This is a genomic window from Bradyrhizobium sp. SZCCHNR1015 (assembly GCF_032489875.1).
Lineage (GTDB): Bacteria > Pseudomonadota > Alphaproteobacteria > Rhizobiales > Xanthobacteraceae > Bradyrhizobium.
Genome location: NZ_JAUEYW010000002.1, coordinates 113,966 through 229,308 on the forward strand (window position 1 = coordinate 113,966; position 115,343 = coordinate 229,308).

The window sequence follows — 115,343 nt, forward strand, 5'->3', positions numbered from 1 at the left end:
CGCACGCCTATGTCGGACGCGCTGCGGCCGCCCTGACCGATACGGATGGTTATGTCGATACCGGTGACATGGTCGAGCTGCGCGGCGATCGCTACTACTTCGTCGGGCGCCGCAACGGCATCATCAATGTCGGCGGGCTCAAGGTCCATCCGGAAGAAATCGAGGCCGTGATCAATGGCCATCCCGAGGTGCGGATGTCGCGCGCCAAGTCGCGGCGCAGCCCGATCACCGGCGGCATCGTCGTCGCCGAGGTCGTGCTGACGGCGGATGCCGATCCGGCGCGGACCGAGGCGGTCCGCAATGAGATCCTCGCCGCGTGCCGCGCGCGCCTCGCGCCCCACAAGGTGCCGGCGATGATCCGTATCGTGCCGGCGCTCGACGTCACACCGGCCGGCAAGCTGGCGCGCGCCGATGCGTAACGTTCTCGTCACCGGCGGCAGCCGCGGCATCGGGCTCGCCATCGCGCGCAGGCTCGCTGGCGCTGGCTATGACGTCGTCACGGTGGCCCGCCGGGAAAGCGAGGAACTGCGCGCTGCGATCGCCGAGTTCAGCGCCAGCAGCGCCGGCATTCATTTCCGCGCCTGCGACCTCAGCATCGTTGACGAACTACCCGCCTTCGTGAAGTCGGTGCGCGACGAGTTTGGTCCGCTCTACGGTCTCGTCAACAATGCCGGTCTCGGCACCGAGGGCCTGCTCGCGACCATGCATAATTCGGAGATCGAGGCCCTGGTGCGGCTGAACGTGCTGGCGCCGATGATCCTGACGAAATATGTCGTTCGCCACATGATGGCCGCGGGCGAGGGGCGGGTGATCAACATCTCCTCGATCATCGCCTCCACCGGCTACAACGGCCTGTCCGTCTACGGCGCGACCAAGGCGGCGGCCAACGGCTTCACGCGCTCGCTGGCGCGCGAGGTCGGCAAGGTCGGCATCACCGTGAACGCGATCGCACCGGGCTTCATCGCCACCGAGCTGACGCAGAGCATGGACGAGGAGCAGCAGCGGCGCATCGCCGGCCGCAGCGCGTTGCGGCGGCTGCCGGAAACGGATGACGTGGCGGCGATGGTTGAATTCCTGCTCGGCGATGGCGGGCGCAATGTCACCGGCACCGTGCTGACGGTCGATGCAGGCAATACCGCCTGAGCCATTTGCGGCGATCGGTCGCTCTCGCCGTTGATTTCGCTCAAGGGTCCGACGGGCGGCAGCAGCGATAGTGCCGGCGCAATCCGGAACCGGTATCCATGTTCGAGCGCATTCTGCGGTGGACCCTCGTCGCGATCGCAATCGCGGGCCTCGCCGCGGGCGGCCTCGCGCATGTGCTCGGTCGCCCCGATCTTGCCGGGATCGCTTTTACGGCCTCGACCGTTCCGGTCATCCTGGGGCTGATCGTCTCGATCGTCCGCGATGTCCTGGCCGGCCGCATCGGCGTCGACGCGATCGCGCTGGTGTCGATGAGCGCGGCGATCATCCTCGGCGAGCCGCTGGCCGGCGCTGTCGTGGCGCTGATGTATTCCGGCGGTAACGTGCTCGAAGACATTGCCGTCGCCCGCGCCGAGCACGATCTGCGCGCGCTGGTCGATCGCGCGCCGCGCGAGGCACATCGCCGCCGTGGCGACCAGATCGACAACGTTCCGATCGCCAGCGTCGCGGTCGGTGATCGCCTGATGGTCCGCGCCGGCGAGATCGTCCCGGTCGATGGCATGGTCGAAGCGACCATCGCGGTCGTCGACGAGTCGGCGCTCACGGGGGAGCCGATCCCGGTGACGAAGACGCGCGGGATGGCGATCCTGTCGGGATCGGTGAATGCCGGCGACACGTTCGAAATGGCGGTCACCGCCACTGCGGGCGAAAGCACCTATGCCGGCATCGTCAAGCTGGTGACGACGGCCCAGACCGCGAAGGCGCCGTTCGTGCGGCTTGCCGACCGCTATGCGCTGATCTTCCTGCCCGTCAGCCTCGCCATCGCGGGGGCCGCCTATCTGGCTTCGGGCGATCTGATCCGGAGTCTTGCCGTGCTGGTGGCGGCAACGCCGTGCCCGCTGATTCTCGCTGCACCCGTCGCTTTCATTGCCGGCGTGGCGCAGGCGGCCCGAAGCGGCATTCTGGTCAAAGGCGGCGGCAAGCTCGAGGCGCTCGCGCGCGCCCATACCGTGCTGTTCGACAAGACGGGCACGCTGACCGTCGGCGGCGCGCGGCTGCTGTCGGTCGACGCCGCGCCGGGCGAGGACGCCGATGCGGTGCTGCTGCTCTGCGCATCGCTCGAGCAGGCCTCGCACCACGTGGTGGCGCACGCGATCGTTCAGGCCGGCCAGGCGCGCGGGCTGAAGCTGAAGGTGCCCGAACAGGTCAGGGAAACCATGGGCTCGGGCCTCGAAGGTCTGATCGATGGCCGCCCTGTGATGGCCGGCTCGCGCGACCTCGTGCTCGGCAGCCGGACGCCGCCGCCCTGGGCGGCGCGCGCGATCCGCCGGGCGTCGTGGCGGTCGGCGCTGATCGTCTTCGTTGCGATCGAGGGGCGCCCGATCGGGGCGCTGCTGCTGGCGGACGAGCTGCGCGCGGATACGCCGCGCGCGATCCGCTGGCTCCGCGAGGCCGGCATCGCGCGCATGGTCATGGTCACCGGGGACCGCGCCGCGGCCGCCCAGGCGATCGGCGCGGCGCTCGACCTCGACGCCGTGCTGGCGGACCGTGTCCCCTCCGACAAGGTGGAGGCGGTCAAGAGCGAGCAGCGGCTGCATCCCACCATCATGGTGGGCGACGGCATCAACGATGCTCCGGCGCTGGCCTCCGCCGACGTCGGCATCGCGCTCGGCGCCCGTGGTGCCAGCGCCTCGTCGGAAGCCGCCGACGTGGTCATTCTCGCCGATCGGCTCGATCGCGTCGGCGAGGCGATCGTGATCGCGCAGCGCGCCCGACGCATCGCCCTGGAGAGCATCTTCGTCGGCATGGGCCTGTCGTTCGTGGCGATGGGGGCCGCGGCCTTCGGCCTGCTGCAGCCGGTGCCTGCGGCCCTGGTCCAGGAAGCCATCGACGTCGCCGTCATCCTCAACGCGCTCCGCGCTCTGTTCCCGGCCGGCCGCAGCAAGGCCGGCCGGATCACGGCCGAAGACGGCCGAGGGCTCAGGCATGATCACCAGGCGCTGCTGCGCGGCCTCGACCGCCTGCGCGCGATCGTCGATGCGCTCGACGAAGCCCCGCCCGACGGCGCCGTGGCGCTGATCATGGAGGCGAACGGCGTGGTGCAGGACAAGGTCGTGGCGCATGAGCGCGACGACGAGGGCTCGGTCTATCCGAAGCTTGCTCGCCTCCTGCAGGAGAGCCACGGCCTGTCGGCAATGAGCCGCGCGCATCGCGAGATCCTGCATCTGGCGCGCCTGCTCGGCCGGCTGGTCGAGGATCTGCCGTCCGAACATGTGGACCGCTATCTGATCCGCGATGCGCAACGGGTGATCGAGGCGATCGAGACGCTGGTCCGCATGCACACGGCGCAGGAGGACGACATCTACGAGGCCGTGGTGGCGCGCTCGGCCGCCTGAGCCGTTCGCGTCAGCCTGGATGCCGCGGCAGGTCGATCCGTTCGTTGGCAAATTCCGCAGGACCTTCGATCAGGCGGCGGATCCGCCGCTCGCGCTCCTCGGCGGACAGGCTCGGATCGAGCATCCGATCGATCAGCCGGATCGCATTCTGCTCGATGGCGACGGGATCCCGCGACGTGGGCTGCCCGGCTGCGGCCGGCCGCGATGCATGCAGGCCGATCGTGAGCAACTGGCCGATGGCGTCGGAGCGTGTCATCTGGTGAGCCTCCGCCCAGGCGTCGATCTCGGCGGTGAGCTCCTGGGACAGCTTCACCGCGCTCACCGCATCATGTCCCAGCCGGACGGCCGGGCTGTGATCCCTGCGGACGTCGGAGAATGGCGTCATTTGTTTGCCGGACGTCATCTGCCTGTTGATCATATCAGCCTAAAGTATACGGGAGGGACGGGGATTTGATTTCGATCAAGGACGGCTTAAGAAAGCGGCCTTCTCGCGACGGTTCCGCCGCCGAATGCCACGCGTGCCGCTGCCGCCAGGCAGGCCACGGAGCGTAATACCGTAGACAGTCAGCAAGCCCATGCGATTCCTCCACACCTTCCAGGTCTTCGACTTCCTCGACACGCTCGTGAGCCTGTTCACGGCGTTCGTGCTGGGCACGCTGATCGGCGCCGAGCGGCAATACCGGCAGCGCAGCGCCGGCCTGCGCACCAACGTGCTGGTCGCCGTCGGCGCGGCCGCCTTCGTCGACCTCGGCAACCGCCTGACGGGCGCCGACGGCGCGGTGCGCATCATCGCCTACGTGGTGTCGGGCATCGGCTTCCTTGGCGCCGGCACGATCATGAAGGAGGGCATGAACGTCCGCGGGCTCAACACCGCCGCGACGCTGTGGGCGTCCGCCGCGGTCGGCGCCTGCGCCGGCGCCGACCTGATCGCGCAATCGGTGGCGCTGACCGTGTTCGTGCTGGCCGGCAACACCTTGCTCCGGCCGCTGGTCAATGCGATCGATCGCATCCCGCTCAATGCGCAGACCTCGGAGGCGAACTACGAGATCGTCCTGACCACCGACGGGCTGCGCGCCGCCGAGCTGCGCGAGGCGCTCGACGAGCGGCTGGAGGCGGCCAAATACCCGGTGCGGGAGACCGAGGTCGTCTATCGCTCCGAGGACATCGTCGAGATCATCGCGACGCTGGTGCCGCTCGCGGTCGATACGGTCGATCTCGACCGCGTCGTGTCCGAGCTGGCGAAGCTTGCCGGGGTCCGTCATGCGACTTGGAACGTCAGAGCGCTGGTGTGACGGCATTGGCGGACCAGCATCGCCGCGTCGGCGGCGGGGCGCTCGCCACACCTCGTGGCTGGCTGCCGCCGGCGACGGTCGCAAGCTCCCCACCCACGTCATGGTTCGACATCCCCCAGCATCGCTCATCGCGCCCATGCGAGAGTTCCATGCCGCGTCTGAACCATCGCTGAATGCGATGGCCGCCGGTCGAGGCTCTGCCGTCAATGCCCGCCGCGGGCGAAGATCTCGTAGAAGCCGAGCACGATCTCGCAGGCGATCAGGATGACGACGATGACCTCGAGCCGCAGCGAGCGCTTGGTGTCGATGATGTCGGCGAGCGTGGTCGCCGTCTCCGCGATCACCGCGAGCTTGCGGTTGAGGGTGTCCTCCCGCTCCTTCAGCTCATACTCGTCCTCGAGCCGTGCATAGAGCCGTTCCAGATCGGGCCGGTCCCACAACACGTCCGGCTTCTCGCCGACCGCCACGCGGCCGGAGACGCGGTGCTGCACCAGCAGCGCCTCGCCGAGCAGCTTGAGCATCGCCACCCGGCTCTTCGATGTCCGCCCCAGCAGCGCCAGCTCGCGCGCGAACGGCTCGATCGTGTCGAACACGTTGGCGATCTCGCGCTCGCTGCGGCCGAGCACGACGCTCTTGGCCAGCGCATCGGCGACGATGAGCAGCCGCTCCAGCGACAATTCCTTGACCAGGACCGGGCCGCCGACCGGGATCGGCTCGTCGGATTCGCGCGCGACCTGGACCTTGGCCGTCTCTTCCTCGTGCGGCGTGATCGGGCCGAACAGCCGCGCGCTCAGCCGGTCGAGGAAGTTGATCTCCTCCGCCACCGACAGGCCGATGAAGACGACGACGCCGTAGCGGAAGACCACGGCGATACCCGTCTCGCCGATGCGGACCGCCAGCGGCGTCGCCGACAGCACCTGGCCCTCGAAGCCGGCGGTATTGATGCGGTCCGCGATCTGGAGCGCGCGGGCGGCGAGTTGTGGAACGGGTGAGGTGTCGGCCATGATGGCGATAGGCTAGCACGTCAATGCCGATGGAACGATAACGCGGTGCAATCCGTCAGGCGACACGTCCGCTGCCTAATATCGTTGCCTGAACCCGCTTGACAGGAAAGAACGTAGCTCCTCATTGGACGCGCACCCCGGACGGATGCCTCTCAATGTCGAAGACCAGCGCTGCGGACTACTATGCCTCGATTCCGGTGTTTCGCGGCTTCGCGCGCCTGATGGAGCCGCAGCTCTACCAGCCGGTGCCGGATGACTGGCTGATCGGCACGGCTGACATCGTCGAGTCGACCAAGGCGATCGCCGACAGGCGCTACAAGGCGGTCAACATGGCCGGGGCTGCGGTCATCGCCGCGGTCACCAATGCCTTGGAAGGGCGCGAATTCCCATTCGTGTTCGGGGGCGACGGCGCGAGCTTCGCCGTCAGCCCGGATGACGAAGCGGCCGCGCGCGAGGCCCTTGCCGCGACCGCGACCTGGGTCAGGGAGGATCTCGATCTCGCGATGCGTGTCGCCCTGGTGCCGGTGAGCGCGATCCGCGCGCAGGGCCTCGACGTCCGCGTGGCGCGCTACGGTCCGTCGGCCAACCTGTCCTACGCGATGTTCGCAGGCGGCGGACTGGGCTGGGCCGAGGCCGCGATGAAGCGGGGCGAGTTCGCGATTCCGCCGGCGGCGTCCGGTGCGCAGCCCGATCTGTCCGGGCTGTCGTGCCGGTTCGAGGAGATCCCGGCGGCACGCGGCCTCATCCTGTCGGTGCTGGTGCTGCCGGCCCCCGGCGCCGATGCGCAGGCCTATCGCAAGGTGATCGAGGAGATCATCACCCTGACCGAACGCAGCCCCGATGCCGGGCGGCCGGTGCCGGCCGGCGCGCCGGCGCTGCGATGGCCGCCGCAGGGATTCGGCTACGAAGTCCGCGCCGCGCGCGGACCGCTGTTGTCGCGCTGGGCCCGCGTGCTCGGACGGACGCTGTTCGTCTATGCCGTGATGCGGTTCAACATCAGCATCGGCGGCTTCGTGCCGGATCTCTACAAGCAGCAGGTGGTCGAGAATTCCGACTTCCGCAAATATGACGATGCGCTGCGCATGATCCTCGACTGCACCGACGAGCTCGCGCAGGACCTGGAGCGCCGGCTTGGCGCGGCGGCGTCGCGCGGCATCGTCCGCTACGGGCTGCATCGCCAGGATGCCGCGATGATGACCTGCTTCACGCCGTCCGCGATCCGGCCGGATCACGTCCACTTCATCGACGGCGCGCGAGGCGGCTACGCGTCGGCTGCGACCGCGTTGAAGGCCGCGGTCGCCTGAGCGCTGATCAGCGCGCGCGGGTCCAGGTCTCGCCGCCGCACAGCGATCCGACGCAGCCTTCCACCTTCAGCGTGTCCGGGCCGGAGACGGAGATGTGGCTGGTGTAGCTCTGGCCGTCATCGGCGTTGTAGATCTTGCCGGACCATTTGTTCGGCCCCTCCGCGTGAACGCCTTCGAACAGTTGCAGGCCGATGATCGGGCGGTTGGCAAGCGCGCGATTCGGATTCTTGTTGTCGACGGCCGGCTTGCCGGTGTCGGTGTCCATCGGCTCCTTCAGCCACACGACGGTGCCGCAGAGACCGGCGCCGCATTTGGCGACCTTGATCCTGGCGTCGCCGGCCTGGGTCAGCCAGGTGCCGGTTGGATCATCGGCAGCCAAAGCGGGCTGCGCCATCACGACGGTCGCCAGCGCAAGACCAGCCAAACGCAATTTCCAAATCATCTTACCCCCCGTTGAAGCCGCGTTTCCATAACAGCAAACGGCGCAGTTGCAATCGCAGAGCAGCGGTTGTCCAAAGCGGGATCATCACGATCAGGTGCATCGCCGACGGAACGTCTCAATCCCTTGCTCGGTTGTCTCATGCACTGGAAATGGCTTTGACTGCCGCGACAAACTCCATTGTCGTCCCGGCCTGGTGCGCAATTGCGCACGCGGCGCCGGGACCCATACCCCCAGGGAGGGGTTTGAGGCAGACTGGTCATTGGCATTGTGCCCATCACGTCCGCCGCGGCGTATGGGTCCCGGATCGGCGCCGCGACGCGCTGGCGCGCGTCACGGCTTGTCCGGGACGACAGTGGTGAGTTTGGCGGATTTACGACTCAAACAGCTGATGACAGGGCCGGGACACGGCAGCGCGGCCTCGCGGCATGTGATGCCCGAGTGCTGCGATCCATGTGGCCCTCTTGAAAGTGCGGAGGGCGCAGGGAATGCCGGGTGAAGGCCTCACCCATGGCCCGCCTGCGAAAAAAATGCAGGCGGCAGGTACCACAGGCAAAGCCGAACACTCCGGCATTCCCTGCGCGACGGTCTTCACGCTTATACGCAGTCTCCCTGGTGCGCCGGGCTTGTTGGCCACCATGCCGCGACCATGCTTGCGCATTGCGCGGGTGACACCAGCGTCGGGGTGTCAGGACGCTGCGACTTCACGTCCGCGAGGTATCGTTCGTCCGCATCCTCGTCGAAGAGAATGCTGCGATCACTCGCGGCCATCGCATCCCCACCTCGCGTGTCGTGACGATCGCGCGCTACGCCCCTCTGCGGTGAGGCGGGATGCACGGAGATAATCATGATTTCCGATAATGCGCAAGTGAATTATTTTTTCCGGAAGTTGCGCCGGGCGCTGCGCTGTCGTCCCGGTCGGGACATGGTTTGGACTGCCGCGACAAACTCCGCTGTCGTCCCGGCGAACGCCGGGACCCATACCCCCAGGGAGCGGTTTGAGGCACGCTGGCCGTTGGCCTTTCGCGTCTCGCAACCGCCGCGGCGTATGGGTCCCGGATCGGCGCCGCGACGCGCTGGCGCGCGTCACGGCTTGTCCGGGACGACAGCGGAAGGGAGAACGGATTTACGATTCAAACAAGGGAGGGGAGAACGGAGTCACCACGGCAATCCGCAGAGGTCGATGGTGCCGCGGGTCGGCGCGGTGCGCTTGACGTCGTGGACCAGCGCGGACAGCCGGTCGAAGCGGATGCGGCCCTGCTCGGGCTGCTCGGCGTAGACGTCGCCGTCGAACGGGATGAAGCCTCTCGCCGTGTAGAAGGGGATGCGATCCGCCGCGCAGAACAGCACGGCGTAGTTGATCGAGTCCTCGTGCCGCAGGGTCTGGATCGCCGCGTTCAGTCCCACCGTGGCGAGGCCGCGGTTGCGCATGTCGGGACGCGTCAAAACGCCGCCGATGCCGGCGACATTGACGTTCTGGCCGTTCCACTTCACGAGTCGGCGATAGATGCCGACATGGCACAGCACCTCGCCCCTGTCGTCCTGCACCAGCACCCGCAGGTCGGCATGCGCAAATGTGATACCAGCCCACGGCAAACCGGCGACCACCTCCGGCGGCCAAACCGCGTCGTAAAGCGGCTTGACCAGCGGCCAGGCGGCGTCACCATTCAATACGTCGATCTCGATGCTCATCAAAGCGGCTCGCTTTTTCCAAATTCACGGTGTTTTACGGTGTCGGAACCTTCTATAAGAAGGTCCCGTTAAATCCCGTCTTCCACAAGTTGCGGAACCGCCCCCATGACCTTTACGCTTCCCCCCCTGCCTTACGCCTATGAAGCCCTCGGACCCTACATGTCCAAGGAGACGCTCGAGTACCATCACGACAAGCATCATCAGGCCTATGTGACCAACGGCAACAATGCGATCAAGGGGACCGAATTCGAAGGCAAGTCCCTCGAGGAGATCGTCAAGGGCTCGTTCGGCAAGAACCCCGCCGTCTTCAACAATGCCGGCCAGCATTTCAACCACATCCATTTCTGGTCCTGGATGAAGCCGAATGGCGGTGGCTCCAAGCTGCCCGGCCGGCTCGAGAAGAAGATCGACGAGGATCTCGGCGGCTTCGAGAAGTTCAAGGCCGACTTCGCCGCCGCCGGCGTCGGCCAGTTCGGCTCGGGCTGGTGCTGGCTCTCGGTCAAGAACGGCAAGCTGGAGATCTCCAAGACCCCGAACGGCGAGAACCCGCTGGTGCACGGCGCGACCCCGATCCTCGGCTGCGACGTCTGGGAGCACTCCTACTACATCGACTATCGCAACCGCCGTCCCGACTATCTGAAGGCGTTCGTCGAGAATCTCATCAACTGGGACTACGTCGACGAGCTCTACGGCAAGGCTGTCTGATCGCTTATGATCCACGGAGGAGGGCGGTGAGCTCTAAGCTCGCCGCCCTTTTTCGTGACAGGATATTGACGCGACCGGTCCTTGCAAGCGAAGGCGCGTTTCGGCAAGAATTTTGCTGGTGAGGTGCGGAGGGTAGGGCATCCGTTCTCCGGCGCCGTGTGCAAGGTCAGGTTCTGTGAATCAATTGTTGGGCTATCTTCTCGTCTTCGTCGGCGGTGGCTGCGGCGCCTCGCTCCGGCACGCGATCAACATGGCGAGCGCCCGCGCGCTCGGCACCGATTTTCCGTGGGGCACCTTCATCATCAACATCACCGGCTCCACCGTGATGGGGCTGATCGCCGGCTACCTCGCCTTCAAGGGCGGCGCCTCTCAGCATTGGCGGCTGTTCCTGATGACCGGCATCCTCGGCGGCTACACGACCTTCTCGGCATTCTCGCTCGATACCGCGCTGCTCTATGAGCGCGGCGCACCGGGGCTGGCGGCGTTGTATGTGCTGGGCTCGGTCGGCATCTCCATCGCCGGCCTGTTCGGCGGCCTGGCGCTGGTGCGGGTCTTGAGCTGAGGCATCTTCGGCTCCCGCTGGCGCTAATGGCCCCGGAAACATTCCGGGCCTCATGGTTCGAGACGCGCCTTTCGGCGCTCCTCACCATGAGGGGCAGCTTCGTAGCCAGCGTGGCACGTTGATCGGAAACAGCGTGTTGACGGCGCGAGGGCCGCTGCGATCTGCTCAGTCCAGTCCAGAGTGCGAACCTTCGCTCCTCACCCTGAGGAGCCCGCCGCAGGCGGGCGTCTCGAAGGGCGAGGCCCGCACGAGCGGGCGTCAATGGTGACGGCCTTGCATAGCGCGCCGCCGGTGGACAGGGGTGATGTTATAATGTAACATTATAACGAAATGACCCAGTCCGCGCTCCAGAGCCACGATCACAGCCATGCGCATGGCGCGCACGGGCATGGCCACGGCCACAATCACGCCCACGGTCATGGTCCGGGCGCGCCGCATCCGGCGCAGCCGGCGTCCTGGTCGATCCTGCGGATGCCCGTGACGACACGGCTGGGGGCCGCGATCGCGGCCAGCGCGGTGCTCTGGGTCATCGTCATCATGGCGATGCGGTGAGGATGGCGATGGTGCAGCTGCAGTTCCGGGACGTCACGCTCGGCTATGACCGGCACCCGGCCGTGCATCATCTTTCGGGCGACGTGGCGGAGGGCGCGCTGCTGGCCGTGATCGGTCCCAACGGCGCCGGTAAATCGACCTTGTTCCGCGGCATCGTCGGCCTGTTGAAGCCGCTCGCCGGCAGCATCACGGCCGCCGGCCTCAAGCCGCGCGAGATCGCCTATCTGCCGCAGATCGCCGACATCGACCGCTCTTTCCCGATCTCGGTGTTCGATTTCGTCAGCACCGGACTGTGGCGCAGCACCGGCATGTTCGGCGGCATCGGCGCGGCCGCGCGCGAGAAGATCGCCCGGGCCATCGCCGCCGTCGGCCTCACCGGCTTCGAGGGCCGCGGCATCGGCACGCTGTCGGGCGGCCAGATGCAGCGCATGCTGTTCGCGCGCGTGCTGCTGCAGGATGCCCGCGTGATCGTGCTCGACGAGCCGTTCAACGCGATGGATTCCAAGACCTCGGCCGACCTTCTGCAACTGATCGAGCACTGGCATGGCGAGCGGCGCACCGTGCTGGCGGCGCTGCACGACATGGACATGGTGCGCGCGCATTTCCCGCAGACCCTGCTGCTGGCGCGCGAGGCCGTGGCCTGGGGGCCGACGGCGGAGGTGCTGACGACGGACAATCTCGCGCAGGCGCGCCGGATGTGCGAGGCGTTCGACGACGCCGCCGCGCCCTGCGTGCCCGCGCCAGCCTCCAAGGCGGCATGATGCTGCGCGAGGTGCTGTTCGCTCCGTTCTCGGATTTCGAGTTCATGCGCCGCGCGCTCGCCGCGGTCATCGCGCTGTCGCTCGGCTCCGGACCGATCGGCGTCTTCCTGATGCTCAGGCGCATGAGCCTGGTCGGCGACGCCATGGCGCATGCGATCCTGCCGGGAGCCGCGATCGGCTTCCTACTGTCGGGGCTCAATCTGTTCGCGATGACGACCGGCGGGCTGATCGCAGGCTTCGCCGTGGCGCTGCTGTCGGGCCTGGTGTCGCGCTCGACCGGGCTGAAGGAGGACGCGTCGCTCGCGACCTTCTATCTGGCGTCACTGGCGATCGGTGTCACCATCGTCTCGGTCAAGGGCACCAATATCGATCTGCTGCACGTGCTGTTCGGCAACATCCTGGCGATGGACGATCCGACCCTGCTGATGGTGGCCTTCAATGCCACGCTCACCCTGGTCGTGCTCGCCGTGATCTATCGCCCGCTGGTGGTCGAGAGCGTCGACCCGCTGTTCCTGCGCACCGTCAGCCGCGCCGGCGCGCCGGCGCACCTGATCTTCCTCGGCCTGATCGTGGTCAACCTCGTCAACGGCTTCCAGGCGCTCGGCACCTTGCTCGCGGTCGGCCTGATGATCCTGCCGGCGGGCATCGCCCGGTTCTGGTCGCGCGACGTCACGCCGATGATCTGCATCGCCGTCACCTCCGCGATCGTCTCCGGCTATGTCGGCCTGGTGCTGTCGTTCCAGACCCGCATTCCCTCGGGGCCAGCGATCATCCTGGTCGCGTCGCTCCTCTATCTCGGCTCGGTGCTGTTCGGACGCGTGGGCGGCGTGCTTCCGCAACTGTTTCCGGGACGTCACCTCGAAGCCTGAAGTCCATCCCCATGAAACGTTTGCTGTCCGTCCTCACTCTGCTGCTGTCGCTCGTCGCCCCCGCATCGGCCGAGACCCGGCTGAACGTCGTCACCAGCTTCTCGATCCTCGCCGACTTCGTCCGCCAGGTCGGCGGCGACAAGGTCAGTGTCGCCTCGCTGGTCGGGCCGGACAGCGACGTGCACGTCTACACGCCGACGCCGCATGATGCGAAGGACGTCGGCGCCGCGCGGCTCTTGATCGTCAACGGCCTCGGGCTGGAGGGCTGGCTGCCGCGGCTGCAGCAGGCCTCCGGCAGCAAGGCGCCGATCATCACGGCCACGCAGGGCATCAGGCCGCGCAAGCGCGGCACGGATGCCGATCCGCATGCCTGGCAGTCGGTCGGCAATGCCAAGGTCTACGTACGGAATATCCGCGACGCGCTGGTGGCGGCCGACCCCGCAGACGCGGAGGTCTTCAAGGCCAATGCGGAGCGCTACCTCGCCGAGCTCGATGCGCTCGACCGCGAGGTCCGCGCCGAGATCGACAAGATCCCGGCCGAGCGGCGCAAGGTGATCTCGACCCATGACGCCTTCGGCTATTTCGCCGATGCCTATGGCGTCGCCTTCATCGCCCCGCTCGGCGTCTCCACCGAGACCGAGCCCTCGGCCCGCGACGTCGCCGAGATCATCCGCCAGGTGAAAAAAACAGGGATTCCGGCCGTCTTCCTGGAGAATTTCAACGATGACCGGCTGGTCGGCCGGATCGCCGCCGAGACCGGCGCCAAGATCGGCGGTACGCTGTATTCCGACGCCCTGAGCGATGAAAAGGGCCCCGTTCCCACTTACATTGCCATGGTCAGGCACAATATAAGGGCCTTGACGAGCGCGCTGGTCCGTTAGGGTTTTCAAGCCCTCGCGGCCAGCGCTTTTGAGCCATTTTCGATGCGATCTGAGGTTTTCGGAGTGAGCATGTCCGACGCGAGCAAGACACCAGTGACGGTCCTGACCGGCTATCTCGGGGCGGGCAAGACCACGCTTCTGAACCGCATCCTCTCGGAAGACCACGGCAAGAAGTACGCCGTCATCGTCAACGAATTCGGCGAGATCGGCATCGACAACGATCTCATCGTCGGCGCCGATGAGGAAGTGTTCGAGATGAACAATGGCTGCATCTGTTGCACGGTGCGCGGCGACCTCGTGCGCATCATCTCCGGCCTGATGCGGCGCAAGGGCAAGTTCGACGCCATCATCGTCGAGACCACCGGGCTCGCCGACCCCGCGCCGGTGGCGCAGACCTTCTTCGTCGACGAGGACGTGCAGAAGAACGCCCGGCTCGATGCGGTGGTGACGGTGGCCGACGCGAAGTGGCTGTCGGACCGGCTCAAGGATGCGCCGGAGGCCAAGAACCAGATCGCGTTCGCCGACGTCATCGTGCTCAACAAGACCGATCTCGTCAGCAAGCCGGAGCTCGCCGAGGTCGAGGCGCGCATCCGCGCCATCAACCCCTACGCAAAGCTGCATCGCACCGAGCGCTGCCAGATCGCGATCTCCGATGTGCTGGAGCGCGGCGCGTTCGATCTCGATCGTATCCTGGAGATCGAGCCGCAATTCCTCGAAGCCGGCGACGACCACGATCATCACCATCATGATCACGACCACGGTCATGATCATCATCACCACCATCACGATCACGGCCTGAAGCACTATCACGACGAGGAGATGCAGTCGCTGTCGCTGCGTTCCGACAAGCCGCTCGATCCGTCGAAGTTCATGCCGTGGCTGCAGAACCTGGTGCAGACCGAGGGCGGCAAGATCCTGCGCTCCAAGGGCATCCTGGCGTTTCAGGACGATGACGACCGCTACGTCTTCCAGGGCGTGCACATGATGCTGGAAGGCGATCATCAGCGGAAGTGGAAGCCGGATGAGGCGCGCCAGAGCCGCGTCGTCTTCATCGGCCGCGAGTTGCCGGAAGACGCCATCCGCGAAGGCTTCGAACGCTGCATCGTGACCTGATGACGTCGTTCGACCAGGGCGGCGAGGCCGCATCCATCGTCTCCGTCACCGACAAGGTGAAGCAGGTCGCGCTCGGCATGGCCGTCACGGCCGTGCACTATCTCGGCGACCGCGCGGTCTTCGTCGGCACCGAGGAGAGCGTCGCGGTTGTCGACGCCGAGGGCGAGATCAGCAAGATCGAGGTATCAGGCGGCGGCATCCTGTCGGCGGTGTCGGACGGATCGCGCATCCTGTTCGGCGGTGATGACGGCAAGGTCTCCGCGCTCGACAAGGCCGGCAGCGTCAGCGTGCTCGCCACCGATCCGAAGCGGCGCTGGATCGACAACGTCGCGGTTCATCCGGACGGTGCGATCGCCTGGTCGGTCGGCAAGACCGCGTTCGTGCGCGCGCCGAAGGGCGAGGAGAAGTCGCTCGAGGTGCCCTCGACCGCGGGCGGACTGGCGTTCGCGCCGAAGGGCCTGCGGCTCGCGATCGCGCATTACAACGGCGCGACCTTGTGGTTTCCGAACATGGCGGGCGAGCCGGAATTCCTCGGCTGGGCCGGCTCGCATCACGCCGTCACGTTCAGCCCGGACAACAAGTTCCTGGTCACCGCGATGCACGAGCCGGCGCTGCATGGCTGGCGGCTGGCCGATTCCCGGCACATGCGCATGACCGGCTACCCGTCGCGGGTCAAGTCGATGTCGTGGGGCAGCGGCGGGCGCTTTCTCGCCACCTCCGGCGCCGACATGGTCATCCTCTGGCCGTTCGTCGGCAAGGACGGCCCGATGGGCAAGGAGCCGGCGATGCTGGCGCCGATGAAGGCCAAGGTCACCGCGGTCGCCTGCCATCCCAAGCAGGACATCCTGGCCTGCGGCTACGAGGACGGCACCGTGCTGATGGTGCGGATGCAGGACGGCGCCGAGATCCTGGTGCGGCGGAACGAGACACCGCCGGTCGTGGCGCTGGGCTGGAATGCCGCGGGAACGTGGCTCGCTTTCTCCGATGAAAGTGGCGAGGCGGGCCTGCTGCGGCTGTAACGGCGCGTTCCAGGGCGGGGATGGGGCGTTGGGGCGCAGGTCCCAATGGGAACCTCGCCCCCTTCCATTCGTTGTTCCGCACATCACATGATGCGGATGACAGCCATGGCCTCGATCAACAGCAAACGGACGTTGCGAAGGGACCTGTGGCTCGCAGGCGGCCTGCTCGGCCTTGGCGCACTGGTGGCGATCATCTCGCTGACCGAGATCAAGGCCAACCATCTCGACCAGGTGGCCCAGGCGACGCCCGAACCGTCGGCGACGCCAGCCGAATCCAAGCCCGGCGGCACCCGCCCGACCACACCGGCGCCCGAGCCGGCGCGCCCCGATCCGGCTGCTCAGCAGGAAGGCGCCAAGCCCGCGCTGCCGCCGGCTCCCGCCGAGAAGGTCGCGCCGCCGATGCAGAAGAAGTAGCTGGCCGCTGCGAGCTAAGTGCTCGATCATCCGCACTCTGCCTCAACATCGTCATGCCCGGGCTCGTCCCACGGCTGTCCGGTTCAGCTTCCGCATATTGCGAGGCTCAACTGTTGTGGGTTTTTGGCAAGTTGGGGTGGCCCCGTGAGCAATTGATCGATGGGGCGGCGATGCATGAGGTTGGTGCGGACCAATCTGGCAAAGACCAAGGGGCTTTGGATTGCCTTCTGAAGGTCTTGCGCGAGGCGAAGCAAGAGGAAGGCGATCAGGGCAACGGCGATCTGGATACGAACGGCGTTCTCAGAAGTCCCGAGGAACCTGGTGATCTTGAGGGTCTGCTTGACCCAACGAAAGAACAACTCGATGGCCCAGCGGCGACGATAGAGGTCGGCGATCTCTTGAGCGCTGGCATCGAGGTCGTTCGACAGGATGCGCAGGATCTTTCCCGTTTCCAAGGTGACGCGCACTTCGCGCACCGCAGTCTGCATTGGATTGCGGCGGCTGTAGGCTTGGCGTTGTGGAAGGAAGCCGATGCGGTCGGAGAGGATGTTGCCATCCGCGATGACAGGCAACTCCTCCACGACCCGCAGCGGCGTATTGGATTTGAACCGGGTCACGATTCGACAACCGGCGGCGTCCAGTTGAGCCCACCAAGCATATTCATAATAGCCGAGATCGAAGACGTAGGTTGCTCCCGGCTCGATGGGCATCTGATGCGCTGCAGTATTGTCGTTGACGTTGGCTCCGCTGATTGCCGCATAAATCGGCCGGTCGGCGTCGGCATCATAGATCACATGCACCTTGGCACCGCAGACACCGGTAGAGAACCGTGCCCAGCCAGCGCTGGCTTCTGTCAGCCGTACGCTGGTCGAATCAATCAAATACGTCGTCTCGGCAAGCTTGCGGCGTAACCGGCGATGGGCCTGCTTCATCATGATGGCCAACAGGGCGGCAAACATCTCCGCAGGCCGATTCATATTGGCGTCCGCGAAAGTCGAGCGGCGGACAGGGCCCCCACCCAGGTGATAAAGCCGCGCGGTGTGGCTCGACAGCCCGGTGACAATCTCACGCAGACTGGAAGCCCCCGAAAGCTGACCGTACAGCAGCGCCACAAATTGGTCTTTGGTGGAAAGCCGTCGAATCCGCGCGTCCGTGCCATGCTCGTCCACAAGCGCCTCGAAGCGATGCCAGGGGACCAACTTCAGAATGTCTCGGAATACTGTATTCTGATGCGGCATGGCGGGACCTTCCTGGTGTGTCTCGAACATTTGGCGATGCTCAAGACCGCAGAAGAATCCACGCCATGCACCATGTCCAGTCTGTCTGAACCGGACAGCCGTGGGCTCGTCCCGGGCATCCACGTGTTTCCGGCTGCGCAGGCTTCGTGGATGGCCGGGTCAAGCCCGGCCATGACGGAGGAGAGAGCGGGGCGCGAACGCGGCGACAAATTCCGCCGTCGTCCCGGCGAACGCCGGGACCCATAACCTCAGGGAGTAGCTCGGGGCAGGCTATTAGCTCCACCTCCCGCCACAGACTCGTCACGGAGTATGGGTCCCGGCTCGAGGCCGGGACGACGGCGAGGGCTTACCGCACCAGGATGTTGCGGAACTGCCAGGGATCGCTCGTATCGATGTCCTCCGGGAACAGTCCCGGCCGATCGTTCAGCGGCGTCCAGTCCGTGTAGTAGCCCTTGACCGGGCCGAGATACGGCGACTGGATCTCCAGGCAGCGGCGGAAGTCCATCTCGTCGGCCTCGACGATGCCGGCGGTTGGGTTTTCCAGCGCCCAGACCATGCCGGCGAGCACGGCCGAGGACACCTGCATGCCGGTGGCGTTCTGATAGGGCGCGATGCGGCGGGTCTCTTCGATCGACAGCTGCGAGCCGTACCAATAGGCGTTCTTGCCGTGGCCGTAGAGCAGCACGCCGAGCTCGTCGATGCCGTCGACGATCTCGTTCTCGTCGAGGATGTGCCACTTCTCCTGCATCTTGCCGGTGGCGCCGAAGATCTCGTGCAGCGACAGCACCGCGTCGTTGGCCGGGTGATAGGCGTAGTGGCAGGTCGGGCGGTACACCACCTTGTCGCCGTCGCGCACGGTGTAATAGTCGGCGATCGAGATCGACTCGTTGTGGGTCACCAGGAAGCCGTATTGCGCGCCCGGGGTCGGGCACCACGAGCGGACGCGGGTGTTGGCGCCGGGCTGCAGCAGATAGATCGCGGCACCACAGCCCTCGGTGTGGCAGCGGCCGTTCTCCGGCATCCACTTTTCATGCGTGCCCCAGCCGAGCTCGGCCGGCTGCATGCCCTCGGACACGAAACCCTCGACCGACCAGGTGTTGACGAACACGTCCATCGGCTTCGGGTTCTTGGAGCGCTGGGTGTCGCGCTCGGCGATGTGCACGCCCTTGACGCCGAGCTTCTGCATCAGCTGCGCCCAGCCCTCGCGGCTCTTCGGCTCGACGATCTCGGTCTTGGTGTCCTTGGCGATGTTCAGCAGCGCCTGCTTGACGAACCAGGAGACCATGCCGGGATTGGCGCCGCAGGTCGAAACGGCGGTGGTGCCGCCCGGGCTCTTGCGGCGCGCAGCCAGCAGCGTCTCGCGCAGCGCGTAGTTGGAGCGCTGCTCGACACCCTTCTGCTTGTCGAAATAGAAGCCGAGCCACGGCTCGACGACGGTGTCGATGTAGAGCGCACCGATCTCGCGGCACATCGTCATGATGTCGACCGAGGAGGTGTCGACCGAGAGATTGACGCAGAAGCCCTGGCCGCCGCCTTCGGTGAGCAGCGGCACCAGGAGCTCGCGGTAATTGTCGCGGGTCACGCCCTGCTGGATGAAGCGGACGCCGTGCTTCTTGGCCAGCGCGCCGTCGTCATGCGGATCGATGATGACGAACCGGCTCTTGTCGTAATCGAAATGGCGTTCGATCAGGGGCAGGGTGCCCTTGCCGATCGAGCCGAAGCCGATCATCACGATGGGGCCGGTGATCTTCGCGTGGATCTGCGAGCTCATGAATGGTTCTCCGCGAAAGGTGCGTGGGATGGATGGATTCAGGCGGCGCGCGCCTTCAGATGCCTCGCCGCGTTTAGGAGCCGCGGCGCTTGGCGGTGACTTCGATCTCGACCTTCATCTCGGGCTTGAGCAGCGCCGCGACGACGACCATCGTGGCGGCGGGGCGGATGTCGCCAAGGACCTCGCCGCAGACCGCAAAATGCGCATCGGCGTCGCTGACGTCGGTGAGGTAATAGGTCGCACGGACGATGTCGGCCATCTCGAACCCGCCCTCCTGCAGGGCGGCCGCGATGGTCTTGAAGCAGTTGCGTGACTGGCTCGTGACATCGGCCGGCATCGTCATCGTGCTGTAGTCATAGCCGGTGGTCCCGGCGACGAAGGCGAAGTCGCCATCGATCACCGCGCGGCTGTAGCCGGCGGTCTTCTCGAACGGTGATCCGGTAGAGATCAGGCGGCGGGACATGACGGACCTCGTGGGGGGATTTTTGGGGGTTAAAGAGCTTTTGCTGCACCTGCGCAACCCCTCGCGGGGCTGCTGCGGCGCCCGTTGCCGGAATGCCTAACGCAGGCGGGTGACGTCGGGTCCGGCGGGCGGGCCGCTGCTCCAGCGCCGGACCATGATGTCGCGAACGATCATGATCCCGAGCAGGATCAGCAGGAGCGTTGGCAACAGCGTTCGCCGCCGCGGCGTGGCCGCCGCCCCGGTCCTCACGCCGCGCACGATATCTGCCGCTCGCGGCGCGAGCGGCGGGCCTTGCGCTCGGCCGCTCCCGTGGCGACGATCATGCCGGTCGCCCCGTGCAGCGCGCCATCGACTAGCTCGAGCCCGAGCAGGCGCTCGCGCGCGAACGCACCAGGCAGCTCCAGCTCGGCGGTCTGCGCGACCGAGAAGCCGAAGCGGGCGTAGTAGGGCGCATCACCGAGCAGGATCACCGCGCCATGGCCGCGCGACGCCGCGATCATCAGCGCGGCATTCATCAGCGCCGCACCGACGCCGAGGCTGCGCGCCTCGGCGGCGACCGCCAGCGGGCCGAGCATCAGCGCGTCGCGTCCGCCGGCGCTGACGTGCCACAGCCGCAGCGTTCCCACGAGGACGCCGCCGCGCGTCGCCGACAAGGCGAGGCCTGCGGCGGGCGCGCGTCCGTCGCGCAGGCGCTGGCAGGTGCGCTCATGGCGATTGTCGCCAAAGCAGGCATCGAGCAGCGTCTCGCGCGCCGGGACGTCGGAGGCACGCTCGGCACGGATCACGAACGGAGCGGCAGTCCGAAGCGGCGTGGTCGAAGGGATGCGAAAAGCGGTCATGGCACGTCAGTCCCCGGCCTGCGCGGCGGACCTTGGGCTCGCGCGCAAACACGTGATGTCAGGTTGAAGATGACGGTGGATCGCTCCCTCCCCCGCTTGCGGGGGAGGGTCGGGGTGGGGGCAGCCCCACCCGAGGCTCTTGCCCATCTCACCCGCGCAGGGGCGAGGGCAGCCAGATCAGATGTGATAGGTCTTCAGCGGGGGGATGCCGTTGAAGGCCACCGACGCGTAGGTCGAGGTATACGCCCCGGTCCCCTCGATCAGCACCTTGTCGCCGATCGAGAGCGTCACCGGCAGCGGATACGGCAGCTTCTCGTACATCACGTCAGCCGAATCGCAGGTCGGGCCGGCGAGCACGCACGGGGTCATCTCCGCGCCCTCATGCGGCGTGCGGATGGCGTAGCGGATCGACTCGTCCATCGTCTCGGCGAGACCGCCGAACTTGCCGATGTCGAGATAGACCCAGCGCAGCTCGTCCTCGTCGCTCTTCTTCGAGATCAGCACCACTTCCGACTCGATGATCCCGGCATTGCCGACCATGCCGCGGCCCGGCTCGATGATCGTCTCCGGGATCTGGTTGCCGAAATGCTTGCGCAGCGCACGGAAGATCGAGCGGCCGTACTGCACGACCGGCGGCACGTCCTTCAGGTACTTGGTCGGGAAGCCCCCGCCCATGTTGACCATGGTCAGGTTGATGCCGCGCTCGGCGCAGTCACGGAACACCGTCGAGGCCATCGCCAGCGCGCGGTCCCACGCCTTCACCTTGCGCTGCTGCGAGCCGACATGGAACGAGATGCCGCACGGCTCCAGGCCCAGGCGCTTCGCCAGGTCCAGCACTTCGACCGCCATCTCGGGATCACAGCCGAACTTGCGCGACAGCGGCCACTCGGCGCCGGCGCAATCGTACAGGATGCGGCAGAACACCTTCGCGCCCGGCGCTGCGCGCGCGATCTTCTCGACCTCGGCGGCGCAGTCGACGGCGAAGAGGCGGATGCCGAGCGCATAGGCGCGCGCGATGTCCCGCTCCTTCTTGATGGTGTTGCCATAGGAGATGCGGTCCGGCGTCGCACCGGCGGCCAGCGCCATCTCGATCTCGGCGACGGTCGCCGTGTCGAAGGAGGAGCCGAGCGAGGCGAGCAGCGACAGCACTTCCGGCGCCGGGTTGGCCTTGACCGCGTAGAACACGCGGCTGTCCGGCAACGCCCGAGCGAAGCTCATGTAGTTGTCGCGCACGATCTCGAGGTCGACGACGAGACAGGGCTCGTGGTCCAGACCTTCCTCGCGGCGGTTGCGCAGGAATTCCCGGATACGTTCGGTCATAGCACCCTCCAAACGGCCCCAGCGACGAGACCCGTTCAAAATGATCCCGACACGGGTGCCTTGGCGTTGCCGCCCGATGGAAAGGCGACAAAACCTCGAACCCGTAGCCGAATTGTGCTGCCGTGGATTGGTTGGGAATTTCCCGCCCGCACACCTGGCAATGAAGGACAAGCCTTTTCAGTAGCCCGCGCCGGCTTTGGACTGCCGGTAGAGACCAAAAAAGCCCGATCCGTCGTTGCTTTAAGTCGCGTCCCCCGTTGAGAGCGGGGTGCGCCGGTTCGCCTCCGGCTGCCAGTCACGGTTGCAAAAGATGGGGTGACCTTCAGCGGCATCTCTTGAGAGAGATGCTGGGCTCTGGAGCATGACGATCTCGATCATGATGATCTTGACCGCAACGATCCGAGGGCCCCTCGGTTCCTCATCCCTTGGCGGCTGTCCGGCCTCTTGTCCGGATACCTACCGACTGACACACGACCACAGGCACGTGCGAAATTGGGCAGAAGCGGAAATAAGCGTTTTGAATTTCGTTCGCAAGGCATTTTTGGACGCGGGGAAAGATTTCCCTCATCTGTGCTTGCGCGACACACAGAGCGGCGTCGATGTCTGAACGAACGTTAAGCGAGCTTAAACTTTCGTAACGCGTTCACGCTTGCAGGACAGTGTTTTTGTGCTGTTCACGCGCGCCTGGTGAAAGGCTCGATGCGCTGCGCGCCGCGGATGAAGCCGATCATCACGAACACGCCGATCGCGAACAGCACGGCCTGAACGATGTGCGCGCCGCTATCGCCGAGCCCGAACAGAATCGCCAGCGCCCAGCCGCCGGCGAAGGCCGCACCGAACACTTCGGCACCGATCAGGATCGCCGCCGAGATGACGGTGATCACGGTCGGCCAAGCGATCTGGCGGCCGGCTTTGGAGGTGGTCTCTGCGTTCATGGTCCAGGGTCCTGTTGCGGGCCGCAATCTCTCCGAAAAGGCCCGGCCCTTCAAGGGGAAATGACCCAAAAAGGGCCGGCTCCGTGATATGAGGGGCGCATCGAACTTCCGGGAGAGGACGGACCCCAGCCGATGTCAAACACCACCGCTGTGATCGACGCCCAGACCAACCCGCTGCTCGTGGCCTGGGAGACCCCCCACCAGACACCGCCCTTCGACGCGATCAGGCCCGAGCACTTCCTGCCGGCCTTCGAGCGCGCCTTCGCCGACCATTCCGCCGAAATCACCGCGATCACTCACGATCCGGCCGAGCCCGACTTCGCCAACACCATCACGGCGCTGGAGCGCTCGGGCAAGCTGCTGTCGAAGGTCGCGGCGGTGTTCTACGACTTGGTGTCGGCGCATTCGAACCCGGCGATTCTGGAGATCGACAAGGACGTGTCGCTGCGGATGGCGCGGCACTGGAACCCGATCATGATGAATGCCGTGCTGTTTGGCCGCATCGCGCTGCTCTACGACAACCGCAAGGACCTCAAGCTCACCGGTGAGGAGCAGCGGCTCCTGGAGCGCACCTACACCCGCTTCCGCCGTGCCGGCGCCGGCCTGTCCGATGACGACAAGGTGCGGATGGCCGAGATCAACGAGAAGCTCGCCCAGCTCGGCACCACCTTCAGCCACCACGTGCTCGGCGACGAGCAGGACTGGGTCCTCGAGCTCGGCGAGGACGACCGTGCCGGCCTGTCCGAGAGCTTCGTGGCTGCCGCCAAGGCTGCGGCGGAAGAGCGCGGCATGCCCGGCAAGGCGATCGTGACCCTGTCGCGCTCCTCGGTCGAGCCGTTCCTGCAGAGCTCCGCCCGCCGCGACCTCCGCGAGAAGGTGTTCAAGGCGTTCACCGCGCGCGGCGACAATGGCAATTCCAACGACAACAACGCCGTCATCGGCGAGATCCTGGCGTTGCGCGAGCAGGCCGCCAGGATCATGGGCTTTCCCAACTTCGCCGCCTATCGCCTCGAGGATTCCATGGCGAAGACGCCGGAGGCGGTGCGCGGCCTCTTGGAGCGGGTCTGGAAGCCGGCCCGCGCCAAGGCGCTGGCCGACCGCGACCAGTTGCAGGCGATGATCACGGCGGAGGGCGGCAACTTCAAGCTCGAGGCCTGGGATTGGCGTTACTATGCCGAGAAGCTGCGCCAGGCGAAGGCCAACTTCGACGACGCGGCGATCAAGCCGTATCTTTCGCTCGATAACATAATCGCGGCCGCCTTCGATTGCGCCACGCGGCTGTTCGGCATCACCTTCGCCGAGCGCAAGGACATCCCGGTCTGGCATCCGGACGTCCGGGTGTGGGAGATCAAGGCGGCCGATGGCAGCCACAAGGCGCTGTTCTATGGCGACTACTTTGCGCGCTCGTCGAAGCGCTCCGGCGCCTGGATGACCTCGCTGCGCGACCAGCAGAAGCTCGACGGCGACACCGCGCCCTTGATCATCAACGTCTGCAACTTCGCCAAGGGCGCCGACGGCCAGCCCTCGCTGCTGTCGCCGGACGATGCGCGCACGCTGTTCCACGAGTTCGGCCACGGCCTGCACGGCATCCTGTCCAACGTGACCTATCCGTCGCTGTCGGGCACTGCCGTGTTCACCGACTTCGTCGAGCTGCCGTCGCAGCTCTACGAGCACTGGCAGGAGCGCCCCGAGGTGCTGCAAACCTTCGCGCGTCACTACCAGACCGGCGAGCCGCTGCCGCAGGACCTGCTCGACCGCTTCCTGGCGGCGCGCCGCTTCAACCAGGGCTTTGCCACGGTCGAGTTCGTCTCCTCGGCGCTGATCGACCTCGAGTTCCACACCCAGCCGGCATCGGCTTCGAAGGATGTGCGCGCGTTCGAAAAGGCCGAGATGGAGAAGATCGGCATGCCGCCCGAGATCGCGCTGCGCCACCGGCCGACTCAATTCGGCCATATCTTCTCGGGAGACCATTATGCGGCGGGCTATTACAGCTACATGTGGTCGGAGGTGATGGATGCGGATGCCTTCGGCGCCTTCGAGGAAGCCGGCAACATCTTCGATCCCACCGTCGCCAAGCGGCTCCACGACAACGTCTATTCCTCGGGCGGCTCGCTCGATCCGGAAGCGGCGTATGTCGCGTTCCGGGGCCGCGAGCCCGAGCCCGACGCGCTGCTCCGCCGACGTGGCCTGCTCGATGTCCCCGCGGCGGCTTGAGGTGAAGGGGATGGCGGTGGTTCGTTTCGTTCTCGGTGCGCTGATGCTCGTGCTCGGCGCGAGCGCGGCGAGCGCCCATCCGCATGTCTGGGTCACCGCGACCAGCGAGCTGCTCTACGCGGCCGACGGTTCGCTGACCGGCGTGCGGCACGCCTGGACCTTCGACGACATGTTCGCGACCTACGCGTTGCAGGGCCTCGAGACCAAGCAGAAGGGCGTCTACACCCGCGAGGAGCTGGCGCCGCTGGCGCAGACCAATGCCGAGTCGCTGAAGGAATATGCCTACTTCACCTTCATCAAGTCCGACGGCCGCAAGCAGAAGCTCGAGGATCCCGTCGACTACTACCTCGAATACAAGGACACCAAGCTGACCCTCCACTTCACCCTGCCGCTGAAGGCGCCGGTGAAGCCCAGGGAGCTCCAGGTCGAGGTGTACGATCCCAGCTATTTCATCGATTTCCAGATGGCGGAGAAGGATCCCGTCAAGCTGGTCAGTGCTCCCGCCGGCTGCAAGTTCGGCCTGGTGAGACCGAGCGACGGCGGCTCCGTCGCGCAGACCATGAACGAACAGACATTCCTGAGCGGCGGGGCGAACGCCAATTTCGGAATGAATTTCGCCAACAATATCTCAGTGGAATGTCCATGACACCTCGCCCCAGCTCCGCCCGTCCGCTCCTCACCTGCGCTGCGATCCTCGCAGCGCTTCTCGCCGCCGACGCCGCCTCGCATGCGCTGCTCGCCAAGCCGCCATTCGGCGCGCCGGCGGAGCCGCAGGTCGGCGGCATCGTCGGCTGGCTGCTCGCCAAGCAATCGGAGTTCTACCGGCAGATGTCCGGGGCGATCCGCTCGGCCAAGCAAGATGGCTCGGCGGTGTGGTGGCTGCTGGCGATCTCGTTCGCCTACGGCATCTTCCATGCGGCTGGTCCCGGCCACGGCAAGGCCGTGATCGCGTCCTATCTCGTCGCCAACCAGGAGACGGCAAAGCGCGGCATCGTGCTCTCGTTCGCCTCGGGCCTGATGCAGTCGCTGGTCGCGGTCGTCATCGTCGGCATCGGTGCCGTGCTGCTCAACGCCACGGCTGCGAACATGTGCAGCGCCGAGAAGGTGGTGGAGATTGCAAGCTACGGCCTGATCGCGCTGCTCGGCGCACGTCTGGTCTGGGTTAAGGGCGCGGCGTTCCTGCGGACGTGGCAGCCGGCGACCCCAGCGCTGGCGCTGGCTGGTGGGCCGGCGGCTGCGGTGGTGCCGTCAGGGCATGATCACGGCCACGCGCATGATCATCAGCATCGCGCGCCTCAAGATCACCATGGGCATGACCACCATCACGGCCACGACCATCATGGACATGATCATCACCACGGTCATGCTCACACGCATGCGGCCGCGGCCCATGGTCACGCCGCTCACGATCATGTCCACCACGATCACGCCCATCATGATCACGTCCATGGCGACGATTGCGGTTGCGGCCATTCGCACGGACCCGCGCCGAGCGAGCTCGCCGGCCCCGGCGGCTGGCAGCGCGGCTTCCAGGCGATCTTCGCCGCCGGCATCCGCCCGTGCTCGGGTGCGATCCTGGTGCTGGTGTTCGCCCTGGCACAGGGAATGTTCTGGGCCGGCGTCGCCGCCACCCTCGTGATGGGTATGGGCACCGCGATCACCGTCGCCACCATCGCCGTCATCGCGGTCGCCGCCAAGGACATCGCCCGTCGCCTCAGCGCCGGCCGCGACGGCGGCGGCGCCCTGATCATGCGGGGACTGGAGTTCGGCGCGGCCGGGCTGGTGCTGCTGTTCGGTGTCGGCCTGCTGTTCGGCTACATGGCGGCGGAACGCACGACCTGCTTCTGAGCGGGGTGCGGTCAGCTACTCCGCTCCTGCGCAACACGTCCGCCGCGGCGTACTGGATGCGCCTGCGCGGGGCATGACAGCGGTGGGGTGGGCCGAGATCGCGCAAAACTATCGGTGTCGTCCCGGCCTTGAGCCGGGACCCATACTCCGCGGCGGCTGTGATTGAGCGAGCCTTTAACTACACGCCTGCCTCAAACCGCTCCCTGTGGTTATGGGTCCCGGCTCAAGGCCGGGACGACAGCGAGGGTGCGGATGCGGTGTTGCCATGCCCCTGCGGCCGCAGCGCGCGGCCGAGCGCCATCAGCGGGAAGTAGTGGCGGTACATGCCGTAGCGGAGCATGAAGGCGCGGGACAGTTCCGGGCCCTGCATCAGCCGTTCCTGCAACGAGGGATCGTTGAGCTTGATGGTCTGGCCGACGCCGTAGCCGGGGAAGCCGGTGCCGGTGAATTCCGGCTCGTCCCAGGTGCCGGCCGACTGGCGCTCGACCAGCCACATGCAGCCGCGCTCGATGGCGTCCTTGTCCTGTGGACGGTTGGCGGCGAGCAGCGCCATCAGCGCCCAGGCGGTCTGCGACGCTGTGGTGGTGCCGCGCCCGACCGCGCTGACGTCCATGTAGGACGCGCAGCTCTCGCCCCAGCCGCCGTCCGGCTGCTGATGGGCGACGAGCCAGTCGCAGGCGCGGCCGATATAGGGTTGCGTCATGTCCTCGCCGATCGCGGCCAGCGCCGGCAGCACGGCGCCGGTGCCGTAGACGTAGTTGACGCCCCAGCGGCCGAACCATGGACCGCTCGGCTCCTGCTCCCGTCGGATGTAGTCGAGCGCGCGCACCATGGCGGGATGGTTGCGCGAGATGCCGAGCTTGCCGAACGCCTCGACGATGTGGGCGGTGACGTCGACCGACGGCGGATCGAGCGCCTCGCCGTAGTCGCAGAACGGAATCTTGGTCAGGATCTGCTGGTTGTTGTCCTTGTCGAACGCGCCCCAGCCGCCGCCGTGGCTCTGCATGCCGATCAGCCAGTCGACGCCGAGCTGAATGGCCTCGTCGATGCCTTTCGCCTTCCACTTGGGGTCATGCCGCAGCGGCGCCAGCGCGATCAGCGCGACCGCGGTGTCGTCGGTGTCGGGATAGTAGTTGTTGGCGTATTCGAACGCCCAGCCGCCGGGCTTGACGTGCGGCAGCTTCATCGACCAGTCGCCGGGCACCCGCACCTGGCGCTCCAGTACCCAGTTCACCGCCTTGTCGACGGCTTCCGGATAATCGCCGAGCACGCCGGCATCGTCGAAGGCGAGCAAAGTGAGGATCGTGTCCCACACCGGGCTGTTGGTCGCCTGGATGTAGGTGGCATCGCCAACATCGACCCGCCAGCCGGGATCGTTCAGGGCATCGAGGCCCTTGGCGAGAACGGGGTGATTGAGCGGATAGCCCTCGGCATAGAGCGCCATCAGGCCGTAGATCCAGGGCGGCTGGATACCGCCCCAGGCGCCGTCGACATCCTGATGGCGGATCATCCATTCCAGCACGCGGCTGGTCGCCGCCGGGCGAAACAGGCCGAGATTGAGCTTGTTGCCGAAGTTCTGCAGGGCATGCAGCACCTTGTCGGCGCCGCGGAAGAACTTGTCCCAGCCGCCGGCATTGGCCTTGACCGGCAGGTCGTAGCCGAACGCGTTGCGCCCATGCGGAAACAGCGCGTCGAGCCGGTTCTCGGGCGGCAGCGGCCGGCTCGGGCGCCGCGCCGACAGCACGGCGATCGGCATCAGGGTGGCGCGTGCCCATTGCGCGAAATTGTAGATCGAGAACGGAAACCAGAGCGGAAACCAGATGACTTCGGGCGGGATGTTCGGCGTCTTCTCCCACGGCCATTCGCCGATCAGCGCCAGCCAGTAGCGCGTGAACACGCGGATGTTGCGCAAGCCGCCCTTGGCCTCGATCCATTCGCGGGCGCGGCGCACCGGCGGCTCATCGTCGCGGAAGCCGAGCGAGCGCAGCGCGGCATAGGCCTCTACGGTCGCGTTGATGTCGCCATTGGGCGCGCCGAAATAGACCTGCCAGGCGCCGTCCGGGCGCTGGCTGTCGAGCAGCGACTGGCCCAGGCGCTTGCGCAGCGGATGGTCCTCGAGCCCCATGAACCACAGCGCCAGGCACCATTGCGCCTCCATGCAGGCGTTGGATTCGGCGCGGCCGACCCAGTGGCCGTCCGGCTTCTGGTTGGCGATCAGCCAGTCCGAAGCCGCCCGCACCGTCGATTGCAGGGCGGTCTGGTAATTTCCCGGGTCGCGCGGCGCGCGCGCGGAAGCCGAGCTGGTCAAAGTCATCATCATCCCTCTGGCGGCCCGATAGCGCCGCTGCAGCCGTCGAATTCACCCCGCCCTATAGGGAATTTCGCCGTCAAATCCAATCAACTGGCCGTAGCAGGCCGGATCAAAGCGGAAACGAAAAGCGTACGGACCGAGGTCTTCAGCGCTCGTGGTTAGCACCTCGGCGGGGACAGGGATGTGACACCGCTCACGCGCGGGGGCCGCGGCTTCCGCTCAAACCGGCAGGTAATTGCGCAGCAAAGGCAGGAAGAAGATCGCGACCGTGATCAGGAAGCCGATCGCCCACAGGATCGAGCGCAGCGACGGCCGGTCGCCGACGTAGGTCAGGACGTAGGCGATGCGCACGATCAGGAACAGCACCGACAGCTCGTTGATCAGGTTCTGCGGCGCGCCGCGGAACTCGGCCAGCAGTACCGCCGCCGCAAAGAACGGGAACGCCTCGATGCCGTTCTGGTGGGCGCCCAGCGCCCGCTCGCGGATGCCGCCGGCGTAGAAGGCGGGATCTCGCGGCCGGGCGTTGTCATAGCGCCCGGCGCCGTCGACCTTGATCCATTTCGCCGGCACGATCGTTAAAAGGTAGAGCATTACGCTGGCGAAAATGCACCATTCTGCAATCGTCATGGCTCCTCCGATGACATCGGTGAAATGGCCCTTATCTTGACAATGTCGAAACAAGCCGCCAAGCCACGCCCTTCACCAGTCACAGGCATCATGACCGCCGCCATCTCCCTCGACAATGCCAGGCCTGTCGATGCCAAGGCTCTTGATGCCAAGGCTCTTGATGCCAAACCGTTGCCGGCCGCGAGCACGTCACGCGTCGGCGTGCTGCTGGTCAATCTCGGGACGCCCGATACGGCCGACGCCGCTGGCGTGCGGGTGTATCTGAAAGAGTTCCTGTCCGACCGTCGCGTCATCGAGGACCAGGGCCTGCTGTGGAAGATCATCCTCAACGGGATCATCCTCAACGTCCGGCCGCGCAAGAAGGCCAAGGACTACCAGTCGATCTGGAACACCGAGAAGAACGAATCGCCGCTGAAGACGATCACCCGCGCGCAGAGCGAGAAGCTGGCCGCTGCGATCGCCGACCGCAGCCACGTCCTCGTCGACTGGGCGATGCGCTACGGCAATCCGTCGATCAAGGCCGGTGTCGATGGCCTGATGGCCAAAGGCTGTGACCGCATCCTGGTCGTGCCGCTGTATCCGCAATATTCGGCCGCGACCTCGGCCACCGTGTGCGACGAGGCGTTCCGCGTCCTGACCGAGCTGCGGGCGCAGCCGACCATCCGGGTGACGCCGCCCTATTACAACGACGATTTCTACATCGAGGCGCTGGCGGTCTCGATCGAGGATCATCTGAAGACGCTGCCGTACACGCCCGAGCTGATCGTGGCGTCGTTCCACGGCATGCCGAAGGAATATGTCGACAAGGGCGACCCCTATCGCGAGCAGTGCGTCGCCACCACCGAGCTGCTGCGCAAGCGGCTCGGCATGGACGACACCAAGCTGCTGCTGACCTTCCAGTCGCGTTTCGGCTTCTCGGAGTGGCTGCAGCCCTACACCGACAAGACCATCGAGAAGCTCGCCAAGGACGGCGTCAAGCGCATCGCCGTGGTGATGCCCGGCTTCGCCGCCGACTGCCTGGAGACGCTGGAGGAGATCTCCGGCGAGAACTGCGAGATCTTCAAGCACAATGGCGGCGAGGAATTCTCCGCCGTGCCGTGCCTGAACGACAGTGCCCCGGGCATGGAGGTACTGCGGCAGCTCGTGCTGCGCGAGCTGCAGGGTTGGCTGTAACGGGCTGGCTCTGAGCCGGCCCGCCGGCGCTTCTCTGCCTTCGGCTAGGTGAGCCGTGCGGCGGCGCAAGGTTAATGCCGCTGCAACCTTCGAAAATACTTTCCTGAACCGCGCCTGACGAATCCCCGACAAAATCATGCAGCAATCCCTAGATTGTGATGGCTGCAGAGGCTGGTGAGGGGACGACCGTCTCCTCCCTTGGAGGATACATGAGCGGTTTCGACATTTTCGCCATAGCGCTGGTGCTGCTGGTCATCTTCACGCTGTATTCCGGCGTGAAGACCGTGCCACAGGGGTTCGACTGGACCGTCGAGCGGTTCGGCAAATACACCCGCACCTTGTCGCCGGGCCTCAACATCATCGTGCCCTTCTTCGATCGCATCGGGCGCAAGATCAACATGATGGAGCAGGTGATCGACATCCCCGAGCAGGAGGTCATCACCAAGGACAACGCCACCGTGACGGTCGACGGCGTCGCCTTCTACCAGGTGTTCGACGCCGCCAAGGCGAGCTACGAGGTGTCGAACCTCAACCAGGCGATCGTCACGCTGACCATGACCAACATCCGCTCGGTGATGGGCGCGATGGATCTCGACCAGGTGCTGTCGCATCGCGACGAGATCAACGAGCGGCTGCTGCGGGTCGTCGACGCCGCGGTGTCGCCGTGGGGCCTCAAGGTGAACCGGATCGAGATCAAGGACATCGTGCCGCCGGCCGATCTGGTCGAGGCGATGGGCCGTCAGATGAAGGCCGAGCGCGTCAAGCGCGCCGACATCCTGCAGGCCGAGGGCCAGCGCCAGTCGGAGATTCTGCGCGCGGAAGGTGCGAAGCAGAGCCAGATCCTGCAGGCGGAGGGCCGCCGCGAATCGGCCTTTCTCGATGCCCAGGCGCGCGAGCGCGCGGCCGAAGCCGAGGCCAAGGCGACGCAGATGGTGTCGGACGCGATCGGTAAGGGCGATGTCGCCGCGCTCAACTACTTCATCGCCGACAAATACATCAAGGCGTTCGGCCAGCTCGCCGACTCGCCGAACCAGAAGGTGATCATGCTGCCGCTGGAGGCGACGGGCATGCTGGCCTCGCTCGCCGGCATCGGCGAGATCGCCAAGGCGACGTTCGGCGAGAGCGCGGCTTCGGCCGTGGCCGCCGCGCGCCGCGGCGGTTCGGTGCCGTCGGCGGGGACGCCGCCGGCGCCGCCCGTGCCGCCGCGGACGTAGAGCGAAGGAGGCGATCATGAGCGACATGTTCGTCACGCTCGGCACCTGGAACTGGCTGATCTTCGGCGTCCTGCTGATGGCGCTGGAGCTGCTGGCGCCCGGCATCTTCCTGTTCTGGCTAGGCCTCGCGGCGCTGCTGGTCGGCCTGATCTCGTTCGTCGTCGCGCCGGGATGGCAGCTGCAGATACTGCTGTTCGCGCTGTTCGCGATCGCGGCCGTGCCGCTGTGGCGGCGGCTGGCGCGCGCCAACGCGGCGCCATCGCAGGACAATCCGTTCCTCAACCGCCGCTCGGCCGCGCTGGTCGGCCGCGAGTTCACCCTGGAGAAGCCGATCGTCGGCGGCAACGGCACCGTGCGCATCGACGACACGGTGTGGCGCGTCGCCGGCCCGGACACGCCCGCCGGCAGCCGCGTGCGCATCGTGCAGGCGGACGGCGCACATCTGACGGTGACGGCGGCGTAAGCTCCGGGTGATGTCGCCTGATTGAAGCAACGCTCTCACCACGTCATTGCGAGCGCAGCGAAGCAATCCAGAGTCGTTTACACAGCCCTGGATTGCTTCGTCGCTTCGCTCCTCGCAATGACGGGGGCAGAGCGGGGCTCAGTTCTGCAGCCGGACGCCCAGCATCACCACCGTGCCCGACGATCCCGCGCCGGCGATGTTGGAGTCCAGCTTGTCATAGCGCAGCGTGCCCTTGACCCAGACGTTGCGCGACATCTTGTAGACGAGGTTGCCTTCGGCCGAATAGGTGCGGTCGCTGCGGCCGTAGCCCTGATAGTCGAGCGTGCCGAAGCTGAACTTGCCGATGCCGGTCAGCCAGCGGCGGAAATCGTGATCGACCTGCACCGTGTAGGTGCGCACCAGCACGCCGGAGGCGCCGGCCACCGTGGTCTCCGCGAGCTGCGTGTCGGAGAGAAAGCGCGCGGTGGTGAGCGGCGTCGCCGACCACACCAGCGAGGCCGTGGTCAGGAAGCCCTGCAGCCGGTTCAGCCGCGGGTCGACATAGCTGCGCGTGGCATAGCCGAGCGAGACCTCGCCGGTCAGCAGCCGGGTGAACTCGAACGAGGTGCCGGCCTTGGCGTAGCCGCCGGAGGAATCGCGCTGATAGCCGGAACGGTCGATCTTCTCGTCGTGCACGCGGCTGTCGCCCTGGATTTCCGTGAAGGGCTTCAGGCCGGGCATGACCTCATAGGACACCCGGCCGATGCCGCCGAACTGGTTGTAGTTGCGGTCATCGTTCGACGTCATCGTGCCGTCGGTCAGCTTGCTCTGCTGATAGCTGGTGCGATCGGCGGTGGCGCCGGCCGAGACCTGCAGCCGGTTGAAGCGCTGGTCGATGCCTAAGGTGGTGCCGAGCGTGGTGTAGACCGGATAGCGCGACAATCCGGCCTGCACGCTGGGGCTGCCGGGATTGTCGGTCGCCGCGCGCAGGCGGAGCTGGGCGCCGATCGAGGTGTCGCGCGTGATATCGAGGCGGCCGTCGACATGGCCGGTGAAGTCGGGGCGGTCGAGCGTGGTCGGCGCCGAATTGATGCCGCCGTCCATGATGGCCGGCAGGGTGCTGCCATAGCCGGTGAAGGATCCCCTAAGGTCGGCGACGAGGGCGTGACGCTCCCAGTTCGACACCGCCAGGAATTCCGGCGCGATCACCCAGGCCGGCATGCCGCGCGGCCTGGCGAGGCGGGCCGGGTTGCTGTCATAGCCGGCAGAGAGCTCGACCGCGCCCTTGATCAGGAACGGCCCGGCGTAGTCGCCGACCGCGCCGAACGGGTCGTCGTCGATCCTGAGGCGCTTGCGCGGCGGCTGGCCGGGGACGGTGCCCGCCATCGCGGGCGGCAGCGGTTGCCGGTTGGCGGAGGCCGAGGGCGGCAAGGTCGGGCGCAACTGGCCGGTGAGCTCGCCGGACGGCGGTGTGCCGGGGCCCGGCGCCGGCTTGGGCCGCGCCTGGGCGGGATAGTATTTCGGCTTCTTGCGGGTGCGATTCAGCGAATCATAGCCGACATCGGATGCGCCGCTGGCCGCGGGCACACCGGGCAGGGGGACCAGAGTTCGTCGTGCGGCCGAGCTGGCCGGCGCAGGCGTCGCGGGCAGCCCTGGCGTCGGGACGGCATCGGTCAGGCCGCTGACCACGGTCCGCCGCAACGGGGAGTCCTGCGGTGCCAGGAAGCCGTCGCGCACCGGCCGGAACACGTCGATGGTCTGGGAGCGGGCGGCCTCGGGGCCGAGCGCGGCGAGCAGCAGGCATGCGGCGGACGCACCGCGCCACACCGCGCGCCTTCGCGCGCGCCTCGCGCGGCCGCTGTCAGGCCTCCACCCCACGATGAAAATACTCCAACAAAATCAATTGCGTCGTCGGGACGCCCGCGCCGCCGGCCAACCGCGTCGTTAAGGGAGTAAAAACAAATATGGTTAATGGGCTGTTGATGGCGCCTTGCTGCCTTACCCATGCTAAAGAGCGGCGCCTGACTGTTCAGCCCTGGAAGTCCGCATGCCGAGATCGAAGCCGTTGCCCGACACCGCTCCCGCCAACGCAGATATCCAGTCGGCGCTGCGCACGCTCGACGCCGGCAGCAACGGCATTGCCGCGATCTCCGCGGCGCTATCCGGGCCCTTGGGAGCAGCCTTCGCCGCTGCCGTCGAGCTGATCCGCCAAGCCAAGGGCCGGGCGATCCTCACCGGCCTCGGCAAGTCCGGCCACGTCGCCCGCAAGATGGCCGCAACCCTCGCCTCGACCGGCACGCCCGCCTTCTTCGTCCATTCCGCCGAGGCCGGCCATGGCGATCTCGGCATGATCACCTCGGACGACGTCGTCATCGCGCTGTCGTGGTCCGGCGAGCAGCCGGAGATGAAGACGCTGGTCAACTATACCAAGCGCTTCGCCATCCCGCTGATCGCGGTCACCTCCAATGCGCAATCGTCGCTGGGGGAGGCGGCGCGTATCGTGCTGGAGCTGCCGAAGGCGCGCGAGGCCTGTCCGCACAATCTGGCGCCGACCACCTCGACCCTGATGCAGGCCGCGATCGGCGATGCGCTCGCGATCGCGCTGCTCGAAGGCCGCGGCTTCACCGCGCTCGAATTCGCCAATTTCCATCCGGGCGGCAAGCTCGGCGCCATGCTCAAACATATCTCCGATCTGATGCGCTCGGGCGACGCGGTGCCGCTGAAGCCGCTCGGCACCGGCATGGCCGATGCGCTTGCCGAGATGTCGGCCAAGGGTCTGGGCTGCGTCATCATCGTCGATGGCCGTGGCCATGTCGCCGGCATCATCACCGACGGCGACCTCCGCCGGAAGATGCGTGCCGACCTGCTGTCCGTCTCGGTCGACGAGATCATGACCGCGAACCCGCGCACCGTGCGCCGCGAGGCGCTGGCCTCCGAGGCGCTGGAGATCCTGAACTCCGCCAAGATCACGACGCTCATCGTGACGGATGGCTTGAAGCCAGTCGGCATCCTGCACATGCACGATCTGTTGCGGGCCGGGGTGGCGTGATCTTTCCACCATGACCGACCGTTTCGATCTCGACAAATATCTCGCCCGGATCGGCTATCGCGGGCCGCTGGCCCCCACCTTCGACACGCTGGCCGGATTGCAGGCGGCGCATGTCGATGCCATCGCTTTCGAGGGCATCGATCCGCTGCTCGGCCGGCCCGTGAACATCGATCTCGCCTCGGTCCAGGCCAAGATCGTCGACGGCCGTCGCGGCGGCTATTGCTTCGAGCAGAATGCGCTGCTGAAAGCGGCGCTGGAGGCGATCGGCTTTGCGGTGACGCCGCTCTCGGCACGGGTGCGCTGGCGGCTCGACGCCGATGCGCCGCTGACGCCGCGCACGCACATGATGCTGAAGGTGGACCTGCCGGAGGGGCCTCATCTCGCCGATGTCGGCTTCGGCTCCTGCCTGCTCGATACGCCGCTGCAGATGGTTGCCGACATCGAGCAGCCGACCGCGATGGGGACGTTCCGTCTGACGCTGTCTGATGGGCTGTATTGGCTCGCGGCGAAGCAGCCGGCTGGCTGGCGCACGATGTATGTGTTTGATCTGGTGCCGCAGATTCATGCCGACTATGTGCTCGGCAACTGGTTCACCTCGACCAGCCCGTTGACGCCGTTCACCTCGATGCTGATCCTGGAGCGGTTGACGCGTGAGGCGCGCTACAAGCTGGTCAATCGCCGCCTGGTCATCGAGGCGCGCGATGGCGAGGCGAGGAGCGAACAGATCATCGAAACGCCCGAGACGCTGCGCAGCGTCATCGAGGAGGTGTTCGGGCTCACGCTGCCGGTGCCCGTCGATGTGATCTGGGCGCGCATCGAGAGCTGACGGGAAAGCGTTGCGATGGCCGGTGAGCTTCAGCTGGATTCCTATCTCGCCCGCATCGACTATCGCGGGCCGCTCGCGCCCGACCTGTCGACGCTCGCAGCGCTGCAGGCCGCGCATGTCGACGCGCTGCCGTTCGAGGCGCTCGATCCGCTGATGGGGCGTCCCGTCCATGTCGACCTGCCGTCCGTGCAACAGAAGCTCGTGCTCGGCCGCCGCGGCGGCTACTGCTTCGAGCAGAACGTGCTGTTCCAGGCGGTGCTTGAGGCGATCGGCTTCAAGACCACCGGCCTGACCGGCCGGGTGCGCTGGCGCTCGGCGCCATCAGATCCGCTCGGGCCGCGCCAGCACATGATGCTGCTGGTCGAGGTCGATGGCCGCCCGCATCTCGTCGATGTCGGCTTCGGCATCTGCATGATGGATGCGCCCATTTGTCTCGAGCTCGGACCCGAGCAGCAGACGCCGATGGGAACGTTCCGCATCGGCACGTGGGACGGGCTCTATACGGTCAGCGCGAAGCAGCCGACGGGCTGGCGCATGATGTACGCGTTCGACCTCGCGCCGCAGATCCATGCCGATTATGTGCTCGGCAGCTGGTACACCTCGACCAGCCCGAACGTGCCGGCCACGCATACGCTGATGATGGAGCGTGTCGAGCCCGGCATACGTCACAAGCTGGTCACCCGCCGCTATCAGCGGCAGGCGCGCGATGGCGAAGTCGTCGAGGAGCGTGTGATCGAGAGCGCCGCCGAACTCGGCGGCGTCATCGACGAGATCTTCCGGGTGACGCCGCCGGTGCCGGTCGAAGACATCTGGGCAAGGACCAAGGCTTGATCACTCTCCGATGACGCGAGTCAAAACGCGTATTCGCGTGATCAGCGCGGACATGATCACGCGCGAACTGCATTTGAATGGAATGCCGGCGCGGCCATTGTGCTTATCTTAAGAGTCGCAGCTTTAGGTTGCGGGAACCAAGGAGGCTCGCGGCGTCCTGCCGTCGAACAGTGGGGACCGTCCACATGGCTGACATCGTGATGCTCGCGGTGCGCGCAATCCTCGAAGGCACGCCCGCTGCCGAGCCGGGCCGCTGTCGCTGCACGCGGCCTCATCCCGCCTGACATCGGAGCCGCGCGAGGCGCGGCTCATCCGAGCTGGCCCGATGGCCAGGACGGGTGGGGGCTTCACGGTGACACGTCGACCCTGACGCTTCGACGCCCATCCGATCGATCATGGACCGTCGACCTGACCTGCCACTTCAGGCCGTGCGGAGATTCATGTTGAGGAAGCCCCCACCCCTTTTGTTGGTTGAATGCAATTCTGGAAATTGGATTTGAGCTGAAGCGTCACGGGCAGTGCGCTCCCTCGCTCCGTTCTTATGGGGAGGGGGGAATTGAAGTGAACCCTCCAAGTACTGAGTCTGCGAAATGGCTGCGAGGAAACAGCATCAGCCGTGATCTCATTTAATCGCCTTAGGAGAAGACTGCGCAATTTGCCAAGTGGCCACTTTTGTAGGGACCGGTTCGATCAGGCCGCGACTGTTCAAACGATGCAGATACGAACGAAAAGTCGCCGGCTTCACATTTGGAAAACGAAACAGAATCTCTCGGCTCAGAGCGGCCGTTGACACTCCCTTCTCCGACTCTCGGAGAGCTTCAAGAATCCGATCTTCGATCAGTACTCGATTTACGCTGTTCTTTCGGGTGACATCCTTGATTTTAAGGGATTTGTTGCGGATTTTTGTAAGCAGACGACGAAGAGCGTTCTCTTCTGCTTCGAGCTCAAGGCGACGCCGAATGGTTTCATTTAGCTGTTCCAGGATCTGGCGTTCCAGTTCCGTGCTGGGCACTTCCGCATCGTCAATCATGTTGCACAAGCCATTTTTGCAACAGCCTGGTATTTTCCATAGATCCACAATTACAATGACTTATGGGGCTTGACAAGGAGGTAAAAATAATTTAGCAACAAGCAGTTGCACTGTCTTGTTGCTAATTCGAATTGGCGCCGCCGTATCCAGTTTGTTGCTTTTTGATCGTGAAGCGTTTAAAAAATAAAAAAGGGACAGCCGTAGCTGTCCCTTTGAATGGCGCGGAAGTGGTGGGATTCGAACCCACGAGAGCCCAGTCTGCCGTCGAAGCTTGTGGTCTCTGCCCGATTAGGAGTCGGGTGCTTTTAGCCACTCAGCCACACTTCCCTCAACTCCTGATGGAATCAGGAGATGTGAAGATGTGCCAGAATACATAAAATGCATCGCTTCGCAAGAAGCGGTGCATTTTATTTTGGGCTGAACAAATTTCGAAGCGTATGCAATAGCATAGCCGATTGCGTCAGGAACCGCCTGCCTAGCTATAGAGCGTCGGCGAGAGCAGCGACTGCCGCACGCCAAGTTCAGGGCGACCGGCCCGACCCCGCCCCACAAGCGGAGGGGAGGCGGAGACCGTCGTGGCGTGAGGGGGGGGACAAATAAACCGACGATGCCTTCAGCGCGGCAGCTCGGTCTTGCCCATCAGGAACTTGTCGACGGCCTGGGCGCAGAGACGGCCCTCGCGGATGGCCCACACGACCAGGGACTGGCCGCGGCGCATGTCGCCGGCGGAGAACACCTTCGGCAGCGAGGTCTGGTAGTCGGTCAGATTGGCCTTGACGTTGCCGCGCGGGTCGAGGTCGACGCCGAGGCTCTTGAGCAGGCCCTCGTGCACCGGATGCACGAAGCCCATCGCCAGCAGCACGAGGTCGGCGGCGAGCTCGAACTCGGTGCCCGGGATCGGCTTGAACTGGGCGTCGACGCGGACGCAGTGCATCTTCTTCACCGCGCCGTTCTCGCCTTCGAACTTCTGCGTCAGCACCGCGAACTCGCGCATCGCGCCCTCGGCCTGGCTCGACGACGTCCGCATCTTCAGCGGCCAGTTCGGCCAGGTCAGCGCCTTGTCCTCACGCTCCGGCGGCGCCGGCATGATCTCGAGCTGGGTGACCGAGAGGGCGCCCTGGCGCAGCGAGGTGCCGATGCAGTCGCTGCCGGTGTCGCCGCCGCCGATCACGACGACATGCTTGCCGCCGGCGAGGATCTCGGTGGCGTTCACAGGCTCATTGCCGACGCGGCGGTTCTGCTGCGGCAGGAAGTCCATCGCGTAGTGGATGCCGGCGAGGTCGCGGCCGGGGATCGGCAGGTCGCGCGGGGCTTCCGCGCCGCCGGTCAGCGCCACTGCGTCGTAATCCTTCAGCAGCGTCTTGGCATCGAGGCCGTCCTTGCCGCCGACATTGACGCCGTAATGGAAGACGACGCCTTCGCCTTCCATCTGCGCGATGCGGCGGTCGATGACGCCCTTCTCCATCTTGAAGTCGGGAATGCCGTAGCGAAGAAGTCCGCCGGCCTTGGCGTGCTTCTCATAGACATGCACCTCGTGACCGGCGCGAGCGAGCTGCTGCGCGGCGGCGAGCCCGGCCGGGCCGGCGCCGACGATCGCGACCTTCTTGCCGGTCTTGACCGCGGCCGGCTCCGGCTTCAGCCAGCCGTTCTCCCAGGCCTTGTCGACGATGGCGCATTCGATCGTCTTGATGGTCACCGGGTTGTCGTCGATGTTCAAGGTGCACGACGCCTCGCACGGGGCGGGGCAGATGCGGCCGGTGAACTCCGGGAAGTTGTTGGTCGAGTGCAGGTTGCGCGACGCCTCTTCCCAATTGCCGTTGTAGACGAGGTCGTTCCAGTCCGGGATCTGGTTGTTGACCGGGCAGCCGGTGGTGCCCGGCGCGGCCGAGCCCGTGCCGTGGCAGTAGGGGATGCCGCAATTCATGCAGCGCGCCGCCTGGTCGCGCAGCTCCTTCTCGGAGAGCGGCACCACGAACTCGTTGAAGTTCTTCAGACGCTCGGCAACCGGCGCGTACTTGCGATCGTGCCGCTCGATTTCGAGAAAACCTGTGACCTTGCCCATGACCTACGACGTCCCTGACTGCTCGGGCCTCATGGTTCGAGACGGCGCTTTCGCGCCTCCTCACCATGAGGGTTTGCTCCTACTTCTCCTCACCCTGAGGAGCGGCGTCTTCGCCGCGTCTCGAAGGGTGAGGCCCCGCTCTCGGCCTCATGGTTCGAGACGGCGCTACGCGCCTCCTCACCATGAGGAGAGATATCAAGCCCCGATCGCGATCTTCGGCTCGGCGTCGGCGTTGGCCGCCATTTCCTTCAGGGCGCGGCGGTACTCAACCGGCATCACCTTGCGGAACTTCGGCGCATAGTCCTTCCAGTTCGCCAGGATTTCTGCGGCGCGCTTCGAGCCGGTGGCCTTGGCGTGACGCGAGATCAGGATGTGCAGGCGTTCGATGTCGGACGCCAGCAGGTTCTTGAACACGTCGACCCGGCCATGCGCCTCGAGATCGCCCATCTGGTGATAGGAGGCTTCCGCGATCATCTCCTCCGACAGCACCGGCTCGAGCTCGACCATCGCCATGTTGCAATGCTTGTCGAAGTCGCCGGCCTCGTCGAGCACATAGGCGACGCCGCCGGACATGCCGGCCGCGAAGTTGCGCCCGGTCTTGCCAAGCACGACGACGATGCCGCCGGTCATGTACTCGCAGCAATGATCACCCGCGCCCTCGACGACGGCGACCGCGCCCGAGTTGCGCACCGCGAAGCGCTCGCCGGCGATGCCGCGGAAGAAGCACTCGCCGGAGATGGCGCCGTACATCACGGTGTTGCCGACGATGATCGACTCCTCCGGCACGATGCCGGAGTTGCGCGGCGGCTTGACGATGATGCGGCCGCCCGACAGGCCCTTGCCGACATAGTCGTTGCCTTCGCCTTCGAGCTCGAAGGTGACGCCGTTGGCGAGCCAGGCGCCGAACGCCTGGCCGGCGGTGCCCTTCAGGCTGACGTGGATGGTGTCCTGCGGCAGGCCGGCATGGCCGTAGATCTTCGCCACCGCGCCGGAGAGCATCGCGCCCGCGGAACGGTCGGTGTTGTTGATCTCGGCCTCGATCTTCACCGGCGCGCCGCGGTCGAGCGCGGGCCTGGCCTGCTCGATCAGCCTGCGGTCGAGCACGGCCTCGAGGTGATGGTCCTGCTTCTCGGCGTGATAGACCTTCTGGCCGGGCTCCGCCTTCTGCTTGACGAACAGCTTGGAGAAGTCGAGGCCCTTGGCCTTCCAATGCGCCACCAGCCTGGACTGGTCGAGCATCTGGGTCTGGCCGACCATCTCGTTGAACGAGCGGTAGCCGAGCGCGGCCATGATCTCGCGGACTTCCTCGGCGACGAAGAAGAAGAAGTTGATGACGTGCTCGGGCTGGCCGGTGAAGCGCTTGCGCAGCACCGGGTCCTGGGTGGCGACGCCGACCGGACAGGTGTTGAGGTGGCACTTGCGCATCATGATGCAGCCGGCCGCGATCAACGGCGCGGTGGCGAAGCCGAACTCGTCGGCGCCGAGCAGGGCGCCGATGACGACGTCACGGCCGGTGCGGAAGCCTCCGTCGACCTGGACCACGATGCGGCTGCGCAGCCGCTCGCGCACCAGCGTCTGATGCGTCTCGGCAAGGCCGATCTCCCACGGCGATCCCGCATGCTTGATCGAGGTGAGCGGGGAGGCACCGGTGCCGCCCTCGAAGCCCGCGATCGTGACGTGGTCGGCGCGCGCCTTGGCGACGCCGGCCGCAACCGTGCCGACGCCGACCTCCGAGACGAGCTTGACCGAGACCTGACCGTCGGGATTGACGTTCTTCAGGTCGTAGATCAGCTGCGCGAGATCCTCGATCGAGTAGATGTCGTGGTGCGGCGGCGGCGAGATCAGACCGACGCCGGGCGTCGAGTGGCGCACCTTGGCGATGGTGGCGTCGACCTTGTGGCCGGGCAGCTGACCGCCTTCGCCGGGCTTGGCACCCTGCGCCATCTTGATCTGCATCATGTCGGAGTTGACGAGGTACTCCGTCGTCACGCCGAACCGGCCCGAGGCGACCTGCTTGATCGCCGAGCGCATGGAATCGCCGTTCGGCAGCGGCTTGAAGCGGTCGGCCTCCTCGCCGCCTTCGCCGGTGTTCGACTTGCCGCCGATCCGGTTCATGGCGATCGCGAGCGTCGTATGCGCCTCGCGCGAGATCGAGCCGAAGCTCATCGCGCCCGTGGCGAAGCGCTTGACGATCTCCTTCGCCGGCTCGACCTCGTCGAGCGGAACCGGCTTGCGCTTGTCGTCCTCGGCCGACTTGATCCGGAACAGGCCGCGCAGGGTCAGCAGCCGCTCCGACTGCTCGTTGAGCAGCTTGGCGAACGCCTGGTAGCGCTCCCTGGAGTTGCCGCGCACGGCGTGCTGCAAGGTCGCAACCGACTCTGCCGTCCACGCATGGTCCTCGCCGCGGGTGCGGTAGGCATATTCGCCGCCGACATCGAGCGCGCTCTTGTAGACCAGCGCATCGCCGAACGCGTCGCGGTGACGGCGCGTGGTCTCCTCGGCGATCTCGGCGAGGCCGACGCCCTCGATGCGGGTGTGGGTGCCGGCGAAGAACTTCTGCACGAACTCGGCGCGAAGGCCGACCGCGTCGAAGATCTGCGCGCCGCAATAGGACTGGTAGGTCGAGATGCCCATCTTCGACATGACCTTGAGCAGGCCCTTGCCGATCGACTTGATGTAGCGCTTGACGACCTCGTAGTCGCTCAGCGCGCCCGGCAGCTTGTCCTTGAGCGCGATGATGGTCTCGAAGGCGAGATACGGATTGATCGCCTCGGCGCCGTAGCCGGCCAGACAGGCGAAGTGATGCACCTCGCGCGGCTCGCCGCTCTCGACGACGAGACCGACCGAGGTGCGCAGGCCGGTGCGGATCAGGTGATGATGCACGGCGGCGCAGGCGAGCAGCGACGGGATCGGAATCCGGTCGGCCGAAACCATGCGGTCGGACAGGATGATGATGTTGACGCCCTCGCGCACCGCGGCCTCGGCGCGGCCGCAGAGATCGTCGAGCACCTGCTCGAAGCCGGCCGCGCCCAGGCTCGCATCGAAGGTGGTGTCGAGCGTGCGTGAGACGAAGTGGCTGTCGGAGACCTCAGAGATCGAGCGGATCTTCTCGAGGTCCGCATCGGTCAGGATCGGCTGATGCACCTCGAGCCGCTTGGTCGAGGCGACACCCTCGAGGTCGAACAGGTTAGGTCGCGGGCCGATGATCGAGACCAGGCTCATCACCAGCTCCTCGCGGATCGGATCGATCGGCGGGTTGGTGACCTGTGCGAAGTTCTGCTTGAAGTAGGTGAAGAGCAGCTTCGGCTTGTCCGACAGCGCCGAGATCGGCGTGTCGTTGCCCATCGAGCCCGTGGCCTCCTCGCCGGTGGCGGCCATCGGCGTCATCAGGATCGCGATGTCTTCCTGGCTGTAGCCGAACGCCTGCTGCCGGTCCAAGAGCGGCAGGTTGGTGCGCGCGCCCGTGGTCGGCGCATCCGGCAACTTCTCGACCTGGATCTGCGTGCGGCCGAGCCACTCGGTGTAGGGATGGCTGGCGGCGAGCTGCGCCTTGATCTCGTCGTCCGGGATCAGGCGGCCCTGCTCGAGATCGACGAGCAGCATCTTGCCGGGCTGCAGCCGCCACTTGGTGACGATCTGGTCCTCCGGGATCTTCAGCACGCCCATCTCGGACGCCATTACGATGCGGTCGTCCTTGGTGACGAGATAGCGCGCCGGCCGCAGGCCGTTGCGGTCGAGCGTGGCGCCGATCTGGCGGCCGTCGGTGAAGGCGATCGCGGCCGGGCCGTCCCACGGCTCCATCAGGGCGGCGTGATATTCGTAGAACGAGCGGCGCTCCTCGCTCATCAGCGGATTGCCGGCCCACGCCTCCGGGATCATCATCATGACCGCGTGTGGCAGCGAGTAGCCGCCCTGCACCAGGAACTCGAGCGCGTTGTCGAAGCAGGCGGTGTCGGACTGGCCCTCATAGGAGATCGGCCAGAGCCGGCTGATGTCCTTGCCGAACAGCTCCGACGACACCGACGCCTGCCGCGCCGCCATCCAGTTGACGTTGCCGCGCAGGGTGTTGATCTCGCCGTTGTGCGCGATCATCCGGTAGGGATGCGCCAGCGACCAGGTCGGGAAGGTGTTGGTCGAGAATCGCTGATGCACCAGCGCCAGCGCGCTCTCGAAGTCCGGCTCGTGCAGGTCGGCGTAGTACTTGCCGAGCTGGTCGGCCAGGAACATGCCCTTGTAGATCACGGTCCGGCAGGACATCGAGCACGGGTAATAGCCCGACATGCCGCGGTCGCGGCGCTGATAGATCGCCTGCGAGATCGACTTGCGGAGGATGTAGAGCTTGCGCTCGAACTCGTCCTCGGTCTTGGCGGCGCCGTTGCGGCCGATGAACACCTGCATGCTGCGCGGCTCGGTCGGCTTGACCGTCACGCCCAGCGAGGAGTTGTCGGTCGGCACGTCGCGCCAGCCGAGCAGGACCAAGCCTTCCTCCTCGATCTGGTCGGCGATGATGCTCTTGATGACGTTCCGCCAGGAATCGTCGCGCGGCATGAACAGCGCGCCGATGGCGTATTCGCCGGGGGCGGGCAAGGTGAAGCCGAGCTCCTTCGCCTTGCGCGAGAAGAAGGCGTGCGGGATCTGCACCAGGATGCCGGCGCCGTCGCCGAAGCGCGGGTCGGCGCCGACGGCGCCACGATGCTCGAGGTTGCACAGGATGTTCAGCGCGTCGGCGACGATCTGATGCGACTTCTGGCCCTTGATGTTGGCGATGAAGCCGACGCCGCAGGAATCCTTCTCCTGGCTCGGGTCATACAGACCTTCGGCCTCCGGACGCCAGGTGTGCAGCTCGCGGGTGATCTCGGCCGGTTTCTCGTGCGAATCCACAGCCAGCACCGCGCCGCCCAAAATTCCGTGCTCGACCTTCGATCCGCTCATATCCGTCCCCATCAGTTATTGGTCAGGGCCTTCACCACAGTCCGGTACACAGTCCGGCGCACCCCGGGCGCTGCGCGGCCCCTCTCCGGAGCCAACGCTCGTCCTTTTTCAGCGAGCCGCATTTGCAGAATTCAGGCCAGCCGCCGGGGGACCATGTCCCCGCTGGACGACCGCGGCCTGTTCATGTCGCAGCGCCCTCAGGCGCCGTAACATCATTGCAAAGTCTCGGTCACCTTTGCAACGAAATTTTAGACAGCATTTCTGTCCTAAACCGCAAGATGCCAAACTTTAACCTATCACACAAGCACTGCGGAGTCCTCGAGTTCGGGCGCCGCAACACGCTCATTCCCCGGCAAATCTTCCGTTTCTGCCGCTGACCGAACGATCCGGCCGGGCCGGCGATCACGCGCCGCGCTCGATTTTGAAACCTAACGCCCCGATCCCGCCCCTTCGCCGACCCAGGACCGCCGGAATCGCGGCAGAACTTCCGCCGCACTTGAGAAGAAGCGAACAGCTTCACGTGCGGGGGCATGCAGGAGCTTTGAACCATGAAGTTGCTAGTTGGAGTCGTCTCAGCCGCGCTGGTCGCGACGTTCGCCGCCGCGCAGGCCGAGCCGCTGCCACCGTCCGGCCTCCACGGGCCGTATACGGCAGTCTCCGATTTCGATGCGCCTTATTCGGACTTGCCGCCGCCGGCCGTCGTGCCTGCGCCACCGCCGCGTTACGGCTACCGGCCGGGCCCTGACTACGGCTACCGCGACGAGCGCTATGTGCCGCCGGCGCCGGTCTACCGTCAGGACAATTACAGAGAGGGCTATCAGCAGGACTATGGCTATGCGCCCGCGTTCCTGCCGGTGCATGAGGTCTATGCCATTCTGCGCGACAACGGTTTCTCGCCGCTCGGCGCGCCGCGCCAGCGCGGCAATGTCTGGATCGTGGCGGTGCTCGATCGCCAGGGCGAGGACGGCAAGCTCGTCGTCGATGCCCGCTCCGGCCGCATCATCCGCTTCGTGCCGGCGTTCCAATGGGGCGAGGAGTACGAGCGGATGCGCTATGAGCCCGCCCCGCGCGGTGGCCTCGACCGCCTGCCGCCGCCGAGCGTGATCCGGGCCGATCCGCGCCTGGTGCCGCCGATGCCGGCTGCGCCGCGCGTTGCCACCGCGGCGCCGATCCAGCCGAAAGTGCCGACGCCTGCCGCGCGGCCGAGTGCACCGGCACCGCAGACCGCAGCGCTCAATCCGAAACCGGCGGACGCACCCAAGGCCCTTCCGCCCAAGCCCGCGGACATCAAGCCGGCCGAGGCCAAGGCTTCGGACGCCAACACCTCTGACGCGAAGCCTTCAGACGCCAAGGCTTCAGAGGCCAAGGCTTCAGACGCAAAACCCTCTGAGCCGAAGCCCGTGCAATCGGCCGCGGCTACGGCCACGCCGCAGACGACTGGCTCCGTCGCGGCACCCGCGGCGAAGCCGGTGCCCCAGATCCTGCCGACGGCAAAGATGCCGGCTGTACAGGGTTTGGAATAGAGGCAGTCAGACGGTCTGCCCGGCCGCTTGCCACCCCCAACGCCGTCATCGCCCGGCTCGACCGGGCGATCCAGTCAACACCGGCATCTCGGTCATTCACGACCGCCGCCGCGGACTGGATGCCCGCTTTCGCGGGCATGACAGGTCGTTTGGAGCAGCCGATGAGACCCCAGCACCATCGGTCGCACTACTCGTGCTGACCGGCGGCCTTCAGGATCAGATCAGCGATCTCCTTCGGATGCGACACCAGCGACAGGTGTCCGGCGTCGAGCTCAATCGTGGTTGCCTTCATGCGGTGGGCCAGGAAGCGCTCGAAATCCGGATCGATGGTCTTGTCCTGCTTCGACACTGCATAGAATGACGGCTTGTCGTGCCATGCCGCCTGGGTGGTGCGGTTGCCGAAGATCGTCGCCGCGGTCGGCCACTGCACCGCATAGAGCTCCTTTGCCGTCGTCGCATCGACGCCGTTGGCGAAGTCCGTCAGGAAGGCGTCCTCGTTGAGCTTGGTCTCGCCGTCATGGTCGACGATGCCGGCGCGCGCCGGCGGCGTCGGATATTGGCCGGCGAGCTTGACGAAATCCTCGCCCGCATCGGGGGCGCGGGCGGCGACATAGACCAGCGCGCTGACCTTCGGATCGGTGCCGACCTCGCTCACGACCGTGCCGCCCCAGGAATGGCCGACCAGCACGGCTGGCCCATCCTGCTCGGCCAGGGCGCGGCGGGTGGCGGCCGCGGAGTCCGCCAGCGAGGTCAGCGGGTTCTGCACGGCCGTGACCTTGAGGCCGGCCGCCTGCAGATAGGGGATGACCTTGGCCCAGCTCGAGCCGTCGGCCCAGGCGCCATGCACCAGCACGACGTTGTGGACCTTGGGCGGCGGCGCGGGCTGCGCCAGAGCAGGGCCGGCCAATGCCGTCAGGGCGGCGACGAAAGTGAGGGTGCGAACGACGTTCATCGTTGAGGCTCCAGTGGCTCGGGTGAGTGAGGTCATCACTGGCGTCTTCGCTGGCCGGGTGCAGGCCGTTACCGCCCGTCACGATCGTTTGATTGCACTGCAGCAACGCACAAAAAAAACGCCCCGGCTGCCCGGGGCGTTCGCATTCTCAAGTCTGAGTGCCGGTTAAGCGGCGGCCTTCTCGGCCGATCCCTCGATCACCGGCTGCTCGGAGCCTTGCGCGCCGGTCGAGATCGGAATCGAGCGGGGCTTCTTCGCTTCCGGAATCTCGCGTACGAGGTCGACGTGGAGCAGGCCGTTTTCGAGGCTGGCGTTCTTCACCACCACGTGGTCGGCGAGCTGGAACGAGCGCTCGAACGCCCGGGCGGCGATGCCGCGATACAGCACCTCAGCCTTCTTGCCGTTCTCATTGGCGGCCTTCTCGCCCTTGATCGTCAGCGTGTTTTCCTTCGCGACGAGGGAGAGCTCATCCTTGCCAAAGCCGGAGACGGCGACGGTGATGCGGTAGGCGTTCTCACCGGTGCGCTCGATATTGTAGGGCGGATAGCCGGGGGTGGGCTCGGCGGTGGCCTGATCGAGCATCGAGAACAGACGGTCGAAACCGACGGTGGAACGATAGAAGGGGGTGAGGTCGTAGGTACGCATGGTCAAAGTCCTCCATTGAGCGACTATTGGGCAAACCCGCCCGCCATCGGGCCGGGCCGTCGTGCAGCCATCAGAGGCCTGCACGATCTCGATGTAGGGCAGGCGTTTCGACGTTCAAGGGCGTTCGGGACCTGCTCTTTTTGCCGTTCCACCCCTTGATTCCCGCTGCCTTTCACCTATTCGATGGGTGCCTCATGACGCTCGTCTCGATTCCCGCCAATCCCGTTCCCGAAAACGTCACTGCCGGCACCATCAAGACCCCTGATGGCGCCGAGCTGCGTTTTGCGCGCTGGGCGCCGCCGGCCGGGCGCAAGGGCACGGTGTGTGTGTTCACCGGCCGCAGCGAGATGATCGAGAAGTATTTCGAGACGGTGCGCGATCTGCGCGATCGCGGCTTTGCGGTCGCCATCATCGACTGGCGCGGCCAGGGCCATTCGTCGCGGCGCCTGCGCGATTCCCGCAAGGGCTATGTGCGCTCGTTCTCCGACTACGAGACCGACGTGGAGACCTTCGTCACGCAAGTCGTGCTGCCGGACTGTCCGCCGCCTTATTTCGCGCTGGCGCATTCGATGGGCGGCACGGTGCTGCTGCGGCTCGCGCATGCCGGCAAGCGCTGGTTCGATCGCATCGTGCTGTCGGCGCCGATGATCGACCTTCCGGGCAGCCGCACAGCGCTGCCGGCGCGGCTGTTGCTGCGGGCAATGCGCATCGCCGGGCAGGGCGGCCGCTACGTGCCGGGCGGCAACGACGAGATCAGCGGACTGGCGCCATTCGTCAACAATCCGCTGACCTCCGATCCGGTCCGCTATGCCCGCAACGCCGCGATCCTCGAAGAAGATCCGACGCTCGGCATCGCCTCGCCCACGGTCGCCTGGGCCGACGCCGCGTTCTCCGCGATGATGACCTTCCGCGGCATGAGCTATCCGTCGCAGATCCGCCAGCCGATCCTGATGCTGGCGGCCTCCAGCGACACCGTGGTGTCGACGGCTGCGATCGAGGAGTTCGCCTATCATCTGCGCGCCGGCTCGCATCTCGTGATCGCCGGCGCCAAGCACGAGATCCTGCAGGAGCAGGACCGCTACCGCTCGCAGTTCTGGGCCGCGTTCGATGCCTTCGTGCCGGGCACCCCGCTGTTCGGCTGAGCCGTCGCGCCCGTTTGCTGGACACCCCTGGGCGGGCGGGCTAGCTAGGCCCGACGTCCTCCTCGGAGCTTGGCGGCAGACGTGAGTGAACGGCGGAAAAATCAGCAGACGCAGGCGCTGCAGGAAGCGGTCCACGCGCTCCGTTCGCGGCAATTCGCGCGCGCCGAGCAGATCGCCGCCTCGATCCTGCGCACGGCCAGGACCGATCGCGCGGCGCTGCTCGTTCATTCCCATGCGCTGCTTGGCCAGCACCGCGCGAGCGAGGCGATTGCGCCGCTGGAGAAGGCGGTGCTCCGCGGCAGCGATCCGGAACTCGAGACGCTGCTCGGCGCCGCCTTGTGCGAGTCCAGACGCGCCGCCGACGGCATCGCGCAGCTGCGCAAGACCGCGGCGCGGCGGCCGCCTTTTCTGCCGGCGTTCCAGGAGCTGGCGGGGCGGCTTGCCAAGTCGGGGCAGCTTGGTGAATCCATCGCCGTGATCGAGGAGGCGCTGACGCTGTCACCCGACAGCGTCGACCTCCAGCTCGATCTCGGACGCCTCTCTCTTCAGGCCAATGACCGCGTTCGTGCCCGCACGCACCTGCTGGCGGCGCGCGAGGCCGCGCCGGGACGGCCCGACATCCTGATCGAGCTCGCCTGGGTGCAGTTCCTCGACGGCGACTATGCCGAGGCCGCAGGCACCTACCGCCATGCGCTCGGGCTGCGGCCGGAGGACACGCAGACCCGCGCCAATCTCGCGATGTGTCTCGCCGAGATGGGGGATCGCGATGGCGCCCAGGCTGCGCTGCGCACGGCGGTGCGCGGCCGACCGCATCTGCTGACCCGCGCGGCCTACACGCTCGCCGTCACCTCGCACGGCCGTTTCTTCTTCCGTCCGAGCGACGCTGCCAGATTCCTGCAGATCGACGGCGCTGCGACAGCTAAGCCCTGAACCGCTTGCGATAGACGCCCGTCTCGCGCTTCAGCGCATCGCGCACCTCGTGGATCTCGGCGATCTCCTCTTCGGTGAAGGCCGAGGTCTGCATCGCCCATGCCTGCCGCTTCACCGGAATGCATTGCGCGACCGGCGTTCCTCTCGGGATCAGGCCGCGGAACGCCGTGTCATGCCAGTGCGCCGGGAAGTGCACGAACGAGTCGTGAAAGCGGTCGCTGTCGACCAGTCCGGTCAAGGTGGTGAAGGGCAGGTCGAAGCGGTTGACGGGATGCGTGAACAGCAATGCCCAGCCCTCCGGCGACTCGATCGTCCAGAGATTGTGAAACTTGAGCAGGAAGCGGTCGGCCTCGAACAGCGGCGAGCCCGTGACCTGCGCGACGTCGTGGAAGCTGATCGGTGAGCGCGGAAAATCGATCGCACCGCCCGGCGGCAGCTCGTTGTCCCAGCTGATGCCGCCATCCTCGACCGTGAGATCGCAGATCAGCGGAATGAGGAAGCCGGTCGTCATCGCGTCGATGAAGGGCGGGCAGCGCTTGACGGTCTGCTCCTCGGCCTGGTTGAGCGCGCTGAACGCGGTGGCCGGCATCGTCTTGACCCAGTCGGGAACGCCCATCGGCGCCGGTACCGGCTGCGGAATGAGGTCTTCGAGCTCCTTCGGACAGCGGAATTTCAGCATGAGCGGTTCAGTCTCGGACATCGGCGCCGCGGTTCTCCTGGGGACGACGGCAGATGTCTACGCCTTCGCCGCCGAAAGTCCAACCGGCCGCCGCCGCTACTTGGTCGACAGCACCTCGCCGAACCGCTCCCACTGCTTGCCGGTGAAACGCATGAACTGCACCTGCTCGACCGGGAGGTGGTCGGTCTCTGACGTGTTGACCTTGATGCCCGGCAGCAGCATCGGCAGTTCGAGATCCTTGATCGACAGCGCTTGCCGCAAAATGTTCTCGCGCGACAGATCGTTGCCGGCGGCCTTCAGCACGTGCTCCAGCACCATGCCGTTGTTGTAGCCGTTGACGTAGTTGGAATCACGGATGTCGCCGTCGGGCACGTATTTGGCCATGTAGTCGCGCCAGCCCTTGACGCCGGCATCGTCCGCCCAGGCCGGATCGAGCGGGTCCTTCACGTAAGCCGTCGAGATGATGCCGGTGCCGGCCTCGAGGCCGGCCGGCTCCATCACCGACGACATCCACACCGAGACGTTGGTCAGGAACGTCAGCGGGCGCCAGTTGATCTCATGGATCTTGCGGATCGCCTGCGCGGCGAATTTCGGCGTCGCGGCGATGATCAGCGCATCGGCGCCGGTCGATTTCAGCTTCACGATCTGCGAGTCGATGGTCGGCTCGGTCGACTCGTAGCTTGCGATGGTCACCGCGCTGTCGAAGCGCTCGCCGAGCACGTCCTTCAGCCCGGCGAGATAGTCGCGGCCGAAATCGTCGTTCTGCGCGAGAATGGCAAAGGTCGCATCCGGCTTCTTCTGCAGCGCGTAGCGCGCATACATCCGGGCCTCGTTGCGGAACGGCGCCATCACGCCCACCAAGGCCAGCGGAAACTGCTGGGGATCACCGAACTTCGAGGCGCCCGAGGCCACGAACAGCTGTGGCACCTTCTTAGCCGACAGATACTTGGCGATCGCGGTGTTGTGCGCGGTGCCCATGGTCGAGAAGATGAACGACACTTCGTCGCTCTCGACCAGCCGTCGCGTCTGCTCCACGGTCTTGGGCGGCACGTAGCTGTCGTCCAGCGAGATCAGGTTGACCTTGCGGCCGTTGATGCCGCCGCGGTCGTTGACCATCTTGAAATAGGCCACCTCGCCTTTGCCAAGGATGCCGAAGGCGGACACCGGCCCGCTATAGGGCATGGTCTGTCCAATGCGGATCTCGGTGGCGGTGACGCCCGGCTGATCCTCCGCCCGTACGGGTACGGCGAGGACGGACGCGACGACGAACAATCCTGCCGCTGCGATGGCGCTTCGCATGGATACCTCCCTGGTGGCCGCGCTGCCGGCGGCGTTTTAGCGCTCAGCATAGGCGGAGGTTGGGGGGCTGCGCAATTAAAATATATTTTTTAATAAAAATGTACTTTCTGGCTCTGCTAGTGTGAATTGTTTCGCGAAAGTGAGTCGATGTCCGGCAGCGCCACCCAGACCGTCTACGAGCAGTTGCGTGCCAGCCTGCTCGCCGGCCTCTATCGTCCGGAGGAGAAGCTGAAGATCAGCGAGCTCGGATCAGCCTTCTCGGTCAGCACCGGGGCGATCCGTGAGGCGTTGGCGCGGCTCACGGCGGAGGGGCTGGTGACGGCTACGCCGCAGCGCGGCTTTCGCGTGGCGCCGGTCTCGGTGGCCGATCTGCGCGATCTGACCGACATGCGCGTCGAGATCGAGACCAAGTGCCTGCGCCGCGCCATTGCCAACGGTGATCTCGCCTGGGAGACCACGGTCGTTGCCGCGCATCACCGTCTGACCGGGACGCCGATCGCGGCCCATGACGGCAGCTTCTCGCCGGCCTGGATGCTGGCGCACGCCGATTTTCATGCCGCGTTGGCCCAGGCCTGTGGCAGCGCCTGGATGATGCGGGTGCGTGATCTCCTGTTTGCGCACAATGAGCGCTATCTCGATCTTGCCCGCAAGACCGATCGGGGCAACCGCGATGCCGCGCGTGAGCATCGCGAACTGATGGAGGCGGCGCTGGCGCGCGACACCGAGCGCGCGGTGATGCTCATGACGGCGCATCTCGACAAGACCCGGGACACGATCGAGGCGGCGCTGCTCGCAGCGACGGCGATGAATGAGGCGAATTAGGACCCTATCAGGACGCAGACCGCGAACGTCTTCGACGCGATCCGTCCCGAACGGGATGTCACCAGCCGAATGAATGAGGGTAGCCTGACGGCTGTGGCCAATTCATTCTGGGTGACGATGTACTTCCGCTGGAAAGCGTCGCGTAGATGCGACCGCTCGGTGCGACGTGAACCACCATGCCTCAAGCGCGGTCGTTAAGCGCGAGTTCTTACAAAAATTCAACCATCTCGAGCGCGGGCGCTTCCCTCATCCCGACGCAACGGCAATTCCGCCGTCAGTGTTAATCGGGCTTCATGCCGGGCTTGCTGTGTATTCAAGCATGCATTCACCACGCGGCGATCTCTCCAAGTTTGGAAACGTCCCGGTAACGCGCCGTCCCGCTAGTGGCGTCCACTAACGACATTCCTGGAGGAGACATTGATGATGATGAAGATTGCGCGGAAGCTGGTTGGTCCCCATGCGCTCAATTCCGGCTTCGGTCTGGTGACCATGTTCTCGTTGACCGGCGTGGTCGCTTCACTCGTGCTGGTCCAGCACGGGGTGAATGTCAGCCCGCCCGCGATGTTCTGATCGAACCGCTGCCGACCCGGCCCCAGTCGGTAGTTGGTCCGCAGGACTCACCCGTCCCGAGGTGGGCTGCCTGCAACCTCTCTCGAGACAAACTGTCACCGACAGTCATTCGGGCCGTGAACCGGTCTTCCTGGCGCGCGATCCGATCAGCTCGGCGACGAGCGGATTGGCGTAGCGGCGCTGCTGGCTCACGGCAAAGAACTGCTCCTTCAGCGCACTCAGCCGCGCGCGCTCGACGAGCGTGCCGGAGCGCAGCTCGTCGATCACGACGATCGACGGCACCAATGTGACGGTGCCGCTCTCGCGGGCCATCAGGCGCAGCATCGCCATGTCGTCGACCTCGGCGGCGATGATCGGGCGGATCCCGCCCGATCCGACTAGCGCATCGAAGGCCGAGCGCAGCGCGCTGCCTCGGCCGGGCAGGATCACGGGCGTCGTCGCGAGATCCTGCGGAAAGCGGAATCGCGCGGGCCTGGTCGGCTTGCGGCCGACGAGGCTGACGCGCTGTTCGTCGATCAGTGTGTTCTCGAAACTGCTGCGCATGTCCGGCGCTGCCGGATGGTTGGCGAGCACGAGGTCGAGCTTGTGGGAATCGAGCTGCTCCAGGAGCTCGGCGAACTGGCCGGTGCGGATGATCAGCTCAACGTCGACCCGCGCGATCAGCGGCTTCAGGAAGGCGATCTGGAAGTTGCGCGACAGGTTCGCCGCGGCGCCGACCCGCAGCAACTGTCGTCCCGGCCGTAGGCCCGACAGCGTCTCGATCAGCTCATGGCCGGACTTGAACACGCTGCCGGCATAGTCGAGCGCGATGCGCCCGGCCTCGGTGAGCTGCAGAGTGCGGCCGGTGCGCTCGAACAGCTTCTGCCCGAGCTGCGCCTCCAGCGCCTTGATCTGTACCGAGAGAGAGGAGGGCGAGACGTTGAGCCGCTGCGCGGCGCGGCTCATGCTGCCTTCGCTGGCGATGACCCAGAAATAGCGCAGGTGATGGTAGTTCAGGTGCGGCATGGCATCGTTCTATATTTTATAACGATCAGGTTCAATCATTGAAATTTTAAGAAGCATCGTGGGCCGGTAAAGCAGGGGGCAGCCGTCTCATTTGATCAACCTGTCGAGCCGTCATGAACCCGCTCATTCCCTGCCTCGCGGCGCTTGCGCCGCTCACGCTGTGTGTCGCCGCACTTGTGGGCATCCACGCCAGCGCCCGTGACGTTGCTCGCCGCGCGATCCTCGCCGCGGCGATCGCCTTCGGCATCGCGACGGTCGCGAGCCTCGCTGCGGCCGTCGTCGGGGCAGGGCGGACGCCGCTGCTTGGCGGATACGGCCTCGGGCTGTCGCTTCAGCTCGACGCGCTCGGCGCCATCCTCTCGGTTCTCGTCAGCTTCATCGGCATGGTCGTGGTGCGCTACAGCCGCAACTATCTCGACGGCGATCCAGGTCAGGTCCGGTTCACGCGCTGGCTGCTGCTGACCCTCGCCGCGGTGCTGACACTGCTGATCGCGGGCAATCTGGTGCTTCTGCTCGCCGCCTGGGTCGCGACGAGCCTTTCGCTCGGCAAGCTGCTGTTGTTCTACGAGACCCGGCCGGCTGCGATCCGCGCCTCGCGCAAGAAGTTCGTCGCGAGCCGGCTCGGCGACGCCTGCCTCGCACTCGCTGCGCTGCTGCTCTACATCCGGTTCGGCACGCTGGAGATTGCCGGCCTCGTCGCCCACGCCCGGGCGGGCGAGGGGGTTGGCTCGGCGATCGTCACGATTGCAGCGCTCCTGATCGTCGCGACCGCCATGCTGAAATCCGCCCAGCTGCCGCTGCATGGCTGGCTGATCGAGGTGATGGAGACGCCGACGCCGGTGTCGGCGCTGCTGCATGCCGGCATCATCAATGCCGGCGGCTTCCTGGTGCTCAGGCTCAGCGACGTGCTGCTGCTGGCCACGCCCGCGCTCGACGTCCTCGCGATCGTCGGCGGCGCCACCGCGCTGTTCGGCTCGCTGGTGATGCTGACGCAGACCTCGGTGAAGGTGCAACTGGCCTATTCGACGGTGGCGCAGATGGGCTTCATGCTGCTGCAATGCGGGCTCGGCGCCTTCTCCGCGGCGCTGCTGCACATCGTGGCGCACTCGCTCTACAAGGCGCATGCCTTCCTGTCCTCGGGCAGCATCATCGATCTTGCCCGGGCGTCCTGGACACCGAGCCCCGGCGGCCAGCCGCACGCGGCACGGCTGATCCTGGCGCTGGTCGCCGTGATCGGGCTCGCGCTGCTCACCGGGTTCGCCTTCGGCATGACCTTGCGCACCAACCCGGCGCAGATCGCACTCGGCTCGGTGCTGCTGATGGGGCTCGTTCACCTGATGGCCAATGCCATCGACGAGCGGCCAAACACCTTCGTCATTGCCCGCGCCGCGGTCACCGCGGCCGGCGTTGCGATCGTGTACTTCGCGCTGCAGGCCGCGATGGCCTGGCTGGTCGGGGGCAGCATCCCGGCTGCACGGCCGGTCGACGGCATCGTGCCGATGCTGATCGCGGCCGCCGTCGTCGTGTCGTTCGCGGCCGTCACCGTGTTCCAGAACCAGATGATGCGCCGCGCCGACGCGCCGTTCTGGATCGCGGCCTACGTCCACCTGCGCAACGGCCTCTATCTCAACACGCTCGCCAACCGTCTCGTGCTGACCTTAGGGCCGAGGCAGTCGACCGCACGTCTCCCGTCCAACCCGTGATCCGAGATATCCGATGACCCAGGCCGCCCTCGCCATGTCCATGGCCGATCCGCTCGACACCCCCGCCGATGCCGGGCTCATGGCCCGCATCGACAGCGCCTGTCAGCGGGTCGCGCCGCTGTGGCCGCTGAAGCACTTCGTCGCGGTCAATCCGTTCCTCGGCTTCACCGGCCAAAGCTTCGCGGCGACCGCCGCCACCTTCGACCGCGTGGTGCGCACGCGCATGCTGATGCCGCGCGCCTATTACCGGCAGGCGCTCGATGACGGCCGGATCGACGATCCCGCGCTGACGCAGGCTCTCATGTCGCATCCATCCATCGGCATCGACGTCGAACAGCTCAAGCGCAAGGCGCGCGCGGAGGCCGCGCATTCGTCGCCGCCCGCTGTGGTCGCGACCGTCGCCGAGGTGCTCGACCGGCTCGCCGAGGGCGACCGCTTCGTCTCGCTGGTCGCCTTCATGATCGACGAGATCTCGGCGTTCTGCGCGACCTATTTCGACGAGGGGCAGGCGAGCTGGCCGAGCCCGGTGCGGAAGCTGAAGCCCTACGCGGCCTGGCGCAAATTCGCGGCCTACGATCGCAATCCCGAGGCCATGGGCCTTGCCGGATTCCGGAAAGCCGTCGCGGAGCTGCCCGCCGATCCGGTGCAGGCGATCGGCCTGATCGTGGATCGGCTGGGAATCCCAGCTCGGGCCGTCGAGGACTATCTGGTGCGGGCGCTGTTCGATCTCGGCGGCTGGTCGGCCTATGCGCGCTATATCGGCTGGAACGCGCAGCTCGACGGCGGGCGAGACGATACTCTGCTGGAACTGCTGGCCATTCGGCTCGCCTGGGGCTTTGCGCTGTTCCAGGCACGCACCGACGAGGCGTTCAAGACGGCCTGGGCGCAGGCGATGGCCGAGGCGGCCAAGCTGCCGGCCGACCACCGGCTCGAGGAGACGCCCGAGCTTGCGATCGATCTCATTCTGCATGAAGCCTACGAGATCGGGTTCCGCGAGAGGCTCGTCGCGAAGCTCGCCACCCATGGCGCGCAGCGATCGATCACGCAGCTGCCGGCCCGGCCGCTGGTCCAGGCCGCGTTCTGCATCGACGTGCGCTCGGAGATCTTCCGCCGCGCGCTGGAGACCGTCTATCCGGAAGCCGAGACCATCGGCTTCGCCGGTTTCTTCGGCTTCCCGATCGAATACGTGCCGATCGGCCACACCAGAGGCGGCGCGCAGTGCCCGGTGCTGCTGAAGCCCGCCTTCATCGTCTGCGAGGCCGTCAAGGGCGCCGACGATGTCGAGGAGGCTGAGGTGCTTGGCCTGCGTCTGCTGCGGCGGCGCGCCGCCAAGGCATGGAAGTCGTTCAAGGTCTCGGCCGTGTCGTCGTTCTCCTTCGTGGAGGCTGCGGGCCTCGGCTTCGCCGCCAAGATCGCGACCGATAGCGCCGGCGTCACACGGCCGGTGCCGTCGCCGGTCGTAGATGGTCTCGATCCGGAGGTCGCCTCGCGGGTGATGCCGCAACTGACGCCCGGCGAACTCGGCGGGCGCGTGACCGGCTTCGACGACGTGCAGCGCGTCGCGATGGCGGAGGCGGTGCTGAAGGCGATGTCGCTGACCGGGCCGTTCGCGCGGCTCGTGCTACTGGCCGGCCACGGCAGCACGACGGTCAACAATCCGCACGCCTCCGGGCTCGATTGCGGCGCCTGCGGCGGTCATACGGGCGAAGCCAACGCGCGTGTCGCGGCAGCCGTGCTCAACGACCGGCGCGTCCGCGAGGGCCTCCGTGCCAAGGACATCGACATTCCCGCCGACTGCTGGTTCATCGGCGCGCTGCACGACACCACCACCGATGCGGTCACGCTGTTCGATGAGGACGACGTTCCGGCGGCGCTCGCGCAGGACCTCGCGCGGCTGAGGGCGCGGCTGACCGAGGCCGGACGGCTGGCGCGGCTCGAGCGCAGCGCGCTGCTCGGCATCCGCGACGCCTCGGATGTCGACGAGGCCGTCGTCGCGCGCACCCGCGACTGGTCGCAGGTGCGGCCGGAATGGGGGCTCGCCGGCAACGCCGCCTTCATCGCCGCGCCGCGCAGCTTCACCCGCGGGCTTGACCTCGGCGGCCGCGTCTTCCTGCACTCCTACGAGGCGGGGCGCGACGAGGGACATCGGACGCTCGAACTGATCATGACGGCGCCGATGGTGGTCGCGAGCTGGATCAATCTGCAGTACTACGGCTCGACCGTGAACAATGCCGCCTTCGGCAGCGGCAACAAGGTGCTGCACAACATCGTCGGGCAACTCGGCGTGCTCGAGGGCAATGCCGGCGATCTCCGGGTCGGACTGCCCTGGCAGTCGGTGCATGACGGCACCCGCTTCATCCACGAGCCGGTTCGCCTGAACGTGTTCATCGCCGCGCCGGAGAGTGCGATGGACGAGATCATGCAACGCCACCAGGGCGTCCGCGATCTCGTCGCCAACGGCTGGGTGATGCTGCATTCGCTGAGCGAGCAGGGCACGACCATCCGGCGGTGCCTACGCCCCGGTCTCTGGAGAGCGGCATGACGCGCTGGCGCGCCTCGCCGTCGGCAAGGCGCGCCGCTTCACATCCTCACAACGTCTTCAGATATTCGATGAGGTCCCAGCGCTCGTCCTCCGAGAAGGCACCGCCGATGATGCCGTTCGGATAATCCTTGTTGGGCTTGGTCGGGCCTTCGAAGGAATGACCGAGCGTGCTGTTGCCCTTGATCGGCTTGCCGTTGGAATCATTGGCCATGAACAGCGTCTGTCCGACCTTGCACGCGCTCTCGCCGCCCTTCGGCACGGCGAAGCCGACCGGCTTCGGGTCATAGTCGCGCGCGCCCTGGCAGAACGACGTCGGCCGCTCGGCAGCCGGCGTCAGCAGCCAGTACAGCGACGGCACTGAGCCGTTGTGTAGATAGGGCGCGGTCGCCCAGACGCCGTTGAGCGGGCGGGCGCGATAGCTCTTGCCGGCCGGGTTGGGGCAGTTCCTGCGATCGCCCCACAATGCGGCCCGCTCTGCCTCGGAGAGCTTGCGGTCTTCCATCCATTTGTCACTGGCCTTCTGCACGACGGCCATCAGCGCCAGCGCATAGGGCATGTCCGTGGTCGAGTCCTGCGGCAGGTTGCAGCCCTTCAGGTCCTTGGCCGGATCGACCTCGAGGAAGCCTGCCACCCTGACCTTGCGGTTGGCGAGAATGCTCGCCTGTCCAGGGTCGGTCTGCATCGCGTCGACCGGCTTCTGCACGAGGTCGAGGATCGGGCCCTTGGCATTCCAGCCCTTGCTCTCCCAGTCATCGGCCGGCTTGATCTTCCAGAAGCTCTTGTCCGGATAGGTCTTGTCGAACACGGTGTCGGCGACCGGGCCGAGATGGCACTCGACGCAGATCGTTGCATAGAGCTTCCGGCCGCGTTCGACGCGGGCCGGATCGATCTTCCAGGCGTCGTCGCCGGCGAACAGCTTCTCCGGCCATTTCGGCGAGGTCAGCCCGCCGAAGGCGGGCGTCGTGGTTGCGAACGGATCGGGACCGCGCAGCATGTTCTCGATGTAGAGCAGGTTCTCGATCGCCATAGACGAGCGCCACAGCTTGTCCCGTGCGGTCTCCGGCGAGAGGTTGATCTGTGCAAACACGCCGAGCGCCTCGCCGGCATTGCGGATCAAGGGCTGCGCGATCGAGCCGTCATACTGCGCCCAGGAGAACCACGGCACCGTCCAGATGGGCGGATACGACACCGGCGCGTCGATGGCCTCCTGGTTGCCGAGCATGTTCGGCAGGCCGCTCACGGCCATGTCGAGATAGAACACCTGGTTGCCGATGCGGTTGAGTGCATCGAGCCTGCCGAAGCCTTCCTCGGTCTCGATCTGCTTCTTGGCCTTGATCGTGTCCTTGTAGTTCTTGGCCTGCATGTTGAGCGCGAAGGAGGTCGCGTCCTTCAGCCCCTTCTTCAGGGCGTCGCGATCGGCATCGGTTGCATTGGGCCCAAGCACGCGATCGGCAAAGCGCGAGAAGCGTCCGGGCACGTATTGCGTGAAGATCATCGCAAAACCCATGGCTTCTTCCAGCTTGCGCAGGTCGACCATGCCGGGGCCGCCGTCGAAGCGCACGCTCACGCCTTTGTAGTGAATGCTGCCGGCGTGGCAGGCCGCGCAGGTGAGGCCGATCTTGTCGGATTGCGGCGCACCGGTGGTGGGATCGGCAGCGCCAGTGAGCCGCGCGAAGCCGACCGGCAGGCCGCCTTCATTGCCGGCCGGGGTCGGCTTGAGGCCGGCGGGCAGCGGCGCGGCGGGTTCGGTCTTGGCAGCCGTGGCGGCGTAGCCGAACGGCCGGAGGACGCTTGGGTCGCCGTCGACGCTCTTCGGGCTCGGGATGAAGCCGAAACGTTCGAGATAGGCGCTGTCGGAGATCAGGCCGGGCGTGCCGAACGGCGTCAGATAAGGCTGCTCCATCGCCATGAACCAGGCGTAGGGAATCGGGAAGGTCGCGGTGCCCTGCGTCACGTGGTGAAACCAGTGCCGGTCCTGCGTGCTCCAGCCCTGGTCGAGCCAGTAGGCCGCCTTGGTCGGCTCGGTCTCGGGCAGCGCGGGCGGCACCAGGGCCGCGGCATCGGACGGCAGGATGGAGCGTAGCTTGTCGCTCACCGCGTCCGGCGCGGCCACCCAGAGCAGCAGCAGCGCCAGCGCCGCGGCGACCGCGCCGCCGACGAGCGCCTTGCCGATGCGCCAGACGATGTTCGCGGGCTTGGGTTTGGCCATCAGCCGCGCGGCGATACGCTGCGGCAGGCGACGCTCGACGAACAGCGTGCGGACCTCGGCGACCGAGAGATAGCGGCCATCGCCGTCGCCCTTGCCGAGGATGTTCAGCAGCACCGGCCATTCGCCCTGCATCAGGATCGGGAAGTACCAGCGTGCCTGGTCGCCGTCGCGCGTCAGATTGGCCTTCATGAAGGTCTGGATCTGGGCCGCGTTGAGGCCGCGCTCGGTGCCCCCGTTGGGATCGGGATAGTCGCTGCCAAAGCTTGCGAAGCGGTCGATCTCCTCGGGATGGACCTTGGCCTCGGCGTCGAGGATGCGCGAGCCGCCGCCATGCTTGTCGAGCGGACCGTTGCGCAACTGGTCGAGATCGGCGCCGGACCACAGGCTCTTCAGGAGCCGCAGCGGCGACAGGCCGTTCGCGATCAGCGCCACGCCGAAGGTCTCGATGCCGACGAGCCGCTTCTTGAAGCCGGTCTCGCCGCTTGCCGCCTCGACCCGGTCGCCGATGGTCTTCAGCGGGACGCTGTGGCCGTCGACGAAGCCGCCGGCGACGAGCGCGCGCAGGAAGGGGCACGGGTTGTCGGACGAGACCGGAAGCTGTCCGGGCAGGGCGTCACGGGCGCGGGCGCTGTCTTCTTGCATCGAAGAACATCCTTGGAAAGCACCTGAGTGATGAAAACGAAATCACGCAAACAAACGAAGGCGGCGCCGAATTGCGCCGAGGAACGGGCGGGTCGGCCGCCGTCTGAACGCTACAATGCAATCGTGAATGATTGGAGTAACCCGCCCAAGTGTCAACCTCAAGTGTCAACCTCAAGTCGCGATCGCGCTATTCGCCCGCGAATTTGGCCTTGGTGTCCACGAGGGTGAGCTTGGTCAACGGGATGCCGGCCTTGGTGAGGCCGTCGCGATAATGCGCGATGTCAGCAGGATTGCGCCAGCGGATGTTGCTCAGGAGGCGCTCGATCGTCATCCACGGATGCTGGCTCAAAAGCGCCGCGACGGCCTCGCCGGCTTCGACCGAGCGTCCGAGCTGCGCCAGCGCGGCGGCGCGGATCGCGAGGCACTGAAGATGGTTCGGATTCTGATAGTGCGACTCCCGCGCCCAGGACAGCGAGGCGTCGTACTGGCCGAGCATGTAGTGGCTGAACGCGCTCAGCACCGACCATTGATAGCGCGGATCGCTGTTGCCGCGCTGGGCAGCGACCGAGAACAGCTCGATCGCCTGACGGTGCTCGCCGCCGACGAGATGGCAGACGCCAAGCACGCCGCGCGCACCCATGTCATAGGGATTGAGCTGCAGCGCCTTGCGCGCCGCCTCCATCCCGGCCTCGACCCGGCCCTGCATGGCATGGACATAGGCCAGCAGCGAATAGGAGAACGACGAGCGGGAATCGAGCCGGACACCGGCCTCGGCCAGCGCCATTGCCTCGTCCCACAGCTCCCGTGAATTCCTGATCCAGCCGAAATGGATGCCCTGCAGCAGGATGGTGCCGAGATAGGTGTGGGCGATCGCGAGACCTGGGTCGATCCTGATCGCCTCGCGGAACAGCGCGATCGAGCTCTCGTAGTCGGCCTTGGTCGGTTGGTAGTAGTGCGACAGCCCGCGTAGGAAGCGGTCCCACGCCGTGAGGTCGGTCGTCTTGGACCGCACCGGCACCGCGGCCTCGGCGCGGTAGATCTCGGGGATCAGCGCGGTGCACAGGTTGGCGGTGATGTCGTCCTGCACGGCAAACAGGTCGCCGATGTCGCGGTCGTAGCGGCCGGCCCACAGCTGCTCGCCGTTCTCCGGCGCGACCAGCTCGGCGGTGACCCTGATCTTGTCGCCGGAGCGCCGCACCGATCCCTGGATGAGATAGGTCGCATCGATCTCGCGTGCGATCAGGCGGGCGCTCATGCCGGCATGCTTGAAGGCGAAGGTGGAGTTGCGGCTGAGCACCCGGAAGAACGACTGCAGCGACAGCGCATGGATGAGGTCCTCCGCCAGGCCGTCCGAGAAGTACTCGTCGGTCTCGCCGCTGAGATTGGCGAATGGCAGCACGCCGACGATGGCGGTCCGGTATTGCGCCGGCAGGGCCGTGGCGGACCGCTGCTCGCGTCTCTTCTCCGGCGAGGACGGATCCCAGGTCCAGACGTTGATCGTGTCTTCGATGTTCTTGAAGCGGAACGGCCCGCGGTCGACGAAGGTGACCGTGAGGTGCTTGCTGGCTTCCTGGTAGGCCTTGTGGGAGACGGCAATTCCGCCAGGCGGTGCTGCGGCTTCAAGTCGCACCGCAGTATTGACGCCGTCGCCGAATACCTCGTCCTCATCGAAGATGACGTCGCCCATGTTGAGGCCGAGGCGAAACTGCATCACGCGGTCGGCCGGCAAATGAGCATTGCGCTCGGCCATCAGCTTCTGCACCTCGACCGAGGCCGCGATGGCGCCGACGACGCTCGGAAATTCCAGGAGAAACCCGTCCCCTGTGTATTTCACGATGCGGCCGCCGTGATTGAGGATGATCGGGTGGATGGCGCCGCGATGCGCCTTGAACGCGGCATGGGTTCCCGCCTCGTCGGCGCCCATCATCCGCGAGTAACCGACCACATCGGCACAGACAATCGCGGCCAGCCGTCTCTCCATTCCGTCTTTGCTCCCACACACGGCGATACCACGGCAACAGCGGTCGAATCCAATCAATTTGCGGAAGCAATGTGTAGGCCATGTGGCGGGCCGGCACCATGCGGCCCGATTGGCTCAAACCAGCCCGGCCCTGATCAGTCCGTCGCGGTAGTGATCGATATCCTCCCGGCGTTTCCATCGGATGTTCTTGATGTGGCGGTCGAGCGTCAGCCAGGGATATTGCGCGCGCAGCACGTCGACGGCGTCGCCCGCCTGATCGGTCGCGCCAAGCTGCGCCAGGGTCGCCGCGCGGATCGTCAGCGCCTGCAGATGGTTCGGGTAGAGAAACAGCTCCTCGCGGGCCCAGGACAACGCGGCCTCATAGCGGCCGAGCAGGTAGTGGCTGTAGGCGTTCAGCGCCGGCCATTGGTAGCGCGGATCGCTGTTGCCGCGCTGGGCCGCGATCGAGAACAGATCGATCGCCTGCTGGTGCTCGCCGTTGACCATATGGCAGAGCCCGAGCACTCCGCGCGCGCCCATGTCGTAGGCATTGAGCTCGGTCGCCTTGCGCGCCGCCTTCATGCCGTCCTCATGGTCGCCCTGCATGGCCTGCACGAAGGCAAGGATCGCATAGGCGAACGACGAGCGCCCGTCGAGCCGCACGCTGTCCAGCGCCAGATTTTTCGCCTCGTCCCAGAGCTCGCGCGAGCCCTTGATCCAGCCGAAATTGATACCCTGCATCAGAATGGTCGCAAGATAAGCGTGGGCGAGCCCGAGAGTGGGATCGAGCGCAATCGCCTGCCGAAACAGCGAGATGGAGATCTCGTAGTCGGCCTTGGTCGGTCGGTAGTAGTGCGACAGACCGCGCAGGAAGCGGTCCCAGGCGGTCGGGTCGGTCGCCGGCGCACGGACCGGAATCGAGGCTTCAACACGATAGATCTCCGGCATCAGCGCCGCGCATAGGCTGGTGGTGATCTCGTCCTGCATCGCGAAGAGATCACCGACGTCGCCGTCGTAGCGACCGGTCCACAATTGAGCGCCGGTCTCGGGCGCGATCAGCTCCGCCGTCACGCGGAGCTTGTGACGAGAGCGCCGCACCGTTCCCTGAATCAGGTAGGTCGCATCGATCTCGCGTGCGATCAGGCGGGGATTGAGGCCGCGGTCCCTGAAGCGAAACGTCGAGGTGCGGCTCAGGACGCGAAAGAACGATTGCAGCGACAGCGCATGGATCAGGTCGTCCGCGAGCCCGTCGGCGAGATACGCGTCGGCGCCGTCGGAGAGGTTGACGAACGGCAGCACGCCGACGATCGCGGAGCGATATTGCGGCGGCAGGCCGGTGACGCTCGTCCCGCTCCGGATCGCCGCGCTACCCGGCTCCCATGTCCACGCCTGCACCGGCTCCTGAAGGTTCTTGAACTGAAAGCTTCCGGCGCTGGTCAGCTTGATGGGCAGTTGCGGGCCGGCCTCTTCATAAGCCTTGGCCGAGACGGCAACACCGCCCGGGACGGCGATCGATTCCAGATTGACGGCGACATTGATGCCGTCGCCGAAGGCCTCGCCGTCATCGACCGTGAACTCACCCTGATGGATTCCCAGCCGGAAGCGCATGTTGCGGTCGGACGGCAGATCGGCGTTGCGCTCCGCCATCAGGGACTGCATCTCGATCCCGAACTGGATGGCGCTTGCGGCGGTGGCGAATTCCAGCAGAAAGCCGTCGCCGGTGTGTTTGACGATGCGGCCGGCGTGGTTGAGGATGATCGGATGGATGGCGCCGCGATGAGCCTTGAAGGCGGCGTGCGTGCCGTCCTCGTCGATACCCATCATGCGTGAATAGCCGGCGACGTCGGCGCAAAGGATGGCGGCGAGGCGTCTTTCCATCACATCGTGCTCCCGCCTCGCGCATACCACGGCCGAGGCGGCCGAATCCAACGCTTTTCCGGAACCCATCGCGGCACCTCGCCATGCGGCCCCGCGCCGGCCTCTGCGGGGCGAGACGGCAATGCCGAGGCCAGGTATGGTTAGATCAGTATTGTTAGGAAATGCTCAATCATGCTCGGCATTCACGATCTGCCTTTGTTTCTTGTCTCCGGGCTGCTGCTCAACATCACGCCGGGTCCCGACACCGCCTATATCGTCGGCCGCAGCGCGCAGATGGGCTGGCGCGGCGGGGCCGCTGCCGCCTTCGGCATCAGCACGGGCTGCCTGGTCCACGTGTTCGGAAGCGCGATCGGGTTGTCGGCGCTGCTCACAGCCTCTGCCACGGCCTTCGCTGCGGTGAAATGGGCCGGTGCGGCTTATCTGGTCTATCTCGGCATCACGCAGCTTCTGGCGCGGCGGCCGGACGCCGCCGGGGCGAGTGATGCGACGTCGATGCCGGTGGTGACGCTGCGCCAGGCGTTCTGGCAGGGCGCGCTCACCAACATCCTCAATCCGAAGGTCGCGATGTTCTTCCTCGCCTTCCTGCCGCAATTCGTCGCAGCCGAGGCGCCGCACAAGGCGATCGCCTTCCTGCTGCTCGGCACGATCTTCATCGTCAACAGCACGATCTGGTGCCTCGGCGTCACCGTCGTCGCGGCCCGTGCTGCGCGCCGCGTGCGCGGCTCGTCCGCCACACTGCTCTGGCTCAACCGCGCGATCGGCGGGCTGCTGATCTATCTCGGGGTCCGGATCGCGATGCTCGAGGCGCGCTGACTTTACCAGAGCAGCTCGATGACCGCCGTGCCGGCGAGATACAGGCCGAGCAGGATCATGGCGATCAGGAACACACGGCGGAACGCCTCGGCCGGCAGCCGGGATCGCGCTGCCTGGCCGGCATACATGCCGAAAAAGGCGCCGGCCATCGCGACCGCGCCGGGCAGGGCGGTGGCCGTGCTGAGCAGGCCGGAGCTCGTCAGGTTGAAGGCCAGCGTGACCGTGGCGACCGTGAAGAACACGCCGAGGGCCTGGACCAACTCGTCCTTCTCGAGCCCGATCGCCTGCATGTACGGTACCGAGGGGACGACCTGCACGCCGGTGGCGGCCGAGATCAGCCCGGTGACGAGCCCGACGATGCCGCCGACCCATTTCTCGTGCGGCGGAGCGACCTTGAAGGCGAGCTTGGTGAGGCCGAGCAGGGCATAGAGCATCAGCAAGACGCCGAGCGCGACGTTGCCCCAGCGGGTCGAGGCATGGCTGAGCGCGCCGGCGTTGAGGCAGATGCCGATCGCGGTCCCCAGCATCAGCGGCCACAGGCGCCTGGCGATATCGCGCAGGTAAGGTCCGGCGAAGGTCTGCCAGATGTTGGTGATCACGGCCGGCACGATGACGATGGCGAGCGCGCGGCCCGGCGGCATGGCGACCGCGAGCAGTCCGACGGAGATGGTCGGCAGGCCGAGGCCGAGCGCGCCCTTGACGAAGCCGGCCAAGGTGAGCGCGAAGGCGATGAAGATGAGGATGGGGTCGATCATGGTTGTCACATTGACCAGACTGCGCCGGCGGCACAATGTGGAGGTTACGGAGCAAGCCTTCGTCCAGGACTGAGGCAGGATGACCATGCGTTTCGATCTGGTCGATCTCAGGCTGTTCATTGCCGTGGCCGAGGCCCGCAGCATCACCGGGGGCGCCGACCGGGCGCATCTGGCGCTGGCCTCGGCGAGCGCGCGGATCAAGGGTCTGGAGGACGCGTTCGGCGTCGAGCTGTTCAAGCGCGGCCGGCGTGGCGTGGATCTCACCGCGGCGGGCGAGAGCCTGCTCGATCACGCCCGCATCATCATGGCCAATGTCGAGGCCATGCAGGGTGAGCTCTCGGGCTTCGCATCCGGCCGTCGCGCCAACGTGCAGCTGCTCGCCAATACGGTCGGCCTCGCCGAGCATCTGCCGAAGGCGCTGGCGGCCTTTCTGCGCGAGCATCCCGACATCAACGTCGATGTCGAGGAGCGCGAGAGCACCGAGATCGCCGAGGCGATCGCGTCCGGCCGGGCGGATCTCGGCTTTGCGGCGGAGCACGCGCTGCCCGAGACGATCGAGCGCTTCGCCTTCGGCGAGGACCGGCTGATCCTGGTGGCCGGACGGCGCAGCCCGTTCGCGGCCCGCCGACAGATCGACTTCAGCGAGACCGCGGGGGAGGATTTCATCGGCCTCACGCAGGGGACGGCGCTCAACGTCCATATCGGCCGGCACGCCGCGCGGCTCGGCATCCGGCAGCACGTGCGGGCCAGGCTGCGCGATTTCGACGCGATCTGCCAGATGGTGGCGGCCGGGATCGGCATTGCCGTGGTGCCCGAAGCGGCGGCGCGACGTTGCGCGCGGTCGATGCCGATCAGCCTCGTCGCGCTGCGCGACGCCTGGGCCGATCGGCGGCTGGTGATCTGCGCCCGCAGCTTCAAGGCGCTGCCGCGTCCCGCGAAACTGCTCGTCGAGCATTTGCGCAGGGCCGCCGCGTGAAGCGCCCGACGACAGGCCGGATGTCCGTTCTGCACGAGGCGGAGCCAGGCCGGTGGAGGCGGGATCAGTCCGCGGCCAGCCGTTTCAGCGCCGCTTCGTGGACGCGCTTGTCGCCGGCGGCGACGATCCGGCCGCCGTTCTGCGCCGGGCCGCCTTCCCAGTTGGTGACGATGCCGCCAGCGCCGTTGATGATCGGGATCAGCGCCGCGATGTCGTAGGGCTTGAGCTCGGTCTCGATGACGAGATCGAGATGGCCCGCGGCCAGCATGCAATAGGAGTAGCAGTCGCCGCCATAGCGCGACAGCCGCGTCTCGGCCTCGACCCGGCTGAAGGTTGCGCGATCGGCCTCGTTCATCAGCAGCGGGCTCGTCGTATAGCACACCGCATCCCCGAGACGCTCGCAGCGCCGCACCGAGAGCCGGCGCTCGCCGCCGCCGTTCTTGTAGTTGGCGGAGCCGTTGTCGCCGGCGAAGCGCTCGCCGATGAAGGGCTGGTGCATCATGCCGAACACCGGCGCGCCCTTGTGCAGCAGCGCGATCAGCGTGCCCCAGGTCGGAAAACCGGCAATGAAGGACTTGGTGCCGTCGATCGGATCGAGCACCCAGACGTAGTCGGCGTCCTCGCGCTCGTTGCCGAATTCCTCGCCGACGATGCCGTGCTGAGGAAAGTTCGCCTTGATCAGGCGGCGCATCACCGCCTCGGCGGCGCGGTCGGCCTCGGTCACCGGGTCGAAATCCTGCCGGCTGCTCTTGTTGTCGACCAGCAGCGAGGTCCGGAAGAACGGCAGGATGGTTTCGCCAGACGCGGTCGCCAGACGACCGATGAAGGCGGAGAAATCGATGACCGTCACAGCGCGTCCTTGGGTGAGGGAATCGGGTGGCAATGAGCCGCTATGCCTAGCTCAAAGCGGTCCGGGGTGCATCCGGATATGGAACACCAGCGTGGCATCATGGATACCGTTTGGTGTCCTGCCGCGCTGACCGGGCGCGATTGAGCCGTCGCGGGCCTCTGATGTGAAAGTGAAAGCGAAACCGGCGTCCCTCTCCGATCGTTTGGAATCTCCAATCAAGCCATTGACTTTTATGATGAAAAGCAAAGCTGTTTCGCGCTGAACGCAACCCGGCCTATGTTTTTTTGCATGGAGAAAGGCGGAAAAACCCTTGCGCTTTGTGCAGCGCGATTGCATATTGTTGCGGTGCGGTAGCGCTTCGCGTTATCGCTGCCCTCCTTGGGCGTTTCCTCCCTAGACTTGGGCCGCTTGTCATTCAAGCGGCCCTTTTTTTTGCGCCGGCGCCACCGGCCGGAATCCCTCGGACCGAGGGCGCTGCCCTCTATTCGGCCGCCGCCTGGAAAGGCCCGAGGTCGCCGAGCGGCACCGTCGCCAGCACCTCCGCGAGCACGGCGAGATCGGAAGCGACCTGGGCGAAGCGAGGTCCGCGCTCCCTGCGGCGCTCATCCATGTAGATCGCGCGGTTGAGCTCGATCTGGATCGCATGCAAGCCCGTGGCCGGATTGCCGTAATGCTCGGTGATGAAGCCGCCGGCATAGGGCTTGTTGCGGCCGACCGAATAACCGAGCCGGCCGAGCACGTCCTCGACCAGATCCGGCAGCAGCGACGCGCAGCTCGTGCCGTAGCGGTCGCCGATCACCATGTCGGGCCGGCGCGGCTCGTCGCGCGAGACGCCGACCGACGGCATCGAATGACAGTCGACCAGCACCACGGTGCCGAACTGCTGGTGCACGCGGTTGATCAGCCGGCGCAGCGCGCGGTGATACGGCTTGTACAGCGTCTCGATCCGGTGCAGCGCCTCGTCGACGCTCAGCCGGTCGCGATAGATCTCCTGGCCGTCGCCGACCACGCGCGGGATCGTGCCGAGGCCGCCGGCCACCCGCATCGAGCGCGTGTTGGCAAAGCTCGGCAGCCGCCCGGTGAACATCCGCGGATCGAGCTCATAGGGCTCGCGATTGACGTCGACATAGCAGCGCGGGAAATGCACGCGAACGACCGGAAAGCCGCGCGACAGGAGATCGGCGATCAATTCGTCCATGAACGAATCTTCGGAGCGCCGCAGCGCCGGCAGATCGATTCGCGAGGCCCTCAGGAAATCGTCGGGGTAGGCCGATCCGGAGTGAGGGGAATTGAAGATGATGGGCGCGCGCCATTCGGTCGGCTCCATGATCTCGAACGGCGGCAATTCGCCATCAAAGTCCGTCATCTCTGGGCGCCGTCCCCTTGGTCACGTGCGTCGATGTCACGTCCGTTGATGCGCCGGTATCCTCCGGCCGATTCGCTCTGGACAACGCAGGTACTGCTCTCGCCAACGCGCATCTTCGATAATCCCAGCCGGTCTGCCAAGCGAAAAGCAATGAAAAAGTTCATCCCGCGTTTGGAACAACTCTGAGCTGGCATGCTGCTTCGATCGAAGACCGCACCTTCGGCCCTCAAAATGCCTTGCCGATGTCGGATCAAAAGGCACAATCTTTCACCCGAAATTTACCGCCCGTCAGGCTTAGTGGCGGCAACGCTCCGCCTCTCACCCGGACCAGACAACCCCTCGCCATGCACAAAATCCTGCTCGCCGAAGACGACAACGACATGCGCCGCTTCCTGGTCAAGGCATTGGAAAATGCCGGGTTCCAGGTCTCGCCCCACGACAACGGCATGTCGGCCTACCAGCGGTTGCGCGAGGAGCCGTTCGAGATGCTCTTGACCGACATTGTCATGCCGGAGATGGACGGCATCGAGCTGGCGCGCCGCGCCTCCGAGCTCGACCCGGACATCAAGATCATGTTCATCACCGGCTTCGCCGCGGTCGCCTTGAACTCCGATTCGGAGGCGCCCAAGAATGCCAAGGTGCTGTCCAAGCCGGTGCACCTGCGCGAGCTCGTCAGCGAGGTCAACAAGATGCTGGCGGCCTGAGCCGCCGGGGCCGGCGTCGCGAAGTTCAGGATTATTCCCATTTTCGCCTGTTTGCGTCCTTGCCTGCCTGCGTGGGAGCCGATATAGGGACCCCCACCCGACGAGACCTTTGGGTTTAGGGCACGTAGCTCAGCGGGAGAGCACTACCTTGACATGGTAGGGGTCACAGGTTCGATCCCTGTCGTGCCCACCACCCATCCGGACGTCTGCTGATTTCATTGAGCTTTTTGTTCGATTTCCCGCACCTAGCTTGTCGGTGAGGGAATAGACGTTCGCTCTATGATCCACGGAGCCGATCATTCGCTCGAGCTTGGCGACGCCGCCATACGCCAATTTCTTGCGATTGGCGTTCCGCGTGTAATGGCTTGCCATCCGACGATCGGTCCAACCGAAGATCGCATCCAGCTCGGCTTCCGTTGCTCCGTTTTCAGCGGCGACAGTTGCAGCCGCCTTGCGCAGGCCGTGCGCTGATCGGTTCGCCAACCCAGCTGCGATGCATTTCTCCTTGAACAGGTTGCCTAAGCTCTCCTTGGTCATCGGCTTGCCCTGCCGGGTCGCGATGTAGGTCTCGGTTCCGACCGGACCTGCCTCCAACGTCCGGCGCAGGACATCGAGCATCGGGAAGGTGACCTCAATGGTCTCGCTCCCCTTTTCGAGGCGCTTCGTGATGATCGGAACGGAAATCTGCTCGAGTTTTCCGTCAGGCCCGATCCGCTCTTGCACCTGTTCGGTCACGTCGGCAGGGCCGAATGATGCTGCGTCACCCCGCCGAAAGCCGGTGAAGAGGTAGACGTCGATCATGACGCGCTCTCGCGTGCCGAGCGGCCAGCGCTTGTAGTAACGCCGAACGTCGGCATCAGACCAGGTGACGAAGCCTTCTGTCTTTGCCGGCTTGGGTGTCTTGATTCCTTCGGTGGGATCTGCCGGCACAATCTTTTGCGCGACAGCCCACGCGAACATCCGTCTCATGGTGGTGAGGAAATGCCGGGCCGCGGAGGGGTTTTGAGCGCGACGCCCAAGCCCGTCCAGGATGTGCTGCTTCTGGATTGCGGCTGCTCTTTTGTTGCCGTTGGCCTCCAGAACATGAATCATCAGGCTGTTGCGCTGCTTGTGCGTGCTCGCCTTCATCTCGCGCCAATCAGGCGCCTTTGCCTTGTATTCTTCCCATAGCCATTTGAGGCTACCATCAAAGACCATCGCCCTGGCCTCGCTGGGATCGATTGCGAGGCGTGGCCGATTGAACATGTCGGCTAGAGCGATGTCGTAGTTGCGGTTGAATTCTATGGACCCGTACTCGCCGCGAATGCGAGTGCGTTTGCCGCCGACGTCCTTGTTGCGAACGTACCAGACCGTCCTGCCATGACGGTTGATTTCCTTGTGAAGGTAGGGCTTGCGAGGACGGGGCATGAAGCGAATCAAAGCACGAAATGCTCTTCGGGCTCAACCGTCTCATCGATGCCCCGCTCTTCTTTGTATTTGACCAGGTCGACGATGATCGTGCCGTCCGGCTTAATTCGTATGGATGAAGCACCGGCCGCTTTTGCAGCGCGGATCGCTCGTGCCACTTCGCCTTGGGTAAATCGAGCGGGGCGCCGGCTCATGGAACGCCTTCGGTTGACATCGCGCTCTGCCGTAAGCGCATTTCCAATGTAGCTTGGTCCGAACTCGTCGTCTGCATCTCGCGGGACCGTCCCTGAAGCGGGATGCCGTGGCGTAGAAAAGGATGGGGTCGGATAGTTCAGGAGAGCGCCTCCAGAAACGTCGTCCCTGATCGTTGTGCCATAGAGCTTACAAGATTTCATCGAGGTCGCGCCGCGGACGCCATCTTACGGGATCTGCGATCCACCGGTTGATGTCGGATTCATGCCAACCAGTTCCGTTGCTGCTGATCTTGAGTGGGGTAGGGAACGTACCTTCGGCGATCTTGCGGTAGATGGTGGATCGGGACAGCCCGGTCCTGGCAAGGACGGTTTTCAACCTGATGATACGGTCTGGCTCGCGCATGGCCGTGATGCCCCTCGCTGGTTGCTTCTGACGTCCGGCGAGACCAGAGGCCAAACAGGTGCAGGCGGACAATAGGAGTTCGCGCGTTGCCAGCTGTGGCGTAGAGCCGGCGGCAAACGGGATGGGTCAAATTCCAAGGCCTCGGCCTCTGCCGAGATCGATGCCATGGACGACGGCCAGATCCTGGCCGAGTCGGCGGCCCGATTCGAATGCAATGCCGAGATCGTTCTTGCGGCCGGCAAGGATGGATTCCAGTTGCGGGTCGCGCTGGAGGCTCTTCGCCATGTCGCCCATCGCCGAGCGCGTGGCCTTGTAGCCGGACAAGTCGCCCGCCTGATATAGGTGCCTGCTGGTCTGGTCGAGCTCCCGCCATCGCTCAACGAAGTGATCGGCGCGACGGCCCGGATCGCTGCGGAGTTCGGTTTCGAGCTGGAGCGCGCGGATGGCGCGATTGACCCGGCCGTCCGCCGCTTCGCGGGCGAGCTCCGGGTTCTTCTTGTAGGCGGCCTCGGCATCGTGCGAGCCAAACGGGCGCACCTCTTCGAAGGCTTGGCGGGCCTTCTGCAGCTCTTTCACCTGCTCGGGACTGGCTCTGCCGCCCGTCTCCTGCGCCTCGAAGATCGCATCTACCGCGCGGGCATGGCGCACCAGCGCTCGTGTCCGGACGCGACGGGCGTCCGCTTCGGGATCTTGCGCCACGTTGCTTGCCGGCACTTCGGCTCCGCGCCAGTCGGCTGCGGGACCGCTGGCTTCCCTTTCCGGTGTTGCCCGCTCCCGCCTCCCTTCGCTATCCAGTCCGGCCACATCAGCCGGAGAGCGCAGGCCGTCGAAGATGTCTCGCAGCTTCTCGGGCACAATCTTGCGCACGATCTCAGCTACGCGCTCGCGGAATGTGATCCCACGCCCTTCTGCGTAGCTCTGGACCGGATCGGCGCAGTCGTAATCCGAGGCCATGTCCTTCGCACGTTCGCGCGACAGGGTGTGGGTGAGCCGCTCCTGACCCGCAAAATCATCGCGACCATAGTGCAGGTCCACCTCGTCGCGGTGACGCGACAGGGCGACATAGCTGCTGTGGGCATCCATGCCCGGCGTTGCCAGCACATGGACGCGGTCAACCGTCATGCCCTGCGCCTTGTGGATCGTCGCGGCATATCCATGGTCGATGCGGTTGTAATCTTTGAACTCGAAGTGCACGGACCGGCCATCGTCGGTCTGTACGGTCATGGCTTGCGCGCTGATCTGTTCGATGGTCCCGAGCGTGCCGTTCTTGACGCCAAGACCGCGCTCGTTCTGCAGGAACATGACCCGGTCCCCGTTGGCGAAGGTTCTCGCGCCGCGTTCGACTGCCACATGCACTTCGTCGCCCAGATCGCCGGCAGCGCGCATGCGCACGCGCGCAGCCTCGTTGAGCGCCCGGACCTCGTCATTGGTGTGGGTGAGAATGATCCGGCTCCGGTCCGGCGATGCCTGACGATCGCGATTCCAGCGCTCGATTAGATCGCCGCGAGCCTGCTCGCGGCTCTGGGCCTCATGCACCATGCCGTGGGCGCGGTAGGCTCCAAGCGCATTGCCCGTTTTGCCGGTTGCCAGATCACGCGTGGCGTCCCGCTGCCAGCCCTCCCGCTGACGGCGCACCTCGCCGATTTCCGCTCCGCCGTGACGCTCATGGATCGAGCGAAACGCCGCGCCCGCCTCGATGGCCTGCAGCTGTTGCGGATCGCCGACGAGCACCACCTTTGCACCAGCATCGGCAGCGTGGGACAGCACGCGCTCAAGCTGGCGCGTGCCGACCATCCCCGCCTCGTCGATCACCAGCACATCACTGGATTGGAGCAGGTCACGGCCTTGTTCCCAGCCATGCTCCAGGCTGGCAATCGTGCGCGACGCAATGCCCGATCCGCTTTCGAGGTTTTCTGCGGCAATGCCGGACAGCGCAATGCCCCGGACCTCGAAGCCGGCGGCTTCCCACGCCTCCCGTGCCACCCCCAGCATCGCGCTCTTTCCCGTCCCGGCATGGCCGACCACGATGCTGAGATCGCGTCCATGTGTGACGTGCGCCAGCGCCTCAGCCTGCTCGGACGACAGCACCAGGCCGCGCGCTTCCGCACCCGCCAAAGCGGCCTGGCGATCCGCGTCGCGCACCTGGGGGCGCTCCCGTTTTGCCATCAGTTCAGCGGCCCGGTGCAGGCGCTGCTCTGCCTCGATCATTCCGCGGGTGGTGAACCGATCCTCGCCGCGCGCATCCTTGCCGAGTTCGACCAGGCCGGGCGCTCCTTGCATTGCGCCCACCACCTCATTGAACTGGTCGAGCCCGTCGCTATGCCGGTGCGCGAACCTCGCCATATCGCGGCGCGTGAATGTCGATTGCTGCTGGGTGATGGCGTCCAGCCCTATGGTGGGGGCGGCGACAATCCGCGCGCCGTTGTTGCGCGCGATCTCGCGGTGCATCTCGGCGCGATCGGCCTCGCCGCCTTCGCCAGCGATGCCCCGAGACTCGATCCGTTTGGCGGGCGCGCCGATCTGGCTTTGCGGCTCCAGCGCGATGCCCTGGTCTTCCAGGCTGCGGTGATCAATCCGCGCGTCGATATCGAGCTCGGCTAACCGCTCATTGGCGAGCTCGGCCCAGCGTTCGCGGCAGCGCTCGACCATCTCGGTGCGGTTCCAGTCCCGCACCTTCTGGCCAAAGCCGTTCTCGTCGACCGAGCGCATGGTCAGCATGACATGAGCATGAGGTTTGGGCAGTCCGTCCTCTGCCCTGTCCCAATGCACATTCAGATCGGCGATCATGCCGAGACCGACGAACTCGCCGCGAACGAAGTCCCGGGCGAGCTCGATACCCTGCGCCTCACTCAGCTCGCGCGGAAGGGCGAACTCGACCTCACGGGCCAACTGGGCATCCTTCCGGATTTCGCGCGCTTCGACATCGTTCCAAAGCCGCTCGCGATCGCCCCATGAGGCCGGCGCGTTCTCCGGCAGCATCACTTCGGAATGAACGACGCCGCGCTTTTCGGAAAAGTCCTGATCACGGCCGAGCCGCTCGTCACGCAGCCGCGATGCCGAGCGGTAGGCCGCCGATGCCACCGCACTGCTTCCGGCCTTCCGGCCAATGACCTTGACGTGAAGATGATAGATCGCCATCGCGACCAGAGCATCTACACAGCGAAGCGTACGTCGGCACGACGTATAAGCGCGCCCTCCCTCGAAAAAATCTCGGGAGGGACTATCCCGTCTCAGCTCGTCCTGATGACCTTACAGCAATGCGCCAGTGCGCAAGCTATCATTTCTCCATTGCCACTCATGGAGACGACGATGCGCAAACCTAGGAACTTTGATGCTGACCTGAAGGCACTCGACGACAAGGCGCGCAAGCTGAAAACACGCAAGGTACGCCAGCTCGGCGAGCTCGTGATCGCTACTGGAGCTGACGCGCTCAGCGCCGACGAACTCGCGGGCGCGCTGATCGTGCTGGCCGAGACGAAAGAGGCCGGAAAGAGGGAGGCATGGGCCAAGCGCGGCGTCGCGTTCTTTCAAGGACGGTCGCGGCGAGTTGCGCCAGCAACTGACCGCGACGCTGACGTTGCTCCTACGCAACCGAGCGGCGCGCACCCGGCATCAAGCCGCAAAAGCGCGACATGACATGCGCGCGTGGCAGGTCGAACGCCGTAAGCGCACCCGGCACCTCATCGAACTCGGCGGCCTCGTGATCAAAGCCGGTATCGTGGACCTGACCGGTGACGACCGTTCCACGATCTTCGGCGCGCTACTTTGGATGGCTGACAAGCTTAAAAGCGGTGAGGGCGAACGGGCACGTAAGCTTTGGGCCGCGAAGGGAAAACAAGCGTTCGAGATGGAGCCTAGGATGCCAACACGCACAATCGTTCATGTCCGACAATCGCACGTTGGCCAGTAGCTGCCGCTTCGACAGCAGCCCTATTGATCAATCGGCATACAAATTGCGATTTGGTTGCCGCCTTACTCCAGCTCCGAGCCATTCGCTCTTGATAAAGCGGTCACTGTGACTTTCCAAATTGGCCACTGGCGTTGGGTAAGGCACACTAGATCGAGATCTCCGCCTTCATGATGATTGCCTTCATTGAAGCAGGACCGGACTCGCCTGCCGAGTCTCTTGCCTTCGCAGCAGAAGGGTCCGGACTAGCCGCTGAGCAGGCGCTTCAAACCAGCAATAGGTGAGGCGCGCGGTGACGAGCGTGGACAGCACGAAAGCCGCCGAGAACAGAGGATCGAGGTAGGGGATGGGCCGCTGCATAAACGAAAAAGCAAGCGCGATCGCAAGTTGAATTGGAAAGTGCAGCAGATAGCAGGAATAGGTTGTATTGCCGGCTGTCTCCACCAGGGTCTCCAGGCGCCGCGGCAAGACTATGGGCTTCGAGCAGCAGAACAACAGGATCGGCGTATAGATGAGCAGAAGCGGTGCAGTGAGCGCCTCAAGGCCCATGCCGGACATCCAAAATGCCGCGGGCATCGCGATGCTCGCACACGCAGCCAAGGATTCCACCTTCGGCCGATGCCGAGCCCCGGCGACAGCCTGTCTTGCCATCGCGGCAAGGCCGCCAGCGTAGAAGAAAGCGAAGCATTTTGCCATCAGCGTACCGGTCGCGATCGAGATCACGATCACCGCTAGATTGAAGAGCGGGGACGGACGCACGACGCGCAGCGACAGGAAAAACGCCGCATAGACCACGATCTCGATTGAGACTGACCAGATTGGTGCGTTGAAGCTGACGCCATGCGGCGGAAGCCAGTCGCTGGCCATGAACAGCTGCTTGACGAATTGAGGGATGTCGTTTTGCTGAAAGACGAAGAAGTAGTTGTGCTGAACGAAATATATCAGCTGGAGCATCATGACCAACAGCAACGTCGCGAGATGGAGCGGGTAAAGTCGCGCCAGCCGATAGACGAAGAAGGTCCATCCGTTGATCGTGCGGTCGGCGATGGCCGCGCTATACTTCCAGAAGAAGATGAAGCCGGAGATGCACCAGAATATCTCGACCCCAATCGTGCCCTTCTCATAAAACGGGAACAGAACGCGGTAGAACGGCAGCTCGCTCCTCACGAGACCGACCGGCTCCTCGCCGACGAAGGCAAAGTGCTGATAGTGCCACAGCAGCACGGCGACAGTAGCGAGGAAGCGCAGCCCTTCCAATCCAAGGAGCTTCTGGTCCTTAGGCCATGTCGACGCTTTGGGAATGATCATCGGGGTCATCGACCTCCTGACGAGGGCGCTGGTCAATTCTAGTCCGAGCAAAGTGAAGGATTCTTTTCGCTTGGAGGCATCCCAGGCGTTCGTCGCAGGCGATCTCGGCGCCACACTAGATTGCCCTCTCCAAGGAATGAAACGCTGATCGTCGCGGTCTACGTTAAGATCTTGCGGATCAAAGGCCACGATCCCGACCCGGTGACCATTGCGCGCGGTTTCCTCTCCAGCGCCTCGACCTTGCTCTAGTGAAAGCCGCGACGACGGAGGTGGATACTCAAAATCTGCTGCGAGGCCGACGAAAAGGGGAGGCAACGCCGAACGAGATATGCGGTGCCAGATCGCCAATGGTGACAAGAACAAGAGTCGCCGCACCGAGAACTGTGGCTGCCGAGCTGCTCAATCTGACGCTCTGATCGCCAGAAGAGTCGCTCGCGAGCTCGAGAATGCAGTCGCTCGCCAAGTGCAGTTCCGCGCCCCGCAACAACTGGGTTTATTTTACAGTCACTCAAATCCAAATCTGGTGAGGCGCTTTAGTTGCTCGATGATGTGAGCTGCCGAGGATGACGAAGGAGCCATCGGCTCGCGATACGATAGCGAGTTAGCGGGAGCTTTGATAGCTCCCAAGTTCCCGAACCGCACGCGCTTTCGGCTACAGCTGCTTGGCACGGCGAAGCATCTCGGGCGCGCCGACGGGCTCTCCTGCCAGCTGTAATTGTAGTCCGGAACCTCGCCGCCTGTCGCTTTTGGATGCATCGAATCCATCGAGCATGCCCGACAGCGGGGATGTGAATACGGTGCCTGGCACGTTCCAGGGCGCGGGCGGGACGACGGGATGATCGGAGACGTAGAACTCGACAGCCACAATCCTAACACCAAATGGCCGGGGACCCTCCGTCAGAAGCTTAGACCAGTATTCCGCGCCGCCGCGGCCTTGAAGCAAGAAACCCGAACGCATTGGTTCGGGCTTCCTGAGAACGCCAACGTCTGAACTGCGCAGAACTAGTTGATGGAGGAATTGATGTCGACAAACGAGGTGTTGATCTTGCTACCCAGACCGTTGACTGCTGCGATGATCGCAAGTGAAATTCCGGCGGCAATCAATCCGTACTCGATTGCAGTGGCTCCCGATTCGTCACGCAGGAACCTCATCATTTTGACCCGCATTACACCCTCTTTGCTGTTGGCCAGATCGGCGCACCTTCACGCCAGAAAAGGATATCCGACGTCATCTTATAATAGATGAGTATTAAGAATACAGTTTTAGATAGAGTGAATATCCTTGGCGCTTATGATCTAGTGGGGGGCGCAGGTGGCTGTGCGTTTTAGTGTCGGAACGGACGCGTGTACGCCATCGCGGGAAATCGCAGACCAGGGCATACAGGGCCGGTGTCAGGATTCGCTGACTTGCGCTCTGGTCATGATTTGGCACATTCCGTGCGTGAGTCGGTCGTGTGAAGCGTCGGCTCGCAATCCAGATGATCCCTGCGCCCGTCGCGAGGACAATGACATCAAGGCGATAGCAGTTCCGGTTGCGACCAGCCACACGACCGCGCCGCATGGAAGATCGATCGCATAATGTCCACCGATCGGCACGGTCGATGTGATCACGAGGGAATTCCAGATCAATGAAATCGGAAATAGCCACCTGAGGTGCCAGGACGCGGATATGATCATCAGCGCCAGGCAGCAATGGAACGAGGGAAACGTCACAACTCCCTGCAGATTGGCGAATGACAGCAACGGCGAGGCCTCATTGCGGAAGTATTCCAACTTCGACAAGTGATACGTTCCCGCGCCTGTCGGGAGATGCTCGAGCAAGCTGGCTGGGTACCCAAAGAACGCGAAGGCACCTTTCGCCGGCCAAATCACGGAAATGCTCGCGCATGCGACAATCGTGCTGGCGAATACGAACGTCAGTATCCATAAATGATCGAAACGGCGAACGATTGCGAGCAGCACTGAAAGGCCGAAGAGCAGGGGGAATGAGCTGTCGTAGGTGACCGACAGGAGCTGGGACCAGGCGGGGTTGTCGGCTGCCCAAGCAATGACAGCAGGCAAGTCGAAGCCTGCCGCTCGATCCCATCTCGCAAGATCTACATCGATGAATGGGGCGTTGTTCCGAAGCCCGACAAGGCTGATGATTCCAGCCACTGCGCCCGATAGTAACATTGCTAGGAGCGCTCCGCACAAGTTGCTGAGCACCGGCGATGGTCGCCAACTTCGATAGACAACGTGAACCGTGAGGAGGAAGCCCAATATCGTCAATGCAACCAAGAGGCTGCCGAGATCGACAATGACAGCCGACCGCTGGAGCAGGAAGGCCGCGAAAGTGGTCGCGACAAAGCAAATGGCCCATACGCTCGCTTCCACATATCCGGTCGTATGGGTTCCCTGAGAAGACCAGGCGAAAGCCGTGCGACCCGAAGTCTGGGAAGCAGGAGGACTTGAATTTCCATCCTGCGATTGCGTGCCGTTAGGTCTGTGTATCTCCCCGATCTGTGTCCTTGCGGATATCAGGAAGCGGAGGCGACGAAAGAATGCGGGCAATAGGGTGTCTGTGGCGGGCTCCAACATGGATGTCCGCTCCCGTGTCAGTCTGTTTCAGATTATTTCGGTCGGTACCTACATACGCAAAAACCGTGAGCCTGAGCAATCTCAACGTGTATTTTAACATGATACCGTGCTGAGATGCTTAACAGATCTCTAGCGCCCTGCGAGACGTGCGTTGGGAATCGGTCCGGGATTGCGTTGTCCAAGAGCTACTGGCCATGAGCCTATGATCGCCTGACATCGCAGCTTTGGTGTCAACGGGGGTCCTTATGTAGGCTTGCTCGTTGCGCGGCGATGTTTTGAGTGCGGATTTCACCTTGCTGTCAAAATTGTCAGTTGTTCGGGCGGCCGGATGTTTATCGCCTCGGCAATTCGGAATTCACCAGCTCTCGAACATCACGCAGATGCTTATGATTCGCAGGGATTGTATCGTTCTTTGTTTGTGGTGGGGAACATCAGGCGCGCGCGAGTTCAGGCGTTTGCCGTGAGGGAGCTAGCTGAGTAAGTCAAGAACCTTCGTTCCTCAGCTGTCCGGGGCGTTGCGAGGTGCTGTCGGGTTGGTCCAGCAGACGCGCGAAGCCTGCACTCAATGCATGCAATGCGTGTAACGTGCGATCCCTCGCAGGTAAAAATATCCTCGGCGGGAACGTGGCAGATCTTGTCCAATCGTTTCTTGTGGTACATTATTCCTGCACGACTTAGGGTAGTGTAGGGGCAATGGAAGCGGGGCAGAGAGATACGGGGCTTGACTGCCTGACATTGCTGCTGCGTTTCCATCAGGTCGCTGTCGATCCGGCGCAGATTGCACATCAGCTAGCAGGAGAGGCGGTCGGCGTGACCGAGATGCTTCGCTGCGCCAAGCAGCTGAAGCTGAAGGCGCGTGCGGTCAGTCAGAGCTGGGACGGGCTTCGCAAGCTGCCGCTGCCGGCCATCGTGGCGCGGTCGGATGGCTCGTTCGTGATCCTTGGACAGGTCACGGCGGAGGCGGCGCTGATCCAGGATCCCTTGGTGAATCGGCCGCAGAGTCTCAAGCGCGCCGCGTTCGAGGCTAGCTGGACCGGCACGGTGGTGCTGATGGCGCGCCGCGTCTCGCTCTCCGATCTGGCGCGGCGCTTCGACATTACCTGGTTTATACAGGCGATGCACAAATATCGCCGGCTGCTCGGCGAGGTGCTGCTGGCGTCATTCTTCCTGCAGCTCTTCGGGCTGGTGACGCCGTTATTCTTCCAGGTCGTCACCGACAAGGTGCTGACCCATCGCGGCTACACCACGCTCGACGTGCTGGTGTTCGGCCTGGTCACAGTGACCATCTTCGAGACGGTGTTGGGCGGTCTTCGAACATATGTGTTCTCGCACACCACCAACCGCATCGACGTCGAGCTTGGCGCACGGCTGTTCCGCCATCTGGTCGCGTTGCCCATCGCCTATTTCGAGGCGCGGCGCGCCGGCGATTCGGTGGCGCGGGTGCGCGAGCTCGAGAACATCAGGAACTTCATCACCAGCTCGGCGCTGACGCTGGTCATCGACCTCGCCTTCACCTTCGTCTTCTTAGGGGTGATGTTCTATTACTCGCCGTTCCTGTCCTGGATCGTGGTCGGCTCGTTTCCGTTCTACATTGCGCTTTCGGCCGGCGTGACGCCGCTCTTCCGCAAGCGTCTCGACGTCAAGTTCAACCGTGGCGCCGAGAACCAAGCCTTCCTGGTCGAGACCGTCACCGCGATTCAGACCCTGAAGGCGATGGCGATCGAGCCGCAGATGCAGCGGCGCTGGGAGGAACAGCTCGCAGGTTACGTCGGCGCCAGCTTCGACGTGCTGTCGCTCGGCAATTGGGCCAGCCAGTCGGTGCAGTTCATCAGCAAGATCGTCACCGCGCTGACCCTGTATTTCGGCGCCCATCTGGTGATCGAGGGCAATTTGAGCGTCGGCGAGCTCATCGCCTTCAACATGCTCGCGGGGCGGGTGGCGCAGCCGGTGCTGCGGCTGGCGCAGCTGTGGCAGGATTTCCACCAGGCGCGGCTGTCGGTGGCGCGGCTCGGCGACATCCTCAACACCACGCCGGAGCCCGCCTTCAATCCCGGCCGCGCCGCGCTGCCGCCGGTGCGCGGCGAGGTGGTGTTCGATCACGTCTCTTTCCGCTACCGTGTCGATGGTCCGCTGGCGCTGCACGATGTCTGCCTGAAGGTGCCGGTAGGCCAGGTGGTCGGCATCGTCGGTCCCTCCGGCTCCGGCAAGTCGACACTTACAAAACTGATCCAGCGGCTCTATGTGCCGGAGAGCGGCCGCATCCTGATCGACGGCGTCGATCTCACCGTCGCCGACGTCACCTGGCTGCGGCGGCAGATCGGCGCGGTGCTGCAGGAGAACGTGCTGTTCAACCGCTCGATCCGCGACAACATCGCGCTCGCCGATCCCGGCATGGCGATGGAGCGGGTGATCCAGGCGGCCGAGCTCGCTGGCGCCCATGAGTTCATCCTCGGCCTGCCCGACGGCTACGACACGGTGGTCGGCGAGCGCGGCGCCAGCCTGTCCGGCGGTCAGCGCCAGCGCATCGCGATCGCCCGCGCGCTGGTCACCAATCCACGCATCCTCATCTTCGACGAGGCGACCTCGGCGCTCGACTATGAGAGCGAGAACATCATCCAGCGCAACATGCGCAAGATCTGCGCCGGGCGCACCGTCTTCATCATCGCGCACCGGCTGTCGGCCGTCCGCAACGCCGACCGCATCATCACCATTGAGAACGGCCGTCTCGTCGAGGACGGCACTCATGACGAGTTGATCAAGCGCGCCGGCCGCTATGCGACCCTGCACCAGATCCAGGCGGGGCTCCATGTCGTCGGCTGAGGCGCACAAGCAGGACAACGCGCCGATCTCGCTCGACGCGCGGCGGGGCCGCCGCAACGATGCGCGCGAGTTCCTGCCTGCTGCGCTGGAGATCGTGGAGACGCCGGCCTCGCCCGCCGGACGCGCCGTTGCCGCCACCATCATGCTGTTCTTCGCAATCGCGATCGGCTGGTCGATCCTGGGCCACGTCGACATCATCGCCTCGGCGCAGGGCAAGATCGTGCCGACCGGCCGCACCAAGACGATCCAGCCGCTGGAGGCCGGAATGGTCGCCGCGATCCACGTCCAGGACGGCGACAATGTCCGTGCCGGCGACGTGCTGGTCGAACTCGACCGCACCGTCACCGAGGCCGAGCGCCGCCGCGTCGCGCAGGGCCTGATGCAGGCGAGGCTCGATGTGGCCCGGCTGAGCGTGCTGCGCGATAGCTTTGCCAATCTCGCCGCGCTGCGGCCGCTCAACGTGCCCGAGGGCGCGGCACCCACCGATGTCGCGCGCACCCGCGCCGCGCTGCAAGCTCAGGCCGCCGAGCAGCTGGCGAAGCTTGCGTCCAACCTGCAGCAGGTCGCGCAGAAGCGCGCCGAGGCGCAGTCGATCGAGGCCGCGATCGCCAAGATCGACGCCACCCTGCCGTTCCTGCAGGAGACCGCCGAGATCCGCCGCAACGCCAAGGAGATCCAGTACGGCAACCAGATCGCCTATATCGATGCGCAGTCGCGCCTGATCGACCAACAGAACGAGCGCATCGTGCAGACGCGGCGCCTGGTCGAGATCGAGGCTGCGCGGCTGGCGCTGGAACAGCAGCTCGCGCAGACCCGCTCCGGATTCGAGCGCCAGGTGCTGTCGGATCTCGCCGATGCTGAGAAGAAGGCCGAGGAGCTGACCCAGGATCTCGTCAAGGCCGAGCGCAAGATCGCCGAGCAGGTGCTGCGCGCGCCGATCGACGGCACCGTGCAGCAGCTCGCGCTGCACACCGTCGGCGGCGTCGTCACACCGGCGCAACAACTGATGCTCATTGTTCCTGCCGACAGCCAGCTCGAGACCGAGGTCATGATCTCCAACCGCGACATCGGCTTCGTCAATGTCGGCCAGCCCGCCGAGATCAAGATTGATACCTTCAACTTCACCCGCTACGGCCTCGTCCACGGTAAGGTGCTGAGCGTGTCGCAGGACTCGATCGTCCGCGAGAAGCCGGCCGACAAGCAGAACGGCGGCAAGACCTCCGGCGCATTGGCCGAGACCAGCGAGCCGGCCGGGCAGGAGTTCATCTACTCGGCGCGGGTGTCGCTCGACGAGAAGCAGATGCAGGTCGAGGACAAGATGGTCGCGCTCGCGCCCGGCATGGCGGTGACCGTGGAGATCAAGACGGGGACGCGGCGGATCATCGAATATGTGATGTCGCCGTTGCTACGGTATAAGCAGGAGAGCTTGAGGGAGCGATAGGGATGAGCTGCGAGTTAACAGCAAGACTGGTTAGCCAGATCGATCAGGGAAAGCGGAAGCTTATGAGCTTGCCTTGCATGAACGTTGCAAATGGTGAGCGGCGCATGTTCGAGAGGCGAGCGCAGAAAATCAGCGGGGTAGGTCGCGCTGTCAGTTGTATGACGTTGAGGATTTGTGCTCTTTCTGCCGCTCTTTATTTTGCTTGGTTCGATCAGGCAGCAGCGTGCGCGGTGGCCGGCGTGCAAACGGGAGTGCTCTTTGACCATATACCTACGCAGGTCAATGCGCCCGTCATATTAGAGGTGACGATCGTCGGCATTGAGGCCGATATCAGCTCTCAAAAATACGGCCGGCTCGCTGTGATGAACGCTCGGGTCGAAAGGGTTGTCAAAGGAACATTCGACCGTGACGCAGTGAAGGTTGTTACATCCATCAGCACCTGTACCCGAATTGGCGTTGGGCACGGTTACGTTGCCGGTGTGATTGATCACGACGCCCTGATTGGTCTTGAGCTGATTGCAATCCAGAGATCATTTTATGATCTCATCGAGCAAAGAAGATAAATATAGCCGTTTAAGGAACGCCAATGAGCTGGGAAGCAGTAAGCAAGGCCGTTGACTTCTGGTCGGATAAAGCCGCCTGGAGCAATCCGAACAATTCAGAAATCGAATTCACCCCGGATGAGCAAAATTCCATTCGCGATTCATTGAAGCAGCTATACGACAGTTCTGCGTATGCACGTTCGCTGTTGGAGAGTGCTGTAAGCGGAGGAAAACTTATCAAGTTTTTCCAAACGCCCCCCACGACCACGGCAATCACCGACCGCTTCAGCGAGACGGTGGGACTCAATCTTTCTGCAATAAAAAATTCATATTTTATGAACAGCTCAGGTGAGCTAGTTAAGTTTCGGCAGGAGTTGGTTATAATCCATGAGTTGATTCATGCAATCGCGGGAGAAGACGATCCAGTAGGTACTGGGCCTTACAAAAACAATGTAACTAATTCGGACTTAAATGGCTCGACATTCGACGATCTTGGAGAAACTGCAGCTGATACAAACATCGTTGCCGCTCAGATGGGGCTTAGCGATGATTACATGGTCTCTTATTCGGCTGGGATGCTCGTACCTGATACGCGGCTCGCGCGGATGGCCCTTGGAATTCAATACTCGGAAGGCCGCGATGTGGCCGTCCTCAGGGTCGGCGATTTGCCCCTCTCGAGCTCTACAGTCTTGGGGGGAGTTGACATCGTCGATCTTATCGACATGTCGCATCGCGCGAACAAAGGTGTGTACCTAGCGTTCGGTTATGATGGATCGGATAGAATTTACGGTGGTCCGGGAGACAATTTCCTGTATGGGGGATTGCAGGACGATATCTTGGTCGGAGGGCAAGGGGCTAATCTACTGCATGGTGGAGACAGAGGGTTGCCCCTTTCAGGGGATGGGATCGATACTGCTGACTACTCCGGAGATCTTGGGCTGCCCGGACGCAAAGGCATCAAGGTCCTGATCGACCAGAACGCTGTTTCGGCGTCGGATATGGTTGACGGTATCGTGCCGATTCTTGTAACCGACAATGGATTTGGCGGGCGTGACCGTCTCGTCTCTATAGAAAAGCTTAAGCTCGGATCGCAATCCGACACGGTTGTGATTGGAGCGGACAGTCTAGATCTTCTGAGTTCGGTGGAAGAGATTGATGCTGGAGGAAATCCCGCCGATGAGCCGGATGTTTTGGATCTTTCCAAACTTCAAGGTGGCGTGAGATTCATAGATGGACATTTAGACGGCTCTAAGCCGTCCTTTCTCAATTTTGATAAGATAATTGGTACATCTAAGAGCGACGTCTTCAAGTTGAACAATCCCGGTGCGATCGTTAAGACGGGCGACGGTCAAGATCAGATCGAGTTGTCCCATAACGGTGAACTTCTGATTGAGGACGCGAGTTCTGATGACAGGATCACGTATTATGATCATGTTCTTACTGGAGCGGTTCGCTGGGGTGGCTCGGAAGACCCGTATGCTTATGACGTCTTCGACAATCAGTACGGTCGAAACAAAACTGGTGATCTGATTATTACCGATTCTAACGGAAATCAGACCTACATTCCTCATTTCAACTTTGGGGTTTCCGGCAGCAACCAGACAGCGGGCCTTTACGTCGTCGAGATCACATTCAAGACCGTCCGGAGCAACATGTGGACGAGCGGGTTCGAGACGGCTGCGGCCGAGCTCACTGCGCTCGATAAGGCTGGTCAGGCGCTCTACGGCAGAAAGCCGAACGGGCGCAAGGATCCGCTGGTGCTCGATCTCGATGGCAATGGTATCGCCTTCACGATTCAAGAGGCTTCGCGGGTTCGTTTCGACATCGACAAGGACGGTTTTGCCGAGCCGGTCGGCTGGATCGGTGGCAATGACGGCTTCCTGGTTCGGGACCTGAATGGCAATGGTGTGGTCGATGATGTTGGCGAGCTGTTCGGCAACGAGACCGTGTCCGGCTTTACACAGCTGGCCCAGCTCGACGGCAATCATGACGGGGCGGTCAGCGCGCTCGACGACGGGCTTGCCGACTTCAACGGTGATGGTGTCATCGATACGTCCGATACGTTCGCGTCGCTCAAAGTCTGGGTGGATGCCAACGAGGACGGCATCACCGATGCCGGCGAGCTGAAGTCGCTGGCTGACCTCAATATCGTCGCAATCGGGACCGGATCGACGCCTTCGACCTACACGGACGGCGCCGATACGATCTCCGCGACGGGAACCTTCATGCGCGCCGATGGCTCGACCGGGCTTGCCGCTGATGTCCAGCTCGAGACCGACAACTACAATACGACGTGGCTGGGGGATTCCAGCATCAGCGCGGCGGCTTCGAGCCGGCCAAATTTGAAAGGGTTCGGCACGCTGACCGACCTGCGCGTCGCAATGACGCTGAAGCCGAGCCTGATCAATGTCGTCGACGCCGCGCTGCCGTCGATGGCCTCCCTCTCGCTGTCCGCTCTGCGTGAGGCCGTTCGTCCGATTCTCTACGCCTGGCAGGCCGCTGTTCCCGTGCCCTCAGGCACGCCGGGCACCGAGCCGACGGCGGAGTTTCAGTTTGTCGGCACGACCAACGAGAAGGGGGCGGTGCTCTACGACTTCATCATCAGCAAGTCGGATGACCAGGGTCTTTTCTACGCCTATGCCAGTGGCCAGGCCGTGCGCGATGCAAATGGGGTGGTCATCGAGCGGCCGACGCTGCAGCAGGTGTTGGGCAGCACGCCGGAGCAGGGCAGTTGGCAGACGCTGACGGCCGCCGATATCGCCTTCCTCGAGCGTTTCACCGGCGAGCAGATCGGCCTCGGTATTCCGACGAATCCGAGCGCAGACGCCATCTCGCGCGCCGCCGACGCGGTCACCGCTGGCTGGAACGTGCTGAACAGGCTCGCCATCCGCGTTGCCATGCAAGGCGAGCTGAAGCCGTTTTTCGCGGGCATCACCTACGATGTCGCGACCGACACCTTCAAGCCCACCACCGACCAGCAGTTCGCGCCGATGCTGGAGCAGATCTTCCAGCACACGCCGAGCGACCCGACCGCAGCTGGCAGCTATCTGGAGCAATGGAAGGGCATCATCGGCATGATGCTGCCGGACTTCCAGCGTGACGACCAGGGAAGGCAAATCACCGACGCCTATCTGTTCGCCAACATCGTCAATGCGTTCGAGAACGTTCCGGTCAACCTGTCGCTGCAGGCGGTCGCTGACAAGCTGTTCGACATCCCGGCCTCGGAGCTCGTGATCGGCAACGGCAATCTGACCGGCGGCGACACCACCGACGACATCTTCTATCTCAATGGCTCCGATCAGGTCGTCCAAGGGCAGGGCGGCCACGACGCCTACGTGGTCGGCTACAATTTTGGCCACGATGTCATTCAGGACGTCTGGCAGGGGCTTGGCGACAACCAGGAGGACGCGATCTGGTTCGCCCACCTCAACGTCTCCGATCTCACCTTCGTGCGTGACGGGCTCGACCTCGTCATCACCCAGAACGGCACCGACAACCAGATCCGGGTGATCGACGAGTTCGCCGGCCGCCGGCCGGGCCTTGTGACGGCCTATCAGGATTTCGACAAGTCGATCGAGGTGATCAAGTTCGCTGACGGCACCACCTGGAGCAAGCTCGACCTCGCCAAAGCGGTCGGAATGCCATCCTACGCGACCGACGATAATCTGGTCGGCACGCCGGACGCCGACGTTCTCAACGGCGGTCTCGGCACAGATACCATGTCAGGCGGCGACGGCGGTGACACCTACATGTTCGGCCGCGGCGACGGTCATGACACGATCGAGGACAATCAGGCCTGGATCTGGGGCGAGCGGCCGGACTTCCTGCGCTTCGGTCAGGGCATCACGCTGGATGACCTGTCGTTCCACCGCGACGGCAATTCCAACGATGTCACAATCGCGATCAACGGCACCGATGATGCCGTGACCGTCAAGGGGCAGTTCCGGGTCGATTACGGTCTGCTCAACACCACCATCGACCGCATAGAGTACTTCACCTTTGCTGATGGCTCCTATGTCAGCTGGGAGGAGGTGATCCAGAGCATGGATGCCAGCGCCGGGACCGACGGCAACGACGTGATCTACGGCTTCTCCTATGCCGACACGCTTCAAGGCGGCAAGGGCGATGACGTCATCGATGGCGGCCGCGAGGACGATACCTACGTCTATGCCCGCGGCGACGGCAACGACACCATCATCGACGGTCCGGATGCGCAGACCTCTGCCTTCGACACGCTGGTGCTCAAGGGCATCGATCCGGCCGACGTGACGCTCGTCCGTGACGGCAACGATCTGCGCTTGGTGTTCGCCGAGAGCGCCGACGGGGCCGGCGATGCCGGCTCGGTCCTGCTCAAGGACGAGCTCGACGACTGGTTCGCGCGCGGCATCGAGCAGGTCAAGTTCGACGACGGCACCGTCTGGACCCAGAACGATCTGCGGCTGAAGCTGCTGGCCCAGGCGTCGACCGACGGCAACGACGTCATCGTCGGCTACAACACCAATGATGTGATCGAAGGCGGCAAGGGCGACGATACCCTCGCCGGCGGCGCCGGCGACGACACCTATATCTATAACCGTGGCGACGGCAACGACGTCATCACCGAGGTCACCTCCGGTAACTACAGCACGATCGATACGCTGCGGCTGAAAGGGATCAGCCCGGCCAGCATCTCGTTCAGCCGCAACGGCAACGACCTTACGCTCATCATCAACGAAAGCGTGACCGGCGCCAATGACGGCGGCTCAATTGTGCTCAAGGACGAGCTAGGCGACTGGTTCAGCCAGGGCGTCGAGAACATCGTGTTCGACGACGGCACGACCTGGGACCAGAATTATCTGCGCACGACGGCGCTGTCGCAGGCGTTCACGCCGGGCGACGACGTCATCAACGGCTTCAACACCAACGACATCCTAATCGGCGGGCGTGGCAACGACACGCTGAACGGCGGCGCCGGAGATGATACCTATATCTACGCCCGCGGCGACGGCAATGACACCATCATCGACGGGCCGGCCGGCAACTTCTCGACGTTCGATACGTTGCGCCTTCAAGGTATCGACCCCGCCGCGATCAGCTTCGTCCGCAACGGCAACGATCTGACGCTCGTCATCGCCGAAACCGTGGCGGGCGCCGGGGATGGTGACTTGATCCTGATCAAGCAGACTCTGGACGACTGGTTCAGCCAGGGCATCGAGCGGGTCGTGTTCGACAACGGGACCGTCTGGACGCAGAACGATTTACGCCTCAAGGTGCTGACGCAATACTCGACCGCCGGCAACGACGTCATCGACGGCTTCAACACCAGCGACGTCATCACCGGTGGACGCGGCGACGATGTGATGTCGGGCGGGAGCGGCGACGACACCTATATCTACAACCGCGGTGATGGCAACGACACCATCATCGAGGGAACGGTGGGCAACGCCTCGAGTTACGATAATCTGAAGTTCAAGGGGATCCGGCCTTCCGACATCAGCTTCGTCCGCAACGGCAACGACCTGACCCTGGTGATTGCCGAGAGCGCGCCGGGCGCCGGTGACGGTGGTTCGGTCCTGATCAAGCAGACACTCGACGATTGGTTCAGCCAGGGCGTCGAGCAGGTCGTGTTCGACGATGGCACAGTCTGGAAGCAGGCGGACCTGCGGGCCCTCGTGCTGCAGCAGGCAGCGAGCTCCAGCGCGACGTCGATCTACGGCTTCAACGCGGCCGACACGATCCTGGCAGGAGCCGGTGACCGCTATCTGAACGGCCAGGGGGGAACCGACACCTACATCTACACTTCGACGGGCGGCAACGACGTCATCGAGGACAGTACGAGCGGCAACATCCTGGTGATGCAAGATATTGCCTCGACCGCGGTAACGCTCAGCCGCAACGGCTCCGACCTCGTCATCGCGAATACGGCGACGGGAAAGACCGTCACGGTGAAGGCGCAGTTCAGCAACGGGACGCTATCCACCGTCAGCTTCAGTGATGGCGCCAGCTGGAGCCAAGCGCAGATCCTGGACATCCTGGCGGGATCGAGCGACGCCAACGCGTATCCCTTCACCGCCGGAAGCGGCCAGGTGACCGTTGCTAATACGGTCACGACGATCCGGATGGGAGCGGGGATCTCGTCGTCCGATCTCTACTTCCAGGCGAATGGCAATGGCGACCTGACGATCAGGTTCAGAAACAGCACCGACGTCATCACCGTGCCGCGGGATCTTACCGTACAGCCCTGGGGCGTCTCCAGCGCGATCATTCGCATCGCATTCAGTGACGGCGCGGTGCTACCGGTCGGACAGCCGGCTGCGGGCCTAGGCACACCGTTGACTTTCACCTGGGTCGGCAACACCAACGGCTTCAACCTCGGCAACAGCAATTTCGGCTCCAACGTATTCGAGGTGTCGGCAGCCGGAAATCTGGGCTTTGCGGATTATAGCAACGGGGTCGCTGGAACGAACCGGATCAAATATGCGCAAGGATCCGGCAGCCTGACGGCCTGGCCTGGCGCGAGCAAGGGATCCCTGGAGTTCGGCGCGGGTATCAGTGCGCAGGACGTGCTGCTGCAAGCCGGTGGTGGCGACCTGATCGTCAAGTTCCGCAACAATGCAGGCGACAACATCCTCGTTCACAACGACCTGACGGTCAGTGGCGGTGTTGCCTCTAGCTCGATCAATCAGCTGGTGTTCAGCGACGGTAGTTCGATCGCGCTGGGAGGTTCGGCCTCGGTGCCGATTACCTTCACCTGGGTCGGTAACACCAACGGCTTCAATCTTGGCAACTCGAATTTCGGCTCGAACGTGTTCGAGGTGTCGGCATCCGGAAATCTCGGGTTCGGCGATTACAGCAACGGTGTCGCCGGAATTAACACGGTCAAGTATGCGGCAGGATCTGGTGCCCTATCGGTATGGCCCGGCGCGAGCAAGGGCACGTTGCAGTTCGGCACCGGCATCTCGGCGCAGGACGTGCTGCTGCAGTCCAGCGGCAGCGACATGATCGTCAAGTTCCGCAATAACGCGCTCGACAACATTCTGGTACACAACGATCTGACGATCAGCGGTGGTGTCGCCACCAGTTCAATCAATAGACTGGTGTTCAGCGACGGCAGCTCAATCGCGCTGGGCGGCTCAGCGTCGGTGCCGATCACCTTCACTTGGCTCGGCAACACGTCGTCGGCTGGACTATCGGGCTCAGGCTACGGCTCGAACGTCTATGAAATCACCGCCAGCAACGTCTCGGTCAATTTTGCAAATGCGGCAGCAGTGGGGGGCACCAACACCCTGCTTTACAGCCGCGGCGTCGGGCGGACGGACGTCAATCTGAACGCCGGCGCGACCGGCGCCATCAAATTGGGCGCCGGCATCTCTGCCCAGGACATCTATGTGCAGGTCGAGAATGGCGCCGATCTGATCCTTCGGATCCGGAACGACGACACCGACAAAATCGACATTCACGGCGACCTGACGAGCACAGGCGGCATCCAGTCGGTGGCGTTCGCCGACGGTACAGTGTTGTCGCGGCAACAGCTGCTCGCGCTGGAGACAACGGGCACCACCGTCAACGACGTCCTCTGGGGCTCGCTCGGAGCCGACACATTCGACGGCAAGGGAGGAAATGATATCGCGCATGGACGCGGCGGCAACGACACGTTCGTGTTCAACACCGGATACGGCCAGCTCGAGATCGACGAGATCGACAGCTCGAGCACCGCGGCCAATGTGCTGTCGCTCGGAGCCGGAATCCGGCCGTCCGACGTGGGGGTGGCCGTCGCCTCAAACGGCAACGACTGGATCCTCACGATCGGCAACAACGGCGATGTGATCAGGATCGACAACATGGTGCAGTCGAGCACCAGCGGCGTCCAGCAGGTCCGGTTTGCCGACGGCACGGTCTGGGACCGGGCCGCAGTCAGGGACGCGTCGCTGACCTTCACCTGGACCGGAAGCGGCAGCAATCCGACCCTGGTCGGCAACGCGACGGGCTCCAACATCTTTGTGCTCGGTGATGGGGCCGAGACGGCGTTCGGCGGCACACGCTCCAACCTGTTCCGGGTGTCGTCCGGCACGGGGCAAGCCACCATCAATCTGTCGGCGACGGCCGGCGCGAAGAACCAGATCGATTTCGGCAGCGGGGCCACAGCGCAGAAGCTGTGGTTCACGCAATCGGGCAACGATCTGGTGGTCGCCGTGGTCGGCACAGCGACGCGGGTGACGGTCGCAAACTGGTTTGCGGGCTCCGCCAGCCAGTTGCAGACTATCACTGCAGGAACGACGGTGCTGGATGGCGGCGCAATCGGGACGCTGGTTCAGGCGATGTCAGCCTATACGGCGGCCCACCCGGGCTTTGATCCGGCGTCGGTCTCGCAGGTCCCCGGCGACCTCGCCTTGCAGAGCGCGATGGCGGGTGCGTGGCACGGTCAAGCGGGCTTTGTCGCGAACTTCTTTGCCCTGACGTCCGGACCGTCGCAGCTGTCGGACGTCAACTGGGGGGCGGCGCCGAGCTTCGTGACGACAGTGTCCCAAATCTCGGGCACCGCAGACGCCGCCTGGCCAGCCTCGTCGCACGTCAATTTCGCGACGGCCTACCAGGCCAACCTCACCATCACGACGGCTGGAACCTATACCTTCAGCCTGGCTTCCGACGACGGCTCCGCGCTCTACATCGATGGCGTGCGGGTCGTGAACAATGACGGGCTGCACGGCAATAACACGGTCTCCGGCCAGGTGACACTGGGGATCGGGTCGCATGCGGTCGAGGTTCGCTACTTCCAGAATGGAGGCGGCGAGGTCGTGACGCTGACGGCGCCGGCAGGAGCAAACAGTTTTGCGGCTGCGACCGGTAGCCTGATCTTTGCCGGAAGCTACGGCAGCTATCGATTTGCCGCCGATGCCTTCGGCGATGTCTTGATCCTAGACACTCGTGCAGGCGCATCGGGCGCCAATTCCGCGGTAGGCCTGACGCAGCTGATCTTCGCTGACGCAGCGATCGGGGTCGTCTCGGGAACGGCGGGCGTCGATGCGCTGAGCGGCTCCGCGGCCAACGAGATATTCGTCGGATCCGGAGGCAACGATGTGATCGTCGGTGGGGGCGGGGTTGATACGGTCGCATTCACCGGCAACTTTGCGAACTACACGGTATCTTTGAATTCGGCTAATCAGGTCGTGGTCAGCGACCTGCGCAGCGGCAGTCCGGACGGAACCGACACGTTGTCCGGCATTGCTTCGCTCGGATTTGCCGACCAGCAGGTGCAGCTCGTGGTCGGGACCGGCTCTACCGGCACAGCAGGTTCGGCTACGCTGGCAGGAACAGCTAGCTCTGAAGTTTTTGTTGGCGGCGCCGGCAATGATACGTTTATCGGTGGCGGAGGAAACGATCGGTACCTGTTCAGCGCGGGCCAGGAGACGATCGTGAACGGAACTGCGAGCAGCTCTACCGCCAGCGGACAGCTAGCTTTCGGAACGGGCGTGACGGACAACGATCTCTGGTTCCTGCAGTCCGGCAACGATCTGCAGATCGATCTGCTCGGCACGACTCAGAACGTCACGATCAAGAACTGGTTTTCGGCGCCATCGAACCAGCTGCAGGAGATCACCGCCGGCGGTCTCAAGATTGACAGCCAGATCTCGCAGCTGGTCCAGGCCATGGCGAGCTATTCGTCTAGCCATGCGGGCTTCGATCCGACCAGCGCAGGGAGCCAGGCAGCGTCCAGCGACCCGAGCTTGCAGGCATCGATTGCGGCCGCTTGGCACGCGTAGAGGGTGAGGTACACGGAGACGAAAGCTGGCTCGCTCGATTCGTCGGGCGCGCCAGTTCAATCTCATTTCGGCCTGATTGCCGACGTGCCTCCGCTTCCTCTGCCGCCGCCACGCCAGCAACTAGTGATTCTGCAGGATTGCGAACACCTCAATCTCGGCGCCAGACGAGGGGGAAGTAAGTCCCTCGTCGACTGGTGCGGCAAGCCAGCTACGATCGTTGACAAGACTCACCTTTCATCGCGATGACGGCGGCACTTCCTCGCCTCTGGGGACGCCCGTCCAAAATGCCGTTCCCATCAGCCGGCCCGGGCACATCTGTCATTCATAGGTTGTTAACTAGCGTCCATTTGTCCGTGCGAGGAGATGGATGCGAACGTGTTTTTTACTCCGCCTTAGACGCCCTCCCGTATTCAGGTACAGGTAGCGCAAAAATATCGGTAACGAAGTGGGTTGCGCGCGCTGCTGGGAAGGCAGAAGTACAACATGTGCGAGCAGACGATACCCGGGCGTGAGGTGCTGGCCACGTCGGCTGCGACCGATCAGCCGCCGTCGCACCACTTGGGAACTTACGCGTTCCTGATCTCTCTTTTGAGCGTTTTCTATCTTTCCAACGCATCACTCGTCCTAAGTCATTACGACCTTGGCTGGCACCTTGCCGCTGGCGACCTGATTCGAACGGAAGAGCGCATCCCCTTCCAGGATCCCTGGTCGTTCACCCTCGGGATCCAACAGTGGTTCAACCTCTCGTGGCTATGGGACGTGGTTGCCAGCACAATCTTCAAGTTCAGCGGATACGCAGGTCTTGTTGTCCTCGTCTTGGTGTGCGGAATCTTGATCGCTGGATATCTCACGTCGGCTTGCTTGCGAAGTGGCGCTTCCGCGTTCGCCGCCTGCATCGGGACATTTGCGGCTTGCTTGCTGTATCCCTCCTACGATACGGCGCCTAACAGCTATCTCGCGGCATCTCCCAACATCGCGACCATGGTATTCAGCGTGGTCTTCTACCGGGAGTGTTTGCGGCCGACCAAACTGTCGTTGCTACCCTTGCTGATGGTGCTCTGGGTGAATTTGCACGGTGGATTCGTGCTTGGCTTCATGATCCTCGCTGTCTTCGGTGGCGGGGCCATTCTCCGAGGTGACTGGCACGACTTAAAAGCCATCGTAGTGGCTGGTTGCGGCTGCCTAGCGGCTACCTTGGTCAATCCGCTCGGCTGGAAAATCTACAAAGGTGTGGCGGCTACCTTGGGACACTTTGTTCAGGGACATATTGGAGAGTGGCTTCCCTATTCTCACAATGTCGAAATTCCGGGCAGCCTTCCCGGAATGGCCTACATTATTGCGTTCATCGCGCTGGAACTGCGGTACGCCGTAACGGCGAAAATCCGCGCTGAGCACCGCATTCTGTGTTGGGCATTTCTCGCGCTGGGACTTTACCAGTTTCGATACATGTCATTCTTTTTTATCTTTTCGACGGTGCCGGTGGCTCATCATCTCGATCGGCTTCTTCCCACTCGGCTGCCCAAGCCACAAATTCAGCGGGCGCTTCTGACTGCAGCGCTCGTTGGCGCATGTGTCCTTCCGGTTACTTTAATCCGAGTAAAGCCGGCGATGGCATTGCCAAACATGTTGTCGGAGCAGGACGCCGAATACCTGCAGACGCATCTTGCGCATGCGCGAGTGCTCAACCACTGGAACGTCGGAGGATATCTGATCTTCCTTACCCATGGATCAGTCCGGCTCTTTGTCGACGGCCGAGCGGCCACGGCTTATCCTGATGAGTTGCTCCGCGACTACTTCAAGCTCGTGCATTGGGAGGTCGATGAAGCCGCCTGGGATGAGGTGCTCGAGAAGTACCATATCGATGCAGTCTTGTGGCTTAAGGGGCATGATGAATTGAGGCAGTTCCTCGTAGGAAAGCGAGGCTGGACTGAGGACCATATCGGGAAGTACGAAAGTGTCTATGTCAGGCCCGCTGTCGCGCGCTGACGTGGCGCCGAGGGATATCGCCAGGTACTGCATCCCCCGGAGCGGCAGAAGCTCATGCGCATTTGCGTAGAAAGTTGACGGCGAGGTTTCCACCAACGCCCGCTCTGCTTCACCGATCTACTCCAGGGCTCTCGCTCACCGGCCAAACGATTGTAAAGCGTGGTTTCGTTGCTGCCGTAGCCTAGAGATCGCGCGGCGTTATATCCCCGCGCAAAAGCCGCGGCACAGGTTCCACAATGGTACGCAACCGGTGAGAGAATTGTGTCCAGCCAGATCTACCAAAATGCCCTCGCATGAATCCGGCCGCTCTGCAAATGGCTTCAGAACGCGCCTCGTTTGTGACTCGTGAATCTCAGGATCTCCCCTTTCACACTACCTTAAGTGTTGTCCCGTAATTTTGCGGGGGGTGAGAGATCGGGTGATCTGCGGGCCACTGGCCGCCGGGTTAAAGAGCCCTGCTTGAGAGATGTGCCGCGATCAGCTCCCTGGGAATGCGATCCAATGTTCCGTGCTTTCGTCAGATGTTGCGCTCGCGATCGTCAAAAGAGCTTCGTTGAAGGAAACGATGGCCTGCAGGCATGAAAACCGACGAAGAAAGCCTCGCGTGGCAAACACTCAATCTCAATTGGCTGCCAATCGCTCTGTTTGGCGCGGCGCTGTTGAGTGCTTTGACGTACTCCGACTTTTCCTTGGAGCCAATGGGTTTCGGAGTTCTCGTTGCTATTGCGATTTCGCTTGCGAGTATTGCGTATGGTTATGCCCACATCAGGCAGGCTTCTGCGGATCCTAAACTTGTCTTCTGGTTTGGTGTCACAGCTCAGATCATATTGCTCACGGCGATCGCTGGCCCTCTTAGTTATGTCGCAAACGCGATGAATTGGCCCTTACAGGATCAGAGCCTATTGTGGATCGACCGCGCAATTGGGTTTGATCCCCAGGGGATTGCAGCGTTTTTTAATGCCCACAGCTGGGTTGTGCACTACTTGAAAGTTGGATACGGCTTCATCAAGTGGCCCCTGCTCGCGATCCCGATCGTTTTGGCGATGGGATCGCGGTTCTTGCGACTTCAGCAATTCGTGCTGACGTTGAGCGTTGCACTCGCTGTAACGATTGTCGTGTCCGCCTTCATTCCGGCCATAGGGACTTACTATGGTCTGGGATTGTCGCCGGGCGAGCAATTCCCGAAGGTTGACTCGACAAATTACGCGGCGCAGCTTCGGGATATTTTCGCGTTACGAGATGGGTCGTTACGACAGCTCGACGTGCTCAGGCTAGCGGGCATCGTATCATTCCCAAGCTTCCACACGGCGTCGGCAGTTCTTTATATCTGGGCTTTGTGGCCGATCCGAGTTTTGCGGCCGGCGTCGATCGCGCTCAATACCTGGATGGTTGCCGCGACGCCCCTGATCGGTGCGCACTACATCATCGACATCATCGGAGGCGCCGCTGTGGCTGGCGGGTCCATCGTGATGGTCAAGCACTTCTTGAGATCTGTATTTGTCAGTTCACAGCCCCGCGCGCAATGGCCCGCATATTGGCCGTCCGCTATGCCAAACGCAGGATCTTCGTCGGAGTAGACCCGGGTCACATCTTGGTGGTGCTGCCAGATGGGCCGCGTTGGGGCCGGCGGGAGCGACGAATTGGCTCGATATCTGTAGGCTCGCGGAACACTTGAACCCGATGGGCTCAGTGCTGTGCAGACGTTGGGCAGCTCGACGAGGTGCGTGCTGCTCCAGTTAAATTCGGTTGTTGATGCTGTGGGAACCAGTGGGCTCATCATGTCAGACGCCATTTCGAGTTTGAGCTCGGTTCCAAGCCAGGGCAGAGTAAGAACCGTCGGCGTTCTGATCCTGGTGCTGGGGCTTACTGTGGCGATGGCGTTCAAGCTGCTCTCGATCAGGGGCGGCGTTTTCGACGCCATGTCGACCGATGATGCGATGCGTCTTGTCGAAATCCGGGATTTTCTCGACGGCCAGGCCTGGTGGGATCTCCGGCAATACCGCCTGGGTCCATCCGGCGTGCTTATGCATTGGTCGCGGATTGTCGATCTGCCACTAGCTATATCGATCCTGACCTTGAAACCTTTGATCGGTCCGCTCCATGCGGAAGCGGTAACGCTGTTCGTCTGGCCAATACTTCTGCTTCTCGTGGCTCTCGTGCTCGTCGGGACGATTGCCTACCGTATGAGCGAAGGCGTCGCGGCCTCATCGCTGGGCGCAGCTGTGCTGGCTATGCTGGCAGCGCCAGCATTGATTCACTTCAAGCCGGGCGCGATCGATCATCACAACGTGCAAATCGATCTCTTGCTCCTGATGCTTCTCTTTGCGATCCAGGCCGATCGAAGCGCGACCAGGGCGGCGCTCGCAGCGTTGACCGGATCTGTGTCGCTCGCAATCGGAGTTGAGATCCTGCCGGTGATCGTCACGATATGCGGTGCCATGGCGGGTCTTTTCGTCTGGCGTGGTGGAGAGGTTGCGCGCGAAGTCTCGGCCTTTGCTCTCGCGCTAGCCGCATCATCGGCGGCTCTCGGATTTGCGTTGGTTCCGGCAGAGGAACTAACGTTGCCCGTGCTTGACGCGTTCGGGGGCCCGCTGCTTTTGTTGACCGTGGGCGGGAGCGTTGGCCTGGTGCTAATGGTTGGAATTGAGCGTTACCGATCCTCGCTATGGCTGCGTGTTGGCACTGCGACCGGAACCGTGATCGCCTTGCTCGGTGCGTTCGTCCTGCTTTTTGCGCGATCGCTGGTGTTGCCGTATTCGCAGCTTGATCCGCTGGTCGTTTCTCTATGGCTCGATCATGTTCAGGAGACCGTATCCCTGGCGGAGATGATCCGGATCGGTCCAGAGGAAGTACTCGGCTTTTACGCGTTTCCTCTTATAACAATGGCAATCGCGGCAGCGGCATTTTTGCGAGCCAACCCGGTTGATCGATTTCGGTGGGGTGTTGGTGTCGCTGCCCTCGCGACGTTGATTGCGATCAGCGTGTGGGAAATGCGCGGAACAGGCGGGGCTGCCATGGCGGCAGCGCCAATATTCGCCGCAGCCGCCGTCTTCATCTGGCCATCGCTTGCCCAGACAAGCAGCCTCGTTTTGGTGGCGTTCGTCTTGTCTCCGGTCATGTTCGCGGTACTTGGAAATTGCGCGAAACCGCTGATCGATTCGATGGTAGAGCCGACTGAAATGGTATTTGAACCTGACGAGTCCCGATGCCAAAGTGTTTCGGATGCCGAGCCTATGGGGCTATTGGCGAGAGGACGCGTCATGGCGCCGATCGATCTCGGCCCGGCCATATTGGCTGCGACGAAACACGCCGTGTTTGCGGCCCCATACCACCGGAATAACGATGGCAATCTCGCGATGCTCAAGCTCATGCTTGCGCCAGCGCCGGTTGCGCATCAGATTCTACGAGATTACCACGTCGATTATGTGGTCACGTGTCGGACATCTCCAAATCGTAACGTTATTGAGCGCGCTCCGGATGGCTTAGAATCATTGTTGGCTCGAGGCGAAGTTCCTGAATTTCTCGAGCCATTGGGACTCGCATCCTCGTCCAAAATCGCGGTTTGGCGTGTTCGGGGGTGATGGCCCAACTCCGGTAGCTTAGGTTTGGCGCAGATGAAGTCAAGTTGCTCACGCAACTGCCCGTATTCTGATCCGTCCCGTCAATACTGCGTCCACTACCCGGTCCGTGGGTGCGCGCTCTCGATCTCGCGGCCGCATCGGCGCGAACTCGGTAGCAATTGGGTATCCTCTTGAAGCGAGAGGACTCAGGAAGGTTGAGCACCAACTCGCACAATGAAGCTTCGGTCCGCGCGCCTGCGCGCGGTACTGGGGCGCGGACCAAGGACCTTGAGCGGCCCTGGGTATATGAAGAGAACGCGATCGCGGGACATTGCAATGCCAGCTGGCAGCGGGGTGTCGGCACGACGCATGGGTGGATCTCGCGCGTGCGCGAGTCTTGCGCCTCCCCGCAACCATCGAAACACAGGAGAGGTTGGGCGAACGAGGGATCCGAACTTCACCTTTGGGCGCCGAGCCCAAAGGGCAGGCAGTCAACTTTTCTGAAGTCTTGGCAACTTTCAGGCGATTCTGGCTTCCAGCCTACCCCTTGGATGGTGCGGGCATCGCCAGAAATTCCCTTTTGAAACCAAGAGCCCTGGAACGCTGGTGCGGGTGCCTAAATCATTGATCTTGATCCGTGTTTTCGCCCCTGTCGTGCCCACCATCGGCCGAAGCGGCCGGTGGCCCAGCTTGGTCTGGTTTTCCGATCGTTGAATATCCTCCCTTGTGAACGCGAGGCGCGCGTGACGATCGCGGGGCGACGCAACCGCGGGCTCCGCCGCCGCCGCGTCGTCGTGACGGCGGCAAGCCGGCTTGAACCGGCCATCCATGACGAGTCTCTTCGGTCAAGTTCTCCGTCATTGCGAGGAGCGTAGCGACGAAGCAATCCAGAGTCGCGCGCGCGACTCTGGATTGCTTCGCTTCGCTCGCAATGACGGCGGTTAGATTGTGATGAGGGCGCTGCGACATGGCTTCGCTGCCTCGCGGCGCATTCTCGCGTCCGAGCTTTGCTGATCGATGTCCCTCTCTTGGAAGAGGGCACGGGGAATGCCGGGCGCTGGCCGCACCCATGGCCCGCCTGCAGAAAAAAAGCAGGCGGCAGTCACCACAGGTTCAGCCGAGATCACCCGGCATTCCCCGCACGATGGTTTTGACGGCTGCTTCGCGATCTCCCCGGTGCGCCGGGCTTTCTGGCCACCGTTGCCCGCGCCGCGCGTGAGCGCCAACGCAAGCGTGACACCAGCGTCGGGGTGTCAGGACCACGCGACTTGACCGTGCGCATCGCCGCCGTTCGTCGGCGTGGAGAACCACGCTGCGACATCGACACGCCCACCGCATCCCGCCTCGACGTTCGTGACGACCGCGAAGCGCCCCTCTTGTGAGACGGGATGGAGAGAGAAGATCATGATTTCTGGAAAAAAGAAACAAAAATCTTCAGGCCGGGAGGGCTGGATAGAGAGATGTGTTTGAACCCGCAGGCGAATGAATTTTTCTGACGGAGGCGTTTTCTTGGAGCGTGGGCTCCGGGTGATGGGCGGATGTGCTGGGCGTACGCGAGTCTCGCAGCAGTGATTTGCCCGTCGGGTCGCGTGCGCTCCTCGCTTTTGCCGATGCGTCGTTTGAAGTTCGTGCCCGGAGAATAGATAGAACCTGGTCCGCCAGCCGAAGCTCGTCACGTGTGCGAAGGTTTCTCAGATCGACGGCGCCTTCATCACCAAGACAGCGAAGAGTCCAGCGGCACGGTGACGAACATGCCGGCTTGGATCTGCCCTTCTGCTATCTCGCCAGCCAGAACAAACAACCGAAGATGCAGGCAGTCGGGGGCCCAGATCACACCCGGCGGCGCCCTTGTAGAAGCTGGGATCGCCGTCGGCAGTCTCGTCGTCGATGGGGTGGGCCGGCCAGAATGATCGGGATCGAATTGGGCGATCGCGTCGGCCGCGATGTCTAAGATCGCGACCAGGGCAGTCGCTTCGTCCAAGGGAGTCTGGATCAGCGGCCGATGTCGTCCCAGGGTGATCATCGTATGGGCTCCCGGGTGCTGTTCGTCGGTCGCGTCAAGCGGCAGGCCGCATCATCGGCAACGAGCCTATCCAAAAGCCTGCCGCCGGTACACCATCGGTCCTATCGGATGACGGTTCGAGACAATGCGCAAGGTCAGCAGGGAATGAACATGGACGAGACCCTTTCGATACGGCGCTACATCGCCGCGCCTCGGTCGGCGGTCTATCAAGCGCTGCTCGATCCACGCGCAATTGCAAAATGGAAAGTGCCGGACGGAATGACCTGCGAGGTGCATGCGTTCGACGCCCGTGAAGGCGGCTCGTTGCGGATTTCGCTCACCTATGGCGTGCCGACCGGGGCGGGCAAGACGACCGCGCAAACGGACACATATCGCGGTCGCTTTGTGAAGCTCGTCCCGAATGAGCAGGTTGTCGAAGTGGACGAGTTCGAGACCACGGATCCCGCGCTGCGCGGCGAGATGACGATCACCATCACGCTCGCCGACGCGGATGGCGGGACCGAACTTCACGCCACCCACGCTGGACTGCCACGCGCGGTATCGCCGACCGACAACGAGACTGGCTGGCGGATGGCACTCGCGAAACTCGCGGCGCTGGTCGAGGCGCGATAAGCCCGGTTTTCCGCTCATGCCCGAGGCAGACATGCGCATGCCGATCATAAGGACATGCCGTCGACGGCAACCGCTGTTCGCCGAAGCAGAGGAAGAAAAAGCCGCTCAGAAAAAGCCAGGGCTCAGATCTGTTCCGTAGGTCAGCGCCATCGCCGCCACCAGCAATATGGCGGCACCGAGCAGCAAGAGGTGTTTGAGCAACGCGTGTTTGCGACCCTCGGATGTTTCAGAAAATGCCTTATAAAATACCTTGGTCAGAGCCGTCATTTGCGACCTCAATCTCCTCCCGCCCTGAGGTGGGTCAAGACGGGAGGCAGAAGGTTCATCGCGGGACAGGCGCTGACCGACAGCTGGCGCGAGAATCCGGCTCTCCGAACGCCGCGCGATCCTTCAGGGGGCGGCAGCGGCAAGCCCGAGCAGGACGACGAATCCGCCGATCGGCGGCAGGTGCCGGACATCCCGATGGCGCAGAACGGTCACCGCTGCCGCGGCGATGATCGCCGATCCAAGCGCCAGGCCGACGATGCGAGCCTGGGGAAGCGCAATCAGAATGGCGGCGACGATCTCCAGCCCGCCGGTCAGTCTGCCCCACCAGGCGGCGGGGTAGCCCCAACGGGCGAAATCGCGCCGCGTGTCGGCCGTGCCGACCGCGTTGAAGACGCCGGCGCCGAAGAAGGCGGCGACCAGCAGCCAGATCGAAACAGCGTGCGCCATCTCAAGACACTCCGGTGACCAGGGGCAGGGCCGCCAGGATCATGATCGCGGCCGTGAGGCCGTGCATGCCGAAGGCGCTCGTCTTCGAGCCGTTCGCGGCAAGGATGACCAGCATGTCGCCAACTGGAATGACGGCTTCGACCAGCAGGACGAGGCCAACCGCGCCGGAACTACCCCACATCATCAATGCAAGGACCGCCAGGCCCGAGACGATGTCCCTCACGCCCTTGAGCCGCAGCCACCACGCGACGTTGGCGCCGGTCTCGGGCAGTGGCAGCCCGAAACTGCGCATCGCAGTGAACGGGCGAGCAACGTATTGCACCCCAATCGCGATGATCGCGACCGCCAGCAGCAAGGCAAGCCCAAGCGAAAACCGGTGCATGCGACCCTCCGTTCTAACGGCCGTCGATAACCTAGCAACGCTAGGACAATAATCTAGCGTTGCTAGATCGTCAAGCGGTGGTATGGTGAGTGCTGTCCGGCGGAGGGCGAGAATCTGGGCATCGCAGAGCGAAAGGGCAGGGCGCGCGCCGAGCGCGAGCAGCACATCGTCGCGGCCGCGCGCGCGATCGCGGAGCGCGAGGGATGGGGCGCGGTGACGATCCGGCGCCTGGCCGACGAGATCGAATACAGCCAGCCCGTGCTCTATTCGCATTTCGAGAACAGGGATGCGATCGTGTCCGCGGTTGCCCTCGAGGGCTTCAAGGAGATCACGGCCGCCCTCGAAGACGCGGCGAGGCAAGCGAGCGCTCGCGGCTCTGCGCTCAAGAATGTCGCTGCGGCCTATCTCGGCTTCGCGCTCGGCCGTCCTGCGCTCTACGATGCCATGTTCGTCCTGCCGACCGATCTGCGGTTCGCGGTGGCGGAGACGAGGCCGGAGCTGCGGGCTGCTTTCGATGCGCTGGCCGCGGTCATCGCGCCCTTCTGCAAGGATGCCGCGGTCGTCACCGAGACGTTCTGGGCGGCCCTTCATGGCCTCGCCGCGCTCGAACGGTCAGGACGTATCAGGCCCGCCGCGCGCGACGAACGTATCGCACGTGTCGTGCGGGCGATCGCGGGGGCTGGAAGCCGCGCACCAGCTCGCGGCTGACGCAGTCAATGTGCGTGAGATACGGTCACGCGCTGAGACCAGATGAACATCGCAGGACGCGTGAGAAAGACGTCGGCTCACGAGGTGTCGACCGGAGCACGCGCAGGCCGACAAATGTGCTTCAACTTCAGCTCAGCTGAGGCGGACTAACGGGCGCGCCGCGCTCGCTTCAGCTCGGCGACCTGAAACTTGCCGCCGGCCAAGAGGCTGCTGCAATGCAGCCAGACCTTATTGCGATCCCAGCCCAGGAACGCCTTGGTCTCCGCACAGTCCGCATAGTGCTTGTATCTGAGCGTGTCGCTGCAGGTCGTATCGAAATGTGAGAATTCCTGGCCCGACAGGCTGCATCCGACCCAAGGCGCGTTGCCGGACTTGAAGCTTGTCTCGCAGCCGCCGTTGCAACCAGTGGCAGCTCTCTCCAGCCTGGCGAACCTGGCTTCCACAGAGCCTGGCGCAGCCGACGGCGATTGCGTCGCCTGGGATGCGGCCTGAGCGACTGGCCGTGCCCGGCGCGACGTCACCGCGCCGGCTGCGTGCTGCGGCCGATAGGGCCGTACAGCCTGCTTGGGTGCATCGACCGTGATATCGGGAAGCGTGGAGCTTTTGGTGGGCTGCGCGACCGCCGGGCTGCAGAACAGCATCGTTGCCAACACAGCAACAAATGACGGCGCGACGACACAAGACGACAATCGCATGACGGCGTCCTTCCAGGGCGGGCCAGCCGCCAGATGCATCTACTTGACTGCCATTAGATACCTATCACGCGTTCGGGAACTTGGCTACTGATAATGAGAAAGATTCTCGCTCGCGGTTGCCGCCAGCATCGTTGCTGATCGCATGCGGACGAGTTGCTCGAGCGTCGGCCCATCAGCGGACCGGCAAGTTTCGGATTGCAATCATCGTTCTGAAATTGTGCTTTATAGATTTTCAATTTTAAATTGATCATTCTTCGACCGCTGTGTTCGTCGGCCAGCGCCGCCCGGCGGCCCGTCAGACCACAGGGAATCGGGTTGGAAGTTCCTATGGAGCGGCTGCGACCGAAGCTGCTAGAACCGGCGCATTCACGAGGACAGAACGATGACAAGCAAACGCGTGGTGTTCACCGGCGGAACAGGCAAGGCGGGCCGGCATGTGCTGCCACATCTGCAGGGCAAGGGCTACGAGCTCCTCAACGTCGATCTCAAGCCGTTCGATCACCCCGGGATCAACACCCTGATCGCGGATCTGACGGACAGCGGCCAGGCCTTCAACGCGCTGACCACGCATTACGGCTTCGGCGGCTTCAACGCCGGCCGGCCGCCACGGGCGCCGGATGCGGTGGTGCATTTCGCCGCGATCCCGCGCGTGCTGATCGAGCCCGACAATGAGACCTTTCGCGTCAACACTGTCAGCACCTACAACGTCATCGAGGCTGCGGCGAAGCTCGGCGTACGCAAGATCATCATCGCCTCCAGCGAGACAACCTATGGAGTCTGCTTCGCCGAGGGCGACAAGGACTTCAGGAGCTTTCCGCTCGAGGAGGACTACGACACCGACCCGATGGACTCCTACGGCCTGTCCAAGGTCGTGAACGAAAAGACCGCGCGCGCCTTCGCCATGCGCTACGGCATCGACATCTACGCACTCCGCATCGGCAATGTCATCGAGCCGCACGAATACGACATGTTCCCGCGTTTCCTCGCCGACCCGCCGTCGCGCAAGCGCAACGCCTGGTCCTATATCGACGCGCGCGACCTCGGCGAGATCGTGCATCTGGCGATCCAGAAGGATGGTCTCGGCTTCCAGGTCTTCAACGCGGTGAATGACACGGTGACGGCCAATATGCCGACGCGCGAGCTGTTGCAGCGCTATTGCCCGAAGACTCCGATCACCCGCGACCTCGGCGAGCGCGAGGCGCCGCTGTCGAACAGGAAAGCGCGCGAAGTGCTCGGGTTCAAGGAAGAACATGATTGGCGGAAATATGTGAAGGCGGGATAGCTCATCGAGTAGGGCGGATTAGCGCAGCGTAATCCGCCTTCTTCCGCTTCGGCTGCTGCAATATGGACGGCCATTCGTGCGCGAGGCGGCGGATTACGCTGCGCTAATCCGCTCCTACGGAGCGTCACGCCATCCGCCGACGGATTACCAGCATCGCGAGTGACAGCACGATGGTGCCGACGATGAACACGGCCGCGGCGGACACGATCGCCGGGCTGATGTTCTCGCGGATGGTGGCGAACATTTGCCGCGCCAGGGTGCGCTGGTTGGGGCCGGCGACGAACAAGGTCAGCACGACCTCGTCGAGCGACGTCGCGAAAGCGAACAGGGCGCCGGAGATGATACCGGGCAGCGCAATCGGAAACGTCACCGTACGCAGCACCACGGCGGGCGAGGCGCCGAGGCTCGCGGCGGCGCGCTCGAGCTGGAGATCGACGCCCTGCAAGGCCGAGGAGACGTTGACGAGCACGAACGGCACGGCGACGACGGTGTGCGCGATGATGACGCCGAGATAGGTGTTGGTGAGCCCGTAGCGCGAAAACATCAGCTGCATGCCGACCCCGAGCACGACCGCCGGCACCACCATCGGCAGCAAGAACACCGTGCGCAGCGTCGAGACCAGCAGCGAGGCGCGTTTGCCGCGCAGGCCGAGCGCGGCCAGCGTGCCGAGCAGCGTTGCGAGGGCTGTGGTCCCCGAGCCGATCAGCAGGCTGTTGACGATCGACAGCCGCCAGGATTCGGCGGTGACCAGCTCGCGAAACCAGCGCGTCGAATAGCCGGGAATGGGATAGTTCAGGAACACGCTGTCGGTCAGCGACAGCGGCAGCACCGCGATCAGCGGCCCGAGCAGGAACACGACGACGGCGATCGCGAACAGCAGCTTGACGACCGGCAGGAGCTTCATGCGTGCTGCTCCTCGGCCGAGGTCAGCCGGATGTAGACGGCATAGAGCAGGATGGTCATCGCCAGCAGGACGAGGCCGAGCGCGCCGGCCATGCCCCAGTTCGCCGCGCCAGTGGCGTAATAGGCGATCACCGAGGAGATCATCTGGTCGTTGGCGCCGCCGATCAGCGCGGGGGTGATGTAGTAGCCCAGCGCGGCCATGAACACGAGCAGCGCGCCGGAGACGACGCCGCGCATCGACAGCGGCAGCAGCACGTGGAGGAAGGCGCGCAGCGGATGCGCGCCGAGCGATGCCGCCGCCGGCATCAGGTTGCGCGGGATCGCGATCAGCACGCTGAAGATCGGCAGCACCATGAACGGCAGCAGCACATGCGTCATGGCGATGACGACGCCGAGCCGGTTGAACATCAGCGGGACCGGACCGGAGGTCAGGCCGAGCCCCCTCAGGGTCGCGTTGATCAGGCCGTTGTCCTGCAGCACGACGTACCAGGCCGCGGTGCGCACCAGGAGCGACGTCCACAGCGGCAGCAGCACGGCGCCGAGCAGCGCCTGCCGGCGCCAGCCTTCCACGGATGCGGCGACCATCGCGTAGGGCAGGCCGATCAGGATGCAGGCCAGCGTCACCAGCGCCGAGGTCACGAAGGTCCGGATCATGATCAGGCGGTTGGCCGAGCTGCCCTCCGGCATCGCGGCGATATCGCCGGCGGCGTCGCGCTCGAGGTCGACCGCGGCGAGCAGGTTCTTGTCGGTCCAGGGCGAGGCGACAGCGTCGGCGATGGTCATCCAATAGGATGTCTCGCTCCAGCGCGAATCGATCGCGGCGAGGTCGGCCGCGCCGTCGCCGCCGAGCGCGCGGCGGGTCTTGCCGAGCAGGCTGCGGAAGCCGGACTGCGCGCTGTTGAGGCGGCGCACGAGATCGCCGAACTGCTCGTCATTGGTCAGCCTGCGGATGTCGTCGACGAACGCGGCCTGCGCCGCTGCAGGAGGCAAGCTGGTGCGGTCCCAGCGCGCCAGCGCCGTGTGGGTGCGGGGCAGGGACTCGGTCGCGACCGGATCGGACACCGCCGACTTCATCATCGTCACCAGCGGCACGACGAAGAACGACAGCATGAACGCCAGCAGCGGCGCGAGCAGCAGAGATGCCGTCAACCGTTGGCGGAGGTCTGGTCGCATGATCCCACCACCCAGACATCCGACGCCGCGAACGATAGCGCGACCTCGCTGCCGACCTCCGCGGCCTGGCCGGCACGGTCGCCCTTGATGATCAGCCGCTGCGCGCCGACCGTGGCGACCAGACGCATGTGATCGCCGAAATACACCGCGTCCATGATGCGCGCGGTCAGGCGGTTCGCGGTTGCGGCCGCATGATCGTTGATCCGGATCGCCTCGGGTCGGATCGAGACCTGCACCTTGCCGCCATCGACGCGATCAGCGCCGGCATGCGCCGAAAGCGTAAGGCCCGAGTCCGTCGTCAGCCGCATCGCCTCGCCGGCCTGCTCAGCCACCTTGCACGACAGCAGGTTGGTCTCGCCGATGAACTCGGCGACGAACGGCGTCCGCGGCAGCTCGTAGATCTCGCGCGGCGTGCCGATCTGCTCGATCCTGCCGTGGTTGAACACGGCGATGCGGTCGGACATCGTCAGCGCCTCGTCCTGGTCGTGGGTGACGAATACGATGGTGAGGCCGAGCCGGCGGTGCAGGTCGCGGATGTCGAGTTGCATCTGCTCGCGCAGCTTCTTGTCGAGCGCGCCGAGCGGCTCGTCCATCAGCACCACCTGCGGCTCGAACACCAGCGCGCGGGCCAGCGCCACGCGTTGCTGCTGGCCGCCGGAGAGCTGCGCCGGCTTGCGCTCCGCCATGGCCGACAGCTTCACCATGTCGAGCACGCGCGCGACCCGCGTGGCGATCTCGGGCTTGGGCGTGCCGCGCATCTTCAGGGGAAACGCGATGTTGTCGCGCACGCTCATGTGCGGGAACAGCGCGTAGTTCTGGAACACCACGCCCATGTTGCGCTTGTGCGGCGGGAGCCCGTCGACCCTGACGCCATTGACTGCGATCGTGCCGCTGGTCGGCTGCTCGAAGCCGGCCAGCATCATCAACAGCGTGGTCTTGCCGGAGCCGGAGGGGCCGAGCAGGGCGACGAACTCGCCGCGGGCGATATCGAGGTCGAGATCGTCGACCACGGTCAGCGCGGCGAAGCGCTTGACCACCTGCCGGAACGAGATGAAGGGGGTATCCATGACGAAGGCTTTCGGCGCGGACCTCGCCGGGACTCATACGAGGCGGGCAGGCGCGCGTCGCGACGATCGCGCGCCCGGTGTGCGGAAGCGGCGGGCCTCAGCGCGCCAGCCAGGCGTTGAAGCGCTTCGACAGCTCTTCCGAATTGTCCGTCCAGAAGCCGACGTCCAGCGCGATCGCCTGCTTCAGGTTTTCGGGGGTCGTCGGCAGCTCCGCGGCGTATTTCTCCGGCACCAGCTTGGCAGCGGCGATGTTCGGCAGGCCGTAGGCGATGTATTCCGGCAGCTTGGCCTGGTTCTCGGCCTGGCTCGCAAAGGCGATGAAGTTCATCGCGGCATCCTTGTTGGGCGAGCTCTTGAGCACGACCCAGCTGTCGACCGCATAGATGCTGCCCGGAAACACGAAGCCGAAATGCTTGCCCTCGGTGCGGTTGATGGCGGTGATGCGGCCGTTATAGACCGAGGTCATCGCGACCTGGCCGGACGACAACAGCTGCAGCGGCTGCGCGCCGGCCTCCCACCACACGATGTCGGCCTTGAGCGCGTCGAGCTTCTTGAAGGCGCGCTCGACGCCCTCTTTGGTCTTCAACACCTTGTAGACGTCGGTCGCCGGCACGCCGTCGGCCATCAGCGCGAACTCGAGCGTGTATTTGGCGCCCTTGCGCAGGCCGCGCTTGCCCGGAAACTTTGCCGTGTCCCAGAAGTCCGCCCAGGTCTTCGGCCCGTCCTTGATCTTATCGCCGTCGAACGCCATTCCGGTCGACCACACGATGGCGCCGACGCCGCAATCGCTGACGCCGGCAGGGATGAAGCCTTTCTTGTCGCCGATCTTGCTCCAGTCGATCTTCTCGTAGATGCCGTCGCTGCAGCCGAGCTCGAGCTCCTCGGCCTCGACCTGCACCGCATCCCAGTTCGGCACCCCGGCCTTCACCTTGGCCTGCAGCACGCCATAGCCGCCGTCCCAGCTCTCGTCGAGCACGGTGGCGCCGAGCTTGGCGGCGAAGGGCTGGAAGTAGATCTTGCGCTGCGCGTCCTGGTAGTTGCCGCCCCAGGACACGACGGTGAGATCACGCGCCTGCGCGGAAACGAGGAGACCTAGCATCGCGGCTGCGGTCACCAGCACCGTCTTCGAGACGGTTGCGGCTGCGCGTCTGACAGGCCGATCCGTCGCGTTCGACACTGTTGCCGTCGTGGAGTTGGTCCGCAGAAAAAGCATGCTCGATGATCCGTCGCGCTTGAAAGGTTCAAAAAAGCTATCGGCTGGACCAAGCCCTGGCAAGCGCGAGTTTTGATCGTCACGTGATGCTATTTTGGCGTTCATGCGCTGCATCAGTGGCGTTGCGGCGAAGCGCTAATGGTGCCGGATCCGCGCGGGAGGGTGCCGTGCGGCGGCCCGTCCGCTTCACCGCAGCGCAGGATCTTGATCGCGGTTGTGGTTTCATCCGATGTCCGTCTCCGTCGACGGCGCTTCCTCATATCTCAGCAGGTCTCCGGGCTGGCAGCCGAGAAACCGGCAGATCCGCTCGAGGGTCTCGAAGCGCACACCCTTCACCTTGCCTTGTTTGAGCAGGGACAGGTTGGCCTCGGTGATCCCGACATATTCGGCCAGGTCTTTGGACTTCACATTGCGTTCCGCGAGCATCACGCCCAGCCGCACTCGGATCGGCATGTCCTGTCCTTCAGACGAATTGCTTGTTTTCGTCGGCGATCTCCAGCGCCTCCGTCATCACCCAGGCGATGACCGCAACCGTCCCTGCGAAAATCAGCGCTATGAGCGTATCCGATCCGACGCTCAGCGCGAGGGTCTTCGCTCCCGCCGGTTGACGGAAACTCAGGACGACGGACAGAGCCGCGCCGGCGAGTGGTTTCAACAGGGCTGATGCCGCGACAGCGATCGCAAACGTCTTCAGCTGTTGGATCGAGTCGCGCGAGAAGATGCGGCCGGCGGCGAAGGCGTCGAAGCAACGACGTCCGCTCAGCAGGCCCCAGATCAGCGTCCCCAGCGGCACCATGGCGATGCCGAACGCGAGGGCCCGCGTGGACCAGTCGATCTCGGTCACCGGCGCATTCGGGATGCCGGCGTGGTTGAACAGCGTGGGCGCGGGCGTCAAGGCCCAATAGAGCGCCATTGCCGCGGCGAGCAGCCCGGATGTGACGAGACAGCTTGCCGCCATCAGTTGGCTCATCCAGCGAATGCGATTGCTGCGTCTGTGACGCGCGGCCGTCGTGCCGAACGTCTCTGCTGTCTGCGTCATCGTCGGACGTCCCCCTGTTGACCAATCTCTCGGCGACCGTCGACAGCTTGGTCCAAAAATTATCGTTTGACAATAATTTATTTTCGCTAGACAGATTGGCCGTTCACTCAGGAGCCAACTCATGTCTCGTTGTCAGGCCAAACTCGCCATAGCGTTCATCGCCGCCGCGTCTGCTGTTGTGACGATGTCCCCGTCCAGCGCCGCGCCATCCACCTCCCGCGGCCTGATATCGGTGGCTCAGGTGGTTCAGATGCTGGAGCAGGCGCCGACCGACCGGACGGCCCGGCAGGTTCTCACCGCATACCTTGCCGGCGTCGGCGAGGCCGCCGGCGCAGTCGCCAGCATGGGGCGCGCCACTTGCCGGACCTCATTGAACTTGAGTGTTGCTGATGTCGGTCAGGCACTGAGCTCCGCTGCCGCGGCGCAGGCCGCAGCGGAAACGCCGGCGACGCCCTTGATCGTCAGGGACATGCTCGATCGCGCGGGATGCAAGCGCTCGTGAGCCGTCCTGGCGCCGCAGCGATCATGGCTGACCATTGATGCGCGGCGGCGCGGCGTTGCCACTACAGGCCGGCGCCGCAGCCATCGCGCTCCGGGCAGCTCTGCGATAGCGACGGATCACCTGCTGCCGCATTGTCGACGACCAGGCCCACCGCGGGGCGTGAGCTGGCTGTAGCGCTGACCGGGCCGGCGAGACGGCGAAATCCTCCATGTGCTCCGATGCGCTGAAAACCCTCGGCCGTCTTCATCAGCCGGGCTGCCACCATTTGATTCAAAAAATCCATGTTGCAACTCCTTGTGGTCAAATGACCCGGCGGCCTGGTGCGGGACAGGCCGCCGGGTCGGCGCAACGTGCTGGAGTTGGCGTCCTCCATCCCGCTGCGCTGGTCTGTGATCCGTTTCACAGTCCTGTAGAATTGATCGCGAAACGGATCATCGGGGGAGCGTGATGGGGGACGCCGGCGGCCATTTGTCTCTACGAATCAAGAGACGATCGCGTTTCTGGACCCTCGACATCACGCGCGTTCACATTCTTGTTTACTCCGCGGGTTGAGCCGCCACCGTGCCGTGGCCGCCATGCTGGGTGAGCGGCTTCATGCCGGTCAGCGTCCGCAGCAGCACATAGAAAACCGGCGTCAGGAACAGGCCGAACACGGTGACGCCGATCATGCCGGAGAACACCGCGACGCCCATCGCGCGCCGCATCTCGGAGCCTGCTCCGGTCGACAGCACCAGCGGCAGCACGCCCATGATGAAGGCCATCGACGTCATCAGGATCGGCCGCAACCGCAGACGGCTCGCCTCGATCGCGGCGCGCAGCGGCGTGCGCCCGGCGAATTCGAGCTCGCGCGCGAATTCGACGATCAGGATCGCGTTCTTGGCGGAGAGGCCGACGAGCACGATCAGGCCGATCTGGGTGAAGATGTTGTTGTCGCCCTTCGAGAGGTAGACGCCGGCCATCGCCGCCAGCAGCGCCATCGGAACGATCATCAGGATCGCGAGCGGCAAGGTCAGGCTCTCATACAGCGCGGCCAGCACCAGGAACACCAGGAGGATCGCCAGCGGAAACACCCACAGACCGGAGTTGCCGGCGATGAACTCCTGATAGGTCAGGTCGGTCCATTCGAAGGCAAAGCCCGGCGGCAACACCTCGGCCGCGACCCGCTCGGCCGCCGCCTGCGCCTGGCCCGAGGAGAAGCCGGGCGCCGCTGCCGCGTTGATGTCCGATGACAAGAAGCCGTTGTAGCGGATGGCGCGCTCGGGCCCGGCGCTCTGCCGCACGTTCAGCAGCGCCGACAGCGGCACCATGTCGCCGGAGGCGGAGCGCACCTTGAGCTGGCGGATATCGTCGGCTCGGGCGCGGAACGGCGCGTCGGCCTGCACGCGCACCGAATAGGTGCGGCCGAACTTGTTGAAGTCGTTCACGTAGTAGGAGCCGAGGTAGATCTGCAGGGTGTTGAACACCTCCGTCACGGGCACGCCGAGCTGCAACGCCTTGGTGCGGTCGATGTCGGCGAACAGTTGCGGCACGTTGACCTGGAAGCTGGAGAACACGCCGGCGATCTCGGGCGACTTCTGCAGGCCCGCCATGAACGCCTTGGTGACGTCGTTGAGCGCCTCGTAGCCGAGGCCGGCGCGATCCTCGATCTGCAGCTTGAAGCCGCCGATGGTGCCGAGGCCGTTGACCGGCGGCGGCGGGAACATCGCGATGAAGGCGTCCTGGATGCCGGCGTACTTCTTGTTGAGCTCCATCGCCAGCGCGCCGCCCGACAAGGACGGATCCTTGCGCTCGTCGAACGGCTTCAGGGTCGAGAACACGATGCCGGCATTGGAGGAGTTGGTGAAGCCGGAGATCGACAGGCCGGGGAAGGCGACCGAGCTCTCGACGCCGGGCTGCGTCAGCGCGATGTCGC

The 115,343-nt window shown here is 64.5% G+C and carries 91 protein-coding genes, 2 tRNA genes and 1 pseudogene (2 of these 94 running past the window's edge); 47 read left to right on the plus strand and 47 right to left on the minus strand.

What is annotated here, in order from left to right:
* From QX128_RS04275 to QX128_RS04285, 3 genes are all read left to right on the plus strand, one after another.
* On the plus strand, window positions 1-419 hold the end of the coding sequence (locus tag QX128_RS04275) for a fatty acid--CoA ligase family protein (RefSeq protein WP_316236772.1). Its footprint begins 970 nt before the window's first position; only the last 419 of its 1,389 coding nucleotides appear in the window; its start codon lies off the left edge, out of view; it ends in the stop codon at window positions 417-419.
* Complete coding sequence (locus QX128_RS04280; protein WP_315802701.1) at window positions 412-1,143, plus strand: SDR family NAD(P)-dependent oxidoreductase; 732 nt, start codon at window positions 412-414, stop codon at window positions 1,141-1,143. Before QX128_RS04275 ends, QX128_RS04280 begins: the two co-directional genes overlap by 8 nt.
* A 98-nt stretch (window positions 1,144-1,241) precedes the next feature.
* On the plus strand, window positions 1,242-3,536 hold the full coding sequence (locus tag QX128_RS04285) for a heavy metal translocating P-type ATPase (RefSeq protein ID WP_315802702.1): 2,295 nt from the start codon (window positions 1,242-1,244) through the stop codon (window positions 3,534-3,536).
* Window positions 3,537-3,546: 10 nt separating this feature from the next.
* Here QX128_RS04285 and QX128_RS04290 read toward each other — a convergent pair whose 3' ends face one another.
* The gene (locus tag QX128_RS04290) at window positions 3,547-3,954 is read right to left on the minus strand and encodes a hypothetical protein (protein WP_315802703.1); all 408 of its coding nucleotides are present in this window, start codon (window positions 3,952-3,954) and stop codon (window positions 3,547-3,549) included.
* A 157-nt stretch (window positions 3,955-4,111) separates the two neighbouring features.
* On the opposite strand from QX128_RS04290, the gene QX128_RS04295 reads away from it, so the two are divergent.
* Window positions 4,112-4,828 carry an MgtC/SapB family protein gene (locus QX128_RS04295; RefSeq protein WP_315802704.1) on the plus strand — a complete coding sequence of 239 codons (717 nt, stop codon included), beginning with the start codon at window positions 4,112-4,114 and terminating at the stop codon, window positions 4,826-4,828.
* A 203-nt stretch (window positions 4,829-5,031) separates the two neighbouring features.
* Here the strand turns inward: QX128_RS04295 and QX128_RS04300 are convergent, their stop codons facing one another.
* Window positions 5,032-5,832 carry an RMD1 family protein gene (locus QX128_RS04300; protein WP_316236773.1) on the minus strand — a complete coding sequence of 267 codons (801 nt, stop codon included), beginning with the start codon at window positions 5,830-5,832 and terminating at the stop codon, window positions 5,032-5,034.
* A gap of 155 nt (window positions 5,833-5,987) precedes the next feature.
* Between QX128_RS04300 and QX128_RS04305 the strand changes: the two genes are divergently transcribed.
* Window positions 5,988-7,136 carry a DUF3095 domain-containing protein gene (locus QX128_RS04305; protein WP_316236774.1) on the plus strand — a complete coding sequence of 383 codons (1,149 nt, stop codon included), beginning with the start codon at window positions 5,988-5,990 and terminating at the stop codon, window positions 7,134-7,136.
* Between the two features lie 7 nt (window positions 7,137-7,143).
* Here QX128_RS04305 and QX128_RS04310 read toward each other — a convergent pair whose 3' ends face one another.
* Both QX128_RS04310 and QX128_RS04315 read right to left on the minus strand, forming a co-directional pair.
* Complete coding sequence (locus tag QX128_RS04310; protein ID WP_315802707.1) at window positions 7,144-7,578, minus strand: DUF2147 domain-containing protein; 435 nt, start codon at window positions 7,576-7,578, stop codon at window positions 7,144-7,146.
* A gap of 1,155 nt (window positions 7,579-8,733) precedes the next feature.
* Window positions 8,734-9,267, minus strand: a complete 534-nt coding sequence (locus tag QX128_RS04315; protein WP_316236775.1) for a GNAT family N-acetyltransferase — start codon at window positions 9,265-9,267, stop codon at window positions 8,734-8,736.
* A gap of 105 nt (window positions 9,268-9,372) precedes the next feature.
* Between QX128_RS04315 and QX128_RS04320 the strand changes: the two genes are divergently transcribed.
* The 9 genes from QX128_RS04320 (at window position 9,373) to QX128_RS04360 (ending at window position 16,143) form a co-directional block, all read left to right on the plus strand.
* Window positions 9,373-9,972 carry a superoxide dismutase gene (locus QX128_RS04320; protein ID WP_315801788.1) on the plus strand — a complete coding sequence of 200 codons (600 nt, stop codon included), beginning with the start codon at window positions 9,373-9,375 and terminating at the stop codon, window positions 9,970-9,972.
* A gap of 175 nt (window positions 9,973-10,147) precedes the next feature.
* Window positions 10,148-10,534, plus strand: a complete 387-nt coding sequence (gene crcB / locus QX128_RS04325) for a fluoride efflux transporter CrcB (RefSeq protein WP_315801789.1) — start codon at window positions 10,148-10,150, stop codon at window positions 10,532-10,534.
* Between the two features lie 330 nt (window positions 10,535-10,864).
* Window positions 10,865-11,086, plus strand: a complete 222-nt coding sequence (locus tag QX128_RS04330) for a hypothetical protein (protein WP_315801790.1) — start codon at window positions 10,865-10,867, stop codon at window positions 11,084-11,086.
* Window positions 11,087-11,088: 2 nt separating this feature from the next.
* On the plus strand, window positions 11,089-11,847 hold the full coding sequence (locus QX128_RS04335; RefSeq protein WP_315801791.1) for an ABC transporter ATP-binding protein: 759 nt from the start codon (window positions 11,089-11,091) through the stop codon (window positions 11,845-11,847).
* A complete protein-coding gene (locus tag QX128_RS04340; protein WP_316236776.1) occupies window positions 11,844-12,716 on the plus strand; it encodes a metal ABC transporter permease in 873 nt (290 codons plus the stop codon). Before QX128_RS04335 ends, QX128_RS04340 begins: the two co-directional genes overlap by 4 nt.
* Before the next feature lie 11 nt (window positions 12,717-12,727).
* Window positions 12,728-13,597: a metal ABC transporter substrate-binding protein gene (locus tag QX128_RS04345; protein WP_315801792.1), complete on the plus strand. Its 870-nt coding sequence runs from the start codon at window positions 12,728-12,730 to the stop codon at window positions 13,595-13,597.
* Window positions 13,598-13,666: 69 nt separating this feature from the next.
* The gene (locus tag QX128_RS04350; protein ID WP_409997906.1) at window positions 13,667-14,710 is read left to right on the plus strand and encodes a CobW family GTP-binding protein; all 1,044 of its coding nucleotides are present in this window, start codon (window positions 13,667-13,669) and stop codon (window positions 14,708-14,710) included.
* The gene (locus tag QX128_RS04355; RefSeq protein WP_316217195.1) at window positions 14,710-15,729 is read left to right on the plus strand and encodes a WD40 repeat domain-containing protein; all 1,020 of its coding nucleotides are present in this window, start codon (window positions 14,710-14,712) and stop codon (window positions 15,727-15,729) included. Before QX128_RS04350 ends, QX128_RS04355 begins: the two co-directional genes overlap by 1 nt.
* Before the next feature lie 105 nt (window positions 15,730-15,834).
* On the plus strand, window positions 15,835-16,143 hold the full coding sequence (locus tag QX128_RS04360) for a hypothetical protein (RefSeq protein WP_316236777.1): 309 nt from the start codon (window positions 15,835-15,837) through the stop codon (window positions 16,141-16,143).
* Between the two features lie 83 nt (window positions 16,144-16,226).
* On the opposite strand, the gene QX128_RS04365 is transcribed toward QX128_RS04360, so the two are convergent.
* From QX128_RS04365 to QX128_RS04390, 6 genes are all read right to left on the minus strand, one after another.
* Window positions 16,227-17,381, minus strand: a complete 1,155-nt coding sequence (locus QX128_RS04365) for an IS4 family transposase (RefSeq protein WP_315800429.1) — start codon at window positions 17,379-17,381, stop codon at window positions 16,227-16,229.
* A 346-nt stretch (window positions 17,382-17,727) separates the two neighbouring features.
* Window positions 17,728-19,152 (minus strand): homospermidine synthase, encoded by a 1,425-nt coding sequence (locus tag QX128_RS04370; protein ID WP_316236778.1) that lies wholly within the window; start codon window positions 19,150-19,152, stop codon window positions 17,728-17,730.
* A gap of 73 nt (window positions 19,153-19,225) precedes the next feature.
* Window positions 19,226-19,615: a RidA family protein gene (locus QX128_RS04375; RefSeq protein ID WP_316236779.1), complete on the minus strand. Its 390-nt coding sequence runs from the start codon at window positions 19,613-19,615 to the stop codon at window positions 19,226-19,228.
* Between the two features lie 245 nt (window positions 19,616-19,860).
* Complete coding sequence (locus QX128_RS04380) at window positions 19,861-20,454, minus strand: N-acetyltransferase (RefSeq protein WP_316179637.1); 594 nt, start codon at window positions 20,452-20,454, stop codon at window positions 19,861-19,863.
* 177 nt (window positions 20,455-20,631) lie between these two features.
* On the minus strand, window positions 20,632-21,774 hold the full coding sequence (locus QX128_RS04385; protein WP_315716540.1) for a type III PLP-dependent enzyme: 1,143 nt from the start codon (window positions 21,772-21,774) through the stop codon (window positions 20,632-20,634).
* Between the two features lie 674 nt (window positions 21,775-22,448).
* The gene (locus QX128_RS04390; RefSeq protein WP_315801799.1) at window positions 22,449-22,709 is read right to left on the minus strand and encodes a hypothetical protein; all 261 of its coding nucleotides are present in this window, start codon (window positions 22,707-22,709) and stop codon (window positions 22,449-22,451) included.
* 132 nt (window positions 22,710-22,841) lie between these two features.
* On the opposite strand from QX128_RS04390, the gene QX128_RS04395 reads away from it, so the two are divergent.
* From QX128_RS04395 to QX128_RS04405, 3 genes are read left to right on the plus strand one after another with little or no spacing between them, the layout of a single operon-like run.
* Window positions 22,842-24,923 carry a M3 family metallopeptidase gene (locus QX128_RS04395; protein ID WP_316236780.1) on the plus strand — a complete coding sequence of 694 codons (2,082 nt, stop codon included), beginning with the start codon at window positions 22,842-22,844 and terminating at the stop codon, window positions 24,921-24,923.
* 10 nt (window positions 24,924-24,933) lie between these two features.
* Window positions 24,934-25,569 carry a DUF1007 family protein gene (locus QX128_RS04400; RefSeq protein ID WP_316236781.1) on the plus strand — a complete coding sequence of 212 codons (636 nt, stop codon included), beginning with the start codon at window positions 24,934-24,936 and terminating at the stop codon, window positions 25,567-25,569.
* On the plus strand, window positions 25,566-26,771 hold the full coding sequence (locus QX128_RS04405; protein ID WP_316236782.1) for a nickel/cobalt transporter: 1,206 nt from the start codon (window positions 25,566-25,568) through the stop codon (window positions 26,769-26,771). Before QX128_RS04400 ends, QX128_RS04405 begins: the two co-directional genes overlap by 4 nt.
* Before the next feature lie 223 nt (window positions 26,772-26,994).
* Here the strand turns inward: QX128_RS04405 and shc are convergent, their stop codons facing one another.
* Window positions 26,995-29,085 (minus strand): squalene--hopene cyclase, encoded by a 2,091-nt coding sequence (gene shc / locus QX128_RS04410; RefSeq protein WP_316236972.1) that lies wholly within the window; start codon window positions 29,083-29,085, stop codon window positions 26,995-26,997.
* A gap of 216 nt (window positions 29,086-29,301) precedes the next feature.
* Complete coding sequence (locus tag QX128_RS04415) at window positions 29,302-29,709, minus strand: MAPEG family protein (RefSeq protein ID WP_315801803.1); 408 nt, start codon at window positions 29,707-29,709, stop codon at window positions 29,302-29,304.
* A 90-nt stretch (window positions 29,710-29,799) separates the two neighbouring features.
* Between QX128_RS04415 and hemH the strand changes: the two genes are divergently transcribed.
* From hemH to QX128_RS04430, 3 genes are all read left to right on the plus strand, one after another.
* The gene (hemH, locus tag QX128_RS04420) at window positions 29,800-30,882 is read left to right on the plus strand and encodes a ferrochelatase (RefSeq protein ID WP_316217184.1); all 1,083 of its coding nucleotides are present in this window, start codon (window positions 29,800-29,802) and stop codon (window positions 30,880-30,882) included.
* A 209-nt stretch (window positions 30,883-31,091) separates the two neighbouring features.
* Window positions 31,092-32,096, plus strand: coding sequence for an SPFH domain-containing protein (locus tag QX128_RS04425; RefSeq protein ID WP_315801805.1), 1,005 nt, complete (start codon window positions 31,092-31,094; stop codon window positions 32,094-32,096).
* A gap of 16 nt (window positions 32,097-32,112) precedes the next feature.
* Window positions 32,113-32,559, plus strand: coding sequence for an NfeD family protein (locus QX128_RS04430; RefSeq protein ID WP_316236783.1), 447 nt, complete (start codon window positions 32,113-32,115; stop codon window positions 32,557-32,559).
* 138 nt (window positions 32,560-32,697) lie between these two features.
* Here QX128_RS04430 and QX128_RS04435 read toward each other — a convergent pair whose 3' ends face one another.
* Window positions 32,698-34,416 (minus strand): outer membrane beta-barrel protein, encoded by a 1,719-nt coding sequence (locus QX128_RS04435; RefSeq protein ID WP_316236784.1) that lies wholly within the window; start codon window positions 34,414-34,416, stop codon window positions 32,698-32,700.
* Between the two features lie 169 nt (window positions 34,417-34,585).
* Here QX128_RS04435 and QX128_RS04440 point away from each other — a divergent pair, with 169 nt between their 5' ends.
* From QX128_RS04440 to QX128_RS04450, 3 genes are read left to right on the plus strand one after another with little or no spacing between them, the layout of a single operon-like run.
* Window positions 34,586-35,587 carry a KpsF/GutQ family sugar-phosphate isomerase gene (locus QX128_RS04440; RefSeq protein ID WP_316236785.1) on the plus strand — a complete coding sequence of 334 codons (1,002 nt, stop codon included), beginning with the start codon at window positions 34,586-34,588 and terminating at the stop codon, window positions 35,585-35,587.
* A 10-nt stretch (window positions 35,588-35,597) separates the two neighbouring features.
* Complete coding sequence (locus QX128_RS04445; protein ID WP_316236786.1) at window positions 35,598-36,413, plus strand: arylamine N-acetyltransferase; 816 nt, start codon at window positions 35,598-35,600, stop codon at window positions 36,411-36,413.
* A 15-nt stretch (window positions 36,414-36,428) separates the two neighbouring features.
* Window positions 36,429-37,244 carry an arylamine N-acetyltransferase family protein gene (locus QX128_RS04450; protein ID WP_316236787.1) on the plus strand — a complete coding sequence of 272 codons (816 nt, stop codon included), beginning with the start codon at window positions 36,429-36,431 and terminating at the stop codon, window positions 37,242-37,244.
* 622 nt (window positions 37,245-37,866) lie between these two features.
* Here the strand turns inward: QX128_RS04450 and QX128_RS04455 are convergent.
* The 4 genes from QX128_RS04455 to gltB form a co-directional block, all read right to left on the minus strand.
* The gene (locus tag QX128_RS04455) at window positions 37,867-38,274 is read right to left on the minus strand and encodes a hypothetical protein (RefSeq protein WP_316236788.1); all 408 of its coding nucleotides are present in this window, start codon (window positions 38,272-38,274) and stop codon (window positions 37,867-37,869) included.
* Window positions 38,275-38,496: 222 nt separating this feature from the next.
* A tRNA-Arg gene (locus QX128_RS04460) sits at window positions 38,497-38,601 on the minus strand.
* 286 nt (window positions 38,602-38,887) lie between these two features.
* The gene (locus QX128_RS04465) at window positions 38,888-40,336 is read right to left on the minus strand and encodes a glutamate synthase subunit beta (RefSeq protein ID WP_316236789.1); all 1,449 of its coding nucleotides are present in this window, start codon (window positions 40,334-40,336) and stop codon (window positions 38,888-38,890) included.
* A 195-nt stretch (window positions 40,337-40,531) separates the two neighbouring features.
* Window positions 40,532-45,268, minus strand: coding sequence for a glutamate synthase large subunit (gene gltB / locus QX128_RS04470; protein ID WP_316236790.1), 4,737 nt, complete (start codon window positions 45,266-45,268; stop codon window positions 40,532-40,534).
* 548 nt (window positions 45,269-45,816) lie between these two features.
* Here gltB and QX128_RS04475 point away from each other — a divergent pair.
* The gene (locus tag QX128_RS04475; protein WP_316236791.1) at window positions 45,817-46,791 is read left to right on the plus strand and encodes a hypothetical protein; all 975 of its coding nucleotides are present in this window, start codon (window positions 45,817-45,819) and stop codon (window positions 46,789-46,791) included.
* Between the two features lie 187 nt (window positions 46,792-46,978).
* On the opposite strand, the gene QX128_RS04480 is transcribed toward QX128_RS04475, so the two are convergent.
* The gene (locus QX128_RS04480) at window positions 46,979-47,743 is read right to left on the minus strand and encodes an alpha/beta hydrolase (protein ID WP_316179614.1); all 765 of its coding nucleotides are present in this window, start codon (window positions 47,741-47,743) and stop codon (window positions 46,979-46,981) included.
* A gap of 165 nt (window positions 47,744-47,908) precedes the next feature.
* Window positions 47,909-48,388, minus strand: coding sequence for an Hsp20 family protein (locus QX128_RS04485; protein ID WP_315801815.1), 480 nt, complete (start codon window positions 48,386-48,388; stop codon window positions 47,909-47,911).
* Between the two features lie 194 nt (window positions 48,389-48,582).
* Between QX128_RS04485 and QX128_RS04490 the strand changes: the two genes are divergently transcribed.
* Both QX128_RS04490 and QX128_RS04495 read left to right on the plus strand, forming a co-directional pair.
* Complete coding sequence (locus QX128_RS04490; protein WP_315801816.1) at window positions 48,583-49,530, plus strand: alpha/beta hydrolase; 948 nt, start codon at window positions 48,583-48,585, stop codon at window positions 49,528-49,530.
* A gap of 81 nt (window positions 49,531-49,611) precedes the next feature.
* Window positions 49,612-50,460, plus strand: coding sequence for a tetratricopeptide repeat protein (locus QX128_RS04495; protein ID WP_316236792.1), 849 nt, complete (start codon window positions 49,612-49,614; stop codon window positions 50,458-50,460).
* On the opposite strand, the gene QX128_RS04500 is transcribed toward QX128_RS04495, so the two are convergent.
* Both QX128_RS04500 and QX128_RS04505 read right to left on the minus strand, forming a co-directional pair.
* Window positions 50,450-51,160, minus strand: coding sequence for a hypothetical protein (locus QX128_RS04500; protein ID WP_316236793.1), 711 nt, complete (start codon window positions 51,158-51,160; stop codon window positions 50,450-50,452). The genes QX128_RS04495 and QX128_RS04500 overlap by 11 nt on opposite strands.
* A gap of 75 nt (window positions 51,161-51,235) precedes the next feature.
* Window positions 51,236-52,438, minus strand: coding sequence for an ABC transporter substrate-binding protein (locus tag QX128_RS04505; protein WP_316236794.1), 1,203 nt, complete (start codon window positions 52,436-52,438; stop codon window positions 51,236-51,238).
* A 147-nt stretch (window positions 52,439-52,585) separates the two neighbouring features.
* On the opposite strand from QX128_RS04505, the gene QX128_RS04510 reads away from it, so the two are divergent.
* A complete protein-coding gene (locus QX128_RS04510) occupies window positions 52,586-53,260 on the plus strand; it encodes a GntR family transcriptional regulator (protein WP_316236795.1) in 675 nt (224 codons plus the stop codon).
* Between the two features lie 420 nt (window positions 53,261-53,680).
* On the plus strand, window positions 53,681-53,830 hold the full coding sequence (locus QX128_RS04515) for a hypothetical protein (protein WP_316236796.1): 150 nt from the start codon (window positions 53,681-53,683) through the stop codon (window positions 53,828-53,830).
* Window positions 53,831-53,935: 105 nt separating this feature from the next.
* On the opposite strand, the gene QX128_RS04520 is transcribed toward QX128_RS04515, so the two are convergent.
* Window positions 53,936-54,835: a LysR family transcriptional regulator gene (locus QX128_RS04520; protein WP_315801823.1), complete on the minus strand. Its 900-nt coding sequence runs from the start codon at window positions 54,833-54,835 to the stop codon at window positions 53,936-53,938.
* 113 nt (window positions 54,836-54,948) lie between these two features.
* On the opposite strand from QX128_RS04520, the gene QX128_RS04525 reads away from it, so the two are divergent.
* Both QX128_RS04525 and QX128_RS04530 read left to right on the plus strand, forming a co-directional pair.
* Complete coding sequence (locus tag QX128_RS04525; RefSeq protein ID WP_316236797.1) at window positions 54,949-56,538, plus strand: NADH-quinone oxidoreductase subunit L; 1,590 nt, start codon at window positions 54,949-54,951, stop codon at window positions 56,536-56,538.
* Window positions 56,539-56,551: 13 nt separating this feature from the next.
* A complete protein-coding gene (locus QX128_RS04530; RefSeq protein WP_316236798.1) occupies window positions 56,552-59,080 on the plus strand; it encodes a DUF2309 domain-containing protein in 2,529 nt (842 codons plus the stop codon).
* Window positions 59,081-59,126: 46 nt separating this feature from the next.
* Here QX128_RS04530 and QX128_RS04535 read toward each other — a convergent pair whose 3' ends face one another.
* The 3 genes from QX128_RS04535 to QX128_RS04545 all read right to left on the minus strand — a co-directional run bounded on the left by QX128_RS04535 (window position 59,127) and on the right by QX128_RS04545 (window position 65,769).
* Window positions 59,127-61,931 (minus strand): di-heme-cytochrome C peroxidase, encoded by a 2,805-nt coding sequence (locus QX128_RS04535; protein ID WP_315801826.1) that lies wholly within the window; start codon window positions 61,929-61,931, stop codon window positions 59,127-59,129.
* Window positions 61,932-62,118: 187 nt separating this feature from the next.
* Window positions 62,119-63,912 (minus strand): adenylate/guanylate cyclase domain-containing protein, encoded by a 1,794-nt coding sequence (locus QX128_RS04540; protein WP_315801827.1) that lies wholly within the window; start codon window positions 63,910-63,912, stop codon window positions 62,119-62,121.
* A 114-nt stretch (window positions 63,913-64,026) separates the two neighbouring features.
* A complete protein-coding gene (locus QX128_RS04545; protein ID WP_316217172.1) occupies window positions 64,027-65,769 on the minus strand; it encodes an adenylate/guanylate cyclase domain-containing protein in 1,743 nt (580 codons plus the stop codon).
* A gap of 171 nt (window positions 65,770-65,940) precedes the next feature.
* Here QX128_RS04545 and QX128_RS04550 point away from each other — a divergent pair, with 171 nt between their 5' ends.
* On the plus strand, window positions 65,941-66,582 hold the full coding sequence (locus tag QX128_RS04550; RefSeq protein WP_316236799.1) for a LysE family translocator: 642 nt from the start codon (window positions 65,941-65,943) through the stop codon (window positions 66,580-66,582).
* A gap of 2 nt (window positions 66,583-66,584) precedes the next feature.
* On the opposite strand, the gene QX128_RS04555 is transcribed toward QX128_RS04550, so the two are convergent.
* Window positions 66,585-67,337 (minus strand): sulfite exporter TauE/SafE family protein, encoded by a 753-nt coding sequence (locus QX128_RS04555; RefSeq protein WP_316236800.1) that lies wholly within the window; start codon window positions 67,335-67,337, stop codon window positions 66,585-66,587.
* Window positions 67,338-67,422: 85 nt separating this feature from the next.
* Here QX128_RS04555 and QX128_RS04560 point away from each other — a divergent pair, with 85 nt between their 5' ends.
* A complete protein-coding gene (locus QX128_RS04560) occupies window positions 67,423-68,313 on the plus strand; it encodes a LysR substrate-binding domain-containing protein (protein ID WP_315737053.1) in 891 nt (296 codons plus the stop codon).
* A 64-nt stretch (window positions 68,314-68,377) separates the two neighbouring features.
* On the opposite strand, the gene hisN is transcribed toward QX128_RS04560, so the two are convergent.
* Window positions 68,378-69,163 (minus strand): histidinol-phosphatase, encoded by a 786-nt coding sequence (gene hisN, locus QX128_RS04565; RefSeq protein WP_315801831.1) that lies wholly within the window; start codon window positions 69,161-69,163, stop codon window positions 68,378-68,380.
* A gap of 481 nt (window positions 69,164-69,644) precedes the next feature.
* On the minus strand, window positions 69,645-70,529 hold the full coding sequence (locus QX128_RS04570) for an N-formylglutamate amidohydrolase (protein WP_315801832.1): 885 nt from the start codon (window positions 70,527-70,529) through the stop codon (window positions 69,645-69,647).
* A 344-nt stretch (window positions 70,530-70,873) separates the two neighbouring features.
* Here QX128_RS04570 and cpdR point away from each other — a divergent pair, with 344 nt between their 5' ends.
* Both cpdR and QX128_RS04580 read left to right on the plus strand, forming a co-directional pair.
* Window positions 70,874-71,233, plus strand: a complete 360-nt coding sequence (gene cpdR / locus QX128_RS04575) for a cell cycle two-component system response regulator CpdR (protein WP_006610087.1) — start codon at window positions 70,874-70,876, stop codon at window positions 71,231-71,233.
* A gap of 118 nt (window positions 71,234-71,351) precedes the next feature.
* Window positions 71,352-71,426: transfer RNA gene (locus tag QX128_RS04580), tRNA-Val, on the plus strand.
* Window positions 71,427-71,587: 161 nt separating this feature from the next.
* Here QX128_RS04580 and QX128_RS33185 read toward each other — a convergent pair.
* The 4 genes and pseudogenes from QX128_RS33185 to traA form a co-directional block, all read right to left on the minus strand.
* Window positions 71,588-72,640 (minus strand): annotated as a pseudogene (locus QX128_RS33185) (tyrosine-type recombinase/integrase); the annotation flags it as partial.
* A gap of 8 nt (window positions 72,641-72,648) precedes the next feature.
* Window positions 72,649-72,834 carry a hypothetical protein gene (locus QX128_RS04585; RefSeq protein WP_315753634.1) on the minus strand — a complete coding sequence of 62 codons (186 nt, stop codon included), beginning with the start codon at window positions 72,832-72,834 and terminating at the stop codon, window positions 72,649-72,651.
* Between the two features lie 187 nt (window positions 72,835-73,021).
* Complete coding sequence (locus tag QX128_RS04590; RefSeq protein ID WP_315716577.1) at window positions 73,022-73,237, minus strand: AlpA family transcriptional regulator; 216 nt, start codon at window positions 73,235-73,237, stop codon at window positions 73,022-73,024.
* 126 nt (window positions 73,238-73,363) lie between these two features.
* The gene (gene traA / locus QX128_RS04595) at window positions 73,364-76,375 is read right to left on the minus strand and encodes a Ti-type conjugative transfer relaxase TraA (protein WP_316236801.1); all 3,012 of its coding nucleotides are present in this window, start codon (window positions 76,373-76,375) and stop codon (window positions 73,364-73,366) included.
* 171 nt (window positions 76,376-76,546) lie between these two features.
* On the opposite strand from traA, the gene QX128_RS04600 reads away from it, so the two are divergent.
* The gene (locus QX128_RS04600) at window positions 76,547-76,873 is read left to right on the plus strand and encodes a conjugal transfer protein TraD (RefSeq protein ID WP_315753301.1); all 327 of its coding nucleotides are present in this window, start codon (window positions 76,547-76,549) and stop codon (window positions 76,871-76,873) included.
* A gap of 1 nt (window position 76,874) precedes the next feature.
* On the plus strand, window positions 76,875-77,147 hold the full coding sequence (locus tag QX128_RS04605) for a conjugal transfer protein TraD (protein ID WP_315753303.1): 273 nt from the start codon (window positions 76,875-76,877) through the stop codon (window positions 77,145-77,147).
* 180 nt (window positions 77,148-77,327) lie between these two features.
* Here the strand turns inward: QX128_RS04605 and QX128_RS04610 are convergent, their stop codons facing one another.
* From QX128_RS04610 to QX128_RS04620, 3 genes are all read right to left on the minus strand, one after another.
* Window positions 77,328-78,461 (minus strand): acyltransferase, encoded by a 1,134-nt coding sequence (locus QX128_RS04610; protein ID WP_315753305.1) that lies wholly within the window; start codon window positions 78,459-78,461, stop codon window positions 77,328-77,330.
* A 993-nt stretch (window positions 78,462-79,454) separates the two neighbouring features.
* Window positions 79,455-79,619, minus strand: coding sequence for a Flp family type IVb pilin (locus QX128_RS04615; RefSeq protein WP_315753307.1), 165 nt, complete (start codon window positions 79,617-79,619; stop codon window positions 79,455-79,457).
* A 225-nt stretch (window positions 79,620-79,844) separates the two neighbouring features.
* Complete coding sequence (locus QX128_RS04620) at window positions 79,845-81,029, minus strand: phosphatase PAP2 family protein (protein WP_315753308.1); 1,185 nt, start codon at window positions 81,027-81,029, stop codon at window positions 79,845-79,847.
* Between the two features lie 693 nt (window positions 81,030-81,722).
* Between QX128_RS04620 and QX128_RS04625 the strand changes: the two genes are divergently transcribed.
* The 7 genes from QX128_RS04625 (at window position 81,723) to QX128_RS04655 (ending at window position 101,139) form a co-directional block, all read left to right on the plus strand.
* A complete protein-coding gene (locus QX128_RS04625) occupies window positions 81,723-83,849 on the plus strand; it encodes a type I secretion system permease/ATPase (protein WP_316236802.1) in 2,127 nt (708 codons plus the stop codon).
* The gene (locus QX128_RS04630) at window positions 83,836-85,290 is read left to right on the plus strand and encodes an HlyD family type I secretion periplasmic adaptor subunit (protein ID WP_315801838.1); all 1,455 of its coding nucleotides are present in this window, start codon (window positions 83,836-83,838) and stop codon (window positions 85,288-85,290) included. The genes QX128_RS04625 and QX128_RS04630 overlap by 14 nt, the downstream gene beginning before the upstream one ends.
* Window positions 85,291-85,367: 77 nt before the next feature.
* Window positions 85,368-85,853, plus strand: a complete 486-nt coding sequence (locus tag QX128_RS04635; protein WP_315753314.1) for a hypothetical protein — start codon at window positions 85,368-85,370, stop codon at window positions 85,851-85,853.
* Window positions 85,854-85,876: 23 nt separating this feature from the next.
* Complete coding sequence (locus tag QX128_RS04640) at window positions 85,877-95,572, plus strand: calcium-binding protein (protein ID WP_316236803.1); 9,696 nt, start codon at window positions 85,877-85,879, stop codon at window positions 95,570-95,572.
* 450 nt (window positions 95,573-96,022) lie between these two features.
* Window positions 96,023-97,558, plus strand: a complete 1,536-nt coding sequence (locus tag QX128_RS04645; protein WP_315753318.1) for a hypothetical protein — start codon at window positions 96,023-96,025, stop codon at window positions 97,556-97,558.
* Window positions 97,559-98,136: 578 nt separating this feature from the next.
* Window positions 98,137-99,135: a phosphatase PAP2 family protein gene (locus QX128_RS04650; protein WP_316236804.1), complete on the plus strand. Its 999-nt coding sequence runs from the start codon at window positions 98,137-98,139 to the stop codon at window positions 99,133-99,135.
* 201 nt (window positions 99,136-99,336) lie between these two features.
* On the plus strand, window positions 99,337-101,139 hold the full coding sequence (locus QX128_RS04655) for a hypothetical protein (protein ID WP_316236805.1): 1,803 nt from the start codon (window positions 99,337-99,339) through the stop codon (window positions 101,137-101,139).
* A 1,690-nt stretch (window positions 101,140-102,829) separates the two neighbouring features.
* Here QX128_RS04655 and QX128_RS04660 read toward each other — a convergent pair.
* Window positions 102,830-103,141: a hypothetical protein gene (locus QX128_RS04660; protein ID WP_315801842.1), complete on the minus strand. Its 312-nt coding sequence runs from the start codon at window positions 103,139-103,141 to the stop codon at window positions 102,830-102,832.
* A gap of 3 nt (window positions 103,142-103,144) precedes the next feature.
* Between QX128_RS04660 and QX128_RS04665 the strand changes: the two genes are divergently transcribed.
* A complete protein-coding gene (locus QX128_RS04665) occupies window positions 103,145-103,753 on the plus strand; it encodes an SRPBCC family protein (RefSeq protein WP_316236806.1) in 609 nt (202 codons plus the stop codon).
* Window positions 103,754-103,858: 105 nt separating this feature from the next.
* Here QX128_RS04665 and QX128_RS04670 read toward each other — a convergent pair whose 3' ends face one another.
* The 3 genes from QX128_RS04670 to QX128_RS04680 form a co-directional block, all read right to left on the minus strand.
* Window positions 103,859-104,020 (minus strand): hypothetical protein, encoded by a 162-nt coding sequence (locus tag QX128_RS04670; protein ID WP_315801844.1) that lies wholly within the window; start codon window positions 104,018-104,020, stop codon window positions 103,859-103,861.
* 123 nt (window positions 104,021-104,143) lie between these two features.
* Window positions 104,144-104,467 carry a DoxX family protein gene (locus QX128_RS04675; protein ID WP_316236807.1) on the minus strand — a complete coding sequence of 108 codons (324 nt, stop codon included), beginning with the start codon at window positions 104,465-104,467 and terminating at the stop codon, window positions 104,144-104,146.
* 1 nt (window position 104,468) lies between these two features.
* A complete protein-coding gene (locus tag QX128_RS04680) occupies window positions 104,469-104,849 on the minus strand; it encodes a DUF4267 domain-containing protein (protein WP_316236808.1) in 381 nt (126 codons plus the stop codon).
* Window positions 104,850-104,963: 114 nt separating this feature from the next.
* Here QX128_RS04680 and QX128_RS04685 point away from each other — a divergent pair, with 114 nt between their 5' ends.
* Complete coding sequence (locus tag QX128_RS04685) at window positions 104,964-105,557, plus strand: TetR-like C-terminal domain-containing protein (protein ID WP_315802160.1); 594 nt, start codon at window positions 104,964-104,966, stop codon at window positions 105,555-105,557.
* A gap of 146 nt (window positions 105,558-105,703) precedes the next feature.
* On the opposite strand, the gene QX128_RS04690 is transcribed toward QX128_RS04685, so the two are convergent.
* Window positions 105,704-106,291, minus strand: coding sequence for a hypothetical protein (locus QX128_RS04690; protein ID WP_315801847.1), 588 nt, complete (start codon window positions 106,289-106,291; stop codon window positions 105,704-105,706).
* 343 nt (window positions 106,292-106,634) lie between these two features.
* Here QX128_RS04690 and QX128_RS04695 point away from each other — a divergent pair, with 343 nt between their 5' ends.
* On the plus strand, window positions 106,635-107,534 hold the full coding sequence (locus QX128_RS04695) for an NAD(P)-dependent oxidoreductase (protein ID WP_315801848.1): 900 nt from the start codon (window positions 106,635-106,637) through the stop codon (window positions 107,532-107,534).
* Between the two features lie 124 nt (window positions 107,535-107,658).
* Here the strand turns inward: QX128_RS04695 and QX128_RS04700 are convergent, their stop codons facing one another.
* The 6 genes from QX128_RS04700 to QX128_RS04725 all read right to left on the minus strand — a co-directional run bounded on the left by QX128_RS04700 (window position 107,659) and on the right by QX128_RS04725 (window position 112,803).
* Window positions 107,659-108,438, minus strand: coding sequence for an ABC transporter permease (locus tag QX128_RS04700; protein WP_315801849.1), 780 nt, complete (start codon window positions 108,436-108,438; stop codon window positions 107,659-107,661).
* Window positions 108,435-109,547 (minus strand): ABC transporter permease, encoded by a 1,113-nt coding sequence (locus tag QX128_RS04705; protein WP_315802161.1) that lies wholly within the window; start codon window positions 109,545-109,547, stop codon window positions 108,435-108,437. The genes QX128_RS04700 and QX128_RS04705 overlap by 4 nt, the downstream gene beginning before the upstream one ends.
* A gap of 35 nt (window positions 109,548-109,582) precedes the next feature.
* Window positions 109,583-110,677, minus strand: coding sequence for an ABC transporter ATP-binding protein (locus QX128_RS04710; RefSeq protein ID WP_315801850.1), 1,095 nt, complete (start codon window positions 110,675-110,677; stop codon window positions 109,583-109,585).
* A gap of 97 nt (window positions 110,678-110,774) precedes the next feature.
* Window positions 110,775-111,776, minus strand: coding sequence for an ABC transporter substrate-binding protein (locus QX128_RS04715; protein ID WP_316217227.1), 1,002 nt, complete (start codon window positions 111,774-111,776; stop codon window positions 110,775-110,777).
* Between the two features lie 336 nt (window positions 111,777-112,112).
* Entirely contained in the window at window positions 112,113-112,343 is a 231-nt protein-coding gene (locus QX128_RS04720) for a helix-turn-helix transcriptional regulator (RefSeq protein ID WP_315801851.1), read from the minus strand.
* 10 nt (window positions 112,344-112,353) lie between these two features.
* The gene (locus QX128_RS04725) at window positions 112,354-112,803 is read right to left on the minus strand and encodes a DUF2975 domain-containing protein (protein ID WP_316217169.1); all 450 of its coding nucleotides are present in this window, start codon (window positions 112,801-112,803) and stop codon (window positions 112,354-112,356) included.
* A 247-nt stretch (window positions 112,804-113,050) separates the two neighbouring features.
* On the opposite strand from QX128_RS04725, the gene QX128_RS04730 reads away from it, so the two are divergent.
* Window positions 113,051-113,431, plus strand: coding sequence for a chlorophyllide reductase (locus QX128_RS04730; protein ID WP_316236809.1), 381 nt, complete (start codon window positions 113,051-113,053; stop codon window positions 113,429-113,431).
* Window positions 113,432-113,967: 536 nt separating this feature from the next.
* On the opposite strand, the gene QX128_RS04735 is transcribed toward QX128_RS04730, so the two are convergent.
* Window positions 113,968-115,343: the end of a multidrug efflux RND transporter permease subunit gene (locus QX128_RS04735; protein ID WP_316236810.1), read on the minus strand. The gene runs 1,807 nt beyond the window's last position; the window shows 1,376 of its 3,183 coding nt (coding positions 1,808-3,183); the start codon falls outside the window, past its right edge; its stop codon occupies window positions 113,968-113,970.

Coding starts and splice junctions, on each gene's coding strand:
- QX128_RS04280 (WP_315802701.1), top strand. CDS start 412: ATGCGTAACGTTCTCGTCACCGGCGGCAGCCGCGGCATCGGGCTCGCC.
- QX128_RS04285 (WP_315802702.1), top strand. CDS start 1,242: ATGTTCGAGCGCATTCTGCGGTGGACCCTCGTCGCGATCGCAATCGCG.
- QX128_RS04290 (WP_315802703.1), bottom strand. CDS start 3,954: ATGATCAACAGGCAGATGACGTCCGGCAAACAAATGACGCCATTCTCC.
- QX128_RS04295 (WP_315802704.1), top strand. CDS start 4,112: ATGCGATTCCTCCACACCTTCCAGGTCTTCGACTTCCTCGACACGCTC.
- QX128_RS04300 (WP_316236773.1), bottom strand. CDS start 5,832: ATGGCCGACACCTCACCCGTTCCACAACTCGCCGCCCGCGCGCTCCAG.
- QX128_RS04305 (WP_316236774.1), top strand. CDS start 5,988: ATGTCGAAGACCAGCGCTGCGGACTACTATGCCTCGATTCCGGTGTTT.
- QX128_RS04310 (WP_315802707.1), bottom strand. CDS start 7,578: ATGATTTGGAAATTGCGTTTGGCTGGTCTTGCGCTGGCGACCGTCGTG.
- QX128_RS04315 (WP_316236775.1), bottom strand. CDS start 9,267: ATGAGCATCGAGATCGACGTATTGAATGGTGACGCCGCCTGGCCGCTG.
- QX128_RS04320 (WP_315801788.1), top strand. CDS start 9,373: ATGACCTTTACGCTTCCCCCCCTGCCTTACGCCTATGAAGCCCTCGGA.
- QX128_RS04330 (WP_315801790.1), top strand. CDS start 10,865: ATGACCCAGTCCGCGCTCCAGAGCCACGATCACAGCCATGCGCATGGC.
- QX128_RS04335 (WP_315801791.1), top strand. CDS start 11,089: ATGGCGATGGTGCAGCTGCAGTTCCGGGACGTCACGCTCGGCTATGAC.
- QX128_RS04340 (WP_316236776.1), top strand. CDS start 11,844: ATGATGCTGCGCGAGGTGCTGTTCGCTCCGTTCTCGGATTTCGAGTTC.
- QX128_RS04345 (WP_315801792.1), top strand. CDS start 12,728: ATGAAACGTTTGCTGTCCGTCCTCACTCTGCTGCTGTCGCTCGTCGCC.
- QX128_RS04350 (WP_409997906.1), top strand. CDS start 13,667: ATGTCCGACGCGAGCAAGACACCAGTGACGGTCCTGACCGGCTATCTC.
- QX128_RS04355 (WP_316217195.1), top strand. CDS start 14,710: ATGACGTCGTTCGACCAGGGCGGCGAGGCCGCATCCATCGTCTCCGTC.
- QX128_RS04360 (WP_316236777.1), top strand. CDS start 15,835: ATGGCCTCGATCAACAGCAAACGGACGTTGCGAAGGGACCTGTGGCTC.
- QX128_RS04365 (WP_315800429.1), bottom strand. CDS start 17,381: ATGCCGCATCAGAATACAGTATTCCGAGACATTCTGAAGTTGGTCCCC.
- QX128_RS04370 (WP_316236778.1), bottom strand. CDS start 19,152: ATGAGCTCGCAGATCCACGCGAAGATCACCGGCCCCATCGTGATGATC.
- QX128_RS04375 (WP_316236779.1), bottom strand. CDS start 19,615: ATGTCCCGCCGCCTGATCTCTACCGGATCACCGTTCGAGAAGACCGCC.
- QX128_RS04380 (WP_316179637.1), bottom strand. CDS start 20,454: ATGACCGCTTTTCGCATCCCTTCGACCACGCCGCTTCGGACTGCCGCT.
- QX128_RS04385 (WP_315716540.1), bottom strand. CDS start 21,774: ATGACCGAACGTATCCGGGAATTCCTGCGCAACCGCCGCGAGGAAGGT.
- QX128_RS04390 (WP_315801799.1), bottom strand. CDS start 22,709: ATGAACGCAGAGACCACCTCCAAAGCCGGCCGCCAGATCGCTTGGCCG.
- QX128_RS04395 (WP_316236780.1), top strand. CDS start 22,842: ATGTCAAACACCACCGCTGTGATCGACGCCCAGACCAACCCGCTGCTC.
- QX128_RS04400 (WP_316236781.1), top strand. CDS start 24,934: ATGGCGGTGGTTCGTTTCGTTCTCGGTGCGCTGATGCTCGTGCTCGGC.
- QX128_RS04405 (WP_316236782.1), top strand. CDS start 25,566: ATGACACCTCGCCCCAGCTCCGCCCGTCCGCTCCTCACCTGCGCTGCG.
- shc (WP_316236972.1), bottom strand. CDS start 29,085: ATGACTTTGACCAGCTCGGCTTCCGCGCGCGCGCCGCGCGACCCGGGA.
- QX128_RS04415 (WP_315801803.1), bottom strand. CDS start 29,709: ATGACGATTGCAGAATGGTGCATTTTCGCCAGCGTAATGCTCTACCTT.
- hemH (WP_316217184.1), top strand. CDS start 29,800: ATGACCGCCGCCATCTCCCTCGACAATGCCAGGCCTGTCGATGCCAAG.
- QX128_RS04425 (WP_315801805.1), top strand. CDS start 31,092: ATGAGCGGTTTCGACATTTTCGCCATAGCGCTGGTGCTGCTGGTCATC.
- QX128_RS04430 (WP_316236783.1), top strand. CDS start 32,113: ATGAGCGACATGTTCGTCACGCTCGGCACCTGGAACTGGCTGATCTTC.
- QX128_RS04440 (WP_316236785.1), top strand. CDS start 34,586: ATGCCGAGATCGAAGCCGTTGCCCGACACCGCTCCCGCCAACGCAGAT.
- QX128_RS04445 (WP_316236786.1), top strand. CDS start 35,598: ATGACCGACCGTTTCGATCTCGACAAATATCTCGCCCGGATCGGCTAT.
- QX128_RS04450 (WP_316236787.1), top strand. CDS start 36,429: ATGGCCGGTGAGCTTCAGCTGGATTCCTATCTCGCCCGCATCGACTAT.
- QX128_RS04455 (WP_316236788.1), bottom strand. CDS start 38,274: ATGATTGACGATGCGGAAGTGCCCAGCACGGAACTGGAACGCCAGATC.
- QX128_RS04465 (WP_316236789.1), bottom strand. CDS start 40,336: ATGGGCAAGGTCACAGGTTTTCTCGAAATCGAGCGGCACGATCGCAAG.
- gltB (WP_316236790.1), bottom strand. CDS start 45,268: ATGAGCGGATCGAAGGTCGAGCACGGAATTTTGGGCGGCGCGGTGCTG.
- QX128_RS04475 (WP_316236791.1), top strand. CDS start 45,817: ATGAAGTTGCTAGTTGGAGTCGTCTCAGCCGCGCTGGTCGCGACGTTC.
- QX128_RS04480 (WP_316179614.1), bottom strand. CDS start 47,743: ATGAACGTCGTTCGCACCCTCACTTTCGTCGCCGCCCTGACGGCATTG.
- QX128_RS04485 (WP_315801815.1), bottom strand. CDS start 48,388: ATGCGTACCTACGACCTCACCCCCTTCTATCGTTCCACCGTCGGTTTC.
- QX128_RS04490 (WP_315801816.1), top strand. CDS start 48,583: ATGACGCTCGTCTCGATTCCCGCCAATCCCGTTCCCGAAAACGTCACT.
- QX128_RS04500 (WP_316236793.1), bottom strand. CDS start 51,160: ATGTCCGAGACTGAACCGCTCATGCTGAAATTCCGCTGTCCGAAGGAG.
- QX128_RS04505 (WP_316236794.1), bottom strand. CDS start 52,438: ATGCGAAGCGCCATCGCAGCGGCAGGATTGTTCGTCGTCGCGTCCGTC.
- QX128_RS04510 (WP_316236795.1), top strand. CDS start 52,586: ATGTCCGGCAGCGCCACCCAGACCGTCTACGAGCAGTTGCGTGCCAGC.
- QX128_RS04515 (WP_316236796.1), top strand. CDS start 53,681: ATGATGATGAAGATTGCGCGGAAGCTGGTTGGTCCCCATGCGCTCAAT.
- QX128_RS04520 (WP_315801823.1), bottom strand. CDS start 54,835: ATGCCGCACCTGAACTACCATCACCTGCGCTATTTCTGGGTCATCGCC.
- QX128_RS04525 (WP_316236797.1), top strand. CDS start 54,949: ATGAACCCGCTCATTCCCTGCCTCGCGGCGCTTGCGCCGCTCACGCTG.
- QX128_RS04530 (WP_316236798.1), top strand. CDS start 56,552: ATGACCCAGGCCGCCCTCGCCATGTCCATGGCCGATCCGCTCGACACC.
- QX128_RS04535 (WP_315801826.1), bottom strand. CDS start 61,931: ATGCAAGAAGACAGCGCCCGCGCCCGTGACGCCCTGCCCGGACAGCTT.
- QX128_RS04540 (WP_315801827.1), bottom strand. CDS start 63,912: ATGGAGAGACGGCTGGCCGCGATTGTCTGTGCCGATGTGGTCGGTTAC.
- QX128_RS04545 (WP_316217172.1), bottom strand. CDS start 65,769: ATGGAAAGACGCCTCGCCGCCATCCTTTGCGCCGACGTCGCCGGCTAT.
- QX128_RS04550 (WP_316236799.1), top strand. CDS start 65,941: ATGCTCGGCATTCACGATCTGCCTTTGTTTCTTGTCTCCGGGCTGCTG.
- QX128_RS04555 (WP_316236800.1), bottom strand. CDS start 67,337: ATGATCGACCCCATCCTCATCTTCATCGCCTTCGCGCTCACCTTGGCC.
- QX128_RS04560 (WP_315737053.1), top strand. CDS start 67,423: ATGCGTTTCGATCTGGTCGATCTCAGGCTGTTCATTGCCGTGGCCGAG.
- QX128_RS04570 (WP_315801832.1), bottom strand. CDS start 70,529: ATGACGGACTTTGATGGCGAATTGCCGCCGTTCGAGATCATGGAGCCG.
- cpdR (WP_006610087.1), top strand. CDS start 70,874: ATGCACAAAATCCTGCTCGCCGAAGACGACAACGACATGCGCCGCTTC.
- QX128_RS04585 (WP_315753634.1), bottom strand. CDS start 72,834: ATGAGCCGGCGCCCCGCTCGATTTACCCAAGGCGAAGTGGCACGAGCG.
- QX128_RS04590 (WP_315716577.1), bottom strand. CDS start 73,237: ATGCGCGAGCCAGACCGTATCATCAGGTTGAAAACCGTCCTTGCCAGG.
- traA (WP_316236801.1), bottom strand. CDS start 76,375: ATGGCGATCTATCATCTTCACGTCAAGGTCATTGGCCGGAAGGCCGGA.
- QX128_RS04600 (WP_315753301.1), top strand. CDS start 76,547: ATGCGCAAACCTAGGAACTTTGATGCTGACCTGAAGGCACTCGACGAC.
- QX128_RS04605 (WP_315753303.1), top strand. CDS start 76,875: ATGCGCGCGTGGCAGGTCGAACGCCGTAAGCGCACCCGGCACCTCATC.
- QX128_RS04610 (WP_315753305.1), bottom strand. CDS start 78,461: ATGACCCCGATGATCATTCCCAAAGCGTCGACATGGCCTAAGGACCAG.
- QX128_RS04615 (WP_315753307.1), bottom strand. CDS start 79,619: ATGCGGGTCAAAATGATGAGGTTCCTGCGTGACGAATCGGGAGCCACT.
- QX128_RS04620 (WP_315753308.1), bottom strand. CDS start 81,029: ATGTTGGAGCCCGCCACAGACACCCTATTGCCCGCATTCTTTCGTCGC.
- QX128_RS04625 (WP_316236802.1), top strand. CDS start 81,723: ATGGAAGCGGGGCAGAGAGATACGGGGCTTGACTGCCTGACATTGCTG.
- QX128_RS04630 (WP_315801838.1), top strand. CDS start 83,836: ATGTCGTCGGCTGAGGCGCACAAGCAGGACAACGCGCCGATCTCGCTC.
- QX128_RS04635 (WP_315753314.1), top strand. CDS start 85,368: ATGAACGTTGCAAATGGTGAGCGGCGCATGTTCGAGAGGCGAGCGCAG.
- QX128_RS04640 (WP_316236803.1), top strand. CDS start 85,877: ATGAGCTGGGAAGCAGTAAGCAAGGCCGTTGACTTCTGGTCGGATAAA.
- QX128_RS04650 (WP_316236804.1), top strand. CDS start 98,137: ATGAAAACCGACGAAGAAAGCCTCGCGTGGCAAACACTCAATCTCAAT.
- QX128_RS04655 (WP_316236805.1), top strand. CDS start 99,337: ATGTCAGACGCCATTTCGAGTTTGAGCTCGGTTCCAAGCCAGGGCAGA.
- QX128_RS04660 (WP_315801842.1), bottom strand. CDS start 103,141: ATGATCACCCTGGGACGACATCGGCCGCTGATCCAGACTCCCTTGGAC.
- QX128_RS04665 (WP_316236806.1), top strand. CDS start 103,145: ATGGGCTCCCGGGTGCTGTTCGTCGGTCGCGTCAAGCGGCAGGCCGCA.
- QX128_RS04670 (WP_315801844.1), bottom strand. CDS start 104,020: ATGACGGCTCTGACCAAGGTATTTTATAAGGCATTTTCTGAAACATCC.
- QX128_RS04675 (WP_316236807.1), bottom strand. CDS start 104,467: ATGGCGCACGCTGTTTCGATCTGGCTGCTGGTCGCCGCCTTCTTCGGC.
- QX128_RS04680 (WP_316236808.1), bottom strand. CDS start 104,849: ATGCACCGGTTTTCGCTTGGGCTTGCCTTGCTGCTGGCGGTCGCGATC.
- QX128_RS04690 (WP_315801847.1), bottom strand. CDS start 106,291: ATGCATCTGGCGGCTGGCCCGCCCTGGAAGGACGCCGTCATGCGATTG.
- QX128_RS04695 (WP_315801848.1), top strand. CDS start 106,635: ATGACAAGCAAACGCGTGGTGTTCACCGGCGGAACAGGCAAGGCGGGC.
- QX128_RS04700 (WP_315801849.1), bottom strand. CDS start 108,438: ATGAAGCTCCTGCCGGTCGTCAAGCTGCTGTTCGCGATCGCCGTCGTC.
- QX128_RS04705 (WP_315802161.1), bottom strand. CDS start 109,547: ATGCTGTCGTTCTTCGTCGTGCCGCTGGTGACGATGATGAAGTCGGCG.
- QX128_RS04710 (WP_315801850.1), bottom strand. CDS start 110,677: ATGGATACCCCCTTCATCTCGTTCCGGCAGGTGGTCAAGCGCTTCGCC.
- QX128_RS04715 (WP_316217227.1), bottom strand. CDS start 111,776: ATGCTAGGTCTCCTCGTTTCCGCGCAGGCGCGTGATCTCACCGTCGTG.
- QX128_RS04720 (WP_315801851.1), bottom strand. CDS start 112,343: ATGCCGATCCGAGTGCGGCTGGGCGTGATGCTCGCGGAACGCAATGTG.
- QX128_RS04725 (WP_316217169.1), bottom strand. CDS start 112,803: ATGGCGCTCTATTGGGCCTTGACGCCCGCGCCCACGCTGTTCAACCAC.
- QX128_RS04730 (WP_316236809.1), top strand. CDS start 113,051: ATGTCTCGTTGTCAGGCCAAACTCGCCATAGCGTTCATCGCCGCCGCG.